The 92,530-nt window shown below is 64.7% G+C and carries 80 protein-coding genes, 1 tRNA gene and 1 pseudogene; 43 read left to right on the forward strand and 39 right to left on the reverse strand.

All coding sequences use genetic code 11. The features are described from left to right. Positions 1-69 precede the first annotated feature (69 nt). Both ACK6AU_RS05380 and ACK6AU_RS05385 read left to right on the forward strand, forming a co-directional pair. Positions 70-1,080 carry an aldo/keto reductase gene (locus ACK6AU_RS05380; protein ID WP_185697323.1) on the forward strand — a complete coding sequence of 337 codons (1,011 nt, stop codon included), beginning with the start codon at positions 70-72 and terminating at the stop codon, positions 1,078-1,080. 85 nt (positions 1,081-1,165) lie between these two features. Next, positions 1,166-1,576, forward strand: coding sequence for an SRPBCC family protein (locus ACK6AU_RS05385; protein WP_409298131.1), 411 nt, complete (start codon positions 1,166-1,168; stop codon positions 1,574-1,576). Positions 1,577-1,649: 73 nt separating this feature from the next. On the opposite strand, the gene speB is transcribed toward ACK6AU_RS05385, so the two are convergent. Together speB and ACK6AU_RS05395 are read right to left on the reverse strand one after the other, a co-directional pair. Further along, positions 1,650-2,606, reverse strand: a complete 957-nt coding sequence (speB, locus tag ACK6AU_RS05390; RefSeq protein WP_022639209.1) for an agmatinase — start codon at positions 2,604-2,606, stop codon at positions 1,650-1,652. 28 nt (positions 2,607-2,634) lie between these two features. Beyond that, positions 2,635-4,020 carry a sodium:solute symporter gene (locus ACK6AU_RS05395; RefSeq protein ID WP_409298134.1) on the reverse strand — a complete coding sequence of 462 codons (1,386 nt, stop codon included), beginning with the start codon at positions 4,018-4,020 and terminating at the stop codon, positions 2,635-2,637. 217 nt (positions 4,021-4,237) lie between these two features. Between ACK6AU_RS05395 and ACK6AU_RS05400 the strand changes: the two genes are divergently transcribed. Further along, positions 4,238-4,882 (forward strand): amidase, encoded by a 645-nt coding sequence (locus ACK6AU_RS05400; protein ID WP_409298136.1) that lies wholly within the window; start codon positions 4,238-4,240, stop codon positions 4,880-4,882. Between the two features lie 49 nt (positions 4,883-4,931). Here ACK6AU_RS05400 and ACK6AU_RS05405 read toward each other — a convergent pair whose 3' ends face one another. From ACK6AU_RS05405 to ACK6AU_RS05445, 9 genes are all read right to left on the reverse strand, one after another. After that, entirely contained in the window at positions 4,932-5,153 is a 222-nt protein-coding gene (locus tag ACK6AU_RS05405) for a formate dehydrogenase subunit delta (RefSeq protein WP_185697327.1), read from the reverse strand. Continuing rightward, entirely contained in the window at positions 5,150-8,047 is a 2,898-nt protein-coding gene (gene fdhF / locus ACK6AU_RS05410; protein ID WP_409298138.1) for a formate dehydrogenase subunit alpha, read from the reverse strand. The genes ACK6AU_RS05405 and fdhF overlap by 4 nt, the downstream gene beginning before the upstream one ends. Next, complete coding sequence (locus tag ACK6AU_RS05415) at positions 8,044-9,600, reverse strand: formate dehydrogenase beta subunit (RefSeq protein WP_409298140.1); 1,557 nt, start codon at positions 9,598-9,600, stop codon at positions 8,044-8,046. The genes fdhF and ACK6AU_RS05415 overlap by 4 nt, the downstream gene beginning before the upstream one ends. Beyond that, complete coding sequence (locus ACK6AU_RS05420; protein WP_409298142.1) at positions 9,600-10,076, reverse strand: formate dehydrogenase subunit gamma; 477 nt, start codon at positions 10,074-10,076, stop codon at positions 9,600-9,602. Before ACK6AU_RS05420 ends, ACK6AU_RS05415 begins: the two co-directional genes overlap by 1 nt. A gap of 513 nt (positions 10,077-10,589) precedes the next feature. Then, on the reverse strand, positions 10,590-11,405 hold the full coding sequence (locus tag ACK6AU_RS05425; RefSeq protein ID WP_409298144.1) for an ABC transporter permease: 816 nt from the start codon (positions 11,403-11,405) through the stop codon (positions 10,590-10,592). Between the two features lie 7 nt (positions 11,406-11,412). Further along, positions 11,413-12,249, reverse strand: coding sequence for an ABC transporter permease (locus tag ACK6AU_RS05430; protein WP_185697332.1), 837 nt, complete (start codon positions 12,247-12,249; stop codon positions 11,413-11,415). 10 nt (positions 12,250-12,259) lie between these two features. Continuing rightward, positions 12,260-13,372: an ABC transporter substrate-binding protein gene (locus ACK6AU_RS05435; RefSeq protein ID WP_185697333.1), complete on the reverse strand. Its 1,113-nt coding sequence runs from the start codon at positions 13,370-13,372 to the stop codon at positions 12,260-12,262. Positions 13,373-13,582: 210 nt separating this feature from the next. After that, on the reverse strand, positions 13,583-14,674 hold the full coding sequence (locus ACK6AU_RS05440; protein ID WP_409298147.1) for an ABC transporter ATP-binding protein: 1,092 nt from the start codon (positions 14,672-14,674) through the stop codon (positions 13,583-13,585). A 172-nt stretch (positions 14,675-14,846) separates the two neighbouring features. Beyond that, positions 14,847-15,764, reverse strand: a complete 918-nt coding sequence (locus ACK6AU_RS05445) for a LysR substrate-binding domain-containing protein (protein WP_185697335.1) — start codon at positions 15,762-15,764, stop codon at positions 14,847-14,849. A 299-nt stretch (positions 15,765-16,063) separates the two neighbouring features. Between ACK6AU_RS05445 and ACK6AU_RS05450 the strand changes: the two genes are divergently transcribed. Then, complete coding sequence (locus ACK6AU_RS05450; protein ID WP_409298149.1) at positions 16,064-17,647, forward strand: amidohydrolase; 1,584 nt, start codon at positions 16,064-16,066, stop codon at positions 17,645-17,647. A 258-nt stretch (positions 17,648-17,905) separates the two neighbouring features. On the opposite strand, the gene ACK6AU_RS05455 is transcribed toward ACK6AU_RS05450, so the two are convergent. The 5 genes from ACK6AU_RS05455 to ACK6AU_RS05475 form a co-directional block, all read right to left on the reverse strand. Then, positions 17,906-19,114: a methyltransferase gene (locus ACK6AU_RS05455; RefSeq protein ID WP_409298151.1), complete on the reverse strand. Its 1,209-nt coding sequence runs from the start codon at positions 19,112-19,114 to the stop codon at positions 17,906-17,908. 47 nt (positions 19,115-19,161) lie between these two features. Next, complete coding sequence (locus ACK6AU_RS05460; RefSeq protein WP_185697338.1) at positions 19,162-19,851, reverse strand: ABC transporter permease; 690 nt, start codon at positions 19,849-19,851, stop codon at positions 19,162-19,164. Beyond that, positions 19,848-20,543 (reverse strand): ABC transporter permease, encoded by a 696-nt coding sequence (locus ACK6AU_RS05465; RefSeq protein ID WP_185697339.1) that lies wholly within the window; start codon positions 20,541-20,543, stop codon positions 19,848-19,850. The genes ACK6AU_RS05460 and ACK6AU_RS05465 overlap by 4 nt, the downstream gene beginning before the upstream one ends. Before the next feature lie 73 nt (positions 20,544-20,616). Further along, positions 20,617-21,378 (reverse strand): ABC transporter substrate-binding protein, encoded by a 762-nt coding sequence (locus ACK6AU_RS05470; protein ID WP_409298154.1) that lies wholly within the window; start codon positions 21,376-21,378, stop codon positions 20,617-20,619. 13 nt (positions 21,379-21,391) lie between these two features. Continuing rightward, on the reverse strand, positions 21,392-22,165 hold the full coding sequence (locus tag ACK6AU_RS05475; protein ID WP_409298156.1) for an ABC transporter ATP-binding protein: 774 nt from the start codon (positions 22,163-22,165) through the stop codon (positions 21,392-21,394). 1,007 nt (positions 22,166-23,172) lie between these two features. Between ACK6AU_RS05475 and ACK6AU_RS05480 the strand changes: the two genes are divergently transcribed. Beyond that, a complete protein-coding gene (locus ACK6AU_RS05480) occupies positions 23,173-23,493 on the forward strand; it encodes a hypothetical protein (RefSeq protein ID WP_068589502.1) in 321 nt (106 codons plus the stop codon). A 74-nt stretch (positions 23,494-23,567) separates the two neighbouring features. On the opposite strand, the gene ACK6AU_RS05485 is transcribed toward ACK6AU_RS05480, so the two are convergent. The 3 genes from ACK6AU_RS05485 to ACK6AU_RS05495 form a co-directional block, all read right to left on the reverse strand. Beyond that, positions 23,568-23,978, reverse strand: coding sequence for a hypothetical protein (locus ACK6AU_RS05485; protein WP_185697341.1), 411 nt, complete (start codon positions 23,976-23,978; stop codon positions 23,568-23,570). A 133-nt stretch (positions 23,979-24,111) separates the two neighbouring features. Next, a complete protein-coding gene (locus tag ACK6AU_RS05490) occupies positions 24,112-25,086 on the reverse strand; it encodes an alpha/beta fold hydrolase (protein WP_409298158.1) in 975 nt (324 codons plus the stop codon). 40 nt (positions 25,087-25,126) lie between these two features. After that, positions 25,127-25,456, reverse strand: a complete 330-nt coding sequence (locus ACK6AU_RS05495) for a hypothetical protein (RefSeq protein ID WP_185697343.1) — start codon at positions 25,454-25,456, stop codon at positions 25,127-25,129. A 124-nt stretch (positions 25,457-25,580) separates the two neighbouring features. Between ACK6AU_RS05495 and ACK6AU_RS05500 the strand changes: the two genes are divergently transcribed. After that, positions 25,581-26,171, forward strand: a complete 591-nt coding sequence (locus tag ACK6AU_RS05500; protein ID WP_260497906.1) for a hypothetical protein — start codon at positions 25,581-25,583, stop codon at positions 26,169-26,171. A gap of 232 nt (positions 26,172-26,403) precedes the next feature. Continuing rightward, positions 26,404-26,859, forward strand: coding sequence for a carboxypeptidase regulatory-like domain-containing protein (locus tag ACK6AU_RS05505; protein ID WP_185697344.1), 456 nt, complete (start codon positions 26,404-26,406; stop codon positions 26,857-26,859). Positions 26,860-26,944: 85 nt separating this feature from the next. Here the strand turns inward: ACK6AU_RS05505 and ACK6AU_RS05510 are convergent. From ACK6AU_RS05510 to ACK6AU_RS05530, 5 genes are all read right to left on the reverse strand, one after another. Continuing rightward, positions 26,945-27,020, reverse strand: a tRNA-Phe gene (locus ACK6AU_RS05510). A 105-nt stretch (positions 27,021-27,125) separates the two neighbouring features. Beyond that, positions 27,126-27,398: an oxidative damage protection protein gene (locus ACK6AU_RS05515; RefSeq protein ID WP_185697345.1), complete on the reverse strand. Its 273-nt coding sequence runs from the start codon at positions 27,396-27,398 to the stop codon at positions 27,126-27,128. Next, positions 27,395-28,462, reverse strand: coding sequence for an A/G-specific adenine glycosylase (gene mutY / locus ACK6AU_RS05520; RefSeq protein ID WP_409298161.1), 1,068 nt, complete (start codon positions 28,460-28,462; stop codon positions 27,395-27,397). The genes ACK6AU_RS05515 and mutY overlap by 4 nt, the downstream gene beginning before the upstream one ends. Continuing rightward, complete coding sequence (locus ACK6AU_RS05525) at positions 28,459-30,678, reverse strand: AsmA family protein (protein WP_409298163.1); 2,220 nt, start codon at positions 30,676-30,678, stop codon at positions 28,459-28,461. The genes mutY and ACK6AU_RS05525 overlap by 4 nt, the downstream gene beginning before the upstream one ends. Before the next feature lie 81 nt (positions 30,679-30,759). Next, positions 30,760-31,158, reverse strand: coding sequence for an acetyl-CoA sensor PanZ family protein (locus ACK6AU_RS05530; RefSeq protein WP_185697348.1), 399 nt, complete (start codon positions 31,156-31,158; stop codon positions 30,760-30,762). Between the two features lie 241 nt (positions 31,159-31,399). Between ACK6AU_RS05530 and ACK6AU_RS05535 the strand changes: the two genes are divergently transcribed. The 7 genes from ACK6AU_RS05535 (at position 31,400) to ACK6AU_RS05565 (ending at position 37,253) form a co-directional block, all read left to right on the forward strand. Then, positions 31,400-33,061 carry an OFA family MFS transporter gene (locus tag ACK6AU_RS05535; RefSeq protein WP_409298165.1) on the forward strand — a complete coding sequence of 554 codons (1,662 nt, stop codon included), beginning with the start codon at positions 31,400-31,402 and terminating at the stop codon, positions 33,059-33,061. Positions 33,062-33,243: 182 nt separating this feature from the next. Continuing rightward, positions 33,244-33,837, forward strand: a complete 594-nt coding sequence (hisB, locus tag ACK6AU_RS05540) for an imidazoleglycerol-phosphate dehydratase HisB (RefSeq protein ID WP_185697350.1) — start codon at positions 33,244-33,246, stop codon at positions 33,835-33,837. Continuing rightward, on the forward strand, positions 33,837-34,475 hold the full coding sequence (hisH, locus tag ACK6AU_RS05545; protein ID WP_409298168.1) for an imidazole glycerol phosphate synthase subunit HisH: 639 nt from the start codon (positions 33,837-33,839) through the stop codon (positions 34,473-34,475). Before hisB ends, hisH begins: the two co-directional genes overlap by 1 nt. Continuing rightward, positions 34,476-34,736, forward strand: a complete 261-nt coding sequence (locus ACK6AU_RS05550; RefSeq protein ID WP_185697351.1) for a DUF2164 domain-containing protein — start codon at positions 34,476-34,478, stop codon at positions 34,734-34,736. A gap of 102 nt (positions 34,737-34,838) precedes the next feature. Further along, the gene (hisA, locus tag ACK6AU_RS05555) at positions 34,839-35,576 is read left to right on the forward strand and encodes a 1-(5-phosphoribosyl)-5-[(5-phosphoribosylamino)methylideneamino]imidazole-4-carboxamide isomerase (RefSeq protein ID WP_185697352.1); all 738 of its coding nucleotides are present in this window, start codon (positions 34,839-34,841) and stop codon (positions 35,574-35,576) included. Positions 35,577-35,663: 87 nt separating this feature from the next. Next, complete coding sequence (gene hisF / locus ACK6AU_RS05560) at positions 35,664-36,434, forward strand: imidazole glycerol phosphate synthase subunit HisF (RefSeq protein WP_022639244.1); 771 nt, start codon at positions 35,664-35,666, stop codon at positions 36,432-36,434. Positions 36,435-36,497: 63 nt separating this feature from the next. After that, complete coding sequence (locus ACK6AU_RS05565) at positions 36,498-37,253, forward strand: ABC transporter substrate-binding protein (protein ID WP_185697353.1); 756 nt, start codon at positions 36,498-36,500, stop codon at positions 37,251-37,253. Positions 37,254-37,318: 65 nt separating this feature from the next. Here ACK6AU_RS05565 and ACK6AU_RS05570 read toward each other — a convergent pair whose 3' ends face one another. The 4 genes from ACK6AU_RS05570 to gpmI all read right to left on the reverse strand — a co-directional run bounded on the left by ACK6AU_RS05570 (position 37,319) and on the right by gpmI (position 42,519). Next, entirely contained in the window at positions 37,319-38,128 is an 810-nt protein-coding gene (locus tag ACK6AU_RS05570; RefSeq protein WP_409298171.1) for a divergent polysaccharide deacetylase family protein, read from the reverse strand. A 97-nt stretch (positions 38,129-38,225) separates the two neighbouring features. Beyond that, entirely contained in the window at positions 38,226-39,536 is a 1,311-nt protein-coding gene (locus tag ACK6AU_RS05575) for a S41 family peptidase (protein ID WP_185697354.1), read from the reverse strand. 31 nt (positions 39,537-39,567) lie between these two features. Beyond that, complete coding sequence (locus ACK6AU_RS05580; protein ID WP_185697355.1) at positions 39,568-40,854, reverse strand: murein hydrolase activator EnvC; 1,287 nt, start codon at positions 40,852-40,854, stop codon at positions 39,568-39,570. A gap of 135 nt (positions 40,855-40,989) precedes the next feature. Continuing rightward, positions 40,990-42,519: a 2,3-bisphosphoglycerate-independent phosphoglycerate mutase gene (gpmI, locus tag ACK6AU_RS05585; protein WP_409298174.1), complete on the reverse strand. Its 1,530-nt coding sequence runs from the start codon at positions 42,517-42,519 to the stop codon at positions 40,990-40,992. Positions 42,520-42,669: 150 nt separating this feature from the next. Here gpmI and ACK6AU_RS05590 point away from each other — a divergent pair, with 150 nt between their 5' ends. Genes ACK6AU_RS05590 through secB form a run of 3 tightly spaced genes read left to right on the forward strand, consistent with a single transcriptional unit; the run spans position 42,670 to position 43,856 of the window. Continuing rightward, entirely contained in the window at positions 42,670-43,083 is a 414-nt protein-coding gene (locus tag ACK6AU_RS05590; RefSeq protein WP_022639249.1) for a rhodanese-like domain-containing protein, read from the forward strand. Further along, positions 43,083-43,337: a glutaredoxin 3 gene (gene grxC, locus ACK6AU_RS05595; RefSeq protein WP_185697358.1), complete on the forward strand. Its 255-nt coding sequence runs from the start codon at positions 43,083-43,085 to the stop codon at positions 43,335-43,337. The genes ACK6AU_RS05590 and grxC overlap by 1 nt, the downstream gene beginning before the upstream one ends. Before the next feature lie 39 nt (positions 43,338-43,376). Continuing rightward, positions 43,377-43,856 (forward strand): protein-export chaperone SecB, encoded by a 480-nt coding sequence (secB, locus tag ACK6AU_RS05600; protein WP_185697359.1) that lies wholly within the window; start codon positions 43,377-43,379, stop codon positions 43,854-43,856. A 167-nt stretch (positions 43,857-44,023) separates the two neighbouring features. Here the strand turns inward: secB and ACK6AU_RS05605 are convergent, their stop codons facing one another. Next, positions 44,024-44,479, reverse strand: coding sequence for a tRNA (cytidine(34)-2'-O)-methyltransferase (locus ACK6AU_RS05605; RefSeq protein WP_185697360.1), 456 nt, complete (start codon positions 44,477-44,479; stop codon positions 44,024-44,026). Here ACK6AU_RS05605 and ACK6AU_RS05610 point away from each other — a divergent pair. Continuing rightward, positions 44,478-44,918 carry a hypothetical protein gene (locus tag ACK6AU_RS05610; protein WP_185697361.1) on the forward strand — a complete coding sequence of 147 codons (441 nt, stop codon included), beginning with the start codon at positions 44,478-44,480 and terminating at the stop codon, positions 44,916-44,918. The genes ACK6AU_RS05605 and ACK6AU_RS05610 overlap by 2 nt on opposite strands. Positions 44,919-45,429: 511 nt before the next feature. Here ACK6AU_RS05610 and ntrC read toward each other — a convergent pair. After that, the gene (gene ntrC, locus ACK6AU_RS05615) at positions 45,430-46,866 is read right to left on the reverse strand and encodes a nitrogen regulation protein NR(I) (RefSeq protein WP_103324627.1); all 1,437 of its coding nucleotides are present in this window, start codon (positions 46,864-46,866) and stop codon (positions 45,430-45,432) included. Then, positions 46,863-47,948: a nitrogen regulation protein NR(II) gene (gene glnL / locus ACK6AU_RS05620; protein WP_409298178.1), complete on the reverse strand. Its 1,086-nt coding sequence runs from the start codon at positions 47,946-47,948 to the stop codon at positions 46,863-46,865. The genes ntrC and glnL overlap by 4 nt, the downstream gene beginning before the upstream one ends. Positions 47,949-48,306: 358 nt before the next feature. On the opposite strand from glnL, the gene ACK6AU_RS05625 reads away from it, so the two are divergent. Further along, a complete protein-coding gene (locus tag ACK6AU_RS05625) occupies positions 48,307-49,440 on the forward strand; it encodes a bifunctional transcriptional activator/DNA repair enzyme AdaA (RefSeq protein WP_185697364.1) in 1,134 nt (377 codons plus the stop codon). Here the strand turns inward: ACK6AU_RS05625 and ACK6AU_RS05630 are convergent. The 3 genes from ACK6AU_RS05630 to glnA all read right to left on the reverse strand — a co-directional run bounded on the left by ACK6AU_RS05630 (position 49,409) and on the right by glnA (position 52,033). Further along, the gene (locus ACK6AU_RS05630; protein WP_409298180.1) at positions 49,409-49,858 is read right to left on the reverse strand and encodes a DUF4124 domain-containing protein; all 450 of its coding nucleotides are present in this window, start codon (positions 49,856-49,858) and stop codon (positions 49,409-49,411) included. The genes ACK6AU_RS05625 and ACK6AU_RS05630 overlap by 32 nt on opposite strands. 61 nt (positions 49,859-49,919) lie before the next feature. Next, entirely contained in the window at positions 49,920-50,474 is a 555-nt protein-coding gene (locus ACK6AU_RS05635; RefSeq protein WP_409298182.1) for a chorismate mutase, read from the reverse strand. A 152-nt stretch (positions 50,475-50,626) separates the two neighbouring features. Next, on the reverse strand, positions 50,627-52,033 hold the full coding sequence (gene glnA / locus ACK6AU_RS05640) for a glutamate--ammonia ligase (RefSeq protein ID WP_053132545.1): 1,407 nt from the start codon (positions 52,031-52,033) through the stop codon (positions 50,627-50,629). A gap of 332 nt (positions 52,034-52,365) precedes the next feature. Between glnA and thiI the strand changes: the two genes are divergently transcribed. Then, positions 52,366-53,820 carry a tRNA uracil 4-sulfurtransferase ThiI gene (gene thiI / locus ACK6AU_RS05645; RefSeq protein WP_185697367.1) on the forward strand — a complete coding sequence of 485 codons (1,455 nt, stop codon included), beginning with the start codon at positions 52,366-52,368 and terminating at the stop codon, positions 53,818-53,820. Between the two features lie 139 nt (positions 53,821-53,959). Then, positions 53,960-55,783, forward strand: coding sequence for a translational GTPase TypA (typA, locus tag ACK6AU_RS05650; protein ID WP_185697368.1), 1,824 nt, complete (start codon positions 53,960-53,962; stop codon positions 55,781-55,783). 151 nt (positions 55,784-55,934) lie between these two features. Here the strand turns inward: typA and ACK6AU_RS05655 are convergent, their stop codons facing one another. Further along, positions 55,935-56,375: a YkgJ family cysteine cluster protein gene (locus ACK6AU_RS05655; protein WP_185697369.1), complete on the reverse strand. Its 441-nt coding sequence runs from the start codon at positions 56,373-56,375 to the stop codon at positions 55,935-55,937. 267 nt (positions 56,376-56,642) lie between these two features. On the opposite strand from ACK6AU_RS05655, the gene ACK6AU_RS05660 reads away from it, so the two are divergent. From ACK6AU_RS05660 to ACK6AU_RS05680, 5 genes are all read left to right on the forward strand, one after another. Beyond that, positions 56,643-59,093 carry a glycogen/starch/alpha-glucan phosphorylase gene (locus ACK6AU_RS05660; protein ID WP_185697370.1) on the forward strand — a complete coding sequence of 817 codons (2,451 nt, stop codon included), beginning with the start codon at positions 56,643-56,645 and terminating at the stop codon, positions 59,091-59,093. Positions 59,094-59,305: 212 nt separating this feature from the next. Next, on the forward strand, positions 59,306-62,956 hold the full coding sequence (locus ACK6AU_RS05665; RefSeq protein ID WP_409298186.1) for a DUF2339 domain-containing protein: 3,651 nt from the start codon (positions 59,306-59,308) through the stop codon (positions 62,954-62,956). Continuing rightward, on the forward strand, positions 62,953-64,332 hold the full coding sequence (locus tag ACK6AU_RS05670) for a DUF3999 domain-containing protein (protein WP_409298188.1): 1,380 nt from the start codon (positions 62,953-62,955) through the stop codon (positions 64,330-64,332). Before ACK6AU_RS05665 ends, ACK6AU_RS05670 begins: the two co-directional genes overlap by 4 nt. Positions 64,333-64,505: 173 nt before the next feature. Further along, the gene (locus ACK6AU_RS05675) at positions 64,506-65,516 is read left to right on the forward strand and encodes a class 1 fructose-bisphosphatase (protein WP_022639522.1); all 1,011 of its coding nucleotides are present in this window, start codon (positions 64,506-64,508) and stop codon (positions 65,514-65,516) included. Between the two features lie 3 nt (positions 65,517-65,519). Then, on the forward strand, positions 65,520-66,122 hold the full coding sequence (locus ACK6AU_RS05680; protein WP_409298190.1) for a DUF924 family protein: 603 nt from the start codon (positions 65,520-65,522) through the stop codon (positions 66,120-66,122). 101 nt (positions 66,123-66,223) lie between these two features. Here ACK6AU_RS05680 and ACK6AU_RS05685 read toward each other — a convergent pair whose 3' ends face one another. Continuing rightward, the gene (locus ACK6AU_RS05685; protein ID WP_221775106.1) at positions 66,224-68,116 is read right to left on the reverse strand and encodes a methyl-accepting chemotaxis protein; all 1,893 of its coding nucleotides are present in this window, start codon (positions 68,114-68,116) and stop codon (positions 66,224-66,226) included. Positions 68,117-68,396: 280 nt separating this feature from the next. On the opposite strand from ACK6AU_RS05685, the gene bamE reads away from it, so the two are divergent. Then, positions 68,397-68,651, forward strand: a complete 255-nt coding sequence (gene bamE / locus ACK6AU_RS05690; protein ID WP_185697375.1) for an outer membrane protein assembly factor BamE — start codon at positions 68,397-68,399, stop codon at positions 68,649-68,651. Between the two features lie 33 nt (positions 68,652-68,684). Next, positions 68,685-69,254, forward strand: coding sequence for a lipocalin family protein (locus ACK6AU_RS05695; protein ID WP_185697376.1), 570 nt, complete (start codon positions 68,685-68,687; stop codon positions 69,252-69,254). 124 nt (positions 69,255-69,378) lie between these two features. On the opposite strand, the gene ACK6AU_RS05700 is transcribed toward ACK6AU_RS05695, so the two are convergent. Next, positions 69,379-70,743 (reverse strand): formimidoylglutamate deiminase, encoded by a 1,365-nt coding sequence (locus tag ACK6AU_RS05700; protein WP_409298193.1) that lies wholly within the window; start codon positions 70,741-70,743, stop codon positions 69,379-69,381. A gap of 219 nt (positions 70,744-70,962) precedes the next feature. Between ACK6AU_RS05700 and hutC the strand changes: the two genes are divergently transcribed. From hutC to ACK6AU_RS05775, 15 genes are all read left to right on the forward strand, one after another. Continuing rightward, positions 70,963-71,631, forward strand: a complete 669-nt coding sequence (gene hutC / locus ACK6AU_RS05705) for a histidine utilization repressor (RefSeq protein WP_260497915.1) — start codon at positions 70,963-70,965, stop codon at positions 71,629-71,631. Continuing rightward, entirely contained in the window at positions 71,628-72,200 is a 573-nt protein-coding gene (locus ACK6AU_RS05710) for a HutD family protein (RefSeq protein WP_409298195.1), read from the forward strand. The genes hutC and ACK6AU_RS05710 overlap by 4 nt, the downstream gene beginning before the upstream one ends. A gap of 410 nt (positions 72,201-72,610) precedes the next feature. Next, positions 72,611-74,293, forward strand: coding sequence for a urocanate hydratase (gene hutU / locus ACK6AU_RS05715; RefSeq protein ID WP_185697380.1), 1,683 nt, complete (start codon positions 72,611-72,613; stop codon positions 74,291-74,293). Between the two features lie 117 nt (positions 74,294-74,410). Continuing rightward, positions 74,411-75,874 carry a purine-cytosine permease family protein gene (locus ACK6AU_RS05720; RefSeq protein WP_409298197.1) on the forward strand — a complete coding sequence of 488 codons (1,464 nt, stop codon included), beginning with the start codon at positions 74,411-74,413 and terminating at the stop codon, positions 75,872-75,874. Between the two features lie 250 nt (positions 75,875-76,124). Beyond that, entirely contained in the window at positions 76,125-77,663 is a 1,539-nt protein-coding gene (hutH, locus tag ACK6AU_RS05725; RefSeq protein WP_185697382.1) for a histidine ammonia-lyase, read from the forward strand. Between the two features lie 110 nt (positions 77,664-77,773). Then, complete coding sequence (locus ACK6AU_RS05730) at positions 77,774-79,186, forward strand: amino acid permease (RefSeq protein WP_409298199.1); 1,413 nt, start codon at positions 77,774-77,776, stop codon at positions 79,184-79,186. Positions 79,187-79,198: 12 nt separating this feature from the next. Continuing rightward, complete coding sequence (gene hutI / locus ACK6AU_RS05735) at positions 79,199-80,404, forward strand: imidazolonepropionase (protein WP_185697384.1); 1,206 nt, start codon at positions 79,199-79,201, stop codon at positions 80,402-80,404. Positions 80,405-80,414: 10 nt separating this feature from the next. After that, positions 80,415-81,218 (forward strand): N-formylglutamate deformylase, encoded by an 804-nt coding sequence (hutG, locus tag ACK6AU_RS05740; protein ID WP_185697385.1) that lies wholly within the window; start codon positions 80,415-80,417, stop codon positions 81,216-81,218. A gap of 171 nt (positions 81,219-81,389) precedes the next feature. Beyond that, on the forward strand, positions 81,390-82,361 hold the full coding sequence (gene pip / locus ACK6AU_RS05745) for a prolyl aminopeptidase (protein ID WP_185697386.1): 972 nt from the start codon (positions 81,390-81,392) through the stop codon (positions 82,359-82,361). Next, entirely contained in the window at positions 82,358-82,795 is a 438-nt protein-coding gene (dtd, locus tag ACK6AU_RS05750) for a D-aminoacyl-tRNA deacylase (protein ID WP_185697387.1), read from the forward strand. The genes pip and dtd overlap by 4 nt, the downstream gene beginning before the upstream one ends. A gap of 276 nt (positions 82,796-83,071) precedes the next feature. Further along, on the forward strand, positions 83,072-84,919 hold the full coding sequence (locus ACK6AU_RS05755) for a glucan biosynthesis protein G (RefSeq protein WP_185697388.1): 1,848 nt from the start codon (positions 83,072-83,074) through the stop codon (positions 84,917-84,919). Continuing rightward, the gene (gene mdoH, locus ACK6AU_RS05760) at positions 84,912-87,482 is read left to right on the forward strand and encodes a glucans biosynthesis glucosyltransferase MdoH (protein WP_409298203.1); all 2,571 of its coding nucleotides are present in this window, start codon (positions 84,912-84,914) and stop codon (positions 87,480-87,482) included. The genes ACK6AU_RS05755 and mdoH overlap by 8 nt, the downstream gene beginning before the upstream one ends. 228 nt (positions 87,483-87,710) lie before the next feature. Continuing rightward, positions 87,711-88,508, forward strand: coding sequence for a transporter substrate-binding domain-containing protein (locus ACK6AU_RS05765; RefSeq protein ID WP_022639542.1), 798 nt, complete (start codon positions 87,711-87,713; stop codon positions 88,506-88,508). A gap of 137 nt (positions 88,509-88,645) precedes the next feature. Next, complete coding sequence (locus ACK6AU_RS05770; RefSeq protein ID WP_409298205.1) at positions 88,646-89,605, forward strand: amino acid ABC transporter permease; 960 nt, start codon at positions 88,646-88,648, stop codon at positions 89,603-89,605. After that, positions 89,598-90,332, forward strand: a complete 735-nt coding sequence (locus ACK6AU_RS05775) for an amino acid ABC transporter ATP-binding protein (protein WP_185697391.1) — start codon at positions 89,598-89,600, stop codon at positions 90,330-90,332. Before ACK6AU_RS05770 ends, ACK6AU_RS05775 begins: the two co-directional genes overlap by 8 nt. Before the next feature lie 158 nt (positions 90,333-90,490). Here ACK6AU_RS05775 and ACK6AU_RS05780 read toward each other — a convergent pair whose 3' ends face one another. Then, positions 90,491-91,363 (reverse strand): methyl-accepting chemotaxis protein, encoded by an 873-nt coding sequence (locus tag ACK6AU_RS05780; RefSeq protein WP_409298208.1) that lies wholly within the window; start codon positions 91,361-91,363, stop codon positions 90,491-90,493. Further along, positions 91,346-92,407 (reverse strand): annotated as a pseudogene (locus tag ACK6AU_RS05785) (methyl-accepting chemotaxis protein); the annotation flags it as partial. The gene ACK6AU_RS05780 and the pseudogene ACK6AU_RS05785, both read right to left, overlap by 18 nt. Positions 92,408-92,530: the final 123 nt, after the last annotated feature.

Here is a 92,530-nt window from a genome sequence, read left to right on the forward strand (position 1 = left end):
CTCGTTTGGCCGGTTTTAGGATGCGCTCACTGGAGTTCACAAGCGACTCCCCCCAACCCGGAGCAATCCATGAGCCTCAAATCCTTGATCCCAACCCGCCTAGGTTTCGGCAGCGCCCCACTGGGCAACATGTTCCGCGCCGTATCCGCCGAAGAAGTACAGTCCACCGTCGATGCCGCCTGGAACAACGGCGTGCGTTACTTCGACACCGCCCCCTTCTACGGTGCCGGCCTCTCCGAAAGCCGCCTGGGCGCCGCACTGGCCAAGCGTCCACGCAACGAATACGTACTGAGCAGCAAGGTCGGCCGCATCATCCTCGACGAACTGGAAGACCCTGCCGCCCGTGAACTGGGCGAGAAGAGCGGCCTGTTCGAACACGGCAACCGCAACCGCATCGTCAACGACTACAGCGCCGATGCCACCCTGCGCTCCATCGAAGACAGCCTCGAGCGCCTGGGCACCGACCACCTGGACATCGTCTGGATCCACGACATCGCCCAGGACTTCTACGGCGACGAATGGCTGACCCAGTTCGAAATCGCCCGTACCGGCGCCTTCCGCGTGCTCTCCCGCCTGCGTGAAGAAGGCGTGATCAAGGCCTGGGGCCTGGGCGTCAACCGCGTCGAGCCGATCGAACTGACCCTGGACCTGGACGAACCCCGTCCCGATGGCTTCCTGCTGGCCGGCCGCTACTCGCTGCTGGACCACGACCGCGCCCTGCAACGGGTCATGCCGCAAGCGGTGGAGCAAGGTGTCGGCATCGTCGTCGGCGGTCCTTACAGCTCGGGTGTCACCGCCGGTGGCGAGCACTTCGAGTACCAGCAGGCCAACCAGCAAGTGCTGGCCAAGCTGGAGCGCATCCGCGCCGTTGCCCGTGCCCACGATGTGGACGTCAAGGCTGCGGCCCTGCAGTTCGCCCTGGCCCATCCGGCGGTGGTCTCGGTGATCCCCGGTTCGACCCGCCCACTGCACGCCAATGAAGACCACGCCGCCATCAGCGCGGTGATCCCGGCCGCCTTCTGGCAGAACCTGCGCGAGCAGGGCCTGATCAACCCAGTGGCGCCTGTTCCAGCCCAGTGATCCTACCCGCGCGGGGCCGCCTGGCGGCCCTGTCGCAAGCGTTTGCGACCTTATTGAAGGGGCTGTAGCCCCAGGAGAAATCATCATGGCCCAGGCCAAAGCTTCCATCGAACTGAACATCGACGCTGCGCGCGTCTGGCAACTGATCGGCGGCTTCGACTCGCTGCCCGACTGGCTGCCCTTCATCCCCCACAGCGCCCTGAGCGAAGGCGGCCGGGTCCGCAGCCTCAAGAGCGCCGAAGGCGACACCATCATCGAGCGCCTGCTGGACTTCAACGAAGCCGGTCGCAGCTACAGCTACACCATCCTCCAGGGGCCAGCCCCCGTGCGCGACTACCAGTCGACCCTGTGCGTGGTAGAGAGCGGCAAGGGCTCGCGCGTCGAGTGGTCCGGCTCGTTCGTGCCAGCCGGCATCAGCGACGCACAAGCCATCGAGCTGTTCACTACCATCTACGCCGATGGCCTGGCAGCGCTCAAGCAAGCCCTGCAAGGTTGATCGCGGCACCCAAGGCGCCGTGCCCGGCGGCGATCGCTCGTCGCCGGGCACGGCGTTTTTTCATGGGCGCGTTTCAACCCCGGTTCGCCACCGACTCGGCCAGGATGCACAGCAGCTCGAACATCAGGGTCGCGCCGGCCAGGGCGGTGGCGCCGCCGAGGTCGAAGGGCGGCGAGACTTCCACCACGTCGGCGCCCACCAGGTTCAGGCCGCGCAGGCCGCGGATCAGCTGCTGGGCCTGCAGGGTGGTCATGCCGCCGATCTCCGGGGTGCCGGTGCCGGGGGCGAAGGCCGGGTCGAGCACGTCGATGTCGAAGCTGATGTAGGTCGGCTCGGCGCCCACCACGCGCCGGGCTTCGGCCAGGGTCGCCTCGACGCCCAGGTCGGCGAATTCCTCCATGTGGATCACGCGGATCCCGCAGTCCTTGGCGAAGTCTTCGTCGTCGGCCGAGTAGATCGAGCCGCGGATGCCGATCTGTACCGTGCGCCTGGGGTCCAGCAGGCCCTCTTCGATGGCCCGGCGAAAGGGCGTGCCGTGGGTGTAGAGGTTGTCGCCGAAGTAGCGGTCGTTGGTATCGGAATGGGCATCGAAGTGCACCATGCCGATCGGCCGCTGGCGGGCCAGGGCCCGGAAGATCGGCAGGGTCACCAGGTGATCGCCGCCCACCGACAACGGCACCGCGCCGGCCTGGTGCAGTTGGCTGAAGAAACCCTCGATCTGTTTCAGCGAATCCAACAAGTCGATGGGGTTGACCGGGGCATCGCCCAGGTCGCCGACCCGCACCAGGTCATAGGGGGCGATACGGCTGACGTGGTGCACCTTGCGCATCAGGCTCGACTGGTTGCGCACCTCGCGCGGGCCATGGCGGGCGCCGGCGCGGTTGGTGGTGCCGCCATCCCAGGGCACCCCCACCAGGGCGATCTGAACCTGCGCCGGGTCGTCGAACAGCGGCAAGCGCATGAAGCTTGGAATACCGGCGAAGCGCGGGACCAGGGCAGCGTCTATCGGCTGCGGGAAAGACTGGGACATGGGCGATTCCTCGTTGTGGATTCAGGGATCAATCGGCGCTGCTGCGCAGAGTCGGTGCCGGCTGGCTCACCAGGCTGACGGCGACGAAGGTCAGCAGGCTGACGCCCAGGCCGTAGTAGATCGGGGTGTTGGCCAGGATGCCGTCGCGGGCCATGCAGCCGATCACCGTCAGGCTGCCGCTGACCATGCAGGCGATGGCCCCGGCAGCCGAGGCCCGGCGCCACAGCAAGGCGCCGATGATCGGCACCAAGAGGCTGCCCACCAGCAGGTTGTAGGCGATGCTCAGGCCGGCGATCACGTCGTTGACCAGACAGGCCATCAGCAGCATCGCCACCCCCAGGCCGAGGGTGATCCAGCGGCTGCTGGCCAGGTGGTTTTCCCGGCCGCGGGTCAGGAAGCGGCTGTAGATGTCTTCCTTGAGCACCGTGGCCGAGGCCAGCAGGCAGGCACTGGCGGTGGACATGATGGCGGCCAGGGCGGCGGCCACCACCAGTCCGCGCAGTCCGGCCGGCAGTACGTTGCGGGTGACTTCGGCGAAGGCGTTCTCGGCCACCGCCAGGTCCGGTAGCAGCAGCTTGGCGGCGGCCCCCACCAGGGCACAGGCGGCGCCGTAGAACATGCAGTAGACCCCGGCGCCGAGGCCGGCGTAGCGCACCACCCGTTCGCTGCGGGCGGTGAATAGCCGCTGCCAGATGTCCTGGCCGATCAGCGCGCCGAAGAAGTACAGCAGGAAGTAGGCGAGGACGGTGTCCAGGCCGATATTGCCCCACTCGAAGAACCCCGCCGGCAACCTCGCCTGCATGGCTTCGAGGCCGCCGGCCTGGCCGACGCTCATGGGCAGCAGGACGCAGAAGATGCCCAGGGTCATGATCACGAACTGGATGATGTCGGTGAGGGTCAGCGACCACATGCCGCCGATCACCGAGTAGAAGATCACCAGCGTGCCGCCGCAGAGAATCGCCGGGATGCGCGGGATGTCGAACACCACCTCGGTGATCGAGCCGATGGCGATGGTCGCGGTGACCGCCACCATCAGGTCGTAGGCCACCATCACGCAGCCGCCGATCAGGCGCGACGAGGCCTGGTACCGCTGTTCGAGGATCTGGGTCACGGTGAATACCCGCAACTGGGCGATCTGCCGGGACAGCACCAGGCTCAGGACGATGATCCCCAGGCCCAGCATGAACACCAGCCACAACCCGGAGATTCCGTAGCTGTACCCTAGGCGCACCGAGCCGATGGTGGAGGCGCCGCCGAGCATCACCGCCGACAGGGTGCCCAGGTACAGCGCCGGGCCCAGGCGCCGTCCGGCCACCAGGAAATCGTCCTGGTTGCGCACTTTGCGCATGCCCCACCAGCCGAGGCCGGCCATCAGCAGGACGTAGACCAACATGACCGCATAATCGAGTGCCATAACCGGTGCTCCCTGGTTGTTCTTGTTGTGCAGGCAGGTGAGCGCAGGGTAGATCGTGGATTGGCCGGGATACATCCCGGCAGGCGCAAGCTGGCTTGTGTTTTCACGCAAGTGGCCCGGTGGCGTGGTTTTGCCCGGGCCGCCATGAAGTCTGCGCCATTCCTGCCGATAGCCTGCCCGGGCCACGCGGCGCAATCAGTCAAAGGAAGCAGTAGCGATGAATGTCAGAAGTCTGGCCCTGGTGGCGTTGTTGGGCTCGCTTGGCGCTTGCAGCGTCAAGCCGGTGGAGCCCTATTCGGAGCCGCCCCTGGGCGCGTCGGTGGCGCAGTTGCGGGTGATCACCAACGGTGAAGTGCGCGGTGGGGCTTATGCCGGCTGCATCGGCGACAACCAGCGCCTGGCCAAGGCCGGGCGTTTCGGCAGCGAGCACCGGCCGAACGTCAACTATCCACAGTTTCCCGAGGCCCCTCGGCAGATCGACATGCTGCCGCGATTCGCCCCGAAGCTGCCGGACTACCCCGGGGCCATTCGCCGCGGTGAGGGCGAATATTCCGAGGTCGCCACCGAATACCGGGTTCCCGCCGGACGCCCGTTCCTGCTGGAGGGCGGCGGGGTGGCGGCCGGGGGAACCGGCAACGCCTACCGCACCTGCCCGCAGGTACAGAAGGTGGTGGTGTTCGAACCGGGCAAGAGCTACGAGGCCTATGTCGGCCTGAACTACATTCCGGTGGCCGGCGGCGAGGTGGAGGCAATGTGCGTATTCACCGTGTACCAGCTGCTGCCCCTGAGCAAGCCGGGGGCCAGCATGCCTTTGGCGTTGCAGACCAGCTCGCCGGCGCAGCAGCGCTGTTCCGGTCGGTGAGGGGATCACGCCCGGGCCTGCGCTGATGGCAGGCCAGGGCGTGGCTGGGCTAGGTGGGCTGGCCGGAGGAGTCGATGGCTTGGCGCACCAGCGGATGCAGCTCGCTTTGTTGTTGCTGCCGGTGCCAGGCCAATAGCTCCTGGCGCATGGCCGGGGTCCAGAACAGCTGCATGTGGTTGCGCACGCTGCTTGCCGCCTGGGCCTGGTCCGGCTCGTTGGCGAAGTACGAAGCGATCTGGTTGGCCATCTTGACCAGGTTGGCGGTGCTCATCGGCGCACCTCCGCCTTGTGGCTCCGGGACCGGTCGCGGGCTTGCAGCAGGCGCTGCTGCTCGTCGCTGAAGGCTTGGTAGCGCTTCTGCCATTCGGACGGATGGTAGACCCGGCTGACCTCCACCGCCGTGACCTTGTACTCCGGGCAGTTAGTGGCCCAGTCGGAGTTGTCGGTGGTGATGACGTTGGCGCCCGACTCGGGGAAGTGGAAGGTGGTGTAGACCACTCCCGGCGCCACCCGCTCGGTCACCCGGGCACGTAGCACGGTCTGCCCGGCGCGGCTGCCGATGCCGACCCAGTCGCCTTCGCTGATGCCGCGGCTCTCGGCGTCGGTGGGGTGGATCTCCAGGCGGTCCTCGGCGTGCCAGGCGACGTTGTCGGTGCGCCGGGTCTGGGCGCCGACGTTGTACTGGCTGAGGATGCGCCCGGTGGTCAGCAGCAGCGGATAGCGGCTGTTGACCTTCTCGTCGGTGGGCACGTAGCCGGTGAGCATGAAGCGCCCCTTGCCGCGCACGAACTCGTCGATGTGCATGGTCGGCGTACCGTCCGGGGCCTGGGCGTTGCACGGCCATTGCAGGCTGCCGTGACGGTCCAGGCTGGCATAGCTGACGCCGTTGAAGGTCGGGGTCAGGCGGGCGATCTCGTCCATGATCTGCGACGGATGCTCGTAGTGCATCGGGTACCCCAGGGCCGCCGCCAGGGCCAGGGTGCCTTCCCAGTCGGCCTTGCCGCCCAGCGGCTCCATGACCTTGCGCACCCGCGAGATGCGGCGCTCGGCGTTGGTGAAGGTGCCGTCCTTTTCCAGGAACGAGGCCCCAGGCAGGAATACATGGGCGAACTTGGCGGTTTCGTTGAGGAAGATGTCCTGCACCACCACGCATTCCATGGCCGACAGGGCGGCGGTCACGTGCTGGGTGTTGGGGTCGCTCTGGGCGATGTCCTCGCCCTGGCAGTACAGGCCCTTGAAGCTGCCGCCCAGGGCCGCCTCGAACATGTTGGGAATGCGCAGGCCCGGATCGGGTTGCAGGCTGACGTTCCACGCCTGCTCGAACTCCTGGCGCACGGTCTGGTTGGAGATGTGCCGGTAGCCTGGCAGCTCGTGGGGGAAGGAGCCCATGTCGCAGGAACCCTGGACGTTGTTCTGGCCCCGCAGCGGGTTGACCCCGACCCCTTCGCGGCCGATGTTGCCGGTGGCCATGGCCAGGTTGGCGATGCCCATCACCGAGGTGCTGCCCTGGCTGTGCTCGGTGACGCCCAGGCCATAATAGATCGCCGCGTTACCGCCAGTGGCGTAGATCCGGGCCGCGGCGCGGATGTCGGCCGCCGGGACCCCGCAGATGGCGCCCAGCACCTCCGGCGAGTTGTCCGCACGGCTGACGAAGGCGCTCCACAGGGCGAAGGCCTCGGGCTCGCAGCGGGCCTCGACGAATGCCTGGTCCACCAGGCCCTCGGTGACGATCACGTGGGCCAGGGCGTTGAGCATGGCCACATTGGTCCCCGGGCGCAGGGCCAGGTGCAGCTCGGCGCGGGCGTGGACCGAGTCCACCAGGTCGATGCGCCGAGGATCGATGACGATCAGCCGCGCCCCTTCACGCAGGCGGCGCTTGAGCTGGGAGCCGAACACCGGGTGGGCATCGCTGGGGTTGGCGCCCATCACCAGGATCACGTCGGCCTGCATCACCGAATCGAAGCTCTGGGTCCCGGCGGATTCTCCCAGGGTCTGCTTGAGGCCGTAGCCGGTGGGCGAATGGCAGACCCGGGCGCAGGTGTCGACGTTGTTGTTGCCGAAGGCCGCCCGCACCAGTTTCTGCACCAGGTAGGTTTCCTCGTTGGTGCAGCGGCTGGACGTGATGCCGCCGATGGAGTCGCGACCGTACTTGAGCTGGATGCGCCGCAGCTCGCTGGCGGCGTATTGCACGGCTTCGTCCCAGCTGACCTCCTGCCACGGGTCGCTGATGTGCTTGCGGATCATCGGCTTGGTGATGCGGTCCGGGTGGGTGGCGTAGCCCCAGGCGAAGCGGCCCTTGACGCAGGAATGGCCATGGTTGGCCTGGCCATTCTTGTCCGGGACCATGCGCACCAGCTGCTCGCCCTTCATCTCGGCGCGGAACGAACAGCCCACGCCGCAGTAGGCGCAGGTGGTGATCACCGCCCGGTCCGGCTGGCCCATTTCCACCACGCTCTTTTCCATCAGGGTCGCGGTGGGGCAGGCCTGTACGCAGGCGCCGCAGGACACGCATTCGGAATCCAGGAAGTTGTCGCCGCCGGCCGCCGCCACCCGGGATTCGAAGCCCCGGCCGCTGATGGTCAGGGCGAAGGTGCCCTGGGTTTCCTCGCAGGCGCGCACGCAGCGGTTGCAGACGATGCACTTGCTCGGGTCATAGTCGAAGTAGGGGGTGGAGCTGTCCTTCTGGTCACTCAAGTGGTTGGCGCCGTCGTAGCCATAGCGCACTTCGCGCAGGCCCACCTGGCCGGCCACGGTCTGCAGCTCGCAGTTGCCGTTGGCCGAACAGGTCAGGCAGTCCAGCGGGTGGTCGGAGATGTACAGCTCCATCACATTGCGGCGCAGGCTCGCGAGTTTCGGCGTCTGGGTATGCACCACCATGCCCTCGCTGACCGGGGTGGTGCAGGAGGCCGGGTAGCCGCGCATGCCGTCGATTTCCACCAGGCACATGCGGCAGGAACCGAAGGCCTCCAGGCTGTCGGTGGCGCAGAGCTTGGGAATGCTGGTGCCCAGCAGCGCGGCGGCGCGCATCACCGAGGTGCCCTGGGGCACGCTGATGCTGCGCCCGTCGATGCTCAGGCTGACCTGTACCTGGCTGTCGCGGGCCGGGGTCCCCAGGTCCACGGCGTTGAGGTCAATGTCCTTGGCGGGGTCGAAGAGCGTGATCATTGGTCGGCCTCCGTGGTGTGCAGACCGAAGTCGGCAGGGAAATGCTTGAGGGCGCTGGCCACCGGGTAGGACGTCATGCCGCCCAGGGCGCACAGCGAGCCGTATTGCAGGGTGTCGCACAGGTCCTTGAGGATCAGCGCCTGGTGCTGGCGCTCCTCGGGGCCGGGAGCCGCCAGCAGGCGGTCGATGACCTCCACGCCACGGGTCGAGCCGATACGGCACGGGGTGCATTTGCCGCAGGATTCCTCGGCGCAGAACTGCAGGGCGAAGCGTGCCATGTGGGCCAGGTCGAGGCTGTCGTCGGCCACCACCACGCCGCCGTGGCCGAGCATCGCGCCCATGGCGGCGAAGGCCTCGTAGTCCAGCGGTGTATCGAACTGCGCGGGCGGGACCCAGGCGCCGAGAGGGCCGCCGACCTGGGCCGCCTTCAGTGGCCGGCCGCTGGCGGTACCGCCACCGTAGTCATGCAGCAGCTCGCCCAGGGTCAGGCCGAAGGCCCGTTCCACCAGGCCGCCATGGCGGACATTGCCCGCTAGCTGGAAGGGCATGGTGCCCAGGGAGCGGCCCATGCCGTAGTCGCGATAGAAGGGCGCGCCCTTGGCCAGGATCAGCGGCACCGAGGCCAGGGTCAGCACGTTGTGCACCAGGGTCGGCCGGCCGAACAGGCCTTGCAGGGCCGGGATCGGCGGCTTGGCGCGGACGATCCCGCGCTTGCCTTCCAGGGAGTCGAGCAGCGCGGTTTCCTCGCCGCAGATGTAGGCCCCGGCGCCGACCCGCACCTCCAGGTCGAAGGGCTGGCCGCTCCCGCCGGCATCGGCCCCCAGGTAGCCGGCGTCCCGGGCCAGGTCCAGGGCCGCGCGCAGGGTGGCCACTGCCTGGGGATATTCCGAGCGCACATAGATATAGCCCTGGCTGGCACCGACGGCGATGCCGGCGATGGCCATGCCCTCGATCAGCAGGAAGGGGTCGCCCTCCATCAGCATGCGGTCGGCGAAGGTGCCGGAGTCGCCCTCGTCGGCGTTGCACACCACGTACTTCTGCTGCGGCGGGGTCTCGCGCACCGTGCGCCACTTGATCCCGGCGGGGAAGGCCGCGCCGCCCCGGCCACGCAGGCCGGAGTCGAGCACCGCGGCCACGGTCTGCTCGCCGCCCAGGGCGATGGCGCGCTCCAGGCCGGCGAAACCGCCGTGGGCCCGATAGTCCTCCAGGGACAGCGGCCGGGTGATGCCGGCGCGGGCGAACAGCAGGCGCTGCTGGCTCTTGAGGTAGGGAATCTGCTCCACCAGGCCCAGGGCCAGGGGATGGCTGGCCGGATCGGCTTGCAGGGCGTCCAGCAGCGCCGGCACGTCGGCCATGCTCAGCGGACCGAAGCCCAGGCGGCCTTCGGGGGTATCGACTTCCAGCAGCGGTTCCAGCCAGTACAGGCCACGGGAACTGGTGCGTTGCAATTGCAGCGGCAGCTGGCGCTGGCCGGCCTGGGCCAGCAAGGCATCGGCCACCTGGTCGGCGCCCACGGCGCGGGCCAGGGAATCACAGGACAGGTAGAGGTTCATCACGCCTCCTCCCGGCAGCTGTCGAGCAGTGCATCCAGGCGTTCGGCGCTGAGCCGGGCATGCAGCTGGCCGTCCAGCTCCAGGGCCGGCGAGCAGGCGCAGGCGCCCAGGCAGTACACCGGTCGCAGGCTGATGCGGCCATCGGCGCTGCTGCCATGGTCGTCCAGTTGCAGGCGCTCGCGCAGGTGCGCCGCCAGTTGCTCGGCGCCCCGGCTCTGGCAGGATTCGGCGCGGCACAGGCGCAGGATGTGCCGCGCGGGCGGCGCGGTGCGAAAGTCGTGGTAGAAGCTGATCACGCCGCGCACTTCGGCCTGGCTCTGGTTGAGCCCATGGGCGATGGCGGGGATGGCCAGGTCGGGGATGTAGCCCAGCTCTTCCTGGATCTGGTGGAGCAGCGGCAGCAGCGCCCCGGGAACATCCTTGTAGCGCTCCAGCAGGGTGTGGATCACAGGCAGGTGCAGCGATTCATCAGGCATACAGCATTCCTCACGGTCACGGACACACCTGGTGGTTGTCGGTTGTCCGAAAGTCCCGGCTGCGGCCCTGGTTGCCACGTCACGGTAGCGCGGCGATCCGGCCGGTAGCCATGCACCCTGGATGGGTATCTTGTCGTACCCGGTGCGGTCGTCGCCGCACCTGTTCAGGGCATAAAGGGCAGCTTGACACGCTGCCTCTGATTGCTCCGCCCCAAAGCGACTTGCTCAGTTCCGAAAGCGACTCTCCATTGAGTCTAGAAGAGACGGTGCAAGCCCGTGGGACGAGCCGCGCACTATGGAACCAAACCCATGGGGCCAGAAGTGACTTCGGTCAGTTCCTGGCCGAATAATCCGGGCGATCGGAGGCGGTTGTAGCGAGGGAGCTTGCTTCCGCTCGGGCGCGCAGCGGCCGTAGAACCTGGCTCCACGGCGCGTCGGTGGCAAGCGGGACCCAGGTATTGGACCGACGCTGCCATCCCGCGCGCGCAAGCGCCCCCGCCACCAGAAGGTGGGTCAGTAATGGGCGCGGCGCTGGGCGTAGTACTGCAGCACCAGGCGGCCGACGAGCACCAGCAGGGTCAGGCTGATCAGCAGTACGGAAATGGCCGCCACGCTGGGGTCGACGTTGTCCCGCAAGCCGCTCCAGATCCGCCGGGGCAGGGTGTTGACGTCGACGCTGGTGATGAACAGGGTCACGGCCACCTCTTCCCAGGACAGGGCGAAGCTCAGCAGCGCGGTGGAGAAGATCCCCAGCTTGAGGTTCGGCAGGATCACCAGGAAGGTGGTCTGCATCAGGCTGGCCCCCAGGTTGCGCGAGGCCAGCTCGATGCGCCGGTCCACCTGGCTCAGCGCCACCAGCATGGTCACTACGCCGTAGGGCACCACCATCACCACATGGGCGATCACCACCCCGGGCAGGCTGTCGTAGCCCCAGCCCGGGGCGATGCTGCCCAGCTTGGTTTCCATGAAGTACAGGACCAGGGCCGAGATCACCGGCGGGATCGCCATGGGCAGCAGCACCAGGCCGATCAGCAGGGTCGCCAGGCGCGAGCGCAGGTACCAGATGCCCAGGCTGAAGCTCACCGCCAGCAAGGTGGCGATCAGGCTGGTGGCCGTGGCGATGGCCAGGCTCTGGCCGATGCTCGACAGCCAGTCGGGATTGCTCAGCAAGGCTTGGTAGTGGCGCAGCGACCAGTTGCCCTCGGGCATCGACAGGTAGCGCTTGGCGGTGAAGGACACCGGGATCACCGTCAGCAACGGGAACAGCATGAAGGCCATGGCGACCACGGCGATCAGCCGGGTACTCAAGGCAGTGCGATGTGTATTCATAGTGACCTCAACCCACCAGTCGGTTGACACGGGTGATGCGCATCAGCAGCCAGATCAGCGCGCTGACCAGGGCCAGCAGCACCAGGCTGAGGGCCGCGCCCAGCCCCCAGTTGCTGGTCTGGAACATCTGCAGGAACACGTACTCGGCGATCATCACGGTCTGTCCGCCACCCAGCAGCACCGGGGTGATGAAGAAGCCCAGGCAGAACACGAAGACCATGATGAAGGCCCCCAGCAGCCCCGGCAGGGTCTGCGGCAGCAGCACTTGCCAGAACGTCCGCAGGGCCCCGGCGCCCAGCCCGCGCGAGGCCAAGAGGACCCGCTGGTCCAGCTGGCGCATGCTCGACAGCAGCGGGAACAAGGCATAGGGGATCATGAAGTGGAGCATGCCGATCACCACCCCCAGTTCGTTGCGGGTCAGTTGCAGCGGATGCTCGATCCAGCCCAGGGACAACAGGCTGTCGTTGATCACGCCGTTGCTGCGCAGGGCGATCAGCCAGCCGAAGGCCCGCACCAGCACCGAGATCCAGAATGGGATGAACACGCAGATCTCCACCATGCGCTGCCAGAACGGCGGGCTGAAGACCCAGCAGTAGGCCAGCAGGTAGCCGATGACCAGGGCCAGCAGGCTCACGGTCAGGCACAGGCGCAGGGTGCGCAGCAGCATGTCGTGGATCGCCGGGTCGCTGGCGATGCGCTGGTACTGCTCGATGCCGGGTTCGGGCAGGGTGAAGCTCCAGCTCACCACGCCGACGAAGGGCAACAGGTAGAACAGCACCAGCAACAGCGGCAGCGGTACCAGCAGCAGGCTGCGTTCCAGGCGCGCGGTTTGGGTCGCACTCATGGTCGGCGCCTCACTTGGACAGGTGGGTCAGGTACTGCTCCAGGGTGCTGGAGTAGTGATCGGCGTACCACTGGGTGTCCAGCAGGATCTGCTTCTTCATGTTGGCTTCGGAGGCACAGTTGAGCTCCAGTTGCTCGGGGCTCATCAGCTTCTGGGTGGCCGGGTTGGATGGACCGTTGCCGAGGATCTCGAACAGCTTGAACTGGCCTTCCGGTTGCAGGGCATGCTGGATGAACTGCATGGCCGGAGCCGTACCCGCCGGGTTGTTGCTGAGCACGCTCCAACTGCTGTTGGTGAGGAAGGCGTTGTCATAGCCCCATTTGATCCGGCCCCCGCTGTCTTCGCGCAGCAAGGTGGCGCGGGTGTGCCAGAGCACGCCCATGGAGGCTTCGCCTTCGATCATCAGTTGCTGGCTTTCCGCGCCCGAGCCCCAGAACGACAGGACGTGGGGCTTGAGTTCGTCGATCTTGCGCAGGGCCCGTGGCACGTCCAGCGGATACAGCTGGTCGGCGGGCACGCCGTCGGCCAGCAGGGCGGCCTCGAGCATGCCGTTCATCCACTTGTAGAGGGTGCGCTTGCCGGGGAATTTCTCCACGTTCCAGAAGTCCGCCCAGTCCCTAGGGCCGTTGTCGCCGTATTTTTCGCTGTCCCAGGCCAGCACGTAGCTGAGCATGTAGCCGGCGATCCCGTAGTCATGGGACAGCCCGGGGGCTACCTGGTCGCGCTGCACCACGCTGTAGTCCAGGGGTTGCAGGATCTTCTCGCGGCCCAGGTTCAAGGCGCTGTAGCCTTCCATGTCCACCACGTCCCAGCTGGGCTGGCCGCTGGCCAGTTGCGAGCGTACCGCGCCTTCGGTGGGGCCGGCGCCGTCGATGCGCACCGGGATGCCGGTGCTCTTGGTGAAGCTGTCGGCCCAGGCCGCGCGAAAGGCATTCAGTGCATCGCCGCCCCAGTTGACCAGCACCAGGGGCTTGCCCGCCGACCAGCCGATCCCGCTGCGCAGGGCCAGGGGTACGGCGGCCAGCAGGCCCATGGCCTGGACGAAGGTGCGGCGGCTGATCTGCCCGCCACGGGTTTTTTCGATGAGGATGTCGATGCAGTCGCGCTGGTGGTGCTGGCTCATGGGGGCAAGTCCTCGCCAGGCTGGTGCCCGAGGCGCCAGCCGTTGATTGTTGTTGTTCTGTACGAAAACCGGGGTGGTGATCCTTTGTAGGAGCAGCCGGTCGACGCTCGATTGCTCGCGATGGTCCTGAGCGTTACAGGATCAACCCAGCGCTCTGCAGTCCATCGCGGGCAAGCCTCGCTCCTACAATGGCCTGACTGATCGCGGGGCTCAGGCTTCCAGCAGGAAGCTGTGGCGTACCGGCCAGCTCAGCCACACCGGGGTGCCGCTGGGCAATCGGGCGCCGGGGTGATCGCCGGGGACCGAGAGGTTCACCGGTGCCAGCTCCGGGGCGATGTTCAGCGCCAGGTGGGTACTGGAGCCCTGGTACACCCGTTCGCCCAGGTGCGCCGGCAGCACGTTGTGCTCGCCCGGTTGCGGGCGCTCGGTGTGCAGCGTCATGTGTTCGGGGCGTACCGCCAGCAACTGCGGCTGGCTGCTCAGTTCCCCGGGAAGCGCGGCGTGCAGGGCGACGTCGCCGCAGCGGCCGCTGGCATGGCGGCCATTGCGGGAGATGTCGTGCAGCGGGAACAGGTTCATCTTGCCGAGGAATTCGGCGACGAAGCGGTTGCTGGGGCGGTCGTAGATGTCCTGGGGCGAGTCGATCTGCGCCAGGCGCCCCTGGTTGAAGATGGCGATGCGGGTCGACAGGGCCAGCGCTTCGCCCTGGTCGTGGGTGACGAACACGAAGCTGGTGCCCACCTGGCGATGGATGCGCTGCAACTCGGCTTGCAGTTGTTCGCGCAGGTTCTTGTCCAGGGCCGAGAGCGGCTCGTCGAGCAGCAGCATGTCCGGCTCGAACACCAGGGCCCGGGCGATGGCCACCCGTTGCTGCTGGCCACCGGAGAGCTCGGACGGTTTCTTGTGCAGGTGGGCGCCCAGGCCCACCACTTCGAGGATGTGCTTGACCCGGCGCTGGCGTTCCTCGGCCTTGACCCCACGGATGCGCAATGGATACGCGACGTTGTCGGCCACGCTCATGTGCGGGAACAGCGCATAGCCCTGGAACACCATGCCGTAGTTGCGTTTTTCCGCCGGGCGCCGGCTGATGTCGATGCCACGCTCCATGAGCTTGCCGGCGCTGGGTGAAAGGAAGCCCGCGAGGATCATCAGCAGGGTGGTCTTGCCTGAGCCGGAGGGGCCCAGGAGGGTGAGGAATTCGCCTTGGCGAACGTCGAGGTCAATGCCGTCCAGGGCCGTGAAGTTGCCGTAGTACTGGCTGATTCCCTGGGCGCTGAGTTGAGTCGAAGGACTGCTGGACACGACAGAGTTCTCCCGCAAAAGCCGACCTGCGCTGTGGAGTTTTTATTGTTGGAACAGCAGGCGGTCGGCTCATTATTGGCAAAAGCAACGGCACATCAATGGAATAATTTTTGCGTCATTGGTGAGTGAAATTATCCATTGGCCAAGTTGCCGCTGCTGCCTTCGCCCAGGTTCAAGGCTTGATCAGCAAGCTGTCGGTGATGCCTTGGGTGGTGTTTTGCAGCTGGTATTTAAGCCACGACGAGAAGGCCCGCACCGCAGGCCTTTCAGCCTTGGCCGGATCGATCGCCAGGAAGTAGCCGCGCCGGGCGCTGATGGCGATATTGAACGGCCGCACCAGCAGCCCCCGGGCCAGGGCGTTGCCGCTGAGCAGGCTGTCGCCGATGGCCACGCCCTGGGCGGCGATGCACGCCGACTGCGCGCAGTGGGCGTCGGAGAAAGTGATGCCGCTGTCCGCGTCGACCTGGTCGACCCCGGCAGCGGCCAGCCAGGCGCGCCAGTCGCTGGTGTCGTTCATGTGGATCAGGGGCAGGCCGGCCAGGTCCTGGGGCGTCTTCAAACCACCGATGGCGTTGACCAGGCGCGGGCTGCACACCGGTGAGAAATGCAGGGTGAAGATCGGCTCCACCAGCAGCCCGGGCCAGTCGCCGATACCGTAGGTGATGAACAGGTCGGCCTCGGGGTCGCGGGTGTCGTCCCAGGAGCTCGGGTTGACCACATGCAGCCGTACCTGGGGATATTGGCGCTGGAAGCTGTTGATGTGATTGCACAGCCAGAAACTGGTGAACCCCGGGTTGCAACTGATGCGCAACTTGCCGGACACCGCCGGCCCATCGAACAGCCGGCCGGCGTCCTGGATGTCGGCGAGGATGCGCCGTACCTCGCGGGCATAGCACTGGCCCTGGTGGGTCAGGCCGATGCCGCGCCCGACCCGTTCGGTCAGGGCGAAGCCCAGGCTCTGTTCCAGGCTGATGATCTGGTGGCTGATGGCGCTGCGGGTCAGGCTCAACTGCTGGGCGGCGGCGGTCACGCTGCCCAGCCGGGCGACCGCATCGAGGGCGCGCAAGGCGCTGATCGTGGGAAAACGCATACAACCTCCGGGGCGGGAGAACGGGTTTTCGAAGGCATCCGGGCTGGTGTGTACAGATGCTTGGGATGCACCAGGCCGCGCCGAAGTATGGGTCGCGGCAGCGTGGAATTGGTTAGTTTTTTTGGCCATTGCTGGCGAAATAATTTGATTGATGTAGCCAGCGCTTCACCAATACTGGCCCTCGATCCGGGCTGAGCCAACCGGACCATTCCCATAACAACAGGTCCGGCCGGCCTGGGTGGATGCCGATGTGCCCAGTTCGTGACTGGCCGGGACCTGGATAACCAGGAGTGCCGAGGATGTCGCGCTACAAAGAATTCGCGCTGGATTGGGTCGAACGCCACCGCCAGCAATTGTCGGACTGGCACCAGCTGATCTGGCACTACGCCGAGCCGGCGTTTCGCGAGTACAAGTCCAGTGCCTGGTACATGGCGTTGCTGGAGGCCGAGGGTTTCACCGTCGAGCGTGGCAGCGGCGGCATGCCCACCGCCTTCTGCGCCACCTTCAGCCAGGGCCAGGGGCCGCTGCTGGCCACCTATGGCGAGTACGATGCGGTACCGGGCAACTGCCAGGCCGCCACCACCTGCAAGCAACCCCGCGATGGCCTGTCGCGCTTCGCCCCGGGGCATACCGACCCGCACTCGGCCCTGGGCATCAGTGCCCTGGGCGGGGCCCTGGCGGCCAAGGCGGCCATGCAGGAGTTCGGCTTGCAGGGCAGCATCCGCTTCTTCGGCGAGCCGGCGGAAAAACTCCGCGCCTCCAAGCCGGTCCATGCTGCCAAGGGCTATTACGACGACCTGGATGCGGCCATCAGCTTCCATCCGACCTACATGCTGCCGCTGAACAACACCACCACCTGGGACACCCATTGCGGCATTGCCTACGCCTACATCTACAGCTTCACCTGCGAAGAGCCGGAGCAGTGGATCGCCGCCGATCGCTACAGCCCGATCCCGCAGAACCACCTGGCGGCCCGGGCCCCGGGGGCCAACGATGCCCTGGTGCATTTCTACACCCTCAACGAAAGCCTGCGGCGCTCGACCCTGCCGTTCACCGGGTTGTGGAGCTACAACGAGGCGATCCTCACCGCAGGCCAAGCCACGGCCGACAACCTGCCGCCGCATTTGTCGCAGATCCAGTACCTGCTGCGTTGCGACTCTATCGAGCAGGCCGAGACCATTTCCCAGGTCATGGACAACAACGCCGCCGCGGCGGCCATGGCCACCGGCTGCCGCTGGAAGAAGACCTGGGTGTGCAAGTCTCGCGGTGGCCTGCCCAACCATGTCATGGCCCAGGCCACCTACGCCAACCTGGCGGCGGTGGGGGCCCCGCAGTGGAACGAAGAAGCCCGGGAGATCGCCCGCCAGATCCAGCGCAATCTGGGCCTTGAGGCCATGGAACGGCCCTTTCTGCCGGCCACCGAGGCGCTGATCGAACCCCAGGAGTGCGAGCGCCAGCTGCGCCTGCAAATGCCGGCCTGGCAGAAACACCTGACCTCCGACGACTACCCGGAATACACCTGGTACTGCCCGACCGTGCGCTTGCTGGTGGCCCGGCCGATGCTCAGCGCGCCGCCGGGAGTGGTCTATCCGGACTGGGTCTCCAACGCCCTGGGCGGGATTCGCCAGACCATCGACCCGATGATCGAAGTGGCGGCCAAGACCATCGCCGCGACTCTGGTGGACTTGCTCACCGACGAGGCATTGCTGGCGGCGGCCAAGGCCGAGTTCGTCGAGCGCACGGGTGGCGGGATCGGTGGCAGTCGCTGGCAGGCACCGTTGTTGCCCAAGGACTTCCAGGTGCCCCACGACTTCCGCTGGCCGGAGTACATCAGCACGGCGCGGGGCGAGGAATGGTGGATTCCGGCGCGGGCCGACGAGTAGCCGCCGCAGCCTGGGCGAGGGGTGTTATGCCGCTTCGCTCAGGCGCTTATGCACAATGGATGGGTTTTCCGACCGGGCAGATGACGAATCTGTGAAATCATTCTCATCTTTTTGCAACTGGCTGTTTTTTCGATGGTTTATTTTCGTGAATAAAAAATGACCAGTTGCATGCGGGGGCTCCACGCCCTGTTTTACCGGGACTTGCCTGGCATTAATCAACAGACTTATCCACAGGTCGCGACGGGCTGTCGCAGGGCTTCAACGCTGGGCCAGGAGCAGCAGGTTGCGCGGGGTCAGCGGCGCCGGACAAAAGGTCCCCAGGCGTACCTGGTAACCCTGGTCCTCCAGGAACATCCCCCGATCCAGCACCAGCCAAAGCTCCAGCGGCCGGCGGAACAAGCCGCGCAGCAGTTCCAGGTTGCGCACCTGGGCCAGGCGTTGCCAGCCGGCGGCTTCCAGTGCCGGCCAGTCTTGCGCACCGCTTATGGATAACGCCTTGAGAGCCGCCAGGTCGCGGCAGTATTCGGCGAACGGCTTGTCCAGCCAGTGGCTGGGCAGCGACGGCGTCGGCAGGTAATCGTCGACGCCTCGCAACTGGCGTTGCAGCAGGTCGAAGCCCAGGCGCCAGGCCATGGACTGGTCGCGCTGGCGCCGGACCCGGGCGCCGGCGGTCACGGTCTCGCTCATGGGCAGGCCCAGGTCGTCCAGGGACAGTTGCAGGACGGACGCCTGGCCGGCTGTGGATAAACCCTGGTACTGGCTGGCGCTGGTGCGGTTGTAGCAGCACGGGGCGATGGCCAGCTGGCGGCAGCCGGCCTGGCTGGCGAGCTGCATCAGGCGCACGTGCAAGTCGCCGCAGGCATGCAGCGCCACCGGGCTGTGCTCGGCACCCAACTGCGCGGCGACCGTATCGGCCAGCACATCCTGCTGCACATGGCGGGCGGCCAGGCCATGGTGGCGGCTCAGTCGTTCGCCGCTGGCCACCAGCGCCGGGTCGTATTCGAGGCAGGTCAGGCATTGCCCCGGTTGCAGCAGGCGCCGCCCCAGGTGGCCCTTGCCGGAACACCAGTCGAGCCAGTGGGCCGGAGTCTGGTCGAATTGCAGGCGGGCGGCGAAGGCTTCGATCTGCTGCCATTTGCGTCCGGGCACATCGACATTCAGCCGCGCTCGCATGGCCGGTAGGTCGCTGGCGGGCAGCTCCGTCAGCTCGGCCAGGGCCCGCGACTGGGCCGCCAACTGGGCGAAGGGGGCGGGCGCGTCCAGCTGTTCCGGGTGATTGTGGGCGCTTTCGGCGTCTGCCAGGGAGCGCTGGCGCAGCCACAGGGCGAGTTCGGGATAACGGGCTTCCCAGGGCAGTTGCAGATGCTGGAACGGGCGTGGGCGCCAGAGCCCCTGGTGCTCCAGGAGAAAGGCATCCAAGGCCTGGAAGCGGTTCAGTAGTGCAGGGCCTTGGAGGATGGCGGGCATGGTGACGAATCCGGGGCAGGCCCGCTCCCTGGCGGGAGCGGGAGGGCTCAACGGCCCTGGCAGGCCTCGACCCGCAACCAGCGCTCCAGCAGCTTGAAGCCGCGCACCAGGATGTAGGCCATCAGCAGGTAGAACAGCCCCGCGGCGAAGAAGATCTCCACCGGCAGGTAGGTCCGGGCAATGATGGTCCGGGCCATGCCGGTCAGTTCCAGCAAGGTCACGGTGCTGGCCAGGGCGCTGGCCTTGAGCATCAGGATCACTTCATTGCTGTAGGCCGGCAGGCCGATCCGCGCGGCGCGCGGCAGGATGATGTAGAACAGTGCCTTGGACTTGGACATGCCCAGGGCCCGCGCCGCTTCGATTTCACCCGGCGGTACGGCCTGGATCGCACCCCGCAGGATCTCGGCGATATAGGCCGCGGTGTGCAGGGTCATGGTGGCGGTGGCGCACCAGAACGGATCGCGCAGGTAGGGCCACAGGGCGCTTTCACGCACGCTGTCGAACTGCGCCAGGCCGTAGTAGACCAGGAACAGCTGCACCAGCAGCGGAGTACCGCGGAAGAAGAAGATGTAGCAGTAGGGCAGCAGGCGCACGTACCACAGGCGGGACGAGCGGGCGATGCCCAGGGGAATGGCCAGTAGCAGGCCGGCGATGACGGCGATGGCTACCAGTTCCAGGGTCAGGGTGGCGCCCTGGGCCAGTTTCGGCAGCCACTTGATGATCACTTCCCAGTTCATTGCGTGCTCCTCGCAAAGCCGCGAGCGGCACGTTTTTCCAGGAAGTGCATGGCGGTCATGGCAATGATGGTCAGGCCCAGGTACATGAAGGCCGCGACCATGAAGAAGGTAAAGGGCTGCTTGGTGACGGTCACGCCGATCTGCGCGTGACGCATGATCTCTTCCAGGCCGATCACGGAGACCAGCGCGGTGTCCTTCATCAGGATCATGAACAGGTTGCCCAGGCCCGGCAGGGCGATGCGCCACATCTGCGGCATGATCAGCCGGGTGAAGATACGCCGCTTGGACAGGCCCAGGGCCATGCCGGCCTCACGATGACCCTTGGGAATCGCCAGCAGCGCTCCACGGAACACTTCGGTGGCATAGGCGCCGAAGCACAGGCCAAGGGCGATGACCCCGGCGGCGAAGGCGTTGAGTTCGAGTTCGGGGTAACCGAGGAACTCGCCCAGGGCGCGCATCCCGTTCACCGTGCCGAAATAGATCAGCAGGACCCAGAGCAATTCCGGAACGCCGCGCACCACGGTCGAATAGGCACCGCCCAGCCATTGCAGGGGCTTGTAGGGCGAAGTCTTGGCCAGTGCGCCGGCCAGGCCGAGCACCAGCCCCAGGCATAGGGCGGCCAGGGCCAGTTTGACGGTCATCAGCGCACCGGCGGCGAGCGCCGGGCCGAATCCGTATAGGTCGAGATTCATGGTCTAGTCATATCGCAAGGCGTTGCAGGAGAGCGGCGCACTCAGGGGAGTGCGCCGGCCGGGCAATGCAGGATCATTCGATGCTGAAAGGGAAGTACTTGTCGTTGATCTTCTTGTAAGTACCGTCGGCCTTGATCTCGACCAGGGCCTTGTTCAGGCGCTCACGCAGTGGGTCGCCCTTGCGCACGGCGATACCGATCTTGTCGCTTTCGACCACGGGCTCGCCCTTGAACTCGAAGTTCTGGCCGTCCTTGCTCTTGAGCCATTCGTACTGCACGTACTTGTCGGCCAGGATGCCGTCCAGGCGACCGGAGAGCAGGTCCAGGTAGGCGTTTTCCTGGGTGTCGTAGAGCTTGATGCTGACGCCGTAGTCGTCTTCCATGTTGCGGTCGTCCAGCCAGGTACCGGCCAGGGTCGCGCGCTGGGCACCGATCACCTTGCCCTTGAGGTAGGACTTCTCGACCTTGAAATCGACTTTCTTCGGTGCGATGAACTGCAGCTTGTTGGAGTAGTACGGATCGGTGAAGTCCACCGCCTGCTTGCGCTCGTCGGTGATCGACAGCGAGGACACCAGGAAGTCGAACTTCTTGGCGTTCAGGGCCGGGATGATGCCGTCCCAGTCGGAGGTGACCACTTCGCATTTCTCGACCTTCAGCTTGGCGCACAGAGCGTCGCCGATGTCCTTGTCGAAACCGACGACCTGGCCGCTGGCGTCCTTGTTGTTGAAGGGAGGGTAGGCTGCCTCGATGCCCATCTTCAGGGTCTCGGCGGCGGCGCTGGCGCTGAAGGCCAGGGTGACGGCAGCGGCCAGGAGGACTTTCTTATAGCTCTGCATGCGTTTAGCTCCGTTAGCGGTTGCTGGACATGAATTGTTTGCAGCGTGCCGAAAGCGGGTTCTCGAAGACCTGCTCGGGCGAACCTTGCTCTTCTACCAGACCCTGGTGCAGGAACACCACTTCGCTGGAGACCTGGCGGGCAAAACTCATTTCATGGGTGACCAGCAACATGGTGCGGCCCTCTTCGGCCAGGGCGCGGATCACATTGAGGACTTCCTGGACCATTTCCGGGTCCAGGGCCGAGGTCGGCTCGTCGAACAGGATGACCTTGGGTTGCATCGCCAGGGTCCGGGCGATGGCGGCGCGTTGTTGCTGGCCGCCGGAGAGCTGGGCCGGGTAGGCGTGGCGCTTGTCGGCGATGCCGACCTTGGCCAGCAGGGCCTCGGCCACCTCGATGGCCTCGGCCTTGCTCTGGCCCAGCACGCGACGCGGTGCCTCGATGATGTTGTCGAGCACGCTCATGTGCGGCCAGAGATTGAAGTTCTGGAATACGAAACCGATTTCGCTGCGCAGGCGGTTGATCTGCTTGCTGTCGGTGGCGATCAGCTCGCCGTTCTTCGCGGCCTTGAGCTTGAGCTCTTCGCCGGCTACCAGGATCTGGCCCTGGTGCGGGTTTTCCAGCAGGTTGATGCAGCGTAGGAAAGTGGACTTGCCGGAACCGGAGGAACCCAGGATCGATATCACGTCACCGTCGCGAGCGGTCAGCGAGATACCCTTGAGTACCTCCTGTGAGCCGTAGCGTTTGTGCAAGTTGCGGATTTCAAGCGCGGGCGTGGCCTCAGCCATGTGCGGTCCTCATAGAGTTCAATGTGCTCCTGCTGTTGGGCGGCCTTCCTGGCGAGGCGCCAAGCTAGCATAGGGTTCGAATCGCAGCCAACAGCGCTGCCGGAGGTAAACGAGCGACGTGTGGCAGGTTGTCGCATCGGCACAGCTGACTGTCGCCCCATCAACAACCGAACGCCCGTTTGAACCCTGGATCCGGCGGGTGTCGCGTAAAAAAAGGCGCGATGGTGCCAGCTTTGGCCGGGTGTTGGAAGGGTTAACGGGCCAAAGGTCATGGATCTGTCGGTTAATTGGGTATCCCACGCGTTTTGACCGTGTTTTTGCCGGACGAGGGCGGCTGATGGCTGTAATGCCGAGCAATGACCTGGAAAAAAGCCATCGAGTTCAATGGGTTGCCGATCTTTTCGGAAAGGTGTGGTCCCGGGCTGTTGGCTCTGTACCTGCCTTTATGGCCTGGGTAATCAAGGCGTGCTGCGAGACCGCCTTTTTGCGAGAACGAACCCGGGCCGGGTGGAGTTAGTCTTTTCTTGTTCCTGGAAGCGAGGACCCCCGGCACCGGGTCTGGCGTAGGGCTGTCGGCGTCGCTGTAGCGGTATACGGGGACGCGCCGGTCGAGCCTGGGCGCCGGGGCGGATCAATTGATCGCCTGGAAGCCAAAAAGACCGTTGTCGATATAGACAGAGGCCGTTTTTATTGGATTTGTGACTTGTTACATGAGGTTTCATGGACAGCATGCAGGTGAAATAGTAGCCTGCGCGCTCTTCGATAAGAGCTCTTGCGTGCCAGCGTGAGAGGAGCTATGGAATAGCGCTGTTGTACAAGGGATTGAACGCTTGTCGGAACCTGCGGATCCGCCGCTTTCCCTTGAAACGCCTCGCCTTTCCAGCTCTTGACCGGTTTGCACTCGCCCTTGGCGTGGTCGATGGTCCCTGCCCGAAGAACCTAGCACTGGTTCCAATGGTGATCGCCCGGTCATTGGTTCCTCATAACGGGGCGGCAAGGAGACGCACATGGCGTTCACCAAAATCATCTTCAAAAACCCGAACACCGGGGCCATCAAGGAAGCGCCAGTCGGTTTCTCCTGGACCGTGTTCTTCTTCGGTTTCATCCCGGCCCTGTTTCGCGCCGACTGGAAATGGGCAGCGATCATGTTCCTGCTGTCCATGTTCACTTTCGGCCTGAGCAACCTGGTGTTCATGTTCATCTACAACAAGCTGTTCGTCCGTGACCTGATCGGCGCCGGCTTCAAGGCCCAGTCCATCGCCAGCGGTGACCTGAATTTCGCCAGCTCGCGCATCGGCATGGAAATCCCACGGCTGGAAGCGGCCTGAGTATCAGGTAGCTCTAGTAGCTGAAATGCAAAAGGGCGCATCCACAGGATGCGCCCTTTTTTCTTGCCGCTCGTTCAGCCTTCCTTGCTGAACAGGGCCTGGGAAGCGGCGAGGTAGTCGACCTGGAAGGCCTCGGATTCGATCCAGGCCAGCGCAGTGGCTTCGTCGGCCTCGGTGGACCAGTTACGGTATTCGATCAGCGCCGCGAGGATGAAGTCGGTGGCGCCTTGTTCGCCCTCCTGCTCATACACCAGTTCCAGCAACGGGTCCGCCAGGAACGCCGCGCACATGGCCTGCTGGCTGGTTTTCTCGGCGTCGCGCATTTTCACGAACAGCTCGGTCAGGTCCACCGATTCGAAGTCGATGCGGCTGTCGTTGGGATCGAGGTCCAGTTCCGAGGCCGGTGCAGTGCGCTTGGCGCGGTTTTGCTTGGCCTTGGTTTTCGCCCGCTGGGCCCTTTTGTGTTGCTTGTTCGCAGATGCCATGGGCGTGCTACCTGGTTGCCTGAAGGTGTATCGCATGGCCGCCGTGCAGTGGCGGTCGGTGAGGCGGGCAAGGATGCCAGTAAATCGGCGGTGGGGCACCTGCCTTCGGCCGGGAGGCGGTGCCTGCCGGGGCTCAGTTCCTGGGGATGATGCGCCCCGGGCTGCGGCTATCCAGTTCGCCGTGGCGTAGCCAGCCAAGGATGATCGGCCACAGCCGGGTCTCGAAACGGCTGTGGAAGAACGCGAAGTGGCCGACTTCGGTTTCGCCGATGTCTTGCGGGGTAATGCGCAGGTGAGTGCATGGGCTGTTGTGGAAATAGCCCAGCAGGCGTTCGATGGCGGCCACGGTGCCGAACGGATCGTCGCTGAGGCTGATGGCCAGGATCGGTGCCGTGACATGGGCGAAAGGCTGGCCATTGCGTTGGGCGGCGATCTTGCGGCCACTGGGGCGCCCTTCGTAGCGTGGGTGCGGGGTGCTCCAGTCGCGGACCACCCCGGCCGGGGTGTCTTCCATCCACCCCAGGCGCTTGCCGGGAAAATAGCCATAGAGGCGGGTCAGCAGGGGCATCGCCACATGCCATTTGCCCAGCATCCGCCAGCGTTCCGCCGGGGCGTAGTCTCGCCAGTAGGCGAACTGCGCGCCCATGGTCGCCATGCGCCGGATCAATCCCGCCGAGGTGCCCAGGCCTGCCGCGCAACCGCCGAAGCTATGGCCGACGACGTCGATCGGTTGGCCGGGGAATTCACGCTGGGCGCGTTGCAGCATGGCTTCGAAATCCAGGGTGCCCCAGTCCGACCAGGAAGCCTTGAAGCCTTTGAGCGAGGCTGGTCGCGATTCGCCGATGCCACGGTAGTCATAGGTCATGACGTCGAAGCCGTGGGCGAACAGATAATCGGCGAAGCGAAAATAGTAGCGGCAGCGCACCGAGGTGGCGGCGCTGATGATCACCACCGGGCGCTGAGGATCAGGCTGGGCATGGCGCCAGGCAAAGCCGCCAATCAGCAAGCCGTCTGCGGCAGGTTCGTTGAAACTCTCGCAGGGACCGCTGGCAGGCTTGACCTTGGCGGGGGCCGAGACGGGCAGTTCGGGGGATGACAACAGGGACATGGGAGGTTGTTCCTGGATGGCCGAAGTGAGGGGTTCAGGTTCAGCGGCGGCGTTTGTCGGTGCCCATTAATACCCGGCCGATCCACAGCGTGGCTACGGCCAGTGCGCCCAGCAACAGGGTACTGGCGCATTGCCAGAGCAGCTCGCCATAGAACTGGGTGGGCTGTTGTGCCTGGCTGTAGGCGAGTTTCGGTCCGGCGCGGTTGCGGGTGACGATCAGGCCGTCCTGCAGCGCGCTCGCCAGGGTCCAGCCCAGCAGTGCGGTGACTGCCAGCAGCACGCTGCCTATCAGCAGGAATACCCAGGCGCCCTTGCCGGTCTTTCCGGGCTTGGGGTGGGGCAGGGGGATGCGGGTTCGTTTCTGGTTCACTGCGGGCCGTTCCTTTGCGAGGCGATGGTCACTTTACTCTGCGAGAGGCCCTTCGTGATAACGCCGTGGCCTGTCATTGGCGGCGCAAAGGTATGCTGGCGCTCTTTTTTTGCAAGGATCGGGAATGACGATGATGCGGTGGTGCTCATGGAAGGGGCTGGTGCTGGCGGTGCTCATGACCGCTGGCGGACAGGTGCGGGCGAACGAGCCGTCTTCGGTCTATCTGCGCTGCAACATGACGCCGGAAGACTATGCCAAGGCCATGGCAGCGACGCCGCGCCCGGCACTGGCCTATGGCGACTGGCAGCAATGGTTCAACAGCAAGCAGATGTACGGCCCGGGCCTGGTGGATGCCGAGTCGTTGCGCGACTCCGGGGCGCGGAGCCTGCAGGAAGCGGTGGAGATCTGGATGGGCCCCGGTGCGTATTCACGTTATGACCCCAAGGCTGGCCGCTGGCAGTTCGCCTTGCTGGAATTCACCGACAACTATGGCGAGATGATCCAACTGCTGGCGCCCTTGCGTGGCGTCGCCGCCTTCTGCCAGCCCGACTCCGACAGCTTCCTGTTCATCTACTCCTACATCTGGGGCGATGGCGACAACGCCTACCTGGCCCTGGACCAAGGGCGCAGCCGGTTCGCCGCCGGGCCGACCCCGGTGCAGCGGGCCGAGGCCGACGCGGCGCTCCAGGGGCTGATGGAGGCAGGGGCGGACTGAGGCGGCCTTAGGCGTCTTTGCTCAAGCCGTGGTGCCGAATCGGTCTAAAGCCATCGGCATCGGGGCGTACACTGGGGCTTGGGAGCTTGAGGCGGGCCGGCTGTGCAAGGCTGTCGTGGCTCGGCCATTCGAGATGCAATAGGGGAGACCCGGGCGCTACCGATCCTGGGGCTGGAGGCTTGATGGTGGCGTCCCATTGCAGTGGTTCGTAACGAACCCGGGAGTGGTCATCATGAAATGCTCTTCCATTCGTATCATGTCGGCGCTCGCCGTGTTGCTGCTTGCGTTGGCATCGTCCAGCGTACTGGGCGCTGTCGCCAGCAGCGAGCCGATCGATCCGGCCGGCGTCCAGTTGGTGCCGCAACAGCAAAACGGCATCGCCTACCTCAACGGTGGGATCGGCCTGGATGAGTCGCGGGCCATCCAGCAGGTGACGGGCTACAACCTGCACCTGACGTTTTCCGTCGGCCCGCAGAACCAGTACACCTCGGATGTGGACGTGGCGATCGAGAATGCCCAGGGGCATTCCCTGCTGAACCTGGCCGGGGTGGGGCCGATCGTCTATGTGCAGCTGCCCCCCGGCAAGTTCCAGGTCGTGACTACCCGCAAGGGCCTGGAGCGGCGTAGCACTATCGATGTCGCCGCTAGCGCCCGGCGCGATCTCAACGTTCATTGGGATAGCTATTGAGCGCAGTCTTGAGGCCTGAGCCTGATGGCGCCGAATGCCGGGCATAAAAAAACCCTGAATCTTTCGATTCAGGGTTTTCGGTATTTGGTGCCCAGAGACGGAATCGAACCGCCGACACGGGGATTTTCAATCCCCTGCTCTACCGACTGAGCTATCTGGGCAACGGGGCGCATTAAACGGGTTTTTCAGGGGGGCGTCAAGCAAGTTTTGAAAAAAAGTTTAATTATTACCGCCGCTTACGATCCGCCCCCGGATTTGCAGCGGTTTTACTCCGCTGGCGGCACGTAACCTTCGGCCTTGGCGTATTCCTCGCCGGAGAAGTACTTGTCCATTTCCGCCTGGATGAACTTGCGATCCTCGGCGTTCATCATGTTCAGGCGCTTTTCGTTGATCAGCAGGGTCTGGTGCTTCTGCCAGTCGCCCCAGGCCTTGGCCGAGACGTGCTCGTAGATATCCTGGCCCTTGGGGCCCGGGTACGGCGGACGTTCCAGGCCTGGCAGTTCTTCTTGGTATTTGCGGCACATTACGGTGCGTGTCATGACGACTCTCCTGCATTCAATACTTCAGCCGCGCGTTTGAGCAGTGTCTTCACCGGGGCGGCAAGGCCCAGGCGCGGCGGGGTGGCGAGGTTATACCAGAGCCAGTCGGCCTCGGCGACGTGCAGGGCCGACTCTTCGACCCGGATCAGCCAGGGTTCGATGGCCAGCTGGAAGTGGCTGAAGGTGTGTACCAGGGCGGGCATCTGCTGGTGTTGACCCAGCTCCAGGGAGTGTTGCAGGGCCAGGTGCTGGATGTCGTCCAGGTCATCGAGTTCCGGCAGGCTCCAGAGCCCGCCCCAGAGGCCGCTGGAAGGGCGGCGGTAGAGCAGGATGGCGCCTTCGCGGTTGGCCAGCATGGGCATCAGGGTGCGTTTCTGGGGGACTTCCTTGCGTGGCTTGGGCACCGGATAGCGGGTTTCCAGGCCGAGCATGTGCGCTTCGCAGTGCCGCTCCAGGGGGCACAGCAGGCAGCTGGGCTTGCTACGGGTGCACAGGGTCGCCCCCAGGTCCATCATTGCCTGGGTGTAGTGGTTAACCCGCGAGTGGGGCGTGAAGCGTTCGGCGGTCGCCCACAACTGCTTGGCCACCTTGGGTTCCCCCGGGTAGCCCTCCTGGGCGGTAAAGCGCGCCAGGACCCGCTTGACGTTGCCATCGAGGATCGGCGCCCGCAGGCCCATGCTGATGCTGGCGATGGCCCCGGCGGTGGACAGCCCGATGCCTGGCAGCTCGGTGAGTTTTTCCACGTCGCGGGGAAATTCGCCGCCGTATTCGGCCATCACGATCTTCGCGGTCTTCTGCAGGTTACGCGCCCGGGTGTAGTAGCCCAGGCCGGTCCACAGGTGCAGCACTTCGTCTTCCGGTGCCTCGGCCAGGGCCTGCACCGTGGGCAGGGAGGCCATGAAGCGGTCGAAGTAGTTGAGCACTGTACTGACCTGGGTCTGCTGCAGCATGATCTCCGAGACCCAGACCCGATACGGGTTGATGTCCTGTTGCCAGGGCAGGTCGTGGCGCCCGTGACGGTCATACCAATCCAGCACCGCGCTGGAAAAAGCCTCGGCTCTCATCGCTTGAACAGCCCCTTGATTGCGTTCTTCAGTTCCGGGCTGACCTTGTCGCCGAGTTTCTCGTCGATCTTTTCCTTGAGGCGGTCGCCGGCCAGCTTGGCGGCCACCTGGCCCAGGCCGTCCTTGTCCAGGCGGCAGGCCTTGGCGCCCAGCTCCAGCGGGCCACGGCAACGCAGCGGCAGCTCGATGCCACGGAAGCGCTCGCCCACCTGGCAGGCCGGGTCCGGGTTATCGCTCAGGTCGCCTTCGACGACGATGCCCACGCGATAGTCCAGGCCCAGCACGCGCAGGTCGATGTCGCCGTTGCCGTTGACGGTCATGCCGGGGATGCGCACCTTCAGGTCCGGGTTGCTGGCCACGCCATTACGCAAGGTCAGGTTGCCCTTGAGCTCCTGGAACGGGGTGTCCTTGCCGCGCGGGGTACTGGTCAGGTTCTTGCGGTTGAGCACGGCGATACCCTGGCACAGCTGTTGCTCGATGCTGGCGTTGAGCAGCACACCGTTGTTGATGGCGAAGCTGGCGGTGCCGTTGAGGCTGTCGATCAGCGCCTTCTGGCTGTTGCCGTTGCCGGTGAGGTTGCTGCTCAGGGTGACCAGGCCCTTGACCGGAGGGTTCTGGCCCTGGTTTTCCAGGATGCGCTCCACCGGCACCCGGTTGATCCGGGTCTGCAGGCTCAGTTTCGGGGTGCTCTGGCGCACGTCCAGGGTGCCATTGGCCTCGAAGCTGCCGTTGAACAGCTCGCCGCGCAGGTTGGCGAGTTTCAACAGGCCATCCTGGCCGGAAGCCTTGAGCGCGGCATTCTGGATCTGCAGCTTGTCCAGGGTCAGTTGGCCGAAGTTCAGGTCGGCGTCGACGTCGAGCTGGGCCAGGCGTTCCACCGGCAGCAGGCGATCGGTGCTCCAGGCGCCCTTGGTCGGTGCGTCGGGCAGCGGCGTGGTGCCGCCCGCGGCAGCCGCCTCGCTACCCTGTACTTCGGCCTTGCGGGCCGCGGCGGCGCTGTTGGCTGCCGCGGACTTGGGCGGCAGGTAGCGGTCGACGTTGAAGGTATCGGCCTTGAGCTGGGCTCGCAGGGCTTGCTTGGCGAAGTCCTCGATGGCCAGGCGACCGCTGAAGGTGCTGTCGTCGAGCTTCAGGGCGAGATCTTCCAGGGCCAGGCTGGTGGGGGTGCCTTGCAGGCGGCTGGCCAGCTCGACCTTGCTCAGGCTGCCCTCGGCCATGGCCGGCAGGGTCTGGCCGATGCTGTCGACGAATTTCGCCAGGTCGAACTGGGCGATGGAGATTCCGCCGCTGATCTGCGGCGTCTTGTCCAGGTCATTGACCTTGAGTTCGCCCAGGGCCCGCAGCTGGTTGAGGGAGAGCTTCAGCCCGGTCCACTGGCCGACGTTGGCGGCCTTGTCCAGCAGCAACTGGCCCTGGGCGGAGAAGGTCAGGGTCTTGCCTTGCAAGGGGTCGCCGGCCGCCTCGCCGGACAAGCGCATGTCCTCGAACTGATAGCGCTGCAGGGCACGGTCGAAGCGCAGTTCGCCGTTGAGCTCGGTGCGCACGCGCACCGCCGGTTGGCTGCTGGCCAGGAAGGCGGTGAGCTTGACCGGAGTGTTGGTGGCTTCGTGGATCGGCCCGGTGCTGAGCTGGATGCTCTCGGCGGTGAACTGCTTGCCGGTCTGTTCGTCGTTGTATTCGACCCGGGCGTTGTTCACCGTCAGGCTGTCGATATCCAGGCGGATCGGCTGCGCGGGTTTTTCCGCGCTGGCCGCAGCCTCGCCGGTTTCGCCGGTGCTGGTGGCAGGCGTCTCGGCCTGGCGGTCGGCCGGCGCGGCCTTGCCGATGTCCTGCCAGTTGCCGTGGCCGTCCTTGTCGCGGGTCAGGCGCAGGTTCAGCCCCTCGACCCGGACGTCGCTCATCTGTACTTCGCGGCGCAGCAATGGCAGCACGCGAACCGACAGGCCCAGCATCTGCAGGTCGGCGAAAGGCTGGGTGGGGTTGGCCAGGGTGGCCACCCCGGCGTCGTGCAGTTCCAGGCCGAGCCAGGGGAACAGGCTCCAGCCGATGTCGCCATTGAGGGTCAGCTCGATGTGGGCCTTGTCCCGGGCGATCTGGCGGATTTCGTCTTTGTAGTCGTTGGGGTCGAACAGGTGGGTCAGGGCGAAGCCCAGAGCCACGATGATCAGTAACAGCCCGAGAATTACCAGACCCAGGATTTTGCCGAGCGCTTTCATGGGCGAGTCCTTGTATGTCGAATTCAAAATTTAGCGGGGCAGTATAACGCCCCGGACCTGGCGACTGTTGACCCAAACCGTCTAGGGGTGCTTGAGCTCAAGCCCCAGCTTGGCCGCCAGGGCCTGGGCCTCGAGATGCCCGGCCGGAGCCAGCAGGTACAGGTTCGCCCCCTCGGTCCGGGCCATTTCCCGGGCCTGGCTCACCAGGCGTTCGGCCACGCCGCGGCGCCGGGTGATCTGGCGCACACAAAGGTGGGACAGGGACCAGCCGTCCGAGTGCCGTTGCAGATACCCGGCTCCCAGCAAGCGGTCGTTGAAGCGCGCCGCCAGCAGGCTGGCGTCCCCCAGGGCATGGGCGATCAGCTGCGGGGCATCGGCATGGGGAGCGAACAGCCAGTCCGGGGCGTCCTGGTAGATCTTGCGCAGGTCCTGCTGGTCCTGGGGGCTGGCGTCGTACAGCGCTTGGACAACGATGGGCATGGGGGTTCCTGGGGAGAGGGTGGGCGGCGACCACCAGAGCAGTCGCGACAAAAAAGGTGGTAGCAGTTTGCTTTCTTAATGTTTTGCAAATGGTAACCTCTGGCGGTTCGTCCGTCCTTCCGCGACTTAATGTCGCGCCCGCCCAAGGGAAGCTTTACTCAATCAGAACGACCATGCCTGCGTGCCAAGGTCGTCGCAGGGGAGTGGCCGGTGAACAATTCCAATAATTGGGGGAACATCCATGAGCTCTAGCATCGCGGCCGCCAACCCGGCCGCCCAGCCAGCGTTCTTGTCCAAAGAACGCATCATCGCCAAGCCCGGTTTCAACCGCTGGCTGGTTCCACCGGCCGCCCTGGCCATCCACCTGTGCATCGGCATGGCCTATGGCTTCTCGGTGTTCTGGCTGCCACTGTCCAAGGCGCTGGGTATCAGCGCCCCCGTGGCTTGCGAGCCGGGCATGGGCTTCATCGCCCAGGTCTTCTCGTCCCAGTGTGACTGGCCGATCTCCATGCTCGGCTGGATCTACACCCTGTTCTTCATCTTCCTGGGCTGCTCGGCGGCGATCTGGGGCGGCTGGCTGGAACACGCCGGTCCGCGCAAGGCTGGGGTGGTCTCCGCCCTGTGCTGGTGCGGCGGCCTGCTGATTTCCGCCCTGGGGGTCTACACCCACCAGATCTGGCTGATGTGGATCGGCTCCGGGGTGATCGGCGGGATCGGCCTGGGCCTGGGCTACATCTCCCCGGTGTCGACCCTGATCAAGTGGTTCCCGGACAAGCGTGGCATGGCCACCGGCATGGCGATCATGGGTTTCGGCGGCGGCGCGATGGTCGGTGCGCCCCTGGCGGCCGCGTTGATGAGCCACTTCGCTACCCCCACCAGCGTCGGCGTCTGGCAGAGCTTCCTGGTGATGGCCGCGATCTATTTCGTGTTCATGATCGGTGGCGCCCTGGCGTATCGCGTACCGCCCACCGGCTGGAAGCCCGAGGGCTGGAGCGCGCCGGTGAAAAAAGCCGGTAACGCGATGATCACCCACCGCCACGTGCATGTGAACGTGGCCTGGAAGACCCCGCAGTTCCGCCTGGTGTGGCTGGTGCTATGCCTGAACGTGTCGGCCGGTATCGGCATCCTCGGCATGGCCTCGCCACTGCTGCAGGAAGTGTTCGCCGGCAAGCTGCTGGGCAACGACCTGAGCTTCAGCCAGCTGGACGCCGGGCAACTGGCGCAGATCGCCGCCATCGCCGCCGGCTTCACTGGCCTGCTGAGCTTGTTCAACATCGGTGGCCGGTTCTTCTGGGCGTCGTTCTCCGACTACCTGGGCCGCAAGAACACCTACTTCGTGTTCTTCGCCCTCGGGTTTGCCCTGTATGCGCTGATCCCGAACCTCGGCCACCTGGGCAACGTCGCCCTGTTCGTGGCGGCGTTCTGCATCATCCTGTCGATGTACGGCGGCGGTTTCGCCACGGTCCCGGCCTACCTGGCGGACCTGTTCGGCACCCAGATGGTGGGAGCGATCCACGGTCGCCTGCTGACGGCCTGGGCGGCGGCCGGCGTGCTGGGCCCGGTGCTGGTGAACTACCTGCGCGAATACCAGCTGAGCATCGGCGTCGAGCGCGCCGCGGCCTATGACATCACCCTGTACATCCTCGCCGGCCTGCTGGTGCTGGGTTTCCTGTGCAACCTGCTGGTGCGCCCGGTGGCCGACAAGTACTTCATGAGCGACGAGCAACTGGCGGCCGAGCAGGCGCTGGGCCACGACAAGGGCGCCGACAGCACCACGGTGCTGGAGTGGAAAGCCTCGCCCGGCAGCGTGCCGCTGGCGATCGCCGCCTGGCTGGTGGTGGGCATTCCCCTGGCATGGGGCGTGTGGATAACCCTGCAGAAGACCGCAGTGCTGTTCCACTAGGACCCTGCCTGGCGCGGGAGCGAGGTCGCTCGCTTTCGCGCGCGGGGTTGCTTGTCATGACAGGTACAGCCTCGTAGCCATTGGTTCGCGCCCGTCAGGATGTCGTTCGACGTGTTCCTGTTTGGCCCTCCCCGGGCCTATACTGCTCGCCTTTTTCGCCCAATGATTTTGCGGAGCTGGTGATGGCCGAACGTAAGGCGTCTGTCGAGCGCGACACTCTGGAAACCCAGATCAAAGCCTCGATCAACCTGGATGGCACCGGAAAGGCCCGATTCGATATCGGCGTACCTTTCCTCGAGCACATGCTGGACCAGATCGCCCGGCATGGGCTGATCGACCTGGATATCGAAAGCAAGGGCGACCTGCATATCGACGACCACCACACCGTGGAAGACGTCGGCATCACCCTGGGCCAGGCGTTCAGCCAGGCCATCGGCGACAAGAAAGGCATCCGCCGCTATGGCCATGCCTATGTGCCGCTGGATGAAGCCCTGTCCCGGGTGGTGATCGACTTCTCCGGCCGTCCCGGCCTGCAGATGCACGTGCCCTTCACCCGAGCCACCGTCGGCGGCTTCGATGTCGACCTGTTCCAGGAGTTCTTCCAGGGCTTCGTCAACCACGCCAACGTGACCCTGCACATCGACACCCTGCGCGGCCACAACACCCACCACCAGATCGAGACCGTGTTCAAGGCCTTCGGGCGCGCGCTGCGCATGGCGGTGGAGCTGGACGAGCGCATGGCCGGGCAGATGCCTTCCACCAAGGGCGTGCTGTAATGCAGACGGTAGCCGTCATCGACTACGGCATGGGCAACCTGCACTCCGTGGCCAAGGCCCTGGAGCACGTGGGCGCCGGCAAGGTGCTGATCACCAGCGACGCCAGCGTGATCCGCGAAGCCGACCGGGTGGTGTTTCCCGGCGTGGGCGCGATCCGCGACTGCATGGCCGAGATCCGCCGCCTGGGCTTCGATGCCCTGGTGCGTGAAGTCAGCCAGGACCGTCCGTTCCTGGGAATCTGCGTGGGCATGCAAGCCCTGCTCGAGCACAGCGAAGAGAACGACGGCGTGGACTGCATCGGGCTGTTTCCCGGCCAGGTGAAGTTCTTCGGCAAGGGCCTGGTGGAAGAGGGCGAGCATCTCAAGGTGCCGCACATGGGCTGGAACGAGGTCAAGCAGGCCGTGGACCATCCGCTGTGGCACAGCATCCCGGACCTGGCGCGCTTCTACTTCGTGCACAGCTACTACATCACCGCCGGCAATGCCCGGCAGGTGGTGGGCAGCGGCCACTACGGCGTGGATTTCGCCGCGGTGCTGGCCGAGGGCTCGCGTTTTGCCGTGCAGTTCCACCCCGAGAAGAGCCATACCCATGGCCTGCAGTTGTTGCAGAACTTCGCGGCCTGGGACGGTCGCTGGTAAATGAACAGGTCGCGCAGCAAGGCGCCGATACTGACGCTGACCCCCGAGCAGGAGCGCGAAGCGCTGGACAAGCTCAAGCGCTTGCTCGAAGACCGCTTCGACCTGCAACTGGGGTCGTTCGAGGTGGCCGAGATCCTCGAATTGTTCGGCAAGGAAATTGCCCCCCACTACTACAACAGGGCGATTGCCGATGTTCAGCTGCACCTCAAGGAGCGGTTCGAGAGCATCGAAAGCGACCTGTGGGCGCTCGAAAAGAATTAAGGCAGCGGCCAGCTTCAAGCTGCAGGCTGCAAGAAGTAGACACGCGTGCGCGCTTGCAGCTTATGGCTTGCAGCTTGCAGCTCTTTTGACGAAGGAAAAAGCATGCTGATCATTCCCGCAATCGACCTCAAAGACGGCGCCTGCGTGCGCCTGCGCCAGGGTCGCATGGAAGACTCCACCGTATTCTCCGACGACCCGGTGAGCATGGCCGCCAAATGGGTCGAGGGTGGCTGCCGTCGCTTGCACCTGGTGGACCTCAACGGTGCCTTCGAAGGCCAGCCGGTCAACGGTGAAGTGGTTACCGCCATCGCCAAGCGCTATCCGACCCTGCCGATCCAGATCGGCGGTGGCATCCGTTCGCTGGAAACCATCGAGCACTACGTCAAGGCTGGCGTCAGCTACGTGATCATCGGCACCAAGGCGGTGAAGGAGCCGGAGTTCGTCGCCGAGGCCTGCCGCGCCTTCCCGGGCAAGGTCATCGTCGGCCTGGACGCCAAGGACGGTTTCGTCGCCACCGACGGCTGGGCCGAAGTCAGCTCGGTACAGGTCATCGACCTGGCCAAGCGCTTCGAGGCCGATGGCGTCTCGGCGATCGTCTACACCGACATCGCCAAGGACGGCATGATGCAGGGCTGCAACGTACCCTTCACCAAGGCCCTGGCCGAAGCCACCTCGATCCCGGTGATCGCCTCCGGCGGCATCCATAACCTGGGCGACATCAAGGCCCTGCTGGACGCCAAGGCACCGGGCATCATCGGCGCCATCACCGGTCGTGCCATCTACGAAGGCACCCTCGACGTCGCCGAGGCCCAGGCGTTCTGCGACAGCTACAAGCCGTAAGCTGCAAGCTGCAGGTTAAAAGCACGGTCTCGGCCTGCTCTTGCTTGCAGCTTGAAGCTTGAAGCTTCTTAATCGGAGATTAAGTCTATGGCGCTAGCCAAGCGCATCATCCCTTGCCTGGACGTGGACAACGGTCGGGTAGTGAAGGGCGTCAAGTTCGAGAACATCCGCGATGCCGGCGACCCGGTGGAGATCGCCCGGCGCTACGATGAACAGGGTGCGGACGAGATCACTTTCCTGGACATCACTGCCAGCGTCGATGGCCGCGATACCACCCTGCATACCGTCGAGCGCATGGCCAGCCAGGTGTTCATCCCGCTGACCGTGGGCGGTGGCGTGCGCACCGTGCAGGACATCCGCAACCTGCTCAATGCCGGCGCGGACAAGGTCTCGATCAACACCGCCGCGGTGTTCAACCCGGAGTTCGTCGGCGAAGCCGCACAACACTTCGGGTCCCAGTGCATCGTGGTCGCCATCGATGCCAAGAAGGTCTCCGGCCCGGGCGAAGAGCCGCGCTGGGAAATCTTCACCCATGGCGGGCGCAAGCCCACCGGGCTGGACGCGGTGGAGTGGGCGAAGAAGATGGAAGGCCTGGGGGCCGGGGAAATCCTGCTGACCAGCATGGACCAGGATGGCATGAAGAATGGCTTCGACCTGGGCGTCACCCGGGCCATCAGCGATGCCCTGGGTATCCCGGTGATCGCCTCCGGCGGTGTCGGCAACCTGCAACATCTGGCCGATGGCATCATCGAGGGCCACGCCAGTGCGGTGCTGGCGGCCAGCATCTTCCACTTCGGCGAGTACACCGTTCCCGAGGCCAAGGCCTACATGGCCCAGCGCGGGATCGTGGTGCGATAGCCACTGGACAGCATGGCGGGCTCGCGGCACTCTGGAGTTCGCCATGGTTCCCGGTAACCCGTCATGCTCAAACGTCTTCTTGTGGTTGTCGCCAGCGCCGGTTTTCTGCTCGGTGGCCTCGCCCGCGCCGCCGAACCCGCCGACACCTCCCTGGTGTTGCTGACGGAAAACTTCCCTCCCTACAACATGGCCATCAACGGTAAGAACTTCGCCCAGGGCGAGAACATCAACGGTATCGCCGTGGATATCGTCCGTGAAATGTGCAAGCGCGCCGGCGTCAACTACAGCCTGACCCTGCGCTTTCCCTGGGAACGCATCTACAAGATGGCCCTGGAGCAACCGGGTTATGGCGTGTTCGTCACGGCCCGGCTGCCGGACCGCGAGTCGCTGTTCAAATGGGTCGGCCCCATCGGCCCGGACGATTGGATCATGCTGGCCAAGGCCGGCAGCAAGATCACCCTCCAATCCCTGGAGCAGGCGCGCAAGTACAAGATCGGCGCCTATAAAGGCGATGCCATCGCCGAGACCCTGGCCAAGCAGGGCCTGGACCCGCAAGTGGTGCTGCGTGACCAGGACAACGCCAGGAAGCTGGTGGCGGGGCAGATCGATCTCTGGGCCACCGGTGATCCCGCCGGGCGCTACCTGGCCAAGCAGGAAGGCATCACCGGCCTCAAGACGGTGCTGCGCTTCAACAGCGCCGAGCTGTACCTGGCCTTGAACAAGGACGTGTCCGACGAGGTGGTGGCCAAGCTCCAGGCCGCCCTGGACGAGATGCGCAAGGAAGGCCTGGTGGAAGAGATCATGGGCCGCTACCTGTAGAGGGGCAGCCGCAAGCTGCAAGCTTGGAGCTGCAAGTGGCTTGAGGCTTGCAGCTTGCAGCTGCTTCAGCGGTACACCCCATCCTTGCCATGCCCACTCATGGCCTTGTTGCTACGCACGCTGATCATCAACTTGATGTCTATCCAGTCGATGCCCTGGGCCTTGAGCTTGGGCAGTTCGCGCTCCAGCACCGCCAGGGTCTGCGGATACGGGTGGCCGATCATCACCGCCGAGCCCTGCCTGCGTGCCAGCTTGATCGCCGCCTGCAACTGCTGGGCAATCGCCGGCTCGGTACGTTCATCGTCGAGGAACACATCCCGGGAAACGCTGGCCAGGCCGATCTTCTGCGCTTCGGCGGCGGCCACGGTCTGGGCGCTGGTGCGGCTGTCGACGAAGAACTTGTTGCGCCGTTGCAACTCGCTCATGAGCCAGGCCATGGCCGGTCGCTGGGACGTCATGCGGCTGCCCATGTGGTTGTTGATGCCACTGGTGTAGGGTACGGCCTGGAACGCCGCTTCCAGGCGCTTCTGCAGTTCTTCCTGCGGCAGGTCCGGGTGCCAGGCGAACGGCCCGGTGGCCGGGTCCATGGGCATGTGCAGGATGACGATCTTGCCGGCGCGGTGGGCTTCCCGGGCGAATTCGGCGGCATGGGGCGTATCGGGCATGATCGCCGTGGTCACCGGGCCGGGTAGTCCCAGCACGCGGCGGTCGCGGGGCAGGTTCTGGCCCAGGTCGTCGATGATCAGGCTCAGGTAGGCCTTGGGCGCCTGCGGGGCGGCGGCCTGGACCGGGAGGCAGCAGAGCAGGACCAGCAGCAGGCCGCCGAGCAGCCGGGAGAATGGCTGGCGGTTGTGCATCGAAGGAAAGCGCAGCATGGGAATCAGCAATGGCCTTGGCAATGGACGCCCTGGCGGACGCTTCGCCGGCTAGCCGGCTCCCTGCTTGGGAGTCGGCTGGCCGGCGAGGGTTCAATCATTTACCGCGAGTGATGCTCAGCCCCTTGAGCAGGCTCAGGGCCTGGGCCAGCTGGTAGTCGTCGTCCTGTGGCATCGGCTTGGCCTTGCCGGCAGATCCGCTTGGCTTGTCGGCGCCGCCGTTGCCATTGCCCAGGTGACCCTGCAGGTCGGCTTCCTTGAAGTACTCGCCGTCCTGGGACTCGCTGGTGATCTTGGCGCGGCGCACCTCGATGTCCGGGACGATGCCCTGGGCCTGGATCGAGCGGCCATTGGGGGTGAAGTACAGCGCGGTGGTGATCTTCAGGGCGCGGTCGTTGTTCAGCGGCAACACGGTCTGTACCGAGCCCTTGCCGAAGCTGGTGGTGCCCATCAGCACGGCGCGCTTCTGGTCCTGCAGGGCGCCGGCGACGATCTCCGAGGCCGAGGCGCTGCCGCCGTTGATCAGCACCACCATGGGCACGGCTTCGCTCTCGTCCTTGCCGGTGGCGGAGAAGCGCAGCTCGGAATTGGCGATCCGGCCCTTGGTATAGACGATCAGGCCCTTGGTGATGAAGTGGTCGACCACTTCCACCGCCGCCTGCAGCACGCCGCCCGGGTTGTTGCGCAGGTCGAGGATGATGCCGTTGAGCTTCTTGCCGTTGTCCTTGCGCAGCTTGGCCAGGGCCTTGGAGACTTCCTCGCCGGTCTTGACCTGGAACTGGGTGATGCGGATGTAGCCATAGCCGGACTCCAGCAACTGGCTCTTCACGCTCTTGACCTGGATGGTGGCGCGGGCCAGGGTCACGTCGAATGGCGTGCCGCCGTCGCGAACCAGGGTCAGGGTGATCTTCTGGCCGATCTTGCCGCGCATCTTGTCCACGGCCTCGGTCATGGTCTGGCCACGGGTCGGCTGGCCGTTGATCTTGACGATCAGGTCCCCGGCCTGGATCCCGGCCTTGGAGGCCGGGGTATCGTCGATCGGCGACACCACCTTGATGAAGCCGTCCTCGGCGCCGACCTCGATGCCCAGGCCACCGAACTCGCCGCTGGTGCTTTCCTGAAGTTCGGCGAAGTCTTCCGGCCCCAGGTAGGACGAATGCGGGTCGAGATTGCTGAGCATGCCCTTGATGGCGTTTTCCAGCAGGGTCTTGTCATCGACAGGTTCGACATACGCGGCCTTGATGCGGTCCATCACCTCGGCGAAGGTGCGCAGCTCTTCCAGCGGCAAAGGCGCCTTGGTGGTCGCGGCGCTGGTCGCCTGGGCGGTTTCGGCGGCGAACGCCAGGGGCGCGCCGATCACCAGGGCGATCGTCAGGGCCAGCGAGGTAAGGCGGGACAAATGCAGCATGTCGAACGAACTCCTAATTTAGATGCAGCGCTTATCCTTGCGCGTGGCACCACTGTGCCGGGTCGCTGGGGCGGCCCTGCTGACGAATGGCAAAGTACAGCGCAGGAGTGTCCTGTCCGCCACTATTACCGACTGTGGAGATGGACTCTCCGGCCTTGACCACGTCGCCAGCTTCCTTGAGCAGCGTCTGGTTGTGTCCGTAGAGGCTCAGGTAGCCGTTGCCGTGGTCGAGGATCACCAACAGCCCGGCACCGCGCAGCCAGTCGGCGAATACCACCCGGCCCCCATGCACGGCATGGACCTGGCTGCCGGCGGCAGCGCTGATCATCACCCCGTCCCACTTGGAGCGGGCATCGTCGCCACGGGTTTCACCAAAGCGTGCCAGCAATCGACCATCGACTGGCCATGGAAGTTTGCCCCGTGCCGAGGCGAATGCCCCGCCATAGGATGGCCCGCTGCTGGAAACCAGGGCTCCAGGGGTGGAGTGGACCGGCTTGCGCGGTGCATCGCTGGTGTCGGCCTGGGCTTCACGCAAGCGCTTTTTTTCGGCTTCCTGCTGGGCGATCAGCGCTCTCTGGCGCGCCTCTTCCGCCTCGCGAGCCTGGCGTGCCAGGGTTTCCTCGATGGTCTTGAGAACCTTGCCCAGGTCGGCCTGGTCCTGTTCGCGCTGCTGCAGCTTCTGGTCCCGGGCCTTGACGTCGTCGTTGAGCTTGGCCAGGGCCAATTGGCGCTCCTTGCGGACCTTGGCCAGCTCCTCGCGCTGGGTGTCGAGGCTGCTTTTCTGCACCAGCAGCTGGGCCTGCTGCAGGGAAATGTCCTTTTCCACGTTGGCCAGCTGGCGCAGGGTCTCGTTGAAGTTCTTCAACTGCTCCAGGCGGGCCTGGCTCAGGTAGTCGTAATAGGTGAGGGTACGGGCGAATTTTTCCGGATTCTGCTGGTTGAGCAGCAGCTTGAGGTATTCCTGGCGCCCGTTCTGGTAGGCCGCGCGGGCCTGGATGGCGATCAGCCGTTGCTGTTCAGTGCGCGCGCTCTGGAGTTTTTTTTTCTCCTCATCGAGTCGCTGCAGCTCGGATTCGCTTTTCTTCAGCTCTTTCTGCAGGGCCTCGACCTGCTTCTCCAGCTTGCCCATCTCGGTCTCGGTGCCGCGCAGCTCCTTCTGCACTCCGGATTTCTCTTCCTGCAGCTTGCCCAGCAGTTTCTTCAGCTCGGCGATGTCCTGACGCGTGGCGTCCAACTGTTGTTGGGTTTGCGCGCGCTCATCGGCGAAAGCCGGTTGGAGCAGGCAGGTCAGGGCAAGGGCAATCAAGGCGCGAAGCATAGAGGCGGGCGACACCAGGGAAAGGGACGGCCTAGTATGCCCGCCCCTCGCGGCAAAAAAAACGCCTCAAAGCCAACTGCTTTGAGGCGTTCGTCATAAAAGGCCGTTTGCGGCCCGCTATTGGGCCATTTGCTATCAGACCAGGATCGATTTACCGGTCATTTCCGCAGGTTGCGGCAGGTCCAGCAACTTGAGCATGGTCGGCGCCACATCCGCCAGGACGCCGCCTTCACGGACCTTCAGCGGCCGCTTGCCGACATAGATGAAGGGCACCGGCTCGGTGGTGTGGGCGGTGTGGGCCTGGCCGGTGGTTTCGTCGGACATCTGCTCGACGTTGCCGTGGTCGGCGGTGATCAGCGCTTCGCCACCGACCTTCTCCAGGGCGTCGACGATGCGCCCGACGCACAGGTCCAGGCATTCGACGGCTTTCACCGCGGCCTCGAACACACCGCTGTGGCCGACCATGTCGCCGTTGGCGTAGTTGACGATGATCACGTCATAGCGCTGGTGCTCGATGGCGTCGACGATCTTGTCGGTGACTTGCGGGGCGCTCATTTCCGGCTGCAGGTCGTAGGTGGCGACCTTCGGCGATGGGATGAGGATGCGCTCCTCACCCGGGAATGGCTCTTCGCGGCCGCCGGAGAAGAAGAAGGTCACGTGGGCGTACTTCTCGGTCTCGGCGATGCGCAGCTGGGTCTTGCCGTTCTTGGCCAGGTAGTCGCCCAGTACGTTTTCCAGGCTGCTGGGGGCGAAGGCCGCCGGGGCCGGGATGCTCGCCGCGTACTGGGTGAGCATGACGAAACCGGCCAGTTTCGGCTGGCGCGCACGCTCGAACTCCTTGAAATCATCCTCGACGAAGACCCGGCTCAGCTCGCGGGCCCGGTCGGCGCGGAAGTTCATGAACACCACGGCATCGCCGTCCTCGACCTTGACCGGCTCGCCGATGGTGGTGGCCTTGACGAATTCGTCGCTTTCATCGCGCTCGTAGGCCGCTTGCAAGCCTTGCTGGGCGCTGGCGGCGCTGAACTGGCCCTGGCCCTCGACGATCAGGTTGTAGGCCTGGGCCACGCGGTCCCAGCGGTTGTCGCGGTCCATGGCGAAGTAGCGGCCGACCAGGCTGGCGATACGGCCCTTGCCCAAGGTCTTGAAGGTTTCGTCCAGCAGTTCGATGGACGACTGGGCGCTCCTGGGCGGGGTGTCTCGACCGTCGAGGAAGGCGTGCAGGTAGATTTTCTCGGCGCCACGCTTGAAGGCCAGCTCGGCCATGGCCACCAGGTGATCCTGGTGGCTGTGCACGCCGCCGTCCGACAGCAGGCCGAGGATATGCACGGCCTTGCCGGCAGCCACGGCCTTGTCCACGGCGGCGCAGAGGGTCGGATTGTCGAAGAATTCGCCGTCGCGGATGGCCTTGGTCACCCGGGTGAAGTCCTGGTACACCACGCGGCCGGCCCCGAGGTTCATGTGGCCGACCTCGGAGTTGCCCATCTGGCCGTCCGGCAGGCCGACATCCATGCCCGAACCCGAGATCAGGCCGTTGGGCACGCTGGCGCACAGGCGATCCAGTACAGGCGTGTTGGCGGCATAGACGGCGTTGGATTCGTGGCTCTCGCTGTGACCGAAGCCATCCAGAATCATCAGGACCAAAGGTTTAGGCGTGGTAGTCATGGCGTCCACTCGTGGCTGGAAAAGGAGGTGTTGAAAAAGGGAGTGGCAGTTTAAAGGCAAGTTCCATCGGCGTCACCGCCGGGCGGGGTTTGGCCGACCTTGAGGGCTGTGTATACTGGCCGGCATTTTCACGCCCTGGAACCTCCTTAGATGGTTGCTCACCTGATTCAATTCGCTACTGAACACTACTTGCTCGTCGGCGCCTTCGTCATTCTCCTGGCCCTGCTGATCGCTCATGAACTGAGCCGCGGTGGCCGCAGCCTCAGCACCGGTGAGCTGACCGCGCTGGTCAACAGCGAGCAGGGCGTGGTGATCGATATCCGTCCATCCAAGGAATACGCCGCGGGCCACATCGTCGGCGCGCTGAACATTCCCCAGGACAAGCTGACAGCCCGCATCGGCGAGCTGGAGAAGCACAAGGCCAAGACCATCATCCTGGTGGATGCCCAGGGCCAGCACGCCGGCACCCACGCCCGCGAGCTGATGAAGTCCGGCTTCACCGCGGCCAAGCTGTCCGGCGGTGTCGCCAGCTGGAAGGCCGATAACCTGCCATTGGTGAAGTAATGTCCCAGGTCATCGTCTATTCCAGTGATTACTGCCCTTATTGCTCGCGGGCCAAGCACCTGCTCGCAAGCAAAGGCGTAGCCTTCGAAGAGATCAAGGTCGATGGCAAGCCGCAGGTGCGCGCCGACATGGCCCAGAAAGCCGGACGTACGTCCGTGCCGCAGATCTGGATCGGCGCCACCCACGTAGGTGGTTGTGATGATTTGTTCGCCCTGGAGCGCGCCGGCAAGCTCGACGCGTTGCTGGCGGCCTGAAACTTCCCTATAGACCCCCGAGATCAAGAAGGATCCGAGATGACTGACCAACAGAACACTGCTGCTGCCGAAGACGAAAGCGCACCGCAATTCTCCCTGCAGCGCATCTATGTGCGTGACCTGTCCTTCGAAGCGCCGAAAAGCCCGGCGATCTTCCGCCAGCAGTGGGAACCCAGCGTCTCCCTGGACCTGAACACTCGCCAGAAAGCCCTGGAAGCAGACTTCCACGAAGTGGTGCTGACCCTGTCCGTGACCGTGAAGAACGGCGACGAAGTGGCCTTCATCGCTGAAGTGCAGCAGGCCGGTATCTTCCTGATCAAGAACCTGGACGAGGCTTCCATGAGCCACACCCTGGGTGCCTTCTGTCCGAACATCCTGTTCCCGTACGCTCGCGAAGCGCTGGACAGCCTGGTGACCCGTGGTTCGTTCCCGGCCCTGATGCTGGCTCCGGTGAACTTCGACGCGCTGTACGCCCAGGAGCTGCAACGCGTACAGGCCGGCGAGAACACCGTTCAATAAGAGCTTCGCCCAGCCATGAAAAAAGCGCCTTTGACGGCGCTTTTTTCATGGCTGGGCGAAACCTCCAGGTAGGAGCGAGGCTTGTCCGCGACAAGGGCGAGGCGAAATGCCTGTGCACCGCGTTACCGTTCATCGCGAGCACGCTTGGCTCCTGCACAAGCAGGCGCTTATTTGAAGCCCAGCTGGCGCCAGCCTTCATAGACCGCCACCGCCACGGTGTTGGACAGGTTGAGGCTGCGGCAGCCTTCGCGCATGGGCAGGCGCAGGCGCTGCTCGCCGGGCAGGGCGTCCAGTACTTCGGCCGGCAAGCCACGGCTTTCCGGGCCGAACAAGAAGGCGTCGCCGTCCTGGAAGCTGGCGTCGTGGAAAGGCCGCGAGCCCTTGGTGGTGAAGGCGAACAGGCGTGGATGGCCGAGGCTCTGCAAGCAGCTGGCGAGGTCGGGGTGGCGTTGCAGGGTGGCGTATTCGTGATAGTCGAGGCCGGCGCGACGCAGGCGCTTGTCGTCCATTTCGAAACCCAGCGGCTCGATCAAGTGCAGGTGGCAGCCGCTGTTGGCGCACAGCCTGATAACGTTGCCGGTATTCGGCGGAATTTCTGGTTGGAAGAGGATGACGTGAAACATGCACGGCTCCGAAGAGAAAGACAGGCAGCATTCTACGCCTGAAGAAGACCCGCGGCCGAAGCTAATGCTGCGGGTGTTCGGCTCCCTGGCCATAGTCGGGTTGATGGTTGGCTTGATGATCGGACGCCTGACCCAGACCGAGCCGGTGCAGTTGCTCAAGGTCGAAGGCGTGGCCGAGGGCCTGGTGGTGTGGTTCGACCGTGAGCCCAAGGTCCATGGCGAACATATCGAGGGGGCGGTGGCGTTGCTGTTCGATGCCACGGGCCAGGCGCAACAGGGTCAATTACAGGTCAACCAGCGGACCGCGAACTGGCGGATACGCCTGGCGGACCAGGGCTTGTTGCTGAACCTGGTGGCCGCTCGCCCGCTGCGGGGTGAATGGAGCGGGAGCGAGGTGGACGGGCGTTGGCGCCTGGAAGTCCGCCTGCGCGAGCAATAAAAGAGGGAAACCCCGGCCTGCCTGTACCAAGGCCCCCAAAAGGGAAGGGCTGGTCGTCTTGTCGGCGACGAGCCCTGGTGTAAAGAAGGGGATTCCCGGCCTGCCTGTACCAGGGTCCCCAAAACTCTGGCCGGCTCGCTTGGCGCGGGCGGACCGGGTGTTAAAGAGGGGGATTCCTGGCCTGCCTGTACCAAGGTCCCCAAAACGGGTGAGCGGTGGCGCTCGTGATCTTGTTATTGCAGGGGGCGTGCCAATTCAGGCTTAAACGCTTCAGTTAATTGCAGGGTCAAGCTGGAGGCCCCGGTTCTCGGGGCTTTCGCCGTTTTTTTGAGTTTTTCTTGCCTGGCCTGGTGCGGCCGTTCGGTAGCGGATCTCCGTCTGGCCGAGCCTTTTGGCGGTGCAGGCTCACCATTTCGGTGCACGAAAAGCATCGCGAGCCAGCCTCGCTCCTACGAAACACAAGATCCGCAGGAGCGAGGCTGGCTCGCGATAGGGTCTACAGAACAGCCGCTCAAGCCTCGTCGCTGTCCTCCTCGTCGCCGCCGTCGACCTTCATGCCCAGTTCCTTGATCTTGCGGGTCAGGGTATTGCGGCCCCAGCCCAGCAGGACTGCGGCGTCGCGGCGCCGGCCCGCGGTGTGCTTGAGGGCGGTCTCGATCATGATCCGCTCGAAGCTCGGGACCGCGCTGTCCAGCAGGTTGGACTGGCCGCGGGCCAGGGCCTGGTCGGCCCACTGGCGCAATGCCTGCTCCCAGTTGGTCACCGGCGCCGAGTCCTGGGGCAGGCTCAGCAGTTCCGGTGGCAGGTCGCCGATATGCACCTCGCGCCCGGAAGCCATCACGGTGATCCAGCGGCAGGTGTTCTCCAGCTGGCGCACGTTGCCCGGCCAGGGCAGGTTCTTCAGGTATTCCTCGGTCTCGTGCTTGAGCAGCTTGGGTTCCACCGCCAGCTCCTGGGCCGCGCGGCCGAGGAAGTGCTTGGCCAGGGTCGGGATGTCCTCGCGACGATCCGACAGGCGGGGAATGTGGATGCGGATCACGTTGAGGCGGTGGAACAGGTCTTCGCGAAACTTGCCGGCATGGACCAGGGTTTCCAGGTTCTGGTGGGTGGCGGCGATGATCCGCACGTCGACCTTGACCGGGGTATGGCCTCCGACCCGGTAGAACTCGCCGTCGGCCAGCACCCGCAGCAGCCGGGTCTGGGTGTCGGCCGGCATGTCGCCGATCTCGTCCAGGAACAGGGTGCCGCCGTCGGCCTGCTCGAAGCGCCCGCGCCGCAGGTTGGCCGCGCCGGTGAACGCGCCTTTTTCATGGCCGAACAGCTCGGACTCCATCAGGTCCTTGGGGATGGCCGCCATGTTCAAGGCGATGAACGGCGAACTCGCCCGGGGGCTGTGGCGATGCAGGGCATGGGCCACCAGTTCCTTGCCGGTGCCGGATTCGCCATTGATCAGCACGGTGATGTTGGAGTGGCTCAGCCGGCCGATGGCGCGGAATACCTCCTGCATCGCCGGCGCCTCGCCGATGATCTCCGGGGTGCGGGCCAGGCTCGGGGCCACTTCCAGGCCTTGCTGTTCCTGGGCGTGCTGGTTGGCGCGCTTGACCAGGGACACCGCCTCGTCGACGTCGAATGGCTTGGGCAGGTACTCGAAGGCGCCGCCCTGGTAGGAGGCGACGGCGCTGTCCAGGTCCGAGTGGGCGGTCATGATGATCACCGGCAGGCGCGGGTGCTGCTCGCGAATCCGTGCCAGCAGGTCGAGGCCGCTGGCCCCGGGCATGCGGATGTCGGAGATGATCACGTCCGGGGTCTGGCGTGCCAGGCGGCTCATCACCCCGTCGGCGCTGTCGAAGCTCTGGGTGGTCATCCCTTCCTGCTGCAAGGCTTTTTCCAGGACCCAGCGGATTGAACGGTCGTCATCGACGATCCACACGGTTTCACTTCGGCTCATGTCGATGGGGCTCCTTGTTCCAGTGGCAGAAAGATCGAGAACGTGGTGTGGCCTGGGTGGCTGTCGCACTCGATCAAGCCCTGGTGCTGGCTGATGATGTTCTGGGTGATGGCCAGGCCCAGCCCGGTACCATCCGGACGGCCGCTGACCATGGGGAAGAAGAGGGTGTCCTGCAGTTCGGCGGGAATCCCCGGGCCGTTGTCGATGATCTCGATCTTGGTCACCAGCCGGTGGCGTACGTGGCCGATTGTGAACTGGCGCATGGTGCGGCTGCGCAAGGTGATGCGGCCCAGGCGCAGTTCGTTCTGGGTACTGATGGCCTGCATGGCGTTGCGCACGATGTTCAGGACTGCCTGGATCATCTGCTCGCGGTCGACCAGCACGTCGGGGATGCTCGGATCGTAGTCCCGGACCAGGGTGATGCAGCCCTGGCTTTCGGCTTCCACCAGGCTGCAGACCCGTTCCAGCACTTCGTGGATGTTGGTCGGCGCCAGGACCGGCAGCTTGTTCGAGCCGAGCATGCGGTCCACCAGGTTCCGCAGGCGATCGGCTTCTTCGATGATGACGTTGGTGTAGTCCTTGAGGCCTTCTTCAGGCAACTGGCGGGCCAGTAACTGGGCCGCGCCACGAATTCCCCCCAGGGGATTCTTGATCTCGTGGGCCAGGCCGCGCACCAGCATCTTGCTGGTTTCCTGCTTGGACAGCTGGGCCTCTTCCTTGGTAATGCGCAGCAAGCGATCCCGGGGATGGACTTCCAGCAGCAGCAAGGTGTCGCCGTTGCTGAGGATCGGTGTCACCGCGTAATCCACGGTCAGGGTCTGGCCGGTCAGGGCGGTGAGCATCGCTTCGCGCTTGGTGAAGGGGTGCGCCTGTTCCACCGCCTGGCGCAGGGAGCTCAAGGCTTCGGCCGACTCGGTGAACAGCTCGCTGATGAACTGCCCATGGCTGCGCTGGCCGCTGATGGCCAGGAGCATCTCCGCTGCCGGATTCATGTACTCAAGGCGCAGGTCGGCGTTGAGCAGGATGGTGGCGGTGGTCAGGTTGTCCAGTAGCAGGCGATGCAGTGGGTCGCTGATGGTCATTCGGACCTCTTTTGGAGCAGGGCGATCCGCGGCCGGTCGCGGATCGTGCACGGGTTGAAGCGCTGTCATGGGGAAAATGCAAAAACCAAACCAAGGCTCCGAAAAGAAGCGTCCGAGCCCCTGAAACAGGCGTTTGAACGACGCCCGTTTGGCGGGCTGCCAGCCCTGGCGAAGGTTTTCGACCCAAAATGGGTGGTCGATGCGCCATGGGTGCAAGGTTGCGCACCAATATAGTGCATGATCTGCGCCCGTGCATGATCCGTCGCTGGAGGGTGAATCGACGCCCGTTTTTCAGCGGCAACCAGCCGGGCGCGGGTTTAGAGTGCCGGACCCGATGCTCGAAGATCCAGGATGCACCATGGACCACGCCCCCCTGCTGTTTCGCCTCCCTGACGACGACACCCTGTACCAGGCACTGCTGGATCGCGATCCGGCCTATGAAGGTTTTGCCTATGTCGGGGTGAAAAGCACCGGAGTGTTCTGCCGCCTGACCTGTGCCGCTCGCAAGCCCAAGCGCCATAACACGGTGTTCTTCAGCTCCATCAAGGGGTGTGTCGAAGCGGGTTTTCGCCCCTGCCTGCGTTGCCGCCCACTGGCCGAGGCGGGAGTCCAGGAGCCCTGGGTCAAGGCCTTGCTCGAGCAACTGCACGCGGATGCCGAGCGCCGCTGGTACGAGGATGACCTGGTGCGCCTGGGGCTGGACCCGTCCACCGTGCGGCGTGCCTTCAAGCGCTACTTCGGCGTGACCTTCCTGGAGATGGCCCGCTTGCGGCGCATGGGCCGGGGCATGCAGCAACTGGCGTCGGGCCAGCCGGTGATCGAGGCCCAGCTCAGTGCCGGCTTCGACTCCGACAGCGGCTTTCGCAAGGCCTTCGGCCGGCTGGTCGGCCAGCCACCCTCGAACTGGCGGGGGCGCGAGCTGCTCAAGGCGGATTGGTTGCAGACCCCCATCGGCGTGATGCTGGCCGTGGCCGATGCCCAGGTCCTGCATCTGCTGGAGTTCTTCGACCGCCCGGCCCTGGCCGGGGAGCTGCGCAAATTGCAGGACAGCAGTGGTTCGAGCATCGGCTTCGGGCGTTTTGCCCCCATCGACCAGATCGAGGCCGAACTGCGCCGTTATTTCGCCGGTGAGCCGGTGTCTTTCCAGACACCGTTGGCGATGCAGGCCTCGGCCTTCACCCGCACGGTATGGCAGGCGCTGCGGGCCATTCCCCTGGGCAGCACCTGCAGTTATGCCGGATTGGCGCGGGATATCGGCTCGCCGACGGCGGTGCGCGCCGTGGCCCGGGCCAATGGCGCCAACCAGATCGCCATCGTCATCGCCTGCCATCGGGTGATCGGCGCCGATGGCTCGCTCACCGGTTATGGCGGTGGCCTATGGCGCAAGCGCTGGCTGCTGGAGCATGAGCGCCGCATGCACTTGGCTGGGCGGGAACAACCAGTGCAGGCCCAGGAGTCGTTCAGCGGTGGGCGCGCAGCAGGAAGAAACTGATTTCCGCGCTTTGCTGCAGGACTTGCTCGCCCTCAAGGACTTGCACCGCCAGGCGATGAAGGCCGCGGTCGAGGTTCGACAAATGCAACTGCGGGCCACGGCCAGGGGCGCCGTGAGGCTCGCCATCCAGCAGCAGGCGCAGGCGATGGGACGGCTGTAGCGGCGGGTGCAGGTCTACCTGGACGCTGAAGCTGCCGTTGTTGGCCCGCAGCGCGCCCTGCTCCGGCACTCCGTTGAGCTGCAGGCGGCGGTAGACCTGCCTTTGGCTGGTCTGGCAGGCGGCCGGTGCCCTGTTCGAAGGCGGCCAGTCGCTGGATCCTCGGTCGCTGCCGGTGCAACGGCCGGCGGCGGGGTGATAGGGGCCCGCATCAGCCGGCAGCAGGGTTATCCACAGCAGCCATAAAGCAGCGATACGCATGGTCCGGGTCCTCCTGGCAAGCCCTCAGCATAGGGGCGCACCGGGCAGGGAGCAGGCGTGGTTAACCTTTGAACACACATAATTCGGCGGTGGCGCGGATCATCGCCAGCTGGCGCAGCGGTTCGCCGGCACTGGCCTGGTTGGCCCGGGCCAGCCATTGCGGGCAGTGCGGGTCACTGCGCTGGGGGGCGAAGCTGGCCAGTTGTTGCAGCAGGCGCTTTTGCAGCTGGTCCAGTTGCGGGCGGATCTGTCCGGCCAGGTCCTGGCGGGGAGTGTCCGGAGCCCGGCCTTGCAGGTTCCAGGCCGAGAGCCTGGCGTATTGCACCACCTTGTTGGCTTCGATCTGCGCGGCGAAGAACTGTTCCACCGTGGCTTCATCCAGGCCATGGCTGGCAGCCTGGGCCGTGGCGGCGGCGATCACTTGCTGTTCGCGAGGCCGGTCCTCCACAGCCTTGTGGCTGTCCCACTTGCTCAGGGCCACTTGCTCGGCGATGTCCAGGCGTTCAGCGATGCTGCCCAGTAGCGGGGCGAGGCTGGCCGGGGTGTCATCGGCCCGGGCCAGGCTGGCGGACAGGGCACAGGCGAAGGCGAGACACAGGCTCAGGGAAGATGTCATCGGCGGGCTTCCGGGTGGGTAATGGGCTGGCCATGATGCCTGCAAGCTGGCGGGACGCCCACGGTAAAATCCCTGGGGCGTTTGTGCCGGGAATGAAAAAGGCCTCCCGAAGGAGGCCTTTCGATCACGCCGCTTGCGCGAGCGCTACCGGATCAGCAGCTGTAGTACAGCTCGTATTCCAGTGGGTGCACGAAGGTGCGGACCTTGATCTCTTCTTCGCTTTTCAGGGCGATGTAGGCGTCGATGAAGTCGTCGCTGAAAACGCCGCCTTTGGTCAGGAACGCACGGCCCTTGTCCAGCTCTTCCAGGGCTTCCTTCAGGCTGCCGCAAACTTGCGGGATTTCTTTGGCCTCTTCAGGCGGCAGGTCATACAGGTTCTTGTCCGCGGCATCGCCTGGGTGGATCTTGTTCTGGATACCGTCCAGGCCGGCCATCAGCAGTGCGGCGAAGCACAGGTAAGGGTTGGCGGCCGGGTCCGGGAAGCGTGCTTCGATACGGCGGGCTTTCGGGCTCGACACGTATGGGATGCGGATCGAAGCGGAGCGGTTACGGGCCGAGTAGGCCAGCATCACTGGAGCTTCGAAGCCTGGCACCAGGCGCTTGTAGGAGTTGGTGGCCGGGTTGGTGAAGCCGTTCAGGGCCTTGCCGTGCTTGATGATGCCGCCGATGAAGTACAGGGCGGTATCGGACAGGCCGGCATAACCTTCGCCAGCGAAGGTGTTCTTGCCGTCTTTCCAGATCGACATGTGTACGTGCATGCCCGAGCCGTTGTCGCCGTACAGCGGTTTTGGCATGAAGGTGGCGGTGCGGCCATAGGCGTCGGCCACGTTGTGCACCACGTACTTCAGGGTCTGGGTTTCGTCGGCCTTCTTCACCAGGGTGTTGAACTTGACGCCGATTTCGTTCTGGCCGGCAGTCGCCACTTCGTGGTGGTGGACTTCGACGGTCAGGCCCATTTCTTCCAGTGCGTTGCACATGGAGGTACGGATTTCGTGGTCATGGTCGAACGGCGGAACCGGGAAGTAGCCGCCCTTGATGCCTGGACGGTGGCCCTTGTTGCCGCCTTCCACGTCCTGGTCGGACATCCACGAGCCTTGCTCGGAGTAGATCTTGAACATCGAGCCGGAGATGTCGGACTTGAACTTCACCTGGTCGAAGATGAAGAACTCAGGCTCCGGACCTGCGAATACGGTGTCGCCGATGCCGGTGGCCTTGAGGTGCTCTTCGGCGCGCTTGGCGATCGCCCGTGGGTCACGGTCGTAGCCTTGCATGCTCGAAGGCTCGATGATGTCGCACACTAGGATCAGGGTCGGCTCTTCGGTGAACGGGTCGAGCACGGCGGTCTCGTCGTCCGGCATCAGGATCATGTCGGAGGCTTCGATGCCTTTCCAGCCAGCGATGGAGGAACCATCGAACATCTTGCCCGCTTCGAAGAAGTCCTCATCCAGCGCATCACGAGCCGGCATGGTCACGTGATGTTGAGTGCCCTTGGTGTCCGTGAAGCGCAGATCAATCCACTTGACGTCATGATCTTTGATGAGTTGAACCGACTTCGACATAGTGTCCTCCGGGGTGGCTTCGGGCTTGATGTTGGAGTGCCCTTAGAATGTGGGTGATGCCGGCGCGAATACTCTGCCATGGCAACCTGCCTCACAAGGGAGCAAATTGCATGCCAGTGCCCTGGGATGGGTTTTGTGCTCCAAAACCACGCTTTGTGCGACCCATGGCAACGAACGCCGGCTTTTTGCGCACTGCAATGTAGCGCTTATTTGGATGAATGACCTGTTTTGGTGCATTGAAAACCTTCTGCACATTAACTGGTTAAACCTTGAGCAATTTCCGCTATAATCCGCGCCCCCCTTTTTCGGCTGGCCCAGCGCGCGCTGTTTTCATGAAACTAATCGTTAAAGTTTTCCCGGAAATCACCATCAAGAGCCGCCCGGTACGGACGCGTTTCATCCGTCAGCTGGCCAAGAACATCCGTGCCGTGCTCCGCGACCTGGACCCGGCCGTGGTGGTCAATGGTGTGTGGGACAACCTCGAGCTGGAAACCGCCGTCAGCGAGCCCAAGGCCCTCAAGGAGATGACCGAGCGCCTGCGTTGCATGCCCGGTATCGCGCATTTCCTGCAGGTCGATGAGTACCCCCTGGGGGATTTCGACGACATCGTCGCCAAGTGCAAGCAGCACTTCGGCCAGACCCTGGAAGGGAAGATCTTCGCCGTGCGCTGCAAGCGTGCCGGCAAGCATGAATTCAGCTCCATGGATGTGGAAAAGTACGTCGGCAGCCAGTTGCGCCGGCAGTGCGGTGCGGCGGGAATATCCCTGAAAGAGCCGCAAATCGAAGTGCGGATGGAAATTCGCGACCAACGGTTGTTCGTGATCCATAGCCAGCACAATGGCATCGGCGGCTACCCGCTGGGTGCCCTGGAACAGACCCTGGTGCTGATGTCCGGCGGTTTCGACTCCACCGTGGCGGCCTACCAGATCATGCGTCGCGGCCTGATGGGGCATTTCTGCTTCTTCAACCTGGGCGGTCGTGCCCACGAATTGGGCGTGATGGAAGTCGCGCACTATATTTGGAAGAAGTACGGCAGCTCCCAGCGCGTGCTGTTCGTCAGCGTGCCATTCGAGGAAGTGCTCGGCGAGATCCTTGGCAAGGTCGACGACAGTCATATGGGCGTCATCTTGAAGCGTATGATGTTGCGTGCCGCCTCCAGCATCGCCGAGCGCCTGCACATCGACGCACTGGTCACCGGCGAGGCGATCTCCCAGGTTTCCAGCCAGACCCTGCCGAACCTGTCGGTGATCGACTGCGTGACCGACAAGCTGGTGCTGCGACCGCTGATCGCCAGCCACAAGCAGGACATCATCGACCTGGCCAACCAGATCGGCACCGCCGATTTCGCCAGGCACATGCCGGAATACTGCGGGGTCATCTCGGTCAACCCCAAGACCAATGCCAAGCGCCACCGCGTCGAGCATGAAGAGAAAGAATTCGACATGGCCGTGCTCGAGCGGGCTATCGAGCGGGCCAAGCTGGTGCCGATCGATCGCGTGATCGACGAGCTGGGCCAGGACCTCAAGGTCGAGGAAGTCAACGAAGCCCTGGCCGGCCAGATCGTCATCGACATCCGTCATCCGGATGCCCAGGAAGACGATCCGCTGGAGCTGCCGGGGATCGAGGTGCAAGCGCTGCCGTTCTATGCGGTGAACGCTCGTTTCAAGGAACTGGACCCCAACCGCCAGTACCTGCTGTATTGCGACAAAGGCGTCATGAGTCGCCTGCATGCTCACCATCTGCTCAGCGAGGGACATGCCAATGTGCGCGTTTATAGACCGAGCTAAATGCCCGGGGCTGTTCGCCTGTGGCTTGCGTCATCGGCCCCCCGACGCCGCCGTCAAGCTGTAACGGCAAGGCCTGAATCTACTGTCCATCGCTGCCCGCATGGGTCAGCACACCGAATCCTCTGATCGAGATACACAAGTGATCGAAAATCTACGCAACATCGCCATCATCGCCCACGTTGACCATGGTAAGACCACCCTGGTAGACAAACTCCTGCGCCAGTCCGGCACCCTGGAGCGCAACGAGCTCAACGACGAGCGCGTGATGGACTCCAACGACCAGGAAAAAGAGCGCGGCATTACCATCCTGGCCAAAAACACCGCCATCAACTGGAACGGCTACCACATCAACATCGTGGACACCCCCGGCCACGCCGACTTCGGCGGCGAAGTTGAGCGCGTAATGTCCATGGTCGACTCCGTGCTGCTGCTGGTCGATGCCCAGGACGGCCCGATGCCACAAACCCGTTTCGTGACCAAGAAGGCTTTCGAAGCCGGCCTGCGTCCGATCGTGGTGATCAACAAGGTCGACCGTCCGGGCGCGCGTCCTGACTGGGTTCTGGACCAGATCTTCGACCTGTTCGACAACCTGGGCGCCACCGAAGAACAGCTGGACTTCAAAGTGGTCTACGCCTCGGCCCTGAACGGCATCGCCGGTCTGGACCACACCGATATGGCCGAGGACATGACCCCGCTGTACCAGTCGATCGTCGACAACGTACCTGCGCCAAGCGTCGACCGTGACGGTCCGTTCCAGATGCAGATCTCGGCCCTGGACTACAACAGCTTCCTGGGCGTGATCGGCGTTGGCCGAATCGCTCGTGGCCGCGTCAAGCCGAACACCCCGGTAGTGGCCATCGACACCGAAGGCAAGAAGCGCAACGGTCGTATCCTCAAGCTGATGGGCCACCACGGCCTGCACCGCGTGGACGTTGAAGAAGCCGCCGCCGGCGACATCGTCTGCATCAGCGGTTTCGACGAGCTGTTCATCTCCGACACCCTGTGCGACATGAACAACGTCGAGGCGATGAAGCCGTTGACCGTCGACGAGCCGACCGTTTCCATGACCTTCCAGGTAAACGATTCGCCGTTCTGCGGTAAAGAAGGCAAGTTCGTGACCTCCCGTAACATCAAGGAGCGTCTGGACAAGGAACTGCTGTACAACGTTGCCCTGCGCGTTGAAGAAGGCGACTCGGCCGACAAGTTCAAGGTCTCCGGCCGTGGTGAGCTGCACCTGTCGGTCTTGATCGAAACCATGCGTCGCGAAGGCTTCGAGATGGCTGTAGGCCGTCCGGAAGTGATCATTCGCGAAGTGAACGGCACCAAGCAGGAACCGTTCGAAAACGTCACCATCGACATCCCTGAAGAATCCCAGGGCAAAGTGATGGAAGAAATGGGCCTGCGTAAGGGCGACCTGACCAACATGGCGCCGGATGGCAAGGGCCGTGTACGCCTGGAATACAACATTCCGGCCCGTGGCCTGATCGGCTTCCGTAACCAGTTCCTGACCCTGACCAACGGTGCAGGCATCCTGACCTCGATCTTCGATCGCTACGACACCATGAAGTCCGGCCACATGTCCGGCCGCCTGAACGGTGTTCTGGTATCGGTTGAAACCGGCAAGGCCCTGACCTATTCCCTGGAAACCCTGCAAGCGCGCGGCAAGCTGTTCGTCGAGCACGGCCAGGAGATCTACAACGGTCAGATCATCGGCCTGAACAGCCGTGACAACGACCTGGGCGTGAACCCGACCAAAGGCAAGAAGCTCGACAACATGCGTGCTTCCGGCAAGGACGAGACCATCGCCCTGGTACCGCCAGTTCGCCACACCCTCGAACAGGCCCTGGAATTCATCCAGGACGACGAGCTGTGCGAAGTGACGCCCAAGTCGATCCGTCTGCGCAAGAAGATCCTCGACGAAGGCGAGCGTACCCGCGCTGCCAAGAAAGCCAAGGCCAACTAAGGCTGGCTGAATGAAAAACGCCCCCGGTCGCAAGGCCGGGGGCGTTTTTTTTCGCCTGCGAAAAAGCTGCTGCCTGATATGACCGCCTGTAGCCACAGCCTCGCCGGGGCCCGGCAGTGGCCAGGGGGCTACAGCGCTACGGGGGATGGGATCAGAAGCGTTCCAGGGTCCGGCTGCTGGTGTTGCTCGGGCGTTCCAGCGGCTTGGGCTTGTAGGCGCAATAGCCCGGGCGCGGGCCGACCCTCGGGTGATTGCGGCAGGTGTCGGGACGCTTGTCGTAGATGGTGCACAGGCGGCTCTTGCGATCCAGGTACAGGCAGTCGTCGTTGCTCATGCGCTGCAGGGTGAAGATTTCCGACTTCTGATTGTAGCGTTCGACGATGCCTTCCTTTTGCAGGCGCTTGGCGATGTTCTTCGCCGGTTCGCCCCGTTCGAACTCATCGACCACACCGATGCGGATCAGGTCCTTGAGTTTCACCTCCACCGGCAGGGTGCAGCAGCTGGACATGCAGGAGCCGCACATGGGCGCGGAGTACTTGGCCCAGGTATCGAGACGGTCGATTTCCGCGGCGGCGATCAGGTTGGACTTCATCGAGGGGGTTCCGGCATGTTTTCGGGGGCGCGCGATCATACCGGGACTGCTGGATTTTTGAACAACTTTGCGTCGGATTTTTCGCGCTGACGTGCCAGTAATTTCATGCTGGTACGACCTCTGCTTGTTTTTTCCCTGCTGGAGCGGGGACAGCGCCTTTTGCCCGGTCATTTGAATCAGGGCCGAACCAGAGCCTTTACCTCGTGTCAGACCGACTAGGCTCAGTCAATTCCATGCTCACTGTGTATCTCGTCAGAGGTCTTAACGATGACTCAGGAATCCCATGTTCGCGACACGGAGGTAGCGGCTTTTCGTGAAGCCGTCTTGACCAAACTCACCTACGCGGTCGGCAAGGACCCGGACCACGCCTTCGACCATGATTGGTTCGAAGCCATCGCCCTGGCGGCCCGGGACCGCATGGTCGATCACTGGATGGACCACACCCGGCAGATCTACCGCCGGGGCCAGAAGCGGGTGTACTACCTGTCCCTGGAGTTCCTGATCGGCCGTTTGCTGATCGACAGCCTGAGTAACCTCGGGCTGCTGGATGTGGCCCGCGAAGCCCTGTCGGACCTGGGCGTGGACCTGGAGCGCATTCGCCTGCTGGAGCCCGACGCGGCCTTGGGCAATGGTGGCCTCGGGCGCCTGGCGGCCTGTTTCATGGAGAGCATGTCGACCCTGGGGATTGCCGGCCATGGCTATGGCATCCGCTATGAACACGGGTTGTTCCGCCAGGCCATAGTCGACGGCTGGCAGCAGGAGCAGACCGAGCACTGGCTGGACTTCGGCAACCCCTGGGAGTTCGAGCGTCCCGAGGTGATCTACTCCATAGGTTTCGGCGGCGGTGTCGAGACCCTGGTCGACGAGAACGGCGCGACCCGCCAGGTCTGGTGGCCGGCGGAAACCGTGCGGGCGGTGGCCTATGACACCCCCGTGGTGGGTTGGCGCGGTGCCAGCGTCAACACCTTGCGCCTGTGGCGGGCGCGGGCCATGGAAGAGTTGCACCTGGAGCGCTTCAACGCCGGCGACCACCTGGGAGCCGTCGCCGAAGTGGCGCGGGCCGAGAGTATCTCGCGGGTGCTGTACCCGGCCGACAGCACCGAGGCCGGCCAGGAGCTGCGCCTGCGCCAGGAATACTTCTTCGTCTCGGCGTCCCTGCAGGATCTGCTGCGCCGGCACAAGAACATGCACGACTCGGTGCTCAGCCTCGGCGAGCATGCGGCCATCCAGCTCAACGACACCCACCCGTCGATCGCGGTGGCCGAGCTGATGCGCCAATTGGTGGACCTGCACGGCATCGCCTGGGATGCGGCCTGGCAGGTCACCGTGGAAACCCTGGCCTACACCAACCACACCCTGCTGCCCGAGGCCCTGGAGACCTGGCCGGTGGGCCTGATGGAGCGCCTGCTGCCACGGCACATGCAGATCATCTACCTGATCAACGCCCAGCACATCGATTCGCTCAGGGCCAAGGGCCTGCATGATTTCGACGTGCTGCGGGCGGTATCGCTGATCGAAGAGGACAACGGCCGCCGGGTGCGCATGGGCAACCTGGCATTCCTCGGCTCCCACAGCGTCAATGGCGTTTCCGGCCTGCATACCCAGCTGATGCGCAGCACGGTGTTCTCCGAACTGCACAAGCTGTATCCCGAAAGGATCAACAACAAGACCAACGGCATCACCTTCCGCCGCTGGCTGTACCAGGCCAACCCGCAACTGACCCAGATGCTGGTGGACGCCCTGGGCCCCGAGTTGCTCGACAGCCCCGAGGACCGGCTGCTGGCGCTCGAGCCCCTGGCCGACAAGCCGGCGTTTCGCAAGCAGTTCGCCGAGCAGCGCCTGCACAGCAAGCGGGCCCTGGCGGCGATCATCCATGAGCGCCTGGGGATCGCGGTCAACCCGGCGGCGATGTTCGATGTGCAGGTCAAGCGTATCCACGAGTACAAGCGCCAGTTGCTCAACTTGCTGCATACCGTGGCGCTCTACCAGGCGATCCGCGCCGAGCCGGAAACCGACTGGGTGCCGCGGGTGAAGATCTTCGCCGGCAAGGCCGCCGCCAGCTATCACCAGGCCAAGCTGATCATCAAGCTGGCCAACGATATCGCCCGCACGGTGAACAACGACCCTACGGTGCGTGGTTTGCTCAAGGTGGTGTTCCTGCCCAACTACAACGTCAGCCTGGCGGAAAGCATCATTCCCGCGGCGGACCTGTCGGAGCAGATTTCCACTGCCGGTTTCGAGGCCTCGGGTACCAGCAACATGAAGTTCGGCCTCAATGGCGCCTTGACCATCGGCACCCTGGATGGCGCCAACGTCGAGATGTGCGAGCGGGTCGGTGCCGAGCACATGTTCATCTTCGGCCTCACCGCCCAGCAGGTGGAGGCACGCAAGCGCAACGGCGAGTTCAGCGCGGCGCCGGATATCGCCGCCTCCCACCGGCTCAACGATGTCCTGCAGGCGATCCGTGGCGGGGTGTTCTCCCCGGACGATCCGTCGCGCTACACCGGCCTGGTGGATTCGCTGGTGGACCATGACCGGTTCCTGGTCTGCGCCGACTTCGATGCCTACTGGAACGCCCAGGCGCGGGTCGAGGAGCACTGGCACGATTCCAAGGAATGGTGGCGCTCGGCGGTGCTCAACAGTGCGCGGATGGGCTGGTTCTCCTCGGACCGGACCATTCGCGAGTACGCCACGGACATTTGGAAGGCCCTGGAGTAAGCCCGCCGGCCAAGCGCTGGAACTGTGAGCAAGGCCCGGCGTTCGCCGGGCCTTGTCGATATACTGGGCGGCGTTTTTGTCCCGGCCCGTGCCTCGTCGCTCGTGCCCGGCTTCCAATGGCAATGACGGCCCCGCACAGGCAGGGCCGCAGCCGAAACGGTAAAACAACAGCTGGACCTGTCCGTTACCGGACTGTTTAGGGATGTCGACACATGCAATGGATGTTCATGCTGCTGGGCGCGGTGCTGGGGTGGATTGTCGATGAGTCTTTCAGCGATGCGCTGATTGGCGCTTTCCTCGGCCTGGCGGTTGGCCTGGCTGTTCGTCTCGGCCTGCTGCACAAGCAGGTGGCTGGCCAGCAGCTTGAGCTGCAGCAAGCCAGGCAGGACTTGTCCCGGCTGGGCCAGCGCCTGGAACTGCTGGAAGCCGGCAGCGGCCCGCTGGCCGAACCTGTGGCCCAGCCCCAGGCCGGCAGCGCCCCGGTTTCCGAGGTCCAGGTCGCCAGTGCTCCGGTTCCCGAGCCGGTCGCGCCGCCGCGGTTCGTCCTCGACGAGATCCTCCCCGTGCAGCCGGCGCCCGCCGCTACGGACCTGGTCTGGGAACTGCCTCCCGCCGCCACCCCGGCTGCCGTCAGCGAGCCGCTGCCGGACTCGGCCTGGCGTTCGCAGCCGCAGCGGCAAGCCGAACCGCAGCCGGCACCTTCGCCGGCAGCACCCGTGGAGTACGAGCCGAGCCTGATCGAGCGCGCTATCAGCGGTGCGCGCAATTGGCTGTTCGGGGGCAACACTGTGCTGCGGGTCGGGGTGGTGCTGTTGTTCCTCGGCCTGGCATTCCTCCTGCGCTACGCCACCGAAGGCGTGGTGGTGCCCATCGAGTTGCGCTATGCCGGGGTCGCGGCCTGTTCCCTGGGCTTGCTGGGCCTGGGCTGGTGGCTGCGCCGACGTAACGGTGCCTATGCGCTGATGCTCCAGGGCACGGGGATCGCGGTGCTGTACCTGACCGTGTTCGCGGCCATGCGCCTGCACCCGCTGCTCGATCCTTCCGCGGCCCTGGGCCTGCTGGTGGCGGTGACGCTGTTCTCGGCGATCCTGGCCATCACCCAGGATGCCCTGGGCCTGGCCGCCGCGGCGGCGCTAGGCGGGTTCGCGGCGCCGATCCTCACCTCCACCGGCGCAGGCAGTCACGTGGCGTTGTTCAGTTACTTCGCCCTGCTCAACGCCGGCATCCTCGCCATCGCCTGGTTCAAGGCCTGGCGCCTGCTCAACCTGATCGGTTTCGTCGGTACCTTCGGCATCGGTTTCGCCTGGGGCATGCGTTCCTACACCCCGGAACTGTTGTGGAGCACCGAGCCGTTCCTGGTCCTGTTCTTCCTCATGTACCTGGCCATCGGCCTGCTGTTCACCCGGCGCAAGCTGCTGGACATGACCGATGCACCGGCCGACGGCGATCGCCAGGCGCTGCTGCAATGGTCGGCGCGCAAGGGCGACTACGTCGACGGCAGCATGCTCTTCGGCCCGCCACTGGTGGGTTTCGGCCTGCAACTGGCGTTGGTCCAGCACCTGGAGCTGGCCGCGTCCTTCAGCGCCCTGGCCCTGGGCCTGGTGTACATGCTGCTGGCCCGCTTGCTGATGGGCGGCCGGGCCCTGCTGCTGGGCGAGACCTGCCTGGCCCTGGGCGTGATCTTCGCCAGCCTGGCCATTCCCCTGGGCCTGGATGCGCGCTGGACCACCGCCGCCTGGGCGGTGGAGGGCGCCGGGATCTTCTGGCTCGGCATGCGCCAGCGGCGCTCGCTGGCCCAGGCCTTCGCCCTGCTGCTGCAAGCAGGTTCTGCCGCGGCTTTCCTCAATGAACTGCGCTTTGCCAGTACCAGCCTGCTGTCCGGTGCGCCCCTGGGGGCGTTGCTGCTCGGTGGGGCCCTGCTGTTCAGCTTCGACCAGTTGCGGCGCACGCCGCAGGAGCAACTGCCGAACTGGCTGAAGGAAGGCATCCGCCCGCTGTTGGCGGTGGCAGGCCTGGGCTTCCTGTATCTGCTGGCGCCGCTGTTCTTCGCCGTCCAGGGCACGGCCATCGCCTGGGCCCTGGCAGGGCTGGCGACGCTGTTCGTCGGCCTGCGCCTGCAATCGCGGACGTTCCTGTTCAGCGCATTCGCCATCCAGTTGCTCGGTGGGGCATTGTTCCTGACGGGCCTCAAAGGTGCGGATGCCGGGGCTGATGGGGTGTTCGGTAGTGGCTGGAGCGGATTGATGAGCGCTTCGCTGATCGGCCTGGCGCTGATCGGCGGCATGCTGGTGGCCTCGCGCGAGGCCATGGGTCGCGACGAGCCGCGACTTTGGCGTGGCCCGTCGCTGGTGATGCTTGCGGGGTTGGTGCTGATCAACCTGGCGGTGTTGTTCGTCCTGCCGTGGCGCACCGCCAGCGGCGTCTGGGCCGCCAGTGGCTTGTTGATCATCTGGTTGAGCCTGTACCTGCAGCAGCGGGTGAGTTTCTTCTTCGGCCTGGCGTTGCAGGTGATCGGCGGCAGCGCCTTCCTGCTGGTCGGTTCGGACTGGTTCCATGGCGCAGTGGCCGAAGGCGTGCGGCCCCTGGCCAATGGCAACTTCTGGACGCCGATGGTGCTGGCCCTGGCGGCGCTGGTGGGGGCCTGGCGCCTGCAGCGGGGCAACCATGGCTCGGCGTTCGACGCCCTGGCCCTGGGCCACCTGGCCGATTTGCTGCTGGCCTGGGGCGCCTGCTGGTGGGCGTTCACCTGGATCAAGGAAGTACTGCGTTTCGCTCCCGTGCATTGGCAGCCGGCGTTGCTGTTGGCGCTGGCCACGGCCAGCGTGTTGCTCGCCACGCTGCTGGCGGTACGTTTGCAATGGAAGTCCCTGGGCTTGCTGGGGAGCCTGCTGATCCCGGCTGGCGGGCTGGTGCTGGTGGCTTGCTGGACCAGCCGCTATAACCCGGCGGCAGATTTCGGCTGGCTGGCCTGGACGGCGCTGTTCGCCGTGCATTTCTTCAGCCTGCGGCGCCTGGCTGCGCTGCTGCCGGCGCGGGTGGCAAGCGTCGCCCATGTGCTGGGTTGCTGGTTGTTGATTGGCGTGTTGGCGCTGCAGTTGCGTTATGGCCTGCTGCTGTTGTCCGAGCAGTACAACGCCTGGCGCTGGCTGGGTTGGGCGATCCTGCCGAGCCTGTACCTGGTGGCGATGGCCGCGCCGCGCAACTGGCCGTGGCCGGTGGCCGGCCACTCCCGGGAGTATCGCCTGTCTGCCGCGCTGCCCCTGGCGGCGCTGATGCTTGGCTGGTTTTGGCTGGCCAACCTGTTCAGCGACGGACGCGCCGATCCGCTGCCCTACCTGCCGTTGCTCAACCCGCTGGAGCTGGGGCTGCTGTTCGCCCTGTTCGGGGTCTACGTCTGGTCCCGTAGCGCGGCACTGGAGTTGGCGATTCGCAGTGACTACGCCGAGCGTGGCACGCAGTGGGTGGCCGGGGCCTCGCTGTTCGCCTTCTTCACCGTCATGGTGATGCGCGCTGCCCATCACTGGAGCGGGGTGCCGTTCCATCCCGATGCCCTGCTGGCCTCGATGATGGTCCAGGCCGGGCTGTCCATCGTCTGGACCTTGATCGCCCTGGGCCTGATGATCGGCGGGCACCTGCGTCATCGCCGCGAGATCTGGCTGATCGGCGCGGCGTTGATCGCGGTGGTGGTGGCCAAGCTGTTCCTGGTGGAACTGAGCAACCGTGGCGGCCTGGCGCGGATCGTCTCGTTCATCGGGGTCGGGGCGTTGCTGCTGGTGGTGGGTTATTTCGCCCCATTGCCGCCCAAGCGGGCGGAGGCCGAGCCTGAGGCCGGCAAGTCGTTGAATGAAGGAGTGTCGCCTTGAGTCATAAGCTGAACCTGCGCTGGTGGGGGGCCATGGGCCTGTGTGTGGCGCTGTCCGCCGTGGCCCAGGAACAACCGGGGGACTTCAAGTCCCGGGTGCCGTTGAGCCTGAGCGGCGAGGGCCCCTGGTACCGCCTGGAGTTGCCCCTGGCGGTGCAGATGCGCGCCAGCCAGACCGATCTGCGGGACATCCGGGTCTTCAATGCCGCTGGCGAGCCCCAGGCTTATGCCCTGGCCCGCCAACAGGCCCAGGTCAGCGAGCAGCGCAGCCTCAGCGCGGTGAAGTGGTTCCCGCTGTACAGCTCCACCCAGGCCGGCGACAGCCCGACCAGCGTGCGGGTGCAGTCGGGCACCAACGGCACCCTGGTGGAGGTGCAACCCGATGCGCGGGCGCAAGCGGAGCAGCAGGTGCTGCGCGGCTGGTTGCTCGATGCCAGCGCGATCAAGGCACCGCTTCAGCAGCTGGTCCTGGATTGGCGCAGCGAGCAGGACGGTTTCCAGCGTTTCAGCATCGAGGCCAGCGACGACCTGCGGCACTGGCAGGCCTGGGGCGAAGGGCAGGTGGCGCGTTTGTCGTTCGCCGACGAGCGGGTCGAGCAGCATGAGGTGGTGTTGCCCGGGCAGTCGGCGCGTTACCTGCGTTTGTTGTGGACGTCTGCGCAGGTGGCGCCGACGCTGACTTCCGCGCAGTTGCAGAGCAGCACCACCAGCAACCAGCCATCGCCATTGGTCTGGTCGCAGCCGCTGGCCGGCACTGCGGCCAAGGCGGGCGAGTACAGCTGGCAATTGCCCATGGGCCTGAACGTCGAGCGGGTACGGGTCGAACTCAAGCAGGCCAACAGCTTGGCTCCGGCCCGACTCTACGGGCGCGGCGACAGCAGCCTGCCTTGGCAGCCGCTGGGCAACGGCCTGTTGTATCGCCTGACCCAGAACGGCCAGGACGTGCAGCAGAACGAACTGCAATTACCCGGGCAGACCGTACAGCAACTCAAGCTGGTGGTGGATGAGCGTGGTGGTGGCCTGGGAGCGGCGGCGCCGGCCCTGGAGTTCGCCGTGCGTGGCGCGCAGCTGGTGTTCCTGGCGCGTGGGGACGGTCCTTACACCCTGGCGCTGGGCAACCCCGGGGTGAGCGCGGCCAACCTGCCGTTGTCCACCCTGATTCCCGACTACAGCCCACAGCGCCTCAAGCAGTTGGGCCAGGCCCGGATCGAGGGTGATGTGCAACCGAGCGCATCCGCTCCTGGCGATGCCGCGGCGCCCGCAGCCCCCGGGCCGGACTGGAAGAAGATCGGCCTGTGGGCGGTACTGCTGCTGGGCGTGCTGGCCCTGGGCGGGATGGCCTTCAGTCTCCTGCGCAAGCCTCAAGCCAAGGCTTGAACCCGGCGCGAGGGGGTTCGCTCCCTCGCCACCCGTGCCCGTGGTTTTGCGACTACGCTGAACCCGGCGCCTGAACTCTATCTGCCCGTTCCCTGTCTCAGAGGAGGAAATGCGCCTCGACTCGCGTTAAACTGCGCGGGTTTTTCAAGCCCCCCATCCTTCCGGAGCCTTCCATGTCCCGCGTTACCCTGAGTCGCTATTTGATTGAGCAGACCCGCAGCAACAACACTCCTGCCGATCTGCGCTTCCTGATCGAAGTGGTGGCGCGTGCTTGCAAGGAAATCAGCCATGCCGTTTCCAAGGGCGCCCTGGGCGGCGTGCTGGGCAGCATGGGCACGGAAAACGTGCAGGGCGAAGTGCAGAAGAAACTCGACGTGATCTCCAACGAGATCCTGCTCGAGGCCAACGAATGGGGCGGCCACCTGGCCGGCATGGCGTCCGAAGAAATGGACAACGCCTACCAGATCCCCGGCAAGTACCCCAAGGGTGCCTACCTGCTGGTATTCGACCCACTGGATGGCTCGTCGAACATCGACATCAACGCCCCGGTCGGCACCATCTTCTCGGTACAGCGTTGCCCCAACGAATACCTGAGCCAGAACGAAGCGCTGAATGAAAAGGCCTTCCTGCAGCCTGGTTCCAAGCAAGTGGCCGCCGGCTATGCGATCTACGGCCCGCAGACCATGCTGGTGCTGACCCTGGGCGACGGCGTCAAGGGTTTCACCCTGGACCGCGAGATGGGCAGCTTCGTCCTGACCCACGAGAACATCACCATTCCTGAAAGCACCCAGGAATTCGCCATCAACATGTCCAACGAGCGTCACTGGGAAGCACCGGTCAAGCGCTACGTGGACGAGCTGCTGGCCGGCGATACCGGTCCGCTGCAGAAGAACTACAACATGCGCTGGGTCGCCGCGATGGTGGCCGACGTGCACCGCATCCTGACCCGTGGCGGCCTGTTCATGTACCCACGCGACAGCCGCGAGCCGGAAAAACCCGGCAAGCTGCGCCTGATGTACGAAGCCAACCCGATGTCGTTCCTGGTGGAGCAGGCGGGCGGCGCGTCCACCAACGGCCACCAGCGCATCCTCGATATCCAGCCTGAAGGCCTGCACCAGCGCGTAGCGGTGTTCCTCGGCTCCAAGGAAGAAGTGGCTCGGGTCACCGCCTACCACCAGGAGTAAATCATGAGTGCACCCTGGCAGCCCCTGCTCGACTGGTGGTTCGGCGACGCCGAGACGCCGGCACAGATCGTCGCTGCCAAGGGTGGCTTATGGTTCGGCAAGCGCGACAGCCAGGATCGTGAAGCGCAGGAGCGTTTTGGCGACCTGGTGGAGCAGGCCCTGGCTGGTGGTTTGACCGAGTGGGCGCAAAGCCCCCAAGGCTGGCTGGCCCTGGTGCTGTTGCTGGACCAGCTGCCGCGCATGATCCACCGCGACACCCCCAGGGCATTCTCCGGCGATGCCCGGGCCCAGGCCCTGGTGGCCCAAGGCATCGCGGCGGATCTCGACCGGCGCCTGCCCCCCATGCAACGTAGCTTCATCTACCTGGTGTTCGAGCATTGCGAGCACCTGGCGGTGCAGAACGAAGCCGTTTCACGTTTCGTGGCCCTGCATGACGAACAGCCGGAGCAGGACCGTCCGGTCTTCGCCAGCCAATTGGACTATGCCGAGCGGCACCAGAAGATCATCGCTCGTTTCGGGCGCTTTCCCCATCGCAACCGGATCCTCGGGCGCGAATCGACGCCGGAAGAACTGGCGTTCCTGCGTGAGCCGGGTTCCAGCTTTTAATCCTTCTATATCCTGCAGATCGCTATCGCGGGCAAGCCTCGCTCCTACAAAGGTATGCGCGCATCTGCATCTGTAGGAGCGAGGCTTGCCCGCGATGCTTTTTAGATCCGGAAGCTGCCCACCAGATGCTGCAGGCGCTGGGCCTGCTGTTCCAGGTCGGCGCAGGCGCGCAGGGTGGCTTGCAGGTTTTCCACGCCTTCCTGGTTCAGGGTGTTGATCTCGTTGATGTCGACATTGATCGACTCCACCACGGCGGTCTGTTCTTCCGTCGCGGTCGCCACCGACTGGTTCATGCCATCGATCTCGCCGATACGCTGGGTCACGCTGCCCAGGCGCTCGCCGGCCTGGTTGGCGATGCCGACGCTGCTTTCGCTCTCGCGCTGGCTTTCGGTCATGGTGCCGACTGCCTGGCGGGCGCCTACTTGCAGCTCCTCGATCATCTTCTGCACCTGCTGCGCCGAGTCCTGGGTGCGGTGGGCGAGGTTGCGCACCTCGTCGGCGACCACGGCGAAGCCACGTCCGGCCTCGCCGGCGCGGGCGGCCTCGATGGCGGCGTTGAGCGCCAGCAGGTTGGTCTGCTGGGAGATACCGGTGATCACTTCGAGGATCTGACCGATGTTCACCGTGTTGCTGTTGAGGGTCTCGATGTGCTCGCAGGAGTTGCTGATCTTGGCCGACAGCTGGTGCATGGCGTCGATGGTCCGGTCCACCACTTGCTGTCCATCTTGTGCCAGGTTGCGCGCCTCGCTGGAATGCTGCGACGCCAGGGCGGCGTTCTGGGCGATTTCCTGGGCGGCCGCGCCCAGCTGGTTGATGGCCGCGGCCACGCTGTTGGTGCGCGAGGCTTGCTGGTCGGAGTTGAGCATCGACGAGTTGGAGGCGGCGACCACGCGCAGGGCCACTTCGTTGACCTGGCCGGTGGCCGAGGAAACTTCGCGGATGGAGCTGTGGATGCGTTCGACGAAGCGGTTGAAGGCCACGCCCAGGGTGCCGAATTCGTCGTGGTTGTGGATCGCCAGGCGCCGTGTCAGGTCGCCTTCGCCTTCGGCGATATCGTGCAGGGCCCGGCCCATCAGGTGCAGGGGTTGCAGCAGCAAGCGGATCAGCATGCCCAGCAGGCCGATGATGCTCACCACGGCGATCGCCATGGCGATCAGCGCCGAGGTCCGGAACTCGCCGAGGATGGCGAAGGCCGCGTCCTGGTCCAGGACCAGGGCCACGTACCAGTTGGCCGAGTTCACGCCGTTGACGCGAGTGAAGGAGATGAACTGGGTCTTGCCGTTCAGCTGTACTTCCTGCAACCCGGGGCTCACCCGCGGTGCGCCGTCCGGGTAGGCTTCTGCCAGGCTCTTGAGCACCAGCTTGTTGTCGGGGTGGATCAGGATCTTGCCATCGGCGCCGACGATGAAGGCGTGGCCATGGCCGCCGAAGTTCAGCGAGTTGATGATGGCGCTGATGCTCGACAGGTCGATGTCGGCACCGGCGACGCCGATCATCCGGCCCTGGTGCTGCACGGGAGTGGCGACGGTGATCACCAGCTTGCCCGACGAGGCCGCGACGTAGGGCTCGGTGACGATGGTCTGCTGCGCCGCGTTGGCCGCCTTGTACCAGCCACGGCTGCGGGGGTCGTAGTCGGCCGCGCGGTTACCGGCCGGGACCGAGAACATCATGCCGTCCTGGCCGCCGAAGTAGGTGAGCTGGAAATTGCCGGTGTAGGCGGGCAGGCCGACGCTGCGCTTGAGGCTGTCGGCGCCGCTGCCGTCCACGGTGATCTGCTGGGCCAGGGATTGCAGGAGCTGGATGCGGCCTTCCAGCCAGGTCTGGATGTTGCTGGCGCTCAGGCCGCCCAGTTCCTGCATCGAGGATTCGGTACTGCCGCGCAAGGCTTCGCGCTGGCGGTAGTCGTTGAACAGAATGAAACAGGCGAACGCGGCGGCGACCACAAGGGCGGCAGCAAGCAGGATCTTGTGGCTGAACTTCATATGACTGGTCATTAAGTGAACTACCGCGAGGGGGTGGTCAACGAGGGGCGTCAATTTGCCACAGTGGTGGTCTTTGCGCTGCAGTTATGTCGACTGGCCATCAGTGAAAATGAGCCCCACCGGCACAAAACCGACGAATAACCGGGTGCCGTGCGAAGGTGATTGATTTGCGAGGGAAATGCCTCGTGGATCGGCAAGAAATACCCAGCCTGGCGGGGAACCAGAAGGGGCTTTTCTCTTCTAAGCTTCTGGTTGGCTGACAGGCCTTCCCCCTTTCGTTCAGGAGTTCACCATGTCCCTGCGTTCCATCGCTCTGTTGTCGTTCTGCGTGCTGCTGGCCGCATGCAGCAAGGTCAATCAGGAAAACTATTCCAAGCTCTCGACGGGCATGCCCAAGGCCGATGTCGAAAAACTCCTGGGCACGCCGACCGACTGTTCGGGCGCATTGGGTATGTCCAGTTGCACCTGGGGCGACAAGAACAGCTTTATCAGCGTGCAGTATGCCGGTGACAAGGTCCTGATGTTTTCCGGGCAAGGCCTGAAGTAAAGACCGGGGCCTGGGGCCCACGGGAGAAAAATAATGATGCGTTTCGTTGTCACTCTTCTGGCCGGCCTGCTCTTGGTCGGCTGCGCCACGTCCCGGGACGATTCGCTGGCGCCCAAGACCGCTAGCCATGTCGAACTCAAGCGCTACCAGGGGACCTGGTACGAGTTGGCGCGCCTGCCGATGTACTTCCAGCGCAATTGTGCGCAATCCGAAGCCCGCTACACCTTGTTGCCGGATGCGACGATGGCGGTGCTCAACCGCTGCCTGACTCCGCAATGGACGTGGGAAGAAGCCCGAGGCACCGCCACGCCCCAGGTGCCGGGCCAGACCGACAAGCTCTGGGTGCGCTTCGACAACTGGTTCACGCGTTTGCTGCCGGGAGTGGCCAAGGGGGAGTACTGGGTGCTGTATGTCAGCGATGACTACAAGACGGCGATCGTCGGCAACCCGAACCGGCGCTATCTGTGGCTGCTGTCGCGGACCAAGGAAGTCAACGAGACGGTACGCGAGGAGTTGCTGAGCAAGGCCCGCCAGCAGGGCTACGACACCACGCGGTTGATCTGGCGGGTCTCGGACTCGGCCATGGCCAAGACCTCCAGGTAGTCCGGTTTCATCGAGGCGGGGCTCGCTGTGACAAGATCCCCGTTGGCAAGGTGCCGTGGTGAGCAGGCGCCTCGCTCATTGGCCCGCAAGGCGGGCCTGCTGCCTGGTGGTTAGCCGCCGGGACTCAGCCCAGCAAGTCGCGCAGGACCTGGGCGAAGGCCCGGCTGCTGGTTTCCTCTGCGGCATGTCGGCCTTCGCGCACCACCCAGCGCCCGCCAACCATCACGTCCCGCACCTGGCGATCGCCACCGGCGAACAACCAGCGGTTGAGAATCCCGTCGGCATTGGCGGTGGCCAGGTAAGGGTCGTTGCCGTCGAGCACCAGCCAGTCGGCGCGGTTGCCTACCGCCAGCGCGCCGATCGCTTGTCCCAGGGCCTGGGCGCCACCATCCAGGGCTGCGTCGTAGAGGGTGCGGCCGACCATGGGCTGGTCTGCCCGGTACAGGCGATTGCGGCGCTGATCCCGCAGGCGCTGGCCATATTCCAGCCAGCGCAATTCCTCCACCAAGCTCAACGAGACATGGCTGTCGGAACCGATTCCCAGGCGGCCGCCCTGGGCCAGGAAATCCACCGCTGGGAAGATACCGTCGCCGAGGTTGGCCTCGGTGGTCAGGCACAGGCCGGCGATGGCCCGGCTCCTGGCCATCAGGCTGACTTCCTCGGGGGTGGCATGGGTGGCGTGGACCAGGCACCAGCGCTGGTCCACCGCGACGTTTTCATACAGCCATTGCAAGGGCCGGCGGCCACTCCAGGCCAGGCAGTCATCGACTTCCTTCTGTTGCTCGGCAATGTGGATATGCACCGGGCAGTCCGGGTCGCTGGCGGCCAGCACTTCGCTGATCTGCTGTGGCGTGACCGCGCGCAGCGAGTGGAAGCACAGCCCGAGGTGCTGGTTGGCTTGTTTGGCCAGCAGGGGACGCAGTTGACGTTGCAGCTCGAGGTAGTGCTCGGTGCTGTTGATGAAGCGGCGCTGGCCGTCGTTGGGCGTCTGGCCACCGAAGCCCGAATGGCTGTACAGCACCGGCAGCAGGGTCAGGCCGATGCCGGTGTCGGTGGCGGCCTGGCTGATGCGGCGCGACAGCTCGGCCGGGTCGGCGTAGGCCTGGCCGTCGGTGTCGTGGTGCACGTAGTGGAATTCGGCCACCGAGGTGTAGCCGGCCTTGAGCATTTCGATGTACAGCTGGCGGGCGATGACTTCCAGCTGCTCGGGGCGAATCTTGCCCACCAGGCGATACATCAGGTCGCGCCAGGTCCAGAAGCTGTCATTGGGGTTGCCGGCCACTTCCGCCAGGCCGGCCATGGCCCGCTGGAAGGCATGGGAGTGCAGGTTGGGCATGCCCGGCAAGAGCGGGCCCTTGAGTCGTTCCGCGCCCTTTGCGCCTGCGTTGGCCTGGATGTGGGTCAGCTGGCCGTCGGCATCGACTTCAAGACGTACATCATTGGCCCATCCGTCAGGCAGCAGCGCGCGTTCGGCAAAGAAGGCGGACATGGTTCGATTACCCCATTGTGTGTTATTTGTATATACATATACAGACGTTTGCCTGCCCGGTAAACTCCGGCAAGCTAGGCTTTCGTCGCCAGGCGTCGACCGACCCTGACCACTTTCACCGACCCTCAAGGATTTCCCGTGCCGACCCCGACTGCCAACTCGCCGCTGGCCGCCCACCTGAGCGATAGTCCGGCGCCCTTGTATGCCCGCGTCAAACAGATGATCACCCAGCAGATCGAGAGCGGAAACTGGCCGCCGCACTATCGCGTGCCCTCGGAAAGCGAACTGGTCAGCCAGCTGGGCTTCAGCCGCATGACCATCAACCGTGCGCTGCGCGAGATGACCGCCGAAGGCATGCTGGTGCGCATGCAGGGAGTGGGTACCTTCGTCGCCGAGCCCAAGACCCAGTCGGCATTGTTCGAGGTGCACAATATCGCCGACGAGATCGCCGCCCGTGGTCATCGCCACACCTGCCAGGTCATCACCCTGGGCGAGGAGGCCGCGGGTTCCGAGCGCGCCCTGGCCCTGGACATGCGCGAAGGGCAGAAGGTCTTCCATTCGCTGATCGTGCATTTCGAGAACGACATCCCGGTGCAGATCGAGGATCGCTTCGTCAACGCCCTGGTGGCGCCGGAATACCTCAAGCAAGACTTCACCCTGCAGACGCCTTATGCCTACCTGTCCCAGGTCGCGCCCCTGACCGAGGGCGAACATGTGGTCGAGGCGATCCTCGCCGAACCTGAAGAATGCAAGTTGCTGCAGATCGAGCGTGGCGAGCCTTGCCTGCTGATCCGTCGCCGCACCTGGTCCGGGCGCCAGCCGGTGACCGCCGCGCGGCTGATCCACCCCGGTTCCCGTCATCGCCTGGAAGGACGCTTTCACAAATGATCCGGTCTAGCCTGCTACGCGCCGCCGACTATCCGCGCATGCCCTGGAAGAACGGCGGCGGCAGTACCGAGGAAATCACCCGGGACAGCGGGACCGACCTGGAAGGCTTCGGCTGGCGCCTGTCGATCGCCGACATCGGCGAATCCGGCGGTTTTTCCAGCTTTGCCGGCTACCAGCGGGTCATCACCGTACTGCAGGGCGCTGGCATGCAGCTTTGCGTGGACGGCCAGGATGTGCGGCCGCTGCTGCCCCTGGACCCCTTTGCCTTCAGTGGTGCCAGCCAGGTCGGTTGCACCCTGCTGGACGGTGCCATCCGGGATTTCAACCTGATCTACAGCCCCGAGCGCTATATGGCGCGGTTGCAGTGGTTCGATGGCCAGCAACGCTTCTTCACCCAGGCCCATACGGTGCTGGTGTTCAGTGCCGCCGAACAGGCCTGGGTCGATGTGGCCGGCGCCGCGGTCCAGGCCTTGGGCCGCTACGATTGCCTGCGCCTGGACGACAATGCCGGCCTGCTGGAAATCGCCCTCGACGGGCGCTGCTGCGTGATCGAACTCACCCGCATCTGAGTCATCCTTGCTGGCGGGCCAGGGCGTGGCCTGCCAGCTTCCTTCTAGTCTCCATCACTCTTTTATCCGCGCTTCGGCGTCCTGCTCAAGGCGGCTGGCCCTTGTCCGTTCCTCGGAGCGGCCCCTGTTCCTGACGACGCACCAATCTGTTACCGAATGCCCCAGCAGTGGGCAAAACCTGCCTCTGGTAACAATCAGCGGGAGCCTCGATTGATGCCCGAGGGAAAATTCATTCAAGGCCGAGGAGCCCGGTCTAGAAGGTTTACAGGCTTTTTTCGGAGATTTTTTCAGGTGGCTTGGACAGAGTTGGCCGCTTGATTGCATATGCTTGTATGTACAAGTAAATATGTGTGCGTAAGAGTCGATGCCATCCTCTTCGCACCTTGGGCTCATCGTCGAGGAGGTTTTCCGTGGCTGACAACAAATTCACCAAATACCGGAACGTAGAAATCCGTGCTCCGCGTGGCAACAAGCTGACCGCCAAGAGCTGGCTGACCGAAGCGCCGCTGCGCATGCTGATGAACAACCTCGATCCGCAAGTCGCCGAGAATCCCAAGGAGCTGGTGGTCTACGGTGGCATCGGGCGCGCGGCGCGCAACTGGGAGTGCTACGACAAGATCGTCGAGAGCCTCACTCATCTGAATGATGACGAGACCCTGCTGGTGCAGTCCGGCAAGCCGGTCGGCGTGTTCAAGACCCACGCCAACGCCCCGCGCGTACTGATCGCCAACTCCAACCTGGTGCCGCACTGGGCCAATTGGGAGCACTTCAACGAGCTGGATGCCAAGGGCCTGGCCATGTACGGCCAGATGACCGCCGGCAGCTGGATCTACATCGGCAGCCAGGGCATCGTCCAGGGCACCTACGAAACCTTCGTCGAAGCCGGCCGCCAGCACTACAACGGCAGCCTGAAAGGCAAATGGGTACTGACTGCGGGCCTCGGTGGCATGGGCGGTGCCCAGCCCCTGGCCGCGACCCTGGCCGGCGCCTGCTCGCTGAACATCGAGTGCCAGCAGAGCCGCATCGATTTCCGCCTGCAGACCCGCTACGTCGACGAACAAGCCAAGGACCTGGACGACGCCCTGGCGCGTATCGCCAAGTACACCGCCGAAGGTCGCGCCATCTCCATCGCCTTGCACGGTAACGCCGCCGAAATCCTCCCCGAGCTGGTCAAGCGTGGCGTGCGCCCCGACATGGTCACCGACCAGACCAGCGCCCACGACCCGCTGAACGGCTACCTGCCGGCCGGCTGGAGCTGGGAGCAATACCGCGACCGCGCGCAGACCGAACCGGCTGCCGTGGTGAAAGCCGCCAAGCAGTCGATGGCCGTGCACGTGCAGGCCATGCTCGATTTCCAGAAGCAGGGCATCCCGACCTTCGACTACGGCAACAACATCCGCCAGATGGCCAAGGAAGAAGGCGTGGCCAACGCCTTCGACTTCCCGGGCTTCGTTCCGGCCTACATCCGTCCGCTGTTCTGCCGTGGCATCGGCCCGTTCCGCTGGGCGGCGCTGTCCGGCGACGCCGAAGACATCTACAAGACCGACGCCAAGGTCAAGGAACTGATCCCGGACGACGCCCACCTGCACAACTGGCTGGACATGGCTCGCGAGCGCATCAGTTTCCAGGGCCTGCCGGCGCGTATCTGCTGGGTCGGCCTGGGCCAGCGCGCCAAGCTGGGCCTGGCGTTCAACGAAATGGTCCGGCGCGGTGAGCTGTCGGCGCCGATCGTCATCGGTCGCGACCACCTGGACTCCGGTTCGGTGTCCAGCCCGAACCGTGAAACCGAAGCGATGCAGGATGGTTCCGATGCTGTGTCCGACTGGCCGCTGCTCAACGCCCTGCTCAATACCGCCAGTGGCGCGACCTGGGTTTCCCTGCACCACGGTGGTGGCGTGGGCATGGGTTTCTCCCAGCACTCGGGCATGGTCATCGTCTGCGACGGTACCGACGAAGCCGCCGAGCGTATCGCTCGGGTGCTGACCAACGACCCAGGGACTGGCGTCATGCGTCATGCCGACGCTGGCTACCAGATCGCCATCGACTGCGCCAAGGAACAGGGCCTGAACCTGCCGATGATCACCGGCAAGTGACATTCCGGCGGTTCGCCGCCAGGGCCAGGGAAGGAGCCGCCGCACCTCGCAGTGCGGCGGTTCGGTCCATGTAGCAGAGCTTTGACATGACAAGAATCCCCCGGGAGAACAATAACGATGTCCACGGCCAGTGATAGCTCCAAACCCCTGATCGAGCGGCGGTCGATCAACTACATTCCCGAAGCCGAACGCCACGGCAAGCTCTACAGCCAGTTCACCCTGTGGCTGGGAGCCAACCTGCAGATCACCGCCATCGTCACCGGCGCCCTGGCCGTGGTGCTGGGCGGCGACGTGTTCTGGTCGTTGATCGGCCTGTTCGTCGGCCAGTTGCTCGGTGGCGGCGTCATGGCCCTGCATGCGGCGCAAGGGCCCAAGCTCGGCCTGCCGCAGATGATCTCCAGCCGGGTGCAGTTCGGCGTCTACGGCGCGGCGATCCCGATCGTGCTGGTATGCCTGATGTACCTGGGCTTCACCGCCACCGGCACGGTACTGTCCGGCCAGGCCCTGGGCCAGCTGTTCGGCGTCAGCGACAGCCTCGGTATCCTGATCTTCGCCAGTGTCATCGTCCTGGTCACCGTGCTCGGCTACCGGGTCATCCATTTCATCGGTAGGGTCGCCAGCGTCATCGGCGTCATCGCCTTCGTCTACCTGTTCAGCCGCCTCATGGGCCAGACCGATGTCGGCGCGCTCCTGGAGATCCGTCACTTCAGCTGGAGCAGCTTCCTGCTGGCGGTATCCCTCGCCGCTTCCTGGCAGATCGCCTTCGGCCCCTACGTGGCCGACTACTCGCGCTACCTGCCGAGCAAGACTTCCTCGGTGAAGACCTTCCTTGCCGTGGGCGCCGGTTCGGTGATCGGCGCCCAGGTGGCGATGATCCTCGGTGTGTTCGCCGCGGCCATGGCCAACGGGCAATTCGCCGGGCGCGAAGTGGCCTACATCGTCGGCCTCAGTGGCAGTGGCGCCACCGCGGCGCTGCTGTACTTCAGCATCGCCTTCGGCAAGATCACCATCTCGACGCTGAACTCCTACGGCAGCTTCATGTGCATCGCCACCATCATCAGCGGCTTCCGTGGCCACCTGGAGGTGACGCGCCTGCAGCGCCTGGTGTTCGTGCTGGCCATCGTCGGCGCCGCGACCCTGATCGCCTTGCTCGGCCAGCATTCGTTCCTGGGGGCGTTCAAGTCCTTCATCCTGTTCCTGCTGGCCTTCTTCACCCCGTGGAGCGCGGTGAACCTGGTGGATTACTACTGCATCACCCGCGAGAACTACGACGTGCCGGCGCTGGCCGATCCCAATGGCCGCTATGGCCGGTGGAACATGCTGGGCATCAGCGTCTATGTGATCGGCGTGCTGGTACAGCTGCCGTTCATCAGCACCAAGTTCTATACCGGTCCACTGGTGGAGGTGCTGGGTGGCGTGGATATCTCCTGGATCATCGGCCTGGTGGTGCCGGCGGCGCTGTACTACGTCTGTGCCAGGAAATGGCATGGTGCGGTGCCCGAAAAACTGATCCTGCCGCCGGAGCAGGGCCTGCCCGACGAGCAGAAAACCGCGACAACCCGGCACGCTGCTACCGTTTGAGTCCGCATGCAACGTGACCGAAGCCCGGCGCTCCTGGCCACTTCCAGCTCGATGGATGGTCGGCAGCGCCGTTTGCGCGATAGCCTGTTCCAGGGCCCGCAGCGCTTCCCGGAGACTGTTCCAAGACGCAATAAAAGATTCTTCCCATAGCCAGCGTGCCAAGGCGCCACCTGCCCGACTTGGTGGGGGACGACGGATAACGGATGTTTCCGGAGCGACTGGTAGTTATTACAAAACTCTCAAAAGGAGCATGAATGTGACTGCGCTAAACCTGATTCCCGGTCAACTGAGCCTGGCCCAACTGCGGGCCATCTACCAGCAGCCGCTGAGCCTGACCCTGGACGACAGCGCCTCGGCGCAGATCGACGCCAGCGTGGCTTGTGTCGAGCAGATCCTCGCCGAGAAACGCACCGCCTATGGGATCAACACCGGTTTCGGCCTCCTGGCTTCGACCCGTATCGCCAGCGCCGACCTGGAGAACCTCCAGCGTTCTCTGGTGCTGTCCCATGCCGCGGGCGTCGGCGAGCCTATCAGCGACGACCTGGTGCGCCTGATCATGGTGCTCAAGGTCAACAGCCTGAGCCGTGGTTATTCCGGTATCCGCCGCCAGGTGATCGATGCCCTGATCGCACTGATCAATGCCGAGGTCTACCCGCATATCCCGCTCAAGGGCTCGGTGGGTGCATCCGGCGACCTGGCGCCCTTGGCGCACATGTCCCTGGTGCTGCTGGGCGAAGGCAAGGCCCGCTACAAGGGGCAGTGGCTGGACGCTCCGGCGGCCTTGAAAGTCGCCGGCCTGGCGCCGCTGACCCTGGCGGCCAAGGAGGGCTTGGCACTGCTCAATGGCACCCAGGTATCCACCGCCTTCGCCTTGCGTGGCCTGTTCGAAGCCGAGGACCTGTTCGCCGGGGCCCTGGTCTGTGGCGGCCTGACCGTGGAAGCGGTGTTGGGCTCACGTTCGCCGTTCGATGCGCGGATTCATGCCGCCCGGGGCCAGCGTGGGCAGATCGATGCCGCTGCGGCCTATCGCGCGCTGCTGGGCGAGCACAGCGAGGTGTCCGCTTCGCACCAGAACTGCGACAAGGTCCAGGATCCGTATTCCCTGCGCTGCCAGCCCCAGGTGATGGGTGCCTGCCTGACCCAGTTGCGCCAGGCCGCCGAGGTGCTGGTGGTGGAAGCCAACGCCGTATCCGACAACCCGTTGGTGTTCGCCGCCGAAGGCGACGTGATCTCCGGTGGCAACTTCCACGCCGAGCCGGTGGCGATGGCCGCCGACAACCTGGCCCTGGCCATTTCCGAGATCGGCTCGCTGAGCGAGCGCCGTATCTCGCTGATGATGGACAAGCACATGTCGCAGTTGCCGCCGTTCCTGGTGGCCAATGGCGGGGTCAACTCCGGCTTCATGATCGCCCAGGTCACCGCCGCGGCCCTGGCCAGCGAGAACAAGGCCCTGGCCCATCCGCATTCGGTGGACAGCCTGCCGACCTCGGCGAACCAGGAAGACCACGTGTCCATGGCTCCGGCTGCGGGCAAGCGCCTGTGGGAAATGGCCGAGAACACCCGCGGCATCCTCGCCGTGGAATGGCTGGCCGCCTGCCAGGGCCTGGACCTGCGCGAAGGCCTGAAGTCCTCGCCGGCCCTGGAGCATGCCCGCGCCACCCTGCGCGAGCAGGTGGCCTACTACGAGAAGGACCGCTTCTTCGCGCCGGATATCAATGCCGCCAGTGACTTGCTGGCCTCGCGCTGCCTGACCGGCTTGCTGCCGGCTGGCCTGCTGCCGAGCCTGTAACCTCGGCCAGCGGCTCTGGGCCGCTGTCCAGCCCGACGCGGAACGTCTGCTTCAGCCATCGCGCACCATGGTGCGCGGTGGCTGTCCATAACAATAAAAGGGACGAAGACATGCAATCGCAAGAAACAGGATTACGGCGCGGCCTGACGGCGCGCCACATACGTTTCATGGCCTTGGGGTCGGCCATCGGCACCGGGCTGTTCTATGGTTCCGCCTCGACCATCCAGATGGCCGGGCCGGCGGTGCTGCTGGCCTACCTGATCGGTGGCGCGGCGGTATTCATGGTGATGCGCGCCCTGGGAGAGATGGCGGTGCACAACCCGGTGTCCGGCTCGTTCGGCCACTACGCCAGCCAGTACCTGGGGCCGTTGCCGGGGTTCATCCTGGGCTGGACCTATGCCTTCGAGATGCTGATCGTCTGCCTGGCGGACGTGACCGCCTTCGGCATCTACATGGGCTTCTGGTTTCCCGAGGTCGAGCGCTGGATCTGGGTGCTGTCCATCGTGCTGTTCATCGGCGCGCTGAACCTGTGCAACGTCAAGGTCTTCGGCGAGATGGAGTTCTGGCTGTCGTTGCTCAAGGTCGGGGCCATCGTGGCGATGATCCTCGGCGGCGTCGGCATCATGCTGTTCGGGATCGGCAGCGCGAGCCAGGAGCAGGCCACAGGGCTCGGCAACCTCTGGAGCCATGGCGGGTTCATGCCCAATGGCATCAGCGGGGTGATCGCCTCCTTCGCGGTGGTGATGTTCGCCTTCGGCGGCATCGAGATCATCGGGGTCACCGCTGGCGAGGCCAAGGACCCGCAGCGCGTCATTCCCAAGGCCATCAATGCCGTGCCCATGCGCATCCTGCTGTTCTACGTGCTAACGCTGCTGGTGCTGATGGCGATCTTCCCCTGGCCGCAGATCGGCACCCAGGGCAGCCCCTTCGTGCAGATCTTCGATAGCCTGGGGATCAGCTCGGCGGCGACCATTCTCAATATCGTGGTGATTTCCGCGGCGGTGTCGGCCATCAACAGCGATATCTTCGGTGCCGGCCGCATGATGTATGGCCTGGCCCGGCAGGGGCAGGCGCCCAAGGGTTTTGCCCAGGTCTCCAGGCATGGGGTGCCGTGGATGACCGTGGTGGTGATGGCGGCGACCCTGCTGATCGGCGTGGTGCTCAACTACCTGATTCCAGAGAACATCTTTCTCTTGATCGCTTCCCTGGCCACTTTCGCCACGGTCTGGGTCTGGCTGATGATCCTGCTGACCCACGTGGCCATGCGCCGCTCCATGAGCGCCGAGCAGGTGGCCGGGCTGCAGTTCAAGGTACCGTTCTGGCCCTGGGCGCCGGCGGCGGCCATCGCCTTCATGCTGTTCATCTTCGGGGTCCTGGGCTACTTCCCCAAGACCCAGGCGGCGTTGCTGGTGGGCGTGGTGTGGATCGTACTGCTGGTGCTGGCCTACAAGCTCTGGGTCAAGCCGGTGGCTGGCCAGGCGCGTTCCGGCGACGGCCAGTCTTCTTTAACTATTGATCATTGACGGAGGCCTTGGATGAAGACTCTTTGGCAACACTGCAACGTCGCCAGCATGGCCCTGGGTAGCTACTCGATCATCGAGGATGCGGCCATCGTGACGTCAGGGGCGCACATCGAGTGGATCGGCCGGCGCGAACAGCTGCCGGCCAGCGATTACCAGCAGGTCCACGACCTGGCGGGCGCCTGGGTGACCCCCGGCTTGATCGATTGCCACACCCACACGGTGTTCGGTGGCAATCGCAGCGGCGAGTTCGAGCAGCGCCTGCAAGGGGTGAGCTATGCCGAGATCGCCGCCGCCGGTGGCGGGATCGCCAGCACCGTGCGCGCAACCCGGGCGGCCAGCGAGGACGAATTGTTCGCCAGTGCCCGCAAGCGCTTGCTGAGCCTGATGCGCGATGGCGTCACCAGCGTCGAGATCAAGTCCGGTTATGGCCTGGACCTTTCCAGCGAACGCAAGATCCTGCGGGTGATCCGCCGGCTCGGCGAGGAACTGCCGGTCAGCGTGCGCAGCACCTGCCTAGCGGCCCATGCCCTGCCGCCTGAGTATGCCGAGCGTGCCGACGACTATATCGAGCACATCTGCAGCCAGATGCTTCCGGCCCTGGCGGCCGAGGGGCTGGTGGACGCCGTGGATGCCTTCTGCGAATACCTGGCGTTCTCCCCGGCCCAGGTGGAGCGGGTGTTCATCGCCGCGCAAAAACTCGGCCTGCCGGTCAAGCTGCATGCCGAGCAATTGTCCTCGCTGCATGGTTCGAGCCTGGCGGCGCGCTACCAGGCCCTGTCCGCCGATCACCTGGAGTTCATGACCGAAGACGACGCCATCGCCATGGCCGCCTCTGGCACCGTGGCGGTGTTGTTGCCGGGGGCGTTCTACTTCCTGCGCGAGACCCAGCTACCGCCGATGGAGGCGCTGCGCAAGCACGGGGTGAAGATCGCCCTGGCCAGCGACCTCAACCCAGGGACCTCGCCGGCGCTGTCGTTACGCCTGATGCTGAACATGGCCTGCACCTGTTTTCGCATGACGCCGGAGGAGGCCCTGGCCGGGGTCACCCTGCACGCGGCCAAGGCCCTGGGAATGGACAAGACCCACGGTTCGCTGGAGGTGGGCAAGGTGGCGGATTTCGTCGCCTGGCAAATAGATCGTCCCGCCGACCTGGCCTACTGGCTGGGCGGCGACCTGGAAAAGCGCGTGGTGCGCCACGGCGTCGAAGTGACTGTGTAGGAGAAGGCTTGTGGAAAAGGTTCTGAGCTTCAAACAAGGTCGAGTGCCACTCTTGATCAGCATGCCCCATGCCGGTACGCGCCTGACCCCGGCGGTGGCCGCCGGGCTGGTACCCCAGGCGCAGAGCCTGCCGGACACCGACTGGCACATCCCGCGGTTGTACGAGTTCGCCCTGGAATTGGGGGCCAGCGTCCTGGCGGCCGAGTACTCGCGTTTCGTCATCGACCTGAACCGGCCGTGCGACGACAAGCCGCTGTATGTCGGCGCCACCACCGGCCTGTACCCGGCGACCCTGTTCGATGGCGAGCCGCTGTTCGTCGAGGGCCAGGCACCGTCGAAGGCGGAGCGCGGCGAGTACCTGGAGCAGATCTGGGGGCCATACCATCGGACCTTGAAAGACGAGCTGGCGCGGCTCAAGGCCGAATTCGGCTATGCCTTGCTGTTCGATGCCCACTCGATCCGTTCGCTGATCCCGCACCTGTTCGAGGGCAAGCTGCCGGACTTCAACCTCGGTACCTTCAACGGTGCCAGCTGCGATCCGCAACTGGCCGGGCGCCTGGAGGGCATCTGCGCCGGCCATGGCGACTACACCCATGTGCTCAACGGACGCTTCAAGGGCGGGCATATCACCCGTCACTACGGCGATCCGGCGGAGCACGTGCATGCGGTGCAACTGGAGCTGGCGCAAAGCACCTACATGGAGGAGTGCGAACCCTTCCGTTACCGCGAGGACCTGGCGGCGCCGACCCAGATGGTGCTCAAGGAGCTGCTGCAAGGCCTGCTGGCCTGGGGCCGGGAGCGCTACGGCCGCTGAGCTGCCAGGACATGAGCGAGCCCGGCCCGGCGCCGGGCTCGAGCTGTGGGTAAGGCCAACAACCCCATTTTTCTCAAGGACATGCTCATTGCGTGATTCGGGTTTATGATGCCGGACGGCAGCATGAATGAAGTCCCTTCAGGGATGATCCCGACCTCCACGGAGCGCGTAATGAAGACTTTGTACCCACAGATCAAACCCTATGCCCGGCACGATCTGGCCGTCGACGAACCCCATGTGCTGTATGTCGACGAAAGCGGTTCGCCGGAAGGCTTGCCGGTGGTGTTCCTTCATGGCGGCCCGGGGGCCGGCTGCGACGGCGCGAGCCGCTGCTACTTCGATCCGACCCTGTATCGCATCGTCACCTTCGACCAGCGCGGCTGCGGACGCTCCAGTCCCCATGCCAGCCTGGAGAACAACACCACCTGGGATCTGGTGGCCGACCTGGAACGCATCCGCGAACACCTGGGGATCGACAAGTGGGTGCTGTTCGGCGGCTCCTGGGGCTCGACCCTGGCCCTGGCCTATGCCCAGACCCATCCCGATCGAGTGCTTGGCCTGATCGTGCGGGGGATCTTCCTGGCTCGTCCCCAGGAAATCCAGTGGTACTACCAGTGCGGTGCCAGCCGCCTGTTCCCCGATTACTGGCAAGACTACGTGGCGCCAATTCCCCTGGAGGAGCGGCACGACCTGGTCAGCGCTTTCCACAAGCGCCTGACCGGCAACGACCAGATCGCCCAGATGCACGCGGCCAAGGCCTGGTCCGGCTGGGAAGGGCGCACCGCGACCCTGCGCCCCAACCCGCTGGTGGTGGACCGCTTCTCCGAACCGCAGCGCGCCTTGTCGATCGCCCGGATCGAGTGCCACTACTTCATCAACAACGCCTTCCTCGAACCTGACCAGCTGATCCGCGACATGGGCAAGATCGCCCACCTGCCGGGGATCATCATCCATGGGCGCTACGATGTGATCTGCCCGCTGGATAACGCCTGGGAGCTGCACCAGGCCTGGCCCAACAGCGAGCTGCAGGTGATTCGCGATGCTGGCCATGCCGCTTCCGAACCGGGTATCACCGACGCCCTGGTGCGGGCCACCGACCAGTTGGCCCGGCGCCTGCTCGACCTGCCGCCCGAAGAAGCATGAAGGGGCTGTTGCAGCGCGTGGCCGGCGCGCGCGTGGAAGTGGCCGGTGAAATCGTCGGTGCGGTAGACCAGGGCCTGCTGGTGCTGGTGGCGGTGGAGCCTGGGGATACCCGGGCCAACGCCGACAAACTCCTGCATAAGCTGCTTAACTATCGGGTGTTCAGTGATGCCGAGGGCAAGATGAACCTGTCCCTGGCCGATGTGCAGGGCGGCCTGCTACTGGTCTCGCAGTTCACCCTGGCGGCGGACACCAAGAGCGGGTTGCGCCCGAGCTTTTCCACGGCGGCGCCTCCGGCCCTTGGCGAGGAGCTTTTCGACTACTTGGTAGTGAAGGCGCAGCAGTTGCATGGCAAAGTGGCATCAGGACGCTTTGGTGCGGACATGCAGGTACATCTGGTCAACGATGGGCCAGTGACCTTCCTGTTACAGACCTGAAGGTGTCCGAAACAGCTTTTTCCACCGATTTCGGCTGGAAACCGCTGTTTTTCACGATAAATACTTTGTTATCCCTGATGCGTTGTAACGCGGCCTACTAGATAATCGCGCGCTACGGGGATCAGCGTTCGTTGGTCCATTTTGACTTAAGTAGAGACTTGTCCACGGCCGTTTGGGGAATCATTTAGCCCCATCGGAGTCGGAACAATGCTCGCCAACCTGGCATGTAGATAGCTGGCCGTTGGTTTTTTGATCTGTTTTCGGCGAGGGTTGCTCGTGATTGTTAGTCCCTGTAATGCACCAAACTTGTTTGCCAAGAGGTTACGAAACGTACTGGTGACGGGCTCTGCTCTGGTCTGCCTGCTCGGCGCCGGTCCACTCATGGCATTCAACCTGGATGACGTATCGACCAAGGCCAAGGACCTGGCCGGGCAGAAGTACGAGGCTCCGCGCAGTAACCTGCCAGCCGAGTTCCGCGACATGAAGTTCGCGGACTACCAGAAAATCCGCTTCCTCAGCGAAAAAGCCGAATGGGCCGACCAGAAGACCCCGTTCAAGCTGTCGTTCTACCACCAGGGCATGCACTTCGACACGCCGGTGAAGATCAACGAGATCAGCGCCAACAGCGTTTCCGAGATCAAGTACGATCCCAGCCGTTTCGACTTCGGTGACCTCACGTTCGATCCAAAAGCCACCGAGAAGCTGGGTTATGCCGGTTTCCGCGTTCTGTACCCGATCAACAAGGCCGACAAGCAAGACGAGATCATGACCATGCTGGGCGCGAGCTATTTCCGCGTCGTCGGCAAGGGCCACGTCTATGGCCTGTCCGCCCGTGGCCTGGCGATCGATACCGCCTTGCCGTCCGGTGAAGAGTTCCCGCGCTTCAGCGAGTTCTGGATCCAGCAACCCAAGCCTACCGACAAGCACCTGGTGATCTACGCCCTGCTGGATTCGCCACGGGCCACCGGCGCTTATCGCCTGACCCTGCGGCCGGGCGCCGACACCATCGTCGACGTCAAGGCCCGGGTGTTCCTGCGTGACAAGGTGGGCAAGCTGGGCCTGGCCCCGCTGACCAGCATGTACCTGTTCGGCGCCAACCAGCCGTCGAAGGTCCTCAACTATCGTCGCGAGCTGCACGACTCCAGCGGCCTGTCGATCCACGCCGGCAACGGCGAGTGGATCTGGCGTCCGCTGAACAACCCGAAACACCTGGCCGTGAGCAACTTCTCGGTTGAGAACCCGCGCGGTTTCGGCCTGCTGCAGCGTGGCCGCGACTTCAGTCACTACGAAGACCTCGACGACCGCTACGACAAGCGCCCAAGCGCCTGGATCGAGCCGAAGGGCGACTGGGGCAAGGGCACCGTCGACCTGGTGGAAATCCCGACTGCGGACGAAACCAACGACAACATCGTGGCGTTCTGGAACCCGGAGAAGCAGCCAGAGCCTGGCCAGCCGCTGGATTTCGCCTACCGCCTGCACTGGACCATGGACGAAGCGTCCCTGCATTCTCCTGACAGCGCCTGGGTCGAGCAGACCCTGCGTTCCACCGGTGACGTCAAGCAGTCCAACCTGATTCGCCAGCCCGATGGCAGCGTTGCCTACCTGGTGGATTTCGAGGGCCCATCCTTGGCGGCCCTGCCTGGGAGCACCGAAGTACGCAGCCAGGTCAGCGTCGGCGACAACGCCGAGCTGGTGGAAAACAACGTTCGCTACAATCCGGAAACCAAAGGCTGGCGCCTGACCCTGCGCTTGAAGGTCAAGGACCCGAGCAAGGCCACCGAGCTGCGTGCCGCCCTGGTGCGCGACATCCCGGCAGCCGAACCCGCCAAGGCCTCGACGCCGAACTCCAGTTCCTCCGTGGCCAAGGCCGACAAGGTCGCCGCCAAGCAGCAGGAGAAGAAAGAGAAGGAAGCCGCTGCCGCGGCGGCCAAACAAGCTGAAACCAAGCAGCCTGAAGCCAAACCGGTCAAGGATGTCAAAGAGGCCAAGCATTCCAAGGACAAGGATTCTAAAGACGCCAAGCAGCCTGCTGCTGCCGAAGCGGCCCCTGCCACGCCGGAACCGGCCAAGACCGAACAAGTCCTGACCGAGACCTGGAGCTACCAGTTGCCTGCCGATGAGTAACTCTCAACTACAGCCAGAGTCGCTTGCCGAGTACCTGGCCCACCTGCCCATGTCGGACCAGCAGCGCGCGGAACTCGCGAGCTGCCAATCCTTCAGCGAGTTGCACCAGCGCCTGTCGTCCAAGGCCTTCGATGAACCCGCCGATGCCGCCCAGGCTTCGGTGGGCGAGCGCCTGGCCCTGAGCACCGCGGACGAACTCAGCGCTGCCGAGATGCTGGGTGTCGATGCCCAGGGGCGGATCTGCCTCAAGGCAGCACCGCCCATCCGGCGTACCCGGGTCGTGCCCGAACCATGGCGTACCAATATCCTGGTACGGGGTTGGCGGCGCCTGACCGGGCGCACCAACCCGCCGGCACCGAAGAAGGACAAGCGAGTGCTGCCGGCTGCCCGCTGGCGCACCGTCGGTTCGATCCGCCGCTATATCCTGCTGATACTGATGCTTGGCCAGACCATCGTCGCCGGCTGGTACATGAAAGGCATCATGCCGTACCAGGGTTGGGCCTTCGTCGACCTGGAAGAAGTGGTGCACCAGCCGCTGATGCAGACCGCGCAGCAGGTACTGCCCTATGCGCTGCAGACCAGCATCCTGATCCTGTTCGGCATCCTGTTCTGCTGGGTCTCGGCAGGTTTCTGGACCGCGCTGATGGGCTTCCTGGAACTGCTGACCGGTCGCGACAAGTACCGCATCTCCGGCGCCAGCGCCGGCAACGAGCCGATCGCCGAGAACGCGCGCACCGCACTGGTGATGCCGATCTGCAACGAGGACGTGCCCCGGGTATTCGCCGGCCTGCGCGCCACCTTCGAGTCGGTGGCGGCCACCGGTGACCTGGACCGTTTCGACTTCTTCGTCCTCAGCGACAGCAACGACAGCGATATCTGCGTGGCCGAGCAACAGGCCTGGCTGGATGTCTGCCGCGAGACCAAGGGTTTCGGCAAGATCTTCTACCGCCGCCGTCGCCGCCGGGTGAAGCGCAAGAGCGGCAACCTCGACGACTTCTGCCGTCGCTGGGGCGGCGACTACAAGTACATGGTGGTACTGGACGCCGACAGCGTGATGAGCGGCGAATGCCTGACCAGCCTGGTGCGCCTGATGGAAGCCACGCCGGACGCGGGGATCATCCAGACCGCGCCCAAGGCCTCGGGCATGGACACCCTGTATGCGCGCATGCAGCAGTTCGCCACCCGGGTCTATGGTCCGCTGTTCACCGCCGGCCTGCACTTCTGGCAGCTGGGTGAGTCCCACTACTGGGGCCATAACGCGATCATCCGCATGAAGCCGTTCATCGAGCACTGCGCCCTGGCGCCGTTGCCGGGCAAGGGCGCGTTCGCCGGTGCGATCCTCTCCCACGACTTCGTCGAAGCCGCGTTGATGCGCCGTGCCGGCTGGGGCGTGTGGATCGCCTACGACCTGCCGGGCAGCTATGAAGAGCTGCCGCCGAACCTGCTGGACGAGCTCAAGCGCGACCGCCGCTGGTGCCACGGCAACCTGATGAACTTCCGCCTGTTCCTGGTCAAGGGCATGCATCCGGTGCACCGCGCGGTGTTCCTCACCGGGGTGATGTCCTACCTGTCGGCGCCGTTGTGGTTCTTCTTCCTGGTGTTGTCCACGGCCCTGCTGGCGGTCAACACGCTGATGGAGCCGCAGTACTTCCTCGAGCCGCGGCAGCTGTATCCGCTGTGGCCGCAGTGGCATCCGGACAAGGCTATCGCGCTGTTCTCCACCACCATCGTGCTGCTGTTCCTACCCAAGCTGCTCAGCATCATTTTGATCTGGGCCAAGGGCGCCAAGGAGTTCGGCGGCAAGTTCAAGGTGACCCTGTCGATGCTCCTGGAGATGCTGTTCTCCATGCTGCTGGCGCCGGTGCGAATGATCTTCCACACCCGTTTCGTGCTGGCTGCGTTCCTCGGCTGGGCGGCGACCTGGAACTCGCCACAGCGTGACGACGACTCCACCCCCTGGAGCGAGGCGGTGCGCCGCCATGGCCCGCAGACCCTGCTGGGCTTCTGCTGGGCGTTGCTGGTGATCTGGCTGAACCCCAGCTTCCTCTGGTGGCTGGTGCCGATCGTCGGTTCGCTGATGCTGTCGATCCCGGTGTCGGTGATCTCCAGCCGCGTCGGCCTGGGCCTGAAGACTCGTGACGAGAATCTGTTCCTGATTCCCGAGGAGTACGCCCCGCCCCAGGCGCTGCTGGCCACGGACCAGTACACCCACGAGAACCGCTGGCACGCGCTCAACGACGGCTTCATCCGGGCCGTGGTTGATCCGCAGCAGAACGCCCTGGCCTGTGCCCTGGCTACCTCCCGCCACACCCAGGCCGAGCCGATCGAATGGTTGCGCCAGGAACGGGTGCGCCATGCTCTCAAGGTCGGTCCTGCGGCCTTGAACAACAGCGAGCGCCTGGCGCTGTTGAGCGATCCGGTGGCCCTGGGGCGCCTGCACCAGCTGGTCTGGAGCGAAGGCCACAGCCCATGGCTGGGTGCCTGGCGCGAGTCGGTGACCGCCGATCCCCATGCCCCGCTATTGCCGTTGCAGCCGCTAGCCGCGACGCCACAACCGGCGTGATGCCAACGCCCCCGGGTTCATGCCCGGGGGCGTTTTGCTTTCTGCGCCCCCCGCTCGTCCCCGGCGCTTTCGTCCGACAATAAAAACCTTGTGCAAATACCCGAGTGCGTTAGCATCGCACCCGCAAATTTCGGTGCGTGATCGACCACGAACTGGTATCCGAAGGTTCGCCAACAATGGACTGCGACGCGCAGACACCACAATAAAATGGCTTTCAGGGGACTTGAAATGAAGAAGTATTTTTCGCTGCTGCTGGCGGGGGCCGCAGCCATGCTGGCGGTCAGCACGGCCCAGGCCGGCGCCATCGACGACGCGGTCAAGCGTGGATCGCTGAAGGTGGGCATGGACCCGACCTACATGCCATTCCAGATGACCAACAAGCGCGGCGAGATCATCGGTTTCGAAGTCGACCTGCTCAAGGCCATGGCCAAGTCCATGGGGGTCAAGCTGGAGATGGTCTCCACCGGCTACGACGGTATCATCCCGGCCCTGCTCACCGACAAGTTCGACATGATCGGCAGCGGCATGACCCTGACCCAGGAGCGCAACCTGCGCCTGAACTTCAGCGAGCCGTTCATCGTGGTCGGCCAGACCCTGCTGATCCGCAAGGATCTGGAAGGCACCATCAAGTCCTACAAGGACCTGAACAGCGCCGACTACCGCATCACGTCCAAGCTGGGCACCACCGGGGAAATGGTCGCCAAGAAGCTGATCGCCAAGGCCAAGTACCACGGCTACGACAACGAGCAGGAAGCGGTGCTGGACGTGGTCAACGGCAAGGCCGATGCCTTCATCTACGACGCCCCGTACAACGTGGTGGCGGTGAACAAGGTCGGCAACGGCAAGCTGGTCTTCCTCGACAAGCCGTTCACCTACGAGCCGCTGGCCTTCGGCCTGAAGAAGGGCGACTACGACAGCATCAACTTCATCAACAACTTCCTGCACCAGATCCACGAAGACGGGACCTACGATCGGATCCACGACAAGTGGTTCAAGAGTTCCGAGTGGCTCAAGGACATGGAATAACACTCGTTCAGACAGACCGGGTTGCCCCGCTTGCGGGCAAGCCTCGCTCCTACAGACTTGCGCAATCCATGTAGGCGCGAGGCTTGCCGGCCAAGGCGGCGTCCCTGGCGACCCAGCATTCGGAATCCGCAAACCCAATGAAACAGAACAAAGCCCAATGGCCCTGGCACGTGTTGACCGTGCTGGTGCTGGTCGGCCTGGCTGGCGCCCTGTACTACGCCACCTCGCTGATGTCCTATGAATGGCGCTGGAACCGCGTCCCGCAGTACTTCGCCTACCAGGCCGAGGAATCCCTGCGCGCGGCCGAAATCTCCACCGTCGCCGAGGTCGTGCGCAAGGGCGGCAAGGCTGAAGTCACCCTCAAGGGCGACTCTGGCAACGAGCAGCACCTGAGCGTCGACGAGAGCAGCCTGCAGGTGGCCAGCGGCGACGACGTGGCCGAAGGCGATGTGGTCGGGGTGACCCGGCATTGGGCGGCGGGGCCGTTGTTGTGGGGCTTGTGGACCACCCTGTGGCTGTCGGTGGTGTCCGGCGTGCTGGGCTTGATGATCGGCCTGGCCACCGGCCTGTGCCGGCTGTCCAGCAACCCGACCCTGCGGGATCTGTCGACCCTTTATGTCGAGCTGGTGCGCGGCACGCCGCTGCTGGTACAGATCTTCATCTTCTATTTCTTCATCGGCACGGTGCTGAACCTGTCCCGGGAGTTCGCCGGGATCGCCGCGCTGTCGCTGTTCACCGGGGCCTATGTGGCGGAAATCGTCCGTGCCGGGGTGCAGTCCATTGCCCGTGGGCAGAACGAGGCGGCTCGCTCCCTGGGCCTGAGCGCCGGCCAGTCGATGCGCCATGTGGTGCTGCCCCAGGCTTTCAAGCGAGTGTTACCGCCGCTGGCCGGGCAGTTCATCAGTCTGGTCAAGGACACTTCGCTGGTGTCGGTGATCGCCATCACCGAGTTGCTCAAGAGCGGCCGGGAAGTCATCACCACTTCGTTTTCGCCGTTCGAGATCCTGTTCTGCGTGGCGGCCCTGTACCTGTTGATCAACCTGCCGCTGTCGAAGATGGCCAGCCGGCTTGAGCGGAGGCTCGCGCAAAGTGATTGAAGTCCGCGATCTGGTAAAAGTCTTCGACACCCGTGGCCAAGTGGTGCGCGCGGTGGATAACGTCACCACCCAGGTGGCCAAGGGTGAAGTGCTGGTGGTGATCGGGCCGTCCGGCTCCGGCAAGTCGACCTTCCTGCGTTGCCTCAATGGCCTGGAGACCTTCGACTCCGGTTCGGTGAGCATCGATGGCCTGCAACTGGCCGATCCCAAGACCGATGTGAACGCCTACCGCCGCGAGGTGGGCATGGTGTTCCAGCACTTCAACCTGTTCCCGCACATGACCGTGCTGGACAACCTCTGCCTGGCGCAGAAGGTGGTGCGCAAGCGTGGCAAGGCCGAGCGCGAGGCCAAGGCCCTGGCCCTGCTGGAGAAGGTCGGCATTGCGCAGAAGGCCCACGAGTTCCCCTCGCGATTGTCCGGCGGCCAGCAACAGCGGGTGGCGATCGCCCGGGCCCTGGCCATGGAGCCCAAGGTGATGCTGTTCGACGAGCCGACCTCGGCCCTGGACCCGGAGATGGTCGGCGAGGTGCTGGATGTGATGAAGACCCTGGCCGTGGAAGGCATGACCATGGTCTGCGTGACCCATGAAATGGGCTTTGCCCGGGAAGTGGCGGATCGGGTGCTGTTCTTCGATCACGGCAAGCTGCTGGAAGATGCCGCGCCCGAGGTGTTCTTCAGCTCCCCCCGGGACCCCCGGGCCCAGGCTTTCCTGCGCCAGGTCCTGTAACCCGGCCTTGTAGCCGCTGGAAGACCCACAGGGTTTCCAGCTATGGCGCCCTGTAGCCGTTGTCGAGCTTGCAAGGCTGCGACAAGGCCCGCGGGGCCTTCCAACGGTCGATCCGCCCCCGCAGGCTCTTTACCAGCCTGCGGCAGCGGCCACAGGGGTCAGACCTTGAACCGTCCCACCAGGCTTTGCAGGTGAATCCCCAGGCGCGCCAGTTCGGCGCTCGAAGAGGCGGTTTCCTCGCTGGCCGACGACGTCTGCTCGGACACGTCGCGCACATTCAAGACGCTGCGATTGATCTCTTCGGCCACCGCGCTCTGTTGTTCCGCCGCCGCGGCGATCTGCTGGTTCATCGCCTGGATCGCCGAGACGGTGCGGGTGATGTTGTCCAGCGAGCCGCCAGCCCGGCGCGTCAGCTCGACGCTGCTGTCGGTGAGGCTGCGGCTGGTATCCAGGGTGCTGGCCACCTGCTGCGTGCCGCTTTGCAAGCCTACGATCAGCTCGGCAATCTCCTCGGTCGATTGCTGGGTACGCTGGGCCAGGCTGCGGACTTCGTCGGCCACCACCGCGAAACCACGCCCGGCCTCGCCGGCCCGGGCCGCTTCGATGGCGGCGTTGAGGGCCAGCAGGTTGGTCTGCTGGGCCACCGACTTGATCACGTCCAGGACGCTGCCGATCTTGTCGCTCTCTTGCTTGAGCTGGCCCATGGCTTCGGTGGAGTGACTCACCTCGCTGGCCAGGCGTTCGATCTGGGCGATGGCCTCGTTGACCACTCGATCGCCTTCGCGGGCCTGCTGGTCGGCGGCCACGGCCGCTTCGGAGGCTTCTTCGGCGTTACGTGCCACCTCCTGTACGGTGGCGGCCATCTCGTTCATGGCGGTGGCTACCTGGTCGGTCTCGACTTTCTGGCTGTTGACCCCGGCGCTGGTCTGCTCGGTAACCGCCGATAGCTGTTCGGCGGCGCTGGCGATCTGGGTCACGCCCTCGCTGATGCCGCCGATCAACTCCCGCAGGCCTTGGGTCATGCGCTGCATGGCCTTCTGCAACTGGCCCAGCTCGTCGCGCCGGTCCACCGCCAGGTTCTGGCTCAGGTCGCCAGCGGCCACGCGCTCGGCGGCCTTGAGGGTCTGTTGCAAGGGCAGGTTGATCTGCCGTGTGATGGCCCAGGCGGCGATCAGGCCGAAGACCAGGGCCAGCACCGTGGCGAACAACAGCGTGCTGCGGGCCTGGTTGGCATCGGCGTCACGCTTGTGGGTCTGTTCGACGGTCAACTGCTTGCTCAGGTCCATCAGGCGATCGCCCTGGGCGGCCATGCGCTTGAGGGCCGCGGCACTGGCCTGCTCGGCGTCGCTGAAGGCGCTGACGGCCGCACGGTAGGCCTTGAGCGAGTCGCTGGCCTGCTGCAGGTTGGCGATGTGCTGCTCGGGCAGGCGCGATGGCAGGCTGGCCAGGTTGCCGAGGGCGTTGTCGATGGCGTCCAGGGCGGGTTGCCGGGCGTCGGCCTTGCCGCTGTAGGTGTAGCCTCGCACCTGGAAGCGTGCCTGCTGGATCAGCCTGGACAGGTCGATGACGCTATTGAACTGGGCCACGCTATCGCCTTGCAGCAGCGATTTCTCGACCTCGGCCACCCGGGCCACGGCGTTGTCCGCGGTGGTGCCGAGCTGGGAGCGGGCGGTCTCGCGGCTGGCGGTGGCACGAGTCATGTCGGCGAAAGCCTTCTGGTACTCGGCCACGGCGTCCAACTGCTGGTCCACCAGGGCGATGCTTTCGGGCTGCTGCAGTTTGCTGTGGACCGCGCGCAGGCCTTCGTCGAGTTGCTTGAGCATGTCGCTGACTGCTGCCGGGCCTTGCTCGCCATGGTTCATCTCATAGTTGAGACGGGCGATGCGCAGGTCCTTGGTCATGGCGTTGAGCGAGGAAATATTACCCAGCTTGTCGCCGCGCTCGATCACCCGGGCCAGGCCATTCCAGCCGGTGGTGGTGATCAGCAGGGTCAGCAACAGCACCAGGCCGAAGCCGATGCCGAGCTTGCGGCTGACACTCACATTCCCCAGGTTTCTGGCTAGCCAACGGTACATGCTGCGAACTCCCTTTTTAGCGGTTTGGGCTTAACCATAGGCTATCGGCGGGGGGCGGGGGGTTTCATCCTGCTCTTTTACACAACTCCCCGCCCCCCAGACTCCCCGGGACCTCGTATTCCG

Origin of the sequence: Pseudomonas sp. KCJK8993 (assembly GCF_046230915.1) — a bacterium.
Classification (GTDB): Bacteria; Pseudomonadota; Gammaproteobacteria; order Pseudomonadales; family Pseudomonadaceae; genus Aquipseudomonas; species Aquipseudomonas piscis.

Excerpts from the sequence above, each read along its gene's own strand:
- ACK6AU_RS05380 (WP_185697323.1), top strand. The coding sequence starts at position 70 with ATGAGCCTCAAATCCTTGATCCCAACCCGCCTAGGTTTCGGCAGCGCC.
- ACK6AU_RS05385 (WP_409298131.1), top strand. The coding sequence starts at position 1,166 with ATGGCCCAGGCCAAAGCTTCCATCGAACTGAACATCGACGCTGCGCGC.
- speB (WP_022639209.1), bottom strand. The coding sequence starts at position 2,606 with ATGTCCCAGTCTTTCCCGCAGCCGATAGACGCTGCCCTGGTCCCGCGC.
- ACK6AU_RS05395 (WP_409298134.1), bottom strand. The coding sequence starts at position 4,020 with ATGGCACTCGATTATGCGGTCATGTTGGTCTACGTCCTGCTGATGGCC.
- ACK6AU_RS05400 (WP_409298136.1), top strand. The coding sequence starts at position 4,238 with ATGAATGTCAGAAGTCTGGCCCTGGTGGCGTTGTTGGGCTCGCTTGGC.
- ACK6AU_RS05405 (WP_185697327.1), bottom strand. The coding sequence starts at position 5,153 with ATGAGCACCGCCAACCTGGTCAAGATGGCCAACCAGATCGCTTCGTAC.
- fdhF (WP_409298138.1), bottom strand. The coding sequence starts at position 8,047 with ATGATCACGCTCTTCGACCCCGCCAAGGACATTGACCTCAACGCCGTG.
- ACK6AU_RS05415 (WP_409298140.1), bottom strand. The coding sequence starts at position 9,600 with ATGAACCTCTACCTGTCCTGTGATTCCCTGGCCCGCGCCGTGGGCGCC.
- ACK6AU_RS05420 (WP_409298142.1), bottom strand. The coding sequence starts at position 10,076 with ATGCCTGATGAATCGCTGCACCTGCCTGTGATCCACACCCTGCTGGAG.
- ACK6AU_RS05425 (WP_409298144.1), bottom strand. The coding sequence starts at position 11,405 with ATGAATACACATCGCACTGCCTTGAGTACCCGGCTGATCGCCGTGGTC.
- ACK6AU_RS05430 (WP_185697332.1), bottom strand. The coding sequence starts at position 12,249 with ATGAGTGCGACCCAAACCGCGCGCCTGGAACGCAGCCTGCTGCTGGTA.
- ACK6AU_RS05435 (WP_185697333.1), bottom strand. The coding sequence starts at position 13,372 with ATGAGCCAGCACCACCAGCGCGACTGCATCGACATCCTCATCGAAAAA.
- ACK6AU_RS05445 (WP_185697335.1), bottom strand. The coding sequence starts at position 15,764 with ATGCGTTTTCCCACGATCAGCGCCTTGCGCGCCCTCGATGCGGTCGCC.
- ACK6AU_RS05450 (WP_409298149.1), top strand. The coding sequence starts at position 16,064 with ATGTCGCGCTACAAAGAATTCGCGCTGGATTGGGTCGAACGCCACCGC.
- ACK6AU_RS05455 (WP_409298151.1), bottom strand. The coding sequence starts at position 19,114 with ATGCCCGCCATCCTCCAAGGCCCTGCACTACTGAACCGCTTCCAGGCC.
- ACK6AU_RS05460 (WP_185697338.1), bottom strand. The coding sequence starts at position 19,851 with ATGAACTGGGAAGTGATCATCAAGTGGCTGCCGAAACTGGCCCAGGGC.
- ACK6AU_RS05465 (WP_185697339.1), bottom strand. The coding sequence starts at position 20,543 with ATGAATCTCGACCTATACGGATTCGGCCCGGCGCTCGCCGCCGGTGCG.
- ACK6AU_RS05470 (WP_409298154.1), bottom strand. The coding sequence starts at position 21,378 with ATGCAGAGCTATAAGAAAGTCCTCCTGGCCGCTGCCGTCACCCTGGCC.
- ACK6AU_RS05475 (WP_409298156.1), bottom strand. The coding sequence starts at position 22,165 with ATGGCTGAGGCCACGCCCGCGCTTGAAATCCGCAACTTGCACAAACGC.
- ACK6AU_RS05480 (WP_068589502.1), top strand. The coding sequence starts at position 23,173 with ATGGCGTTCACCAAAATCATCTTCAAAAACCCGAACACCGGGGCCATC.
- ACK6AU_RS05485 (WP_185697341.1), bottom strand. The coding sequence starts at position 23,978 with ATGGCATCTGCGAACAAGCAACACAAAAGGGCCCAGCGGGCGAAAACC.
- ACK6AU_RS05490 (WP_409298158.1), bottom strand. The coding sequence starts at position 25,086 with ATGTCCCTGTTGTCATCCCCCGAACTGCCCGTCTCGGCCCCCGCCAAG.
- ACK6AU_RS05500 (WP_260497906.1), top strand. The coding sequence starts at position 25,581 with ATGACGATGATGCGGTGGTGCTCATGGAAGGGGCTGGTGCTGGCGGTG.
- ACK6AU_RS05505 (WP_185697344.1), top strand. The coding sequence starts at position 26,404 with ATGAAATGCTCTTCCATTCGTATCATGTCGGCGCTCGCCGTGTTGCTG.
- ACK6AU_RS05515 (WP_185697345.1), bottom strand. The coding sequence starts at position 27,398 with ATGACACGCACCGTAATGTGCCGCAAATACCAAGAAGAACTGCCAGGC.
- mutY (WP_409298161.1), bottom strand. The coding sequence starts at position 28,462 with ATGAGAGCCGAGGCTTTTTCCAGCGCGGTGCTGGATTGGTATGACCGT.
- ACK6AU_RS05525 (WP_409298163.1), bottom strand. The coding sequence starts at position 30,678 with ATGAAAGCGCTCGGCAAAATCCTGGGTCTGGTAATTCTCGGGCTGTTA.
- ACK6AU_RS05530 (WP_185697348.1), bottom strand. The coding sequence starts at position 31,158 with ATGCCCATCGTTGTCCAAGCGCTGTACGACGCCAGCCCCCAGGACCAG.
- ACK6AU_RS05535 (WP_409298165.1), top strand. The coding sequence starts at position 31,400 with ATGAGCTCTAGCATCGCGGCCGCCAACCCGGCCGCCCAGCCAGCGTTC.
- hisB (WP_185697350.1), top strand. The coding sequence starts at position 33,244 with ATGGCCGAACGTAAGGCGTCTGTCGAGCGCGACACTCTGGAAACCCAG.
- hisH (WP_409298168.1), top strand. The coding sequence starts at position 33,837 with ATGCAGACGGTAGCCGTCATCGACTACGGCATGGGCAACCTGCACTCC.
- ACK6AU_RS05550 (WP_185697351.1), top strand. The coding sequence starts at position 34,476 with ATGAACAGGTCGCGCAGCAAGGCGCCGATACTGACGCTGACCCCCGAG.
- hisA (WP_185697352.1), top strand. The coding sequence starts at position 34,839 with ATGCTGATCATTCCCGCAATCGACCTCAAAGACGGCGCCTGCGTGCGC.
- hisF (WP_022639244.1), top strand. The coding sequence starts at position 35,664 with ATGGCGCTAGCCAAGCGCATCATCCCTTGCCTGGACGTGGACAACGGT.
- ACK6AU_RS05565 (WP_185697353.1), top strand. The coding sequence starts at position 36,498 with ATGCTCAAACGTCTTCTTGTGGTTGTCGCCAGCGCCGGTTTTCTGCTC.
- ACK6AU_RS05570 (WP_409298171.1), bottom strand. The coding sequence starts at position 38,128 with ATGCTGCGCTTTCCTTCGATGCACAACCGCCAGCCATTCTCCCGGCTG.
- ACK6AU_RS05575 (WP_185697354.1), bottom strand. The coding sequence starts at position 39,536 with ATGCTGCATTTGTCCCGCCTTACCTCGCTGGCCCTGACGATCGCCCTG.
- ACK6AU_RS05580 (WP_185697355.1), bottom strand. The coding sequence starts at position 40,854 with ATGCTTCGCGCCTTGATTGCCCTTGCCCTGACCTGCCTGCTCCAACCG.
- gpmI (WP_409298174.1), bottom strand. The coding sequence starts at position 42,519 with ATGACTACCACGCCTAAACCTTTGGTCCTGATGATTCTGGATGGCTTC.
- ACK6AU_RS05590 (WP_022639249.1), top strand. The coding sequence starts at position 42,670 with ATGGTTGCTCACCTGATTCAATTCGCTACTGAACACTACTTGCTCGTC.
- grxC (WP_185697358.1), top strand. The coding sequence starts at position 43,083 with ATGTCCCAGGTCATCGTCTATTCCAGTGATTACTGCCCTTATTGCTCG.
- secB (WP_185697359.1), top strand. The coding sequence starts at position 43,377 with ATGACTGACCAACAGAACACTGCTGCTGCCGAAGACGAAAGCGCACCG.
- ACK6AU_RS05610 (WP_185697361.1), top strand. The coding sequence starts at position 44,478 with ATGCACGGCTCCGAAGAGAAAGACAGGCAGCATTCTACGCCTGAAGAA.
- ACK6AU_RS05605 (WP_185697360.1), bottom strand. The coding sequence starts at position 44,479 with ATGTTTCACGTCATCCTCTTCCAACCAGAAATTCCGCCGAATACCGGC.
- ntrC (WP_103324627.1), bottom strand. The coding sequence starts at position 46,866 with ATGAGCCGAAGTGAAACCGTGTGGATCGTCGATGACGACCGTTCAATC.
- glnL (WP_409298178.1), bottom strand. The coding sequence starts at position 47,948 with ATGACCATCAGCGACCCACTGCATCGCCTGCTACTGGACAACCTGACC.
- ACK6AU_RS05625 (WP_185697364.1), top strand. The coding sequence starts at position 48,307 with ATGGACCACGCCCCCCTGCTGTTTCGCCTCCCTGACGACGACACCCTG.
- ACK6AU_RS05630 (WP_409298180.1), bottom strand. The coding sequence starts at position 49,858 with ATGCGTATCGCTGCTTTATGGCTGCTGTGGATAACCCTGCTGCCGGCT.
- ACK6AU_RS05635 (WP_409298182.1), bottom strand. The coding sequence starts at position 50,474 with ATGACATCTTCCCTGAGCCTGTGTCTCGCCTTCGCCTGTGCCCTGTCC.
- glnA (WP_053132545.1), bottom strand. The coding sequence starts at position 52,033 with ATGTCGAAGTCGGTTCAACTCATCAAAGATCATGACGTCAAGTGGATT.
- thiI (WP_185697367.1), top strand. The coding sequence starts at position 52,366 with ATGAAACTAATCGTTAAAGTTTTCCCGGAAATCACCATCAAGAGCCGC.
- ACK6AU_RS05655 (WP_185697369.1), bottom strand. The coding sequence starts at position 56,375 with ATGAAGTCCAACCTGATCGCCGCCGCGGAAATCGACCGTCTCGATACC.
- ACK6AU_RS05660 (WP_185697370.1), top strand. The coding sequence starts at position 56,643 with ATGACTCAGGAATCCCATGTTCGCGACACGGAGGTAGCGGCTTTTCGT.
- ACK6AU_RS05665 (WP_409298186.1), top strand. The coding sequence starts at position 59,306 with ATGCAATGGATGTTCATGCTGCTGGGCGCGGTGCTGGGGTGGATTGTC.
- ACK6AU_RS05675 (WP_022639522.1), top strand. The coding sequence starts at position 64,506 with ATGTCCCGCGTTACCCTGAGTCGCTATTTGATTGAGCAGACCCGCAGC.
- ACK6AU_RS05680 (WP_409298190.1), top strand. The coding sequence starts at position 65,520 with ATGAGTGCACCCTGGCAGCCCCTGCTCGACTGGTGGTTCGGCGACGCC.
- ACK6AU_RS05685 (WP_221775106.1), bottom strand. The coding sequence starts at position 68,116 with ATGACCAGTCATATGAAGTTCAGCCACAAGATCCTGCTTGCTGCCGCC.
- bamE (WP_185697375.1), top strand. The coding sequence starts at position 68,397 with ATGTCCCTGCGTTCCATCGCTCTGTTGTCGTTCTGCGTGCTGCTGGCC.
- ACK6AU_RS05695 (WP_185697376.1), top strand. The coding sequence starts at position 68,685 with ATGATGCGTTTCGTTGTCACTCTTCTGGCCGGCCTGCTCTTGGTCGGC.
- ACK6AU_RS05700 (WP_409298193.1), bottom strand. The coding sequence starts at position 70,743 with ATGTCCGCCTTCTTTGCCGAACGCGCGCTGCTGCCTGACGGATGGGCC.
- hutC (WP_260497915.1), top strand. The coding sequence starts at position 70,963 with ATGATCACCCAGCAGATCGAGAGCGGAAACTGGCCGCCGCACTATCGC.
- ACK6AU_RS05710 (WP_409298195.1), top strand. The coding sequence starts at position 71,628 with ATGATCCGGTCTAGCCTGCTACGCGCCGCCGACTATCCGCGCATGCCC.
- ACK6AU_RS05720 (WP_409298197.1), top strand. The coding sequence starts at position 74,411 with ATGTCCACGGCCAGTGATAGCTCCAAACCCCTGATCGAGCGGCGGTCG.
- hutH (WP_185697382.1), top strand. The coding sequence starts at position 76,125 with ATGAATGTGACTGCGCTAAACCTGATTCCCGGTCAACTGAGCCTGGCC.
- ACK6AU_RS05730 (WP_409298199.1), top strand. The coding sequence starts at position 77,774 with ATGCAATCGCAAGAAACAGGATTACGGCGCGGCCTGACGGCGCGCCAC.
- hutI (WP_185697384.1), top strand. The coding sequence starts at position 79,199 with ATGAAGACTCTTTGGCAACACTGCAACGTCGCCAGCATGGCCCTGGGT.
- pip (WP_185697386.1), top strand. The coding sequence starts at position 81,390 with ATGAAGACTTTGTACCCACAGATCAAACCCTATGCCCGGCACGATCTG.
- dtd (WP_185697387.1), top strand. The coding sequence starts at position 82,358 with ATGAAGGGGCTGTTGCAGCGCGTGGCCGGCGCGCGCGTGGAAGTGGCC.
- mdoH (WP_409298203.1), top strand. The coding sequence starts at position 84,912 with ATGAGTAACTCTCAACTACAGCCAGAGTCGCTTGCCGAGTACCTGGCC.
- ACK6AU_RS05765 (WP_022639542.1), top strand. The coding sequence starts at position 87,711 with ATGAAGAAGTATTTTTCGCTGCTGCTGGCGGGGGCCGCAGCCATGCTG.
- ACK6AU_RS05770 (WP_409298205.1), top strand. The coding sequence starts at position 88,646 with ATGAAACAGAACAAAGCCCAATGGCCCTGGCACGTGTTGACCGTGCTG.
- ACK6AU_RS05780 (WP_409298208.1), bottom strand. The coding sequence starts at position 91,363 with ATGCAGCGCATGACCCAAGGCCTGCGGGAGTTGATCGGCGGCATCAGC.